Origin of the sequence: Saccharophagus degradans 2-40, assembly GCF_000013665.1 — a bacterium.
GTDB lineage: Bacteria > Pseudomonadota > Gammaproteobacteria > Pseudomonadales > Cellvibrionaceae > Saccharophagus > Saccharophagus degradans.
In genome coordinates, this window is the sequence record NC_007912.1 from 692,057 (window position 1) to 807,399 (window position 115,343).

Consider the following 115,343-nt stretch of genomic DNA (forward strand, 5'->3'; position numbering starts at 1 on the left):
CCTATACCGCTATGCTTTAACGCCTATTGGTAAGGCTTACCAATACATTCTGCCTAAAAAGGCGCGTAGCGGTGTGTCTAATGTATTTGGCAACCTGCGTGAGCCGCTAAATTTTATAAACAACCTTCTACAATTTCGCATTGCCGACTCGGGCAAAAACTTAGCGCGTTTTGGGGTTAACTCTACTGTGGGTTTATTGGGGCTATTCGACCTCGCCGATGCCTGGTTGGAAATAGACGATAAAGATGCGCGCTTCTCCGATACGCTTAGCCACTATGGTGTGGGGCATGGTGCCTATATTGTTATTCCTGTGCTGGGGCCTTCCAACTTACGCAGTAGCACCGACTATGCGTTCGATTATTTTGCCCACCCACTAAATAATATTAGCAATAAAAAAACAGGGCAGGCGTTGTTGATTTATGAAGGGTTCCATAATCAGGTGCCCACCTTAGTGAAATACCCCGATGTAATTGCAAACCAGAAAAGCGCAGCAAGTGGCAAGGTAGACTTAGACGCAGCCTATGAATTTGTGCGCAACTTACACCTGCAGCAAATTCAGCGCGATGCACAGCAGCTTCGCAACAGCAAGAAAGACGAGGGCGAGTAAAAAGGGAGCAAAGAGATGAAACGAGGGAAAATAAAATAGAGGCCAGTAAACCTGGCAAATATTTTACTTAATGATAATGCTTAAAATTACTACGGCTGGCAATCACTAAGGATATTTATGACTCAGGCTAAAGCGCGTTTAATTTCGCTTGTTTTTTTACTACTTACTGGGGTTGCACTCTGGCAGGCCCAGTATTTTAAAATTGATGCCTCGGCAGATACGCTGCTAACCAAGGGCAATAAACTTTACTTAATTACTCAACAAGCAAGCCAAACCTATAACCCAGAAGAATTTATACTTATTGCCTACAAGCCCGAATCTAGTGCTATATTTTCGGAACCTGTACTTACCTTTATAGACTCTCTCGCCGCAAAAATACAAAAAATTGAACGCGTTAAATCTGTACGTAGTGTAGTGAATGTACCTATTTTTGCAGGTATGTCGAGCTTTAGCGCAGATATAGACCCAAATGCCCTTTCTTGGCAGCAGCAGCGTTTCTCGGAAGAGAAAATGAAGTATGCGCTTACCCATCACCCCCTTTACGAAGATTTACTTTTTAACAAAGCGCAAACAGCGCTTTCTATGCAGGTTGTGTTCGAATCTAACAAAGAATTGGATAAGCTAAACGGTGAATTGGTAGCTATAGAAACGAAAATGCTCGAGCGCGAACTCACCGATGAGGAGCAAGAAAGAGCTGATGAGCTGCGTAGCCAAAAAGAAAAAATAGAAGAAAAGCTAAGTGTAAAACGTAAACAAGAAATAGACCAAATTAGAGAAATATTGAAAAACGCCTCTGCAGACGGTGAGTTTTTTCTAGGCGGTAATAACCTACTTGCCTACCAAATGATTAATATTATTAAAAACGACCTAGTAGTGTTTGGTGCAGCTATTTTACTTATTGTAAGTGTATTGTTACTTGTATTGTTTAGGCGGCTAAAATGGCTAGTGTTACCACTCGCCTGTTGTTTTGTTAGTGTGGTGTTTACCTTAGGCTTACTTGGCGGCTTGGGTATTAAAGTTACTGTTATTTCGGCTAACGTGGTTGCATTACAAATAATCCTAACTTTAGCTGTGGTTATACATATTATTGTGCAATACCAAGAAGAGGTGGCAAAGCTTAAAGGTTCTTCAGAATCGCTTGACCAGACGAAAATAGTTACCCGTACTATTAAAGAAAAGCTTAACCCGTGCTTCTATGCTGGCCTAACCACAGCTATCGGTTTTGGCTCACTTATTTTTAGCGGTATTCAACCTGTTATTACGTTTGGTTGGATGATGGTAATAGCGCTTGCCGTTACGCTACTTGTAAGCTTGGTATTGTTTCCAAGTTTGCTAATTGGTTTTTGTCGCGCAGACACCAAGCATGTAACGGTAAAGTGGTTAGATGTATTAATGCATGGTTTGGCCAGCGCGGTAGATAAGTTTCCTAGGGGCATTGTAATCACCAGCATTGTAGTGGCAGCAACAGGCGTTGGCGGTTGCTTTTTACTCACGGCAGAAAACAGTTTTTTAAACTACTTTAAAAGCTCTACCGATGTATCCCGCGAGTTAACCTTTATAGATAAAGAATTCGGCGGCAGCACCCCGTTTGATATTCTGCTTACCATCCCACAATCGCAGCGCGACCCGCAACTGGTTGTTACCGCAGAGGCGATTCAAACCTTAGAAGCGGTGCAAGCGAAAATGGCGGAAAAAGAAGCCATTGGCAGCATTACCTCTATTGCCGACTTTACTCGCATGGCATCGGTTGTAAATAAAAAGCCGCTTGTGGAATACGAGCTATCAGCTCTTTATTACGCACTGGATAAACAATTAAAAGACGATTTGTTTGGCGCTTACTTTGCAGAAAATAAAAACGAAATGCGTATTTCTATGCGGGTAATCGATTCCACACCGGGTTTGAATCGCGAGCAATTGGTAGAGCAAGTGCATGCCGATATGGCGGCAGCAGGTGTAGATAAGGCTAACTACAAATTAAGCAGCTTGTTTATTTTGTACCAAGATATTATCGCCCGCTTGATGAACTCGCAAATAATGACCTTAGCCATTGTTTATTTAGCCATGGCGGTGGTGTTGGTATTTATTTTTAAATCTATCAAAGTAGCGTTAATTGCATTGGTGCCCAATGTCATCACTACCGCCGCAATTATGGGGTTTTTAGGTTTTGTGGGCATACCGCTAGATTTAATGACTATGACAATAGCGGCCGTAGCAATGGGTATTTCTGTGGATGATACCATTCACTATGTGCATCGCTTCCAAGAAGAGGTCGCCAATAAGTCAGATAACCCCGTGCGTTCTTCACACCTTTCGGTGGGGTATGCATTGCTTTACACAACTTCAATTATTGTAATTGGTTTTGTCTCGTTGGTATTTTCAGATTTTGTGCCAAGTATTTTATTTGGCTTATTAACAAGCTTGGCTATGTTGCTAGCGCTTATAACAGATATATCCATACTGCCGGTATTATTAAAAACATATTGCTCTAAAGCGAAGCCTGCTAAAACACAGCCGGCGTAAAGGCTTTTAGATTACTATTCAAAGCATACGTTATTGTGTCTATATGCCCCGCCACTTATCACATTAATTGTGACGCAAGTTATTTAGCATACGTATTCAACGCCTGAATACGTATGCAATTTGTTGTTGGCATGCACCTGCTTGGTTAGCCTAGGGTTAACTGGTTGGTTTCTAACAACGCCTGCATAAGAGAATAAAAATAAATTCTGCAGTCTTGTGCTTACACCTATTTGTAAATTTGTTAGTCACTACCAATCGGTCACGCCATTAACGGTGTGTGTAATCACGCTATCGTTAGCTTACATATATCCAAAGGTTTATATAATGACTAATAAATTACTTTTGGCCGCTTCTTTTTCAGCAGTATTAGCGACCGCTGCAGCTACCCATGCAGCAACCGAACAAAATCAATCTAGCAGCGCCGTACTTCTTCAAGGTTTCCATTGGAACTCTCACGATTACGATTGGTACAGCGTAATGCAAGCCAACGTAAACAGCATAGATAACCTAGGGGCGACGCATGTGTGGTTTGCACCGGTAAGTGATGCCGCCTCAGATGAAGGCTACTTGCCGCGCGAGCTGTATGATGTAACAACAAACTACGGTACCGAGCAGCAACTGCGTACCCTTGTAGCTTCTTTAAACGCTAAAGGCATAGATTCCGTTGCGGATATTGTAATTAACCACCGCGTAGGCACCACAGATTGGGCCGATTTTACTAACCCCACTTGGGGCTCGTGGGCGGTTACCTGTAACGATGAGTGGCCGGGCGCAACCGGTGCATGTGATACCGGCGAAGGCTATGCGGCCGCGCGCGATATAGACCACACCAACGGCACAGTACAAGGCGATCTAATTAGTTGGATACGCGACTTTCTATTTAACGACATAGGCTTTAAGGGCCTGCGTTACGATTACTCCAAAGGTTACGACGCATATTACGCTGGCCTTTACGCTAACGCGGTAAGCCCAAGTTTTTGTGTTGGCGAAGTGTGGACAGATCTAAACATCAACGATGTTAACCCGCACCGCCAGCAGTTGGTGGATTTTGTAAGCGGCACCGGCGGCGCGTGTGGTGTATTTGACTTCACAACCAAAGGCATGTTGAACGAAGCGTTGCACAACAACGATTACGGCCGTTTAAGCATTAACGGCGTGCCATCGGGTGCAATTGGTTGGTGGCCACAAAAAATGGTTACCTTTGTGGATAACCACGATACTGGCCCAAGCGAAGGCTGTGGCATAGGTCAAAACCATTGGCCGGTACCGTGCGATAAAGTCATGCAAGGCTACGCCTATATTTTAACGCACCCTGGTATTCCTACGGTTTATTGGGCCCACGCTTACGATTGGGGTATGTACGATGCAATTAAAGCTTTGGTAGATATTCGTAAATCTGAAGGCTTAACGTCTACGTCTTCCGTTGATATTAAAGCGGCGCAAAATGGTTTATATGCTGCAGTTATAGATGGCAAAGTGGCCGTTAAAATTGGCCCCAACAGTTGGGCGCCTTCTGGTGCGAACTGGGAGCTGAAAGCTAGCGGTACAAATTATGCCGTGTGGGTAATTGGCGAGCAGCCACCAGCATCGCGCACGGTAATATTTGTATATGGCCAAACACAGGCTGGCCAAGATATGTTTATTCGCGGTGGTATAGATCACGGCTACGCAGCGGCAAACCTCGGTAAAAATTGCACCAGTAGCAACTACGAGTGCGCCATTCCAATTATCCACAATAATTTAAACAACGCGACAACCGCAGGCTGGAAAGCTAACGACAACTACCTAGATTGGTACGGTGTTGAAGCTAGCCAAAGCAGTGCCGCAGAGGGCAGTGCAGCAGATTGGACAACCAATGTATGGCCTTCTTCTTGGGGTGCCGAGCGCACGGTAGCGGTAGACGGCTACGGTGTAACGCCGTTAAACGTGTATGGGCAACACTATTGGATGCTAGATGTAGAAATGGACTGTTCGGCTACGGTTAACGGTTGGTTTGAGCTAAAAACTTACATAAGTAATGGCCCGGGCTGGGAAGCCGATGTAAATCAAAGTGGCACACCTTACGCATCGGGTAACCACTTTGCCCAGTGTGGCAAAATAAATGTATTCTCGCGCGGCTCTTCAAACGCCACGATTGTAGATTTTTAACCCCAAGTTAAATTTACTTATAAAACTCCGTAGTAAACGTTGTGCCCGCTAGGAAACTAGCGGGCTTTTTTATGGGTGATAAAAATAGAATGTTCTATTTTGCGAGCTTCTTTCTGCGAAGGCCTAATCCGAATACTGCTAACCTAAATAACATAAGAGTACTTGGTTCGGGTACCGAAGTAGATGGCCCGCCGGAATGGCAGGTGGAGTCGTTAGTATTTGTTAGGCATCTATCTGTAGATAAATCCCTATTATTTTATAGTTGGCTTTATTGTATTGATTCATTGGCGGTGTGTTTATTTTAGTGATGAGGGAGGGCGTATATTTTGATGATTGCGAAGGTGAAAAATTTTGTGAAGCGCGGTTAGAGAATGTCGCTAACCGCGAATAGGATCGTTTAGTGCAGGTAGTTAATTAGTGTGCTTCTTACCGCTATTTAGGTACTACATTTACAATAGTACGTTTATATCGGCTAAGCGCAGGTGTGCCTTTGTCGGTAAGTTTAAGAATGTAGTGTAAGGTTTCTTTTTGGGTTACTGTTGGGGCGGTTAAATAAATGGCGTGGGCGTTGTCTGCGCCGCCTACTGGGTGCGGCTCTTGAAGTGAGCCAGCCTCAGAGTAGTTAAACCAAAAATAGCTTAGGCTATCGCCATCTGGGTCGGAGGATTTACTTGCGTCCAGCGTGAAGCCCTCACCTGATTTTACCGTCAAAATATCTGTATGGTTAAGTACGGGTACCGGTGGGTGGTTCGCCTGGTTATAAGGTTTTATCGTCCAGTCCATTCTCGCTGCGAAATCATTTTGAAAATCTAATCGCCAACGCCATAGCGTTTCTTTAAAGCCTGTAAAGCTTTTTTCTCCTGCTTTAAATGTGCGACCGTATTCGCGGTAGGTGTGAGGGGTGTACGTGTCTATGGCGTTTGTCCAAATATCACGTGTTTCTGGGGCAATTTCTACAATAGAGCCACCTTCTTTAGTTAGGGCAAAATCAGGTTTATAAAGTTCGTAGCGGCCACCCCAGCCGCCCCAGTTAGGGTGCTCAGGGTTATTTAAGCCGTTTGGAATTAGAGATAAAAAGGCGGGTGTGTCACCTTCTACACCCCAAGCTACATCTGGATACATTGCGCCGAGTGGGCCGTGGTTTTGCTGAATATTATTCGCAAGCCATGTGTTGCTAATCTCTGAATTATCAATGCCTTCAATATAGGTGTTAATGCCTGTCCATGTTGCGCTACCGTAATCGTCACCTGGCGTTACAATGTAAAATAAATCGGGGAAATTATTGCGAATCCAAATGCCGCTGTCGTCCTGATCCGAAATGGTGTACACCCGCAGCTTTGATACAAGTGCGTGTGCTTCTGCTTCACTCTTGGTGGCTCGAATAGTGTGTAATGCTTGCGCAAGAGTATTGGCGCCGCCCCAAACGGATATCCAGAGCGGTCTTTCATCATCTTGTTCAAGTGTTTTAATAATCCAGTTCGAGCCCTCGGTGTCCTTTCCATTGCCAACACCTGTCATGCCGTATGTAGGCGCTCCGCGTTTAATTAATTTGTTGAGTGTTTTTGCGCTGGGGTAGCCTTTTTCGTGTTTGCTCAGGTTCGAATGAACTTTGGCGTAAGCGCCAATTACCTTTGCTATAGATTCTGGGTGTATCGCATTTTGTTGCCAGCACGAAGTGGTAGCGATTAAGCCTTGAATATCTATTTGATTGGCATACAAAAAAAGCCTAACCAATGATTGAGTGTCGTCTGGGTCTGCCTCTATATCTGTTAGTACAATTACCCTATGTTTCTGCTCGTTATAGGCCATACTAGTTTGAGAAACAAATAGTAAGGCTAGGCATACTAGCAGTAGGCGTAATTGTGTCATTGTCATTCTCCTAGGGCTTGCCACTGCGATGGTGGTGGCATACAAGTGTGTCTGTTGTTGTCGAATTTACCATATGGGTCGAATATAAGGAAGAGTAGAGGTTTCTGAAAGGGCAGGTTACAAGAAGTCGAATGGTGAATAGGTAAGAATAACTAAGTCCAGTGGTAGCTTTTGTAGCTAACCCTTATGTAGCTAATCCCTATGTGATTAATCCATAAGTAGTTGAGCAGGTTTGAGTGCAGGTAAAACGGCTGCAACCGAATAGGTATTGAAATCTTCTTCGTTATATTATTTCGAGCTAAATTCTATTGAGAAAACGTTTATGTACATATATAAGCGTAAATATATTTTCTGGCGAGCCAAGCAAAGATGAATGAATGGTTAAATGTTGCACCCGAGTTATTGGCGTTACTTATATTTGTATCCCGTGTTATTGATGTTTCTTTAGGTACGTTTCGCACGATTGTTATTTTTAGGGGCTACAAAGCGCTTGCTGCCTTTATTGGTTTTTTTGAAATAATGATTTGGCTAGTAGCCGCGGGGCAAGTATTTAAAAATTTAGATCAATGGTACCTAGCGCTGGCGTACGCTGGTGGTTTTTCAATGGGTAACTATGTGGGCATGTGGATAGAAAATAGGTTTGCCATTGGTAACGAGCTAGTGCGTTGTTTGTCGTTTAACCGTGATGTGTTAGCCGAAAAAATAAGAGAGCAAGGTTTTAAGGTTATATCTTTCGATGGCGATATGGGTACCGATAAGCTGGTAGAGTTGCTTTTTATTGTAGAAAAACGTCGTAATGTGCCCGCGCTTATTAAGCTTATAAAAGAGTTAGATGCGAGCGCGGTTTATTCTGTTTCAGATGTTAAAAGTGTTTACGAAGGCCCAGAGCCGTTACCGCGTAGGCTATTTTTCAGGTAGCCGGTTTAAGCGCAAACTCGCATTCATCTCAGCCTACTTTCGCCCCATTTAACCCATTTCACAACACCAGCCACTTGCAGTTGTTTCAATTGCGAGAGGGTGGTTTTGTTTGCTATGGTTTGGCAGCTAGTGTCTGCGTGTTTGCCTATATTCTGGAGCTTCCCATGTTTGTACCCCCGTGCTTTAAACGTTTTTGCGGGCTTTTAAAAGCATTCAAGGCCGTACGAGTATTGTGTGTAGTGGTGTTTGCCATATGTCTAGCCGCGCAGGCAGGCGCGCAGAGCACCGCCTTTGGTGACCATGTAAAGGTGCGTTGGTTAGCACCAGATTCCCTAATAGCTGGCCAGCAAGAGGTTATTGGCTTTTATTTTGAGGTTGACCTCGGCTGGCACGTTTACTGGCACAACCCCGGCGATTCGGGGGCTGCGCCTCGCTTTGATATTCAAGTGCAGGGGGCAACCCTTGGCGAAGTGATGTGGCCGTATCCTACTCGCTTGCCTATCGAACACCTTACCAATTTGGGCTATGAAAGTAATGTCGCCTATTTGTTGCCTATCACTGCCGATCTTCAAACCAGCGAAGTTGTATTAAACGTGAGTTTAGAGTGGCTGGTATGCAAAGTGGATTGTATACCGGGGTTTGGCGAAATGAGTTTACGTTTGCCAATAACGAACCAAAGCCTATGGCTAGCGCCAGATTTAGCTTTGCGCGATGGCTATTTAGCGCTCGTACCACAGCAAACTAACAGCCCATGGCAAGCCGTAAAGGCGCAGGCGGTTGGCGATACCCAGTTGCAGCTTACGTTACATGCAAACTCTACGCGGCTAGCGCAAGGTGACTTTAATTCAGTAAGCGTATTCCCCGTCGACGGCGAAGTGCTAACTGCCACAAAACCACAAATTAAAAGTAATGCCGCGGGGCTAGAGCTTACCTTTAATAGGGTGCCGGGTGCAGCGTTGCCCACCGCCACAGATTTTGTTGTGGTTGATGGCAATCGCGCGTGGCGTTTGAATGATATTGCATTAGTTAATCAAGCGGTATTGTTGCCAGCAAATAGCCAGTCGCAAACCCAGCCGCAATCATTTTGGTTGTTGCTGGGTGCGGCTTTTTTAGGTGGGGTAATTTTAAATTTAATGCCGTGTGTTTTCCCTGTACTGTCCATTAAATTATTTGGCTTGGTACAGCAAAGCTCTGCGCATCGAGCGAAAGAAGGCTTTGTGTATGCCGCGGGTGTACTGTGTACCTTTACTTTACTCGGGGCGGTGTTGTTGGGCTTGCGCGCAGGTGGGGCCGCACTGGGGTGGGGGTTTCAACTGCAATCGCCTGCGGTAATACTTGTTTTAATCACGTTATTTTGGCTAATGGCATTGTCGTTTAGTGGCGTCTTCGAGTTTGGCCATAGGTTGGTAACACTTGCCGGTTCGCATCGAGGCGGTGCGTTTATTACCGGTGTGTTAGCCGTATTTGTAGCAACCCCCTGTACAGGCCCGTTTATGGGTGCGGCCCTTGGTGCTGCAGTGGTATTGCCGCCGCTGTCAGCCATTACCTTGTTTGTGGGTTTAGGTGCTGGTTTGGCAGCGCCTTTTGTGGCGCTATGCTTATACTCGCCATTGCTGCACAAGTTGCCCAAGCCTGGCCCTTGGATGGAAACCTTACGTCAATTTTTGGCATTTCCGTTATACGCTACCGTTATTTGGCTTTTATGGGTATTAGGTCGATTAGTTGGCGACATTGGCTGGCTAGTTGGTGCTAGTCTTATGCTTAGCTTTGTTGTAGCTATTTGGCTCGCATCTACATTGCAGTGGGGCAAACTTGGCCGCAGCGTAATATGTTTAGGCGCTGTTGTTGCTTTTGTATTTTCACTTAGTCTATTGGCTATACCCTCAGGGAATAAAAACTCTGGTAGTGAAACATCACAATGGAATAAGTTTGATAGCCAAGCCATAGCGCAAGCGCGCGCACAGGGGCGGGCCGTTTTTATAGATTACACCGCGGCATGGTGCATAACTTGCCAAGTAAACAAAAAGCTAGTGCTCGATACGCAACCTATACAGGATAGTTTTAAGAAAAATAATGTGTACTTAGTTCGGGCCGACTGGACCCACAGAGACGATGCTATAACCCAGTCTTTGGCACAGCTGGGGCGCAACTCCGTGCCTGTATACGCATGGTATGGCAAGGGCGCAGATGAAGTTGTATTGCTGTCGCAAATATTAACAGCAGGCAGTATAGACGCGCTTTTCGAGCAGAAGTGAGGCGAAGTGTTTAGGTTGCTAGTTACCGACTAGTGTAATTAGGTAATTAGATGAATAGATATATAGATGTACAGTTGAGTAGAAATATAGAGGCAGTGTTATAGAAGTGAGTGACAGTTATGCTTTGTAAATTAAATGCATTTTTTAAAAATGCGAAATAAAGAGTTATTTAAATAAATTAAACAGGAGGTCGTATTATGTTGTATCAAGTTGCAAAAAATAGTTTCCGTTTGGCCGTGGTTTGCGCCGCTTTTTTCGCTTCAACCTTTGCGTTTGCCAATGCCGTACCAGGTGAAGCTGCACCAGATTTTACTGAAGTGGATGCAAGCGGAAAAACACAAGCGCTAAAAGACTACAAAGGTGAGTGGTTGGTGTTGGAGTGGTTTAACAAAGATTGCCCCTACGTTAAAAAACACTACGGCAGCGAAAACATGCAAAGCCTGCAACAAAAGTATGCCGCTAAGGGCGTTAAATGGCTAACCGTTATTTCTTCTGCGAAAGGTAAGCAAGGTTACTTAGAGCCTAAGCAAGCCTTAGAAGAAGCGCTATCTCACAACTTGAATGCGAGTGCGGCATTGGTGTTAGATGCCGATGGCAGCATGGGTAAAGCCTACGGTGCTAAAACTACCCCGCACATGTTTATTATTAACCCCGAGGGTAAAGTAGTATACGCAGGCGCAATTGATGATAACGACTCGGCAAACCCTGCGGTAATAAAAACCTCGAAAAACTATGTGGCAGCAGCGTTAGATGAGGTGTTGGCGGGTAAGCCTGTAACAGTAGCGTCGTCGCGAGCTTATGGTTGTAGCGTAAAATACTAAGTACTGGTTTTGCGCCTAGTGTTGAATGGCTGCCGAAATAAGGTGCTACAGGGGTGGGCGGTGCTCACCCCTGTAAAAAACGGTGTATCTTTACGTTTTAACTATTCATAGTGCTTGCTATAAAGTGATGCCGTACCGCTTACGCCTTCTTGAATATGCACTCTGTAATCGTATTTTTGTTTGCGAGTTTCATCCCCTGCGTAGGTGTAATCGGTGTTGGATACAATTGCCACCACTACGCCATTTTTGGGTGTTTTTTCTAGTGTTAAGCACGCTTCGCCACTTTCTATAGGCTGGCTGTATACCGCTGAACCGTCTTGTGCGCGATAGGCTAATTGCAAGCGCATATTGTTGCCGAATGGTTCAAAATCAACACGCACTTTGTTGCCGGTTACTTGTAATGGTATTTGATTGGCACCAGACCAGCCCGGCAATGTATTTTGTGCTGGTATCAAAGTATTACCTTCCTGGCTTGTTGCAGCATAAAACGTTAATTGATGGGGTTCAGGCTCCATCCATTTGCCAGCAGCGGTTTCTTCTGCACCAATGGTGCGTTGCCAATTGTTATTGATTGGTTGTTTAAATCCATTCGTCCAAGGGCCAAAATCAACCATTGCTTGCCGTGCGCGGTATTGCATAATTAAGTGGCGAGTTTGGTCGTCGCCCAAGCCCGCTGCTAGCGAGGCGAGAATATGGTTATATGGCCCGTTTTTCCATATCCACGCATTTGCACCGCTAGAAACATATTGCGCTAAAAAGTGAGAAAACACAGAGTTGTATTGATGGCCGCCTAAGTAATCTCGCCAAGTTGCTATTTGCTGACCATTTAATTCCCGGTGTACGCCTTCAGCATTCGGCCCACCGAAGGAGCCATCTTGTAGCCAACCACTGTAATTTTCGATTGGCATGTGCGGCGCTAAAAAGGGGGCACCATCTAAAAAGCCAACGCCATAATCCCCAACGCGAGATGCCTCCATATTCATTTGTAGCCAAGTGTTGCCGCCTTCGTTAAACCATGCAGCTTTGTTTCCCATCGAAGCCATAATAGTGTGGATAGCTTCGTGGGTTATACCACCGCGCTCGCTAGGTGTTATTACTGGGTAATACGAAAGCAGTACCATGGGGTAGCCGGCAATGCTACTTTGCCAGCCACCTCGCTCGGTATTGGCTGCGTTATCGGTACATAAACCAGAGCCGTACAAATACACATTGCTGTAGTAGCCTTCCTGAGGAAGCTTATCGGGTGGCCAGCCCATTTCGCCGCGAGCGTATGCCATATCTTCATTTAAATTGGCCAATACTCTATCTATATCTTCATCGGTAATTGCGGGGTTGCGATTATGCCCCCAAATAAACGCGTACCAGCCAGAAGTTTTAACACCTGCAACTTGGCTTGGGTCGCAACCTAAAAATACCTCAAATTCTTCGGGGTTTATATCTGCGTAGTCCTGTCTAAAGTCGTAATTTAAATTCGGCTCGTATTCGGGCCACACATACGCATCACACTGTTCTGGTCCGCCACTACTACTAGACGTTGAGCTGGATGATGAGCTTGAGCTGCTGCTAGATGAGCTGCCGCTTGGCTCTGTTCCCTCTACGCGCCACTCCAGTATGCCTGTAGATTGCAATGTGTTGCTTATAGAAACACGTAGGCGGTTTGTAACAATATTGTTTAAATTTAGCGTGTTAAATGTATTTTCTTGCCGCGGTACATCACCTACTTTTACCCATGTGCCATTGCTCCAATATTCAATGTAAGCAACATCGGGTACCAGTACGCCGCCATTATCATCAAACCAATATATTTGCGTTGAGGATAACGTATAGTTTTGTGGCCAATCGTACTGTACCCACTGTATCGAATTTGGATTGTTCCAGTTGCCGTAAGCTCCGTTGGACTTGTCGTTGGAATTGGCCGGGGTGTTACCATCATTCACTGCTGCCAATGTTTCCCATGCAGAAACATAGGAAGTGCTCGCATTGGCTATACCAGCGAGATTTACTGCGGCAGCGCCGGAACTCGAACTTGAACTTGAGGCTGAACTTGTACTACTAGAAGAGCTACTACTTGTATTTGAGTTGCACACATTACCGGTTAAAAGGGGGATTTCAACCACACCGCCAGTTGTGGTGCCTTGCAGGCCAAACTCGACAGATTGGCCCGAGGTAAGTGAGCCATTCCAGCCCATGTTTGTAGCGGTGTAATTGCCGCTAACATTCGCGTTCCAAGCATTTACAAGTGTATTATTTTCGTACGTCCAGCTAACTTGCCAGTCATTAATACTACTCGTTTGGGTATTAGTGATGCGAATGGCGGCAGTAAATCCGCTGCCCCAATTATTTGTGACTTGATAGCTGCACTCGGCTAGAGCCGTGCTACCCCAAGCTGAGGCTGCTGTGGCTAACATTGCTGCAGCTAAGCGACCTCTCGCTTTGTTAATTAACATAAAGGTAATCCTCGTAAACATGATTTAAAAATTATTATGTAACCAAAGGAAAATCCCTTTGACGCATTAGTTGAAACACGAAAAAGCAGCCTTAATAAACCGCAAAAAGACTATTAAGACTATTTGGCGGCGGTAATGATACGAGGGGGCGAAAGAGAAAAACGGAATAATTTGGCATATATAGTATATTATACAATAAGTCGCCTAAATCATTATTTGGGTAGGGTAAGCAGAATTGGTGCAGCGCCTGTTCTGGTTTAACTAATCAGTTGGCTAGGCTGTAAAACCCTTATGGAATACAGTTAAGAGCCCGCAGCACTCTAAAAAGCATTTGAAGACCAAATAGGGTGATTAACGGGGGAGGCTAATGCTTGATCTGGTGGGGATAAGAGAATTTGCAGCGGAGGTTTTGAGCACTAAATTATTAGTGCTCTATTTGATGGGTATTTCGCACGTTGCTAAAGGTGAGGTTTAACAATTCCCAATGTCCTTTGGTTTTTACGTACACTTCTGTCGCTGTAAATTCATTTGTCACATCGTTTCCGCGCACGTGCGCTTCCAGAGTAATGCGGCTCCACACAATGGCTGTGTCTGCGACTACTTCAATATCAGTATCGTGAACAATTGTATTCTTATATCAAATACTGCCGCTCTTAATAGTTTCTAATTCCTTCGCTTTTTTCCACGAACCGCTCATGTGTACAAATTTAGATTCTTGGTGGAATAATGAAGCGAGTGCTTCAACATTCTTGTTGGCCATCCACTGCCATTTTTTCTTAGAGGGGGCTATAAGCTTCGCTGCCTGCTTAGAATGCGACGCGCTTGTATTTTGCTTGGCAGCTAAATTGGGTGAGTTATTTATAGTGCTCTGTGCCATAGAGGAAGCACATAATACCAATGCGAATAATATTGCGATAACGTTTAGTAAATTTTTCACCATTTATACCTTTTAAAGGGAGGGATCTACACGCTAGTGCGGATCAATCGAGAATTAAATCGAATATTGCATCAGTAACAAAAGCCATAAAACTAGAATGCTTTCGGGCGTGATGTGCTTGGGATTCGTATTGCTGGGCTTGTTGGTCTGCATTGCGAATGGCATCTAGGTTGTCTGGTGTGCCCGGTAATTCCCCTAGGCGCGCAGACCGCTCGCGCGAGGCGTCAGCCAACCCCTCATATTTATCTACAGTAGCTGTGCTGGTACAGGCGCTAATGCCAGAGGCTAAGCACATCGCTAATATAATCTTCTTGATCAATTTAAACTCCATGAAAAAGTAAAACTTTGCGTATAAAAAGGCTGTGGGCGCCTAGTATTCCAGATGTTGTTGCTAAGTGTACTAATCAGCCGAATCACTAAGCTTTGATACCAAATATTACTTTGAGTTCATTGTTAATTGTCGTCTTAATTGCGCCTATTCGATACTTGTCTTTGTGGCGTGGGTATTTGGTGCAGAGGTGCTGTGAGGGGATTCCCATTGCTTACTTCGGCTATGTTTAGTATGCCTTTAGCTATCAGGTTATAGCTACCTGCTTAGACCGTTTTACGTTGAAGCACTGCTTTTTAAACCTTCGCAGCCTTAAATAACGCGCTTTAATTACTTGAATACGTATGCACAAACCTATGCACGGTAATGAAACTATTAAACAATAAGTCGGGGTATATGTGGCTTTTGGAATGTCTATTTAGGCAGTAGCTACAACACGTTGCATCTAACGAGCTGCATATTTTTACACGCACCACATAGAAACTTGTTTAACCAAGCCGAGCGTATTCGCCAAAGTAAATAAAAAATATATAAATTTAGTTGCTTTATAAAAATAAAAGTACGGCAATAATAATTGCATCACGCAAAAAATTAAGAGAGAACAGTATGTACAGGTATGTCTTGGGTGTTAAGCCCAGCTTTCTATTATTCTGGTTGCTAATGGCAGCACCTAGCTTTGCCGCAAAGCCAGATGGCAAGCAGAAAGCTATCGATCCTTTTTGGAATAACGCAATAGTCTATTTTTTGTTGACCGATCGCTTCGCTAATGGCGATACATCTAACGATAGAAATTTTGACAGGGCGCAAGATGGTGCGGTGCTTCGAAATTTTATGGGGGGTGATATTAAAGGTATTACGCAAAAAATTCGAAGTGGCTATTTTACTGCCTTAGGTGTAGAGGTGTTGTGGATGACGCCGGTTGTAGAACAGATACACGGTTATTGGGATGAGGATTGGGGGCGAAGCTATCCCTTTCATGGTTACTGGCCCAAAGACTGGACCAGCGTAGACCCCAACTTTGGCACCGAGACAGATTTAAAAGAGATGATAGCAACAGCCCATGCATACGGTATACGCGTACTAGCAGATGTTATTATTAATCATACTGGGCTAAAAACTAAAGTAGATGTGGCGTGGCCACAGGATTGGATACGAACAGAGCCTACGTGTGAATGGCATTCATATATTCATAACGTAACCTGTGCACTTGCGCCCAGCCTTACCGATGTACGCACTGAGTCTAACAAACCTGTAGCACTACCTGAATTTTTATTAGAAAAATGGCGTAATGAGGGGCGAGAAAAACAAGAGTTAGCCGAGTTAGATGCATTTTTTGAACGCACAAATTTACCACGTGCACCCCAAAATTATATTGTTAAGTGGCTAACTGATTGGGTGAGAGAATACGGTATAGACGGTTTTAGAGTGGACACCGCTAAGCACGTAGAGGCCGAAATTTGGCAGGTACTAAAAGTAGAAGCCAGTACAGCTTTTAATGAGTGGAAAGCGAAAAACCCCAATGCCCTGCCAGATGAAAAAGACTTTTTTATGATTGGTGAGGTGATGCACTTTGGTGTAAATGGGTTTAAAAATACGCCTGCCGGTACGCGCAATTATGATTACGGAGATAAACAAGTAGATTTCTTTAATTATGGCTTCGATAGCTTAATAAATATGGGGTTCGCCACCCATGCAAGCGATTCAATGGAAACTATATTCAGTACATACTCGAAAGAGCTGCATCAAGGGCCGCTACAAGGCGTGGGTATTCTCAATTACGTGGTATCGCACGATGACCCAGAGCCGCACGATAAAGAGCACACTAAACCCTACGAAACTGCCTTAAAACTTATGCTCGCCCCCGGTGCAGTGCAAATTTATTACGGCGATGAATTGGCGAGAAACCTTATTGTAGAAGGTGCCGTAGGGGATGCTACGTGGCGATCCTTTATGAACTGGCAAGATATAGCCACTGTCGAAACTCAGCTGTTGTTACAGCACTGGCAAAAGTTGGGCACTTTTCGCAAGCACCATATGGCAGTAGGTGCCGGCATCCATAAAATACGCAGTAATAAGCCCTATATATTTAGTCGCGTATTGCACGATGCTACACACGCAGATAAGGTGCTAGTAGGAATAGAGTTGAACAAGGGTGAAAAAGTGCTGCCAACTTATTCAATATTTAATAACGGCGATGTGGTAAAAGACTATTACTCAAATACTTTGGTTACCGTAGAGGGTGGTAAAGTCGTTTTGAATACGCCTTATGAAATTGTATTGTTAGGCGAATATCACGCTATAAATTAAGAGATCAAAAATTTATTAAATTAATATTTTGTCGGCAGGTTAGTTTGCATGGCGCTTTTCTAGTTGCATGGTGCTTGCAGTAGCGCTGTGTTAGCTGCGTAAATCGCTTGAGGTATACGCAGTCTGCCAATAATTTAGCTTCGCATAAACAGCACGCTATCCTCTAGATAAGTATGATCGGTCAAGTCAAGATAAAGCATTTCTAATTGCTCATACAAGTCAAGCCAGTAGTGGCTAGCCTTAGCCGGTGGTGAGAATGTTTTGGTTAGGGCTTTTATGGAATGGATGGCCGTGAGGTGATCTTCGTGGTCGTGTTGTGCATTTTTTATTTGCTCGTCATAATTTGTGCGTGGCGAGTTTATAAAATGTGGGAATACTGTGCGTTCTTCCTTTAGCATATGAATATCTAGGTCGCTATATATTTTCTTTAAGGCTTTAGTTATGCCTGTTGGGCAATCCGGTTCGCCAAAGTGGATGGCTTCTACTTTACGGGCTAGATCGATTAGCGTTGCTATTTGTTGGCGGTGGACATCATGATAGTTGCGGATTATATAGCGTACTAAATCTTTATTGGATATCGCTGACCAATCTCTTTCTGCCATAGCTCGTCTATACAAGAATTCGCACCGAGGTATGCAATCTTGTTTATTAACTTTTTGCAGCGCGCTTAATAGTTGAGTGTCGTCTTGCATTTCAATGCCCAGCGAAGTTAAGTATTGCTTTGCACTGGGCGCTATAGCTAGAAATTCTGATAGGGTACTATGTAGTATGTCCATTATAAGCCTCTGCCTATTGTGAACGGTTGGAGCTATGGGAGCGTTAATAATACTCGGTTAGCAATAAATATTATTGAGGTAAATCAATACCAAACGAAAGAAGTTGGGTGGGGGTTATAAAAGGGTAGACCGTTATTACTTTTTGGGCGAGCTCTTGTCGGCTGTCTTCTTAGAGACGCCAGTTAACCACTAGTGAGTTCAAATAATAACAGTGTGTATGATGATTTTCAGGGTGGCCGGTCTCTATAAGTACGGTAATAAACCAAAGGGCATACCACCATTTATTGCCATCTATCTTGTCTTTTTACGTCGTTGCTAAATGTAGATGAAAAAGCTTTCATCTTTGCTTTGAGTAGTTTTTTACGGCCATCTGTAGATCGAGTGTAAATAAGCTCTGAAAGGCTAACGTTTTTGCACCACGCTTTGTAAAAAATAGTAGCGGTTTCCTTTCTTGTGGTAAATATAACCGGCACTGCGTGGTAGTCATCTCTTCGCATTCCCATAAACGTCCCTTCACGTAAAACTATATATCTAGGGTTGTCTATGGGCGCTAGAATTTCTGCTAAGCAATCAGCAAATAACGACGATTCGTAAAATGTGCTGCCTGCTAATGAAAGGTAATAGCTTCCATCTTCGATAGTTGCTACTCGAACGTCTAACTCTCGAAAAGGTGTTTCGATAAAGCCCGCTCGGCTTAGGGCTTCGGTAAGGGCAATACCTATTTGCTTAAGTGCGCCATCGGTAGGTAAATAGCGAATAAGTATTTTAATCACGGCAATCGTTTTGGGTAGTTTATACAGTAACACGCCAGTTACTGCCGCCAATATAAAGTAGGGAAAAAGCCCGCGTGCCATGGGAGCAGCATAGACAGAATAAATACCTGCAATAACCATAAAGCCAATAAGCTGAGTGAACAAATATTTTAGCGAGTAGCGCAGCATATAACCGCGAATACGTGGCGACTTTTCTGTTTTAACAGAGGGTATAACACGTGCGTTAGCATTAAGGGTTAACGCTTTTTGCCAGCGTTTGGCGATACTGTGTATCTTGTTGTACCTGTTACGCATTTGGAAGTTGTTTAGCGCTATTGGCGTGCTGTTGGTGAGTTTAAAGTCTGATTCAATTGCAGTAGCGTGCATGCGTTCGAATCCACTTTCGATGGTTTGCTTTTTTTCAGATAGGCCTACAAACGTATCAAAACGTTTTTTAAGATTATGGTAGTCGCTCCAGCCGCCAAAACTGTCTGGGTCTATGGCTACTAGGTGCCATATAGAGCTAACTTTATCGCTATTTTGGCGGTCTATACGTATTGCTCGGCCACGCATTTGATTGGTTGGCATAAATGAACCAATCGAGCTGGCGAGTATTAACGAATTAACGACAGGGGCATCCCAGCCTTCTCCTAGTAGTGCACGTGTGCCAACTAACACTTTTATTTTTCCTTCGATTAACAATGCAGTAAACGCACCGGTTAAGCGGTTTAACGGGCCAGTTACTTTTTGGTACTGTTGCTTGTTGCCCATTGGCTCGGTTTTAAAGTTTCCGCTACCTAAATGATTCAGTAGTGCATCTAATTTACTGGTTGGCACTATGCAAAGCCTGCCGGTAAGTAACGCAATTTGGTCAGCAATGGGAGAGGAGGAAGTTAGTGTTTTAAAAATTGGCCAAGCGCCAAGATTAAGTGCGCCGGTGTCCATGCCCGATGTAAGCGCTTCGTCACGAATATAATCGGTTAAAATTACTTGCCGCAGTGCATCGCCACGCTTGCTGTATTCGAGCTTATGAATATCTAGGCAGGCATCTATTTTGGTTGCACTTAGTGATAAAGACCGTTCCATTCTGCGAGAATGCTCAAACGACAATTCTGTTTTATACAGTAGCTCCGCCGCGCGCAGTTGTTTTTTAAGCGCTTCAATGAATTTTTTGTTTGATTCATTGTGTTCAAATGTTTTAGAAAAAAGCACAGCTTCCACTAATGTTTGCCACCACTTTTTTCCCAACTCGGGTATGTCTTGCTGTGTGAGGTCGAGCAGTTGCATAAGTGGTTTGTTGGGCGGTAGTGCTTTTGCTTTTATAAAGCTTAGTAATGCAATTGCTATTTTCGGCTCTTTGATTACCCAGTCTTCTATATTGTTACTGTTTAGCCAAGGGTGGGCCAATACAACCTGTTCAAACTCAGCGCTTGCGAAGAGTGTTTTGCAGGTTGAGGATACGCGTTGGTCGTACTCTTTTATTTGTTTACTGAATTCTACTGTAGCATTACATGCCCATATGTAATCTTGATGAGGGCAGAGCGTACCTGCTTTTACTAATTCCGGTATCGAAATCTCTTCGTCGATTGGCCCGCACAATTGCTCGTAGCGGCTCCATTCATTGCGCTCAGAATCGTAGGGTGGTGTGGCGGTAAGCGATACAAGGGTAATATTGGGCAAGTGATTGCACACTTTTTCAAGTGCTCGCCACCACTCTGCGCGTAGGTGGTGCGCTTCGTCTAATATAAGTACTTGAATATTATACTGCTCGAGAATACTAATAAAATTATTGAGTTCTGCGTCTTTTAGTCCTTTATCTAGCTCCAACTCTTCTGCTTCATCTGCATCTTGGGTTGTATCCTGTTGATTCAGTTCTTGTGCAAATTGCGAATGTAACGCTTGGTAAGTGATAGATGTAAGCGTTTTGGGTGTTAATAATGTGTTGCTAACCCAATTTAGCTTATTAATGTCGTCCAGCTGGCAAAAGTCCGTTAGGCGATCTAACCATTGGTCGCGTATTACGCGGGTGGGTGATAGCACAATTGCGGGTTTACCGAGTAACCTAAATACTTCTAGCCCCAGGGTTGTTTTTCCTGCGCCAGGTGCAGCAACAATATGCAGGCGTTTGTCGTTTAGATGTTGGTGTACGGCATCGAGTACGCGCTTTTGGTAGGGGCGCCAGCTGTGGCGAAATTCCATTTCATTAAAGGGGGACATAAAAATTCTCGTTATTGCCTATTACGCTATATGTTTTTATTTAGGGCATTAAATTTATGTGCATTATTAACGCGTTTAGGCTGCGTAACAAGCTGCTACCTGCGCTGGGAACTAACCCATTATAGCTATGGTCAATACTGCTACATAGCCGCATAGTGCATGCTACGAGCTAAACAACTATTTGAATGGTGCGTGTGCAAATTGACAAGATTGGGAATAAGCCAGTATGAGCAATAGGAATAAACTTAACAGTAAAATCGGCCAACTATGGAAGCAAAATCGCGGTTTTGTATTGTTTTTAGGGTTGATGCTGGTATTTAGAAGTGCCTTCGCCGATTGGAACTCAGTGCCCACTGGGTCGATGAAGCCTACTATTGTTGAGGGTGACCGTATTCTTGTAAACAAAATGGCTTACGATCTGCGAGTACCATTCACTCATATATCTCTTTTACATTTAGCCGACCCAGAGCGCGGCGATATTATTATTTTCGATTCTGTAGCGTCCGATACTCGTTTAGTTAAGCGTGTAATTGGTTTGCCCGGTGACGTGGTAGCCCTAAGTGATAACGTATTGTTTATTAACGGCAAGCCGCTTAATTACAGTGATGGAGCGGTTGCAGGTGCCGTAAACGCTCATGCGCCAAAACAGGCCTATGAGTTAGATAAAACAGAAGATTTAGTAGGAATTAAACATAGCGTGCGAGTGAACAAGCAAGGTTCGCATTTGTCTACCTTTGATGCGGTAGTGGTGCCCGACGGGCATTACTTGGCTATGGGAGACAACAGAGATAACAGCGCAGATTCGCGCGTTATTGGCTTTGTACCCCGCTCAGAAATAGTCGGTCGCACGCGCAGTGTGGTTTTATCGTTTAACTACGAAAACTTTTACATTCCAAGAAAAGACCGTTTTTTACATACCTTGTAAGTACGACTGCTTTATAAATTTATTGATTGGTTAAATGGTTATAAATTTTTGTTGTAGCCCCTCCTCACGCTGTTTTTTGTTACTTGTTAGCTAGCATAGTAATAATCTTAGTTTGCTTTACAACAAACTTTGATTGCGTTTAACTGTGCCGCCTTGGAATAAGTCTATAGATTATATTCATAGCGTTGGCGCATGAATAATAATGCTTATTTAGCTGATAATTACTATACACGGTGAAGCATGACGGATAATAAGAAAAACTGGTTAACCACCACAACGGGCATCATTACAAGTGTAACCACCGCGATAGCCGCCATTACTGCTTTAGTAGCAACTGTGGCGAATTTACCTATTTGGTCAGCGGAAGACGCGAGTGAACAGGTGCAAGAGCACTTACAGGCTAGCGATATAACAAACGGGGTATGGGTATCGAATAATTACTACCAAAAAGAGGCTGCAGATTTCCAGTTCGACCTGTTTGGTAAAACGCTGGTGGGAACCTATAACAACGAAAAAGAAGACGCTAAAATTATTAATGGTGCGATTACCCATAATTTAGATAAGCATACAATGATAGTTAACGCTTACTGGGTAGAAAATAAATCAAATAGAGCCTGCGATACAACCAAAGATGGCAGTAAATATTGGGGGCAATTAAGATTAGAGTTTACCTCTGCTAGTGCATTTGTCGGCCGTTGGGGGTATTGTGACGATGCGCCAGATAGAAGCTTTACTGGTGCGAAATCATCTTAAGTGCTTGATAATAAATAAAAATACTTTTGTGGTGCCTGCTAATACAAGTTTGTTTTAGCTTGCATGCTGCACCGCAAAACAATAGGTGTAAGTGGTTTACCAATGGAACTAACAATTGAAGTTGACGATTTATCGCGGCCTGCGATTGCAGAATTACTATCCGATCACATGCGTGAAATGTGGGAGGTATCTAACCCAGAAAGCTGCCATACACTGGCGTTAGATAAGTTGCGCGCACCAGAAGTCACATTTTGGAGTGTATGGAGCGGCGATGAGTTGGTTGGTTGCGGTGCAATTAAAAGACTGAATGACACACACCTAGAGCTTAAATCTATGCGTACCAAGCCGCAGTACCAAGGTAAGGGAGTGGGTGCGCAGTTGTTGCGGCATATAATTGCCTATGCCGAGGATGAAGGTTATACACGTATTAGTTTAGAAACAGGCTCTTCATCGTGGTTTGATAGAGCGTGTAACCTGTATGAGAAATTTGGTTTCACCTATTGCGAGCCTTTCGGTGATTATACGTTAGACCCTAACAGTTTATTTATGACACGTACTCTACCCTAGAACTATGTTGGCAAGTGCACCCAATATTTTTATCTATTATTTAGACCGTCTCGCGTTTATTTTACAAAAAATAGACGTAATGGCTGGCGACGAGACATTGCAAGCGCGTTTAACCGACGACATGCTGCCGCTAATAAATCATGTGCGGGCCTGTGCCAATTTTAGCCTTCGCGGGTGCTGTCCGCTAATAGGGCAGCCGGCAGTTAGTTTCGAAAACGAAATAAATAGTTTTGATGGTTTGCAGCAACAAATAGAGCAAACTATTGCGTATCTCAACTCGCTAGTTATTACCGAAGCGAATTTGCCTAAAAGTGTGCAGGATAAAGCCGGCTTCGCAACGGTTACGCTCGGGCCTTACGAGTACCTTTTCCAATATATCTTCCCTAATTTTTATTTTCACCTGAATATGGTTTACGCCATTGCTCGCCAACAAGGTGTGCCGCTAAGTAAGCAAGACTACGATGCATACCATAAATACCCCACGGGGTTTTCTTTCGAACGCTAACTTTTGCTTCGCTTTTGTGGCGGCATAAGCCCGTTCTTGTCACATAAAATAAATAATCTAGTCATGGTTGCGTCATGAGTTTTACCTAGTATTCATCTTTTTTTAAGACGAATAGGAGAAGTCATGAAACGATTGAAGTTGACAGCGGCAATATTGTCTTCCCTTGCTTTGGCGGCCTGTGGTGGCGACGGTAAGGATGGTGCAAATGGAACCGATGGCGCTAACGGCGCAGCCGGAGACAATGGTGTAAACAGCCTAATAGCGCAGGTGGTACTAGAGGCCGGCCACGGCGAGTGTCCTTTAGGTGGCGTGGCTATTCACTCTGGTTTAGATGTTGATGCCAGCGGTATGTTGGATGAGTCCGAAATTACAGAAACCAACTATGTGTGTAATAACGACGCTTTCGAACTACAGCTATTGCATTTTGCTGATGTAGACGGCGGACGAGATATTATAAATAACGCGGTGCGATTTTCTGCGCTGGTTAAAAGCTTTAAAAACGATTACGCCAACACCTTGCTATTAAGCTCTGGTGATAACTGGATTCCAGGGCCGGAATACAATGTGGCAAGTGATAACGCGCTGCGACCTGTATTGGGCGTAACCGGTACTGGCCGTGCGCATGTTGCTTATTTGAATGCATTGGGCGTGCAGGCGTCGGTATTTGGTAATCACGAATTCGATTTAGGCACCGGCGAAGTGGCCGCATTACTTTCTGCCGAAGCAAGTGGCGATAACGCATGGGCTGGTGCTCGCTTTCCTTATCTTTCAGCGAATATTGATTTTTCTACCGATGCAAATTTGGCACCGCTTGTGGGTGCGAATGGCGCACCGGCCGCTGCACTAAAAAATAAAATTGCAGCGAGTACTGTAATTACCGTAGGCGGTCAGCGCGTTGGTGTGGTAGGGGCGACCACGTCTACATTACATAGTATTTCTTCACCGGGCGATGTCACTATAGCTCCAGCTGACAGCGCGGATATAAATGCGCTAGCGGCTTCTATTCAGGCCAGTGTGGATGAGTTAACTGCAACAGGTATTAACAAAGTGATTGTATTGGCGCACATGCAGCAAATTGCTATAGAGCGCGAATTGGCAACACTGCTAAGTGATGTAGATATTATTGTTGCCGGTGGTTCAAACACGTTATTGGCGGATACCAACGATAGATTGCGCGGTGGTGATACTGCTGTAGATACTTACCCCTTAGTTTTTGATAGTGCAGCTGACGAGCCTACACTAGTGGTGAATACCGATGGCGATTACACTTACCTTGGTCGCTTGGTGGTTAGCTTCGATAGTAACGGCGTAATTATTCCTAGCTTGATGGATGATGCTATAAATGGAGTATACGCAGCAGATGAAACAGGCCTAATTGAAAATGGTTTAGGTGTAAGTGACGCGATTGCAGAAGTAAAAGCCATTTCTGATACGTTAACGTCGGCGCTAGCTGCACGCGCAGGTAATGTATTTGGCTCTACCTCGGTGTACTTAAATGGTGAGCGCAGTGCGGTACGTAGCGAAGAAACCAACTTTGGCAGCCTTACTGCTCAGGCTAACTTGGAGTACGCACAATTAACCGATGCGAGCGTTGCTGTTTCAATTAAAAATGGCGGTGGTATTCGTGCATCTATTGGCTACTGCAGTGTGCCACCCGGTGCAACCGGCGATGATGCGGTAGTGTGTAATGCCCCTGCTGGTATCGAAGGCATAAATAACCCAGGTGAAGTGTCGCAATTAGATTTAGAAATTGCGTTACGTTTTAATAATTCACTGTCACTTGTTACCCTTACCGGTGAGCAATTAAAACAAGTATTAGAGCACGGTGTAGCGGCAAGTAGCGATGGCGCAACCCCTGGTCAATTCCCACAGGTTGCTGGTATCCGCTTTAGTTTTGACACTGCACAAACGGCTCAAACGGTAGATGATTCTGTGTCGCCACCTGCGGTGAGCACGGCGGGTTCGCGTATTCGCAACCTTGTAGTGTTAGATAGCAATGGTGCTCAGGCCGATGGCAGTGAAGTTGTAGTGGTAGAAAACGGTGTACTTAACCCTACAGCCGCTTCGCAAACTTTTAGAGTGGTTACGTTAGGCTTCTTGGCTGGCGGCGGAGATCGCTACCCATTCCCATCGGGTGCGGGTGCTAATATTGTGGATCTTGAAGCCGAAGGTGTGCAAACAGGCAATACAGTTTTTGCTGACGATGGCACCGAGCAAGATGCGCTAGCAGAATATATGTTCACTCATTACCCAGCCGACGATAGCGATGCAACGCCAAGCTTTAGTGTGGAGGATGTAAGTGCCGAGCAGGATGTGGTTATTCAAAACTTAAGTAAGGTTGCAGCAGATACTGTACTAAGTGCAGATTAATTTAGCCGTAAGGCAATAAAGGAATGGTAAGTGAGGGCGCATTTTGCGCCCTTTTTTTATTAACGTTATTCCGCGCAGGCAGGCAGCACTAGTTTAAATACGCTGCCCTTACCTAGCTCGCTTTCAACTTCAATGTCGCCCGCATGTTGCTTGGCTACCAGTGCCGCAAAATATAACCCAAGGCCTGCACCGTGTTCTTTGTTGCCGCTTTTACCACGGCTAAAGCGCTCGAAAATGGTTTTTAAATCTTTGTTGTTTATGCCAATGCCGTTATCTTGTACCGCAATTTCAAACTGGTTACCTGCTTGCGCCAAGTTCAGCTGAATAAAACTATTTTTAGGGCTGTATTTAATTGCGTTGGTAATAATATTGGTTAGGGCGCGTTCTAGTAGCGTGTGATCGCCCATTACCCAAGCATCTACGTCCGCTTTTTGCGTTTGAATACTCACGTTTTTAGCTCGGGCCAACGCCAGTGCGTTTTTGTGGGCGCCGTCAAAAATAGCGTGCAGGTCGCAAAAGTGGAATTGTGATTCCTTGAGTGTTTGCGCGCGGCTAAGCTGTAAAAAGTCTTCTGCGTAGCTTAGGTTTTGTCGTACTAAGGTTTCTATTGTGGTAAACGCTTGATGCTCGGCAAAATTAGCTTCGGCGCAATTGGTTTTGTGACGTTCAATAACCGCCAATACCGAAAGCATAGGGGCGCGTAAGTCGTGCGAGAGAAAATTAAGGGCTTCCATTTTGGCTTTTTCTGCTGCGCGCACTTCGGTAATGTTGGTGAAGGTAATGATGATGGTATCTTCAAAGTCCCCGTATATATTTTCTGTGCGCGCTTGGAAGAATAAATCTACATTGGTATTGGTGTTTGCCGCTTGGCCAGAAATGGATTTTCTATCGGCATAGAGCGAAGCAATAAGCGGGCGCCACTGATTGCTGTCTTTTAGGCTAAGTTGACCGATGGCATCCATTAAGTTGGTGTTGCTGTCTACGGTTCGGCCTGTCATAGCGCTAAAGGCGTCGTTTGCGAACAGCACTGTACCGTACATGTTGGCTATTATTACGCCGTCCTGTAGTTTGGCTAAACTTTGTTGCAGTAACCGCTGGCTAATTTCTTCGCTTTGCTTTACCGCGCTTAATTGCGCAACGGTTTGCGATATAACTTCAGTGCCGGAGCCTTTAGCGTATGGCGAGGTGTTGTTGCGAGTATAAAAACGATTGAATAGCGCCTGTGCGCGCTTTGCCATTTGCCAGTCGCTGGGTATTTTTTGCAGGTATTGCTTAGATAAATAAGCGCGAATAATGGCTGTGTCTGTGTGCAATAAAAATACATGCTCGTCGTTTTCTGCACTAGTTAAATTGGCTGGGGTGTTTTTTTCTTCCGTGCGCTTGCTCGATTCCCAGCGGCTAAGAATGCCTAAATCTTGTAAATAATTTAGGCCTCTTTCGGCTTGTTTTATTTCAAACTGAAGTTGATGGGGGTGTTCATTTAATTGGTGTAGCTCGCTCTTTAAAAATTTTACCGCTATTTCTAATCGCAACCAGCTCCATAGCGGGTAAAACATACACAGGGCAAATAAAGCTGGCGAAAGTGGTAGCCACACACTGAAGTAATTTTGTAAACCAATGCTTAGGCCTAGTAAGCCTAGTACAGAGGCTAAGCTTGCAAGCAGTAGCGCTTTAGGTGCAAGGCGGCCAAGAATAATAAGTAAAATAAATGTGGCCAATAAATTTATAGCAAGAGTAACACTTGGCCCTGCATGCTGAATAAGTTTGTCTTGCCTTAGGGCTTCGTATATCCACGCGTTAAGTTCTACACCCGCCATAGCGCCAACAGAGGTGGTAAGCACGTCGCCTAAGCCTGTTGCCGTGGCTCCAATAAAAACGAGTTTGTTGTTAAACGCATTTTTGGCGGTGTTTTGAGCAAGCACATCCGCATAAGAAAAATACGTTAGGTTGGGGGCGCTAGTGGTTACAGGAATGTAATTTAAGTAATCGCGCGCAATAGTGTTGGGTTCGGGGAGCATGTTTTGCTGATGGTTTTGCTCGCCTGGCAATGTTGCTAAGGGCTGTTCGTAATGCTGGTGAATGGTGACCGAAAAGTGCGGCCAAAAGGCGTTGCCCACCCCTTCTTTTAAAAACACGCTGCGGGTAACGCCGTCGCTATCTTGCGCTACGTGTACATGGCCTAAGCCCGCAGCCGCTTTTACAAACGATTTGGCCGGCAGCACTTCTAGCATTTGCCCCTGGGTGCCTAATTTTTCAATGTGCAGGGGCAGTATAACGTTACCGTGCTGTTGTATGGCGTTGGTAAAGGCTTGGTCGGCTTGTGGATTAGTTTTATCGTAATCTGCAAATAAAATATCAAAGGCAATGGTGTTGGCGTTTTCAGCGTGCAGGGTATTAATCAATGCCGCGTGGGTGTCGCGAGACCAAGGCCAGCGCCCGAGTTGGGCAATGCTTTTATCGTCTATTTCTATAATGACTATATCGTCGCCAATGGTAAGCGGGGCAAAGCGTTGCGCCCAATCGAATACGAATCGATCGAAGGCTACCGTCATTTGGTAATGCGAGACCAACCCGGTAAGAAGAGAAAGAACAGCACAAAACGCCAGTAGTTGTATGTGCTGTTTTATTTGTTGCAGTGTTGCTTTAAAGCCCAGCAATGAACGCGATTCCTATAAATAAAATGGCTTGCCAGTCTTTGTTTTTGGGCTGGTAAGGCAAAGCATTTGAATAGCTGCTGGCTTGGCCTGCCTCGCCAATCGCGCGCACGCGAATAAAGACTTTTTTGTTGGTGGTTAGCGCTATTGTGGGTGTGTTAGTTGTTGTTTCATTGGTTATGTGGCTGAACTCGGCATCGCTAGCAAATTGCACCTCGTAGCTTTGGGCGCCTTCGGGAGCGGCCCAAGTTAGGTTGTTGTTGCCCTTTGCCTTTTGCAAGCCGGTTTTAGCCAGCACGGGGGTGCCAACATTCGGCGCGGTGCAAAGTTTTTGCTGTGCGGCTAAGCCTTGAAACTGCTCGGCATCTACACCGCTTACATTTACGGTGTAGCAGCCTATGGCGAGGTTGTTTATTTCCATTGCTGTTGTGGCAACCGTTGCGTGCTGTTGTAGTGCATTGGTTTCGTCGTGGCTATTTATATGAACCTCATAGTTGCTGGCTTGCTCTAAAGCTTGCCATTCAAGCGTATAAGGTTGAATAACCGCAGCCGGAGGGGGCGTGATTACAGGGGCGGTTAGCAGCGCTTTGGGGGCCGCAAGCGCTTTATCTTTACTTGCACTAATACCAAAGCCTGCGGGTACTTCTTGCTGTGATTTGTCGTTACCAACGCCAACCAGGCCTTCAAATACTTCTATACGCGTGGGGGCTGCTTGGTCGTCGCTCGAACTTACTTGGAACTCGGTGCCGCGTACGGCTGCAACTGCATCGGGCGTGGTAATACTAAAGCGGGTTTGCGGCTGGCGCTTCTTAACCTTGGCTTTTACCGTGCCTTTTAGCAGGCGCATACGGCTATCTACAATGGCTTCGCCATCGTGGGTGGTAAAGGCATCTAGCGCTACCGATGAGTAGGGCATAACCATAAGGGTGCTGCCGTCGGCGAAGCGCAGGCTGGCATAGCCGTTTTCGGTATACACGGTGCTGCCAATGCTCAGTTTTTCGCCACTGCTAAGTGGTTTAGCTTTTGGCGTGTTGGCAGCGCTGTTTATGGCGGGTGTGTGAGGCGCGGTTGCTTGCGCGGCCAAGAATACATCGCCAGAAAGGTGTTCGATAGTCACCGGTGCTGGCGCTTGTTTCAACCAGCTGACGGGGATGCGGATAACGTAGCCTGGCGGCAGTTCGCGGGTACGTTTTACCTGGTTCAGGTCGGGCAGCTCCTGCCAGCAGTTGCTTTTGTTTGTGTATTTAAGGCACAGGTCCCAAAAGGTGTCGCCTGGGCGCACGGTATATAGCCAGTCAGCGCTGAGTGCTGTTTGGCTCCACGCGGCAATTGTTAAGCAGAACACCATAGCGAGTGAGTGTATTTTACTGGGCTTAGTCATGGTTAATCCTGTGCTGTGCGTGCAATTACGTTTCGTTGCTAATTTTTTCTAGACGGTAGCCGTGCTGGTAAATAGTGGTTATGCAATAGCCCATATCGGGGTTGATGCCTAGGCTGCGGCGTACGCGGCTAACGTGCATATCTACAGTACGGGTATTCAAGTCGGCGCTCACGCCCCATACGGCTTTAAGTAGATACTCGCGAGACAATACTTTACCTACATTACTTAACAGGTGCACGGTTACGTCGAAGTCTTTTTGGGTAACTTTCACCTGTTCGCCCTGTTTAGTAATTGTACGCGCTTGGGTATCTACCAAAATATCACCAAGGGTAAGGGTGGTGGATGCAGATGCCAACCCCAATCGGCGGCGGGCAACGTTTACCCTTGCTAGCAGCTCGGCTTTGCGCAGGGGCTTCACTAGGTAGTCGTCGGCGCCAGAATTAAGCGCTTCTACTATATCTTCTTCCGAGTCGCGCTGGGTGGTAAATATAACTGGAAAGTCGTGTTTATCGCGTGTGCGCAGGTGCTTAAGCGCCTCTAGGCCTGTTTGGTCTGGCAGTTCCCAGTCCATTATGGCCACATCAAACACATTGGCCCGGCAGCCTTCTAAAAACGATTTTACGTTTTCGTAATGGGTCACATTAAACAGTGGGTCTGCGCTAAGCCATTGCGTTACAAGCTCTGCCTGTTGTGGGTCATCCTCTAAAAGCACAATGTTCAATTGTTTCTTCCTTATTGGCTGGGCGTTTTGTGGCTAATTGTCTGGTGCTTAAGTTTACGCGTTTGCGGCTGGTGGAATCTATGGCAATTGTAAAATAGTGTAAAACAAGTATTTGCCTGCTCCGCTCAAGCTCACTGTTGTAGGGCGTTTGCCATTTTACAGCGTTTTACAAACGATTTTACACAATTTTGGTAAAGTGAATTTCATCGGAACTTACAGCCTTGTTGTGCGAGTTGAAGAGGTAAATATGGATATATCATCAATTAATTTAAGCGGTGCCGCTAAACGTGCGTTACTGCGTTTGCGTGTACAAATTCAAGTACACGAAAACATTACCGTAAGCGATGTGGCGTTTAGTGAGAATGTTGTATTTCTTATAAACGTTGCACTCGCTTCTAAAAATAATTTTGTTGTAGATGCCTTGCACGAGTTTGTTTATTTGCTTACAGCGGGGCAAATGGATTTTTTCGAGTCGCGCGGATTAATGTTGTCGAGTGAAGGCGGGGCGCTCTCGCTGCTGGCCAAAAAAGAACTTGAACACCTGTTAGAGCAACGCAAGTTAGCAGGTATACCCGCTTCAAAAAAAAAGATAGCGCCTAGAATTGTAAGTTTACCTTCAATTCTAGGCGGAGCCTCCGCTTTACGTGCAGAGCAGCATCTTTTTATCTAAGCCATTTTAACGTTTTATTTTTTCATTCTTTTATTTAGGAATCTTCGATATGAATATTGATATTCAAAAAGTTAGCGACCAAGCCACGGGTTACATTATGGTTTACGGTACTCAAATTCTAATGGCGCTGCTTATTTTTATAATAGGTAAGTGGGTTGTGGGTGTTGTGAGTCGTGCAGTAGGCAAAGCGTTGTCTAATCGTAAAGTAGACCCAACAATTGCTAAATTTATTACCAATATTATTTACTACTTGATGATGGCGTTTGTATTTATTGCCGCATTGGGTCAGTTAGGTGTTCAAACAGCTTCAATCGTAGCCATTATGGGTGCTGCAGGTTTGGCTGTGGGTTTGGCGCTGCAGGGTTCGCTTGCCAATTTTGCAGCTGGTGTACTGATGATAGCGTTTAGGCCCTGTCGTGTTGGGGACTTTGTAGAAGCCGGTGGCGCTTCGGGTGTGGTAAAAGAAATATCTATTTTTTCTACCATACTGCTAACGCCCGATAACAAAACTGTGATTATTTCTAACGCGAATGTAATGGGCGGCAACATCGTTAACTATTCAATGCAGGCGAAGCGCCGCGTAGATTTGGTTGTAGGGGTTAGCTATAGCTCGGATTTAGCCGTAGTAAAAGATCAGCTACATGAAATAGTCGCCAACGAAAGTGCTGTGCTTGTTGGTGAAGAGGTTACCGTTGCCGTATCTGAATTGGCGGCATCAAGCGTAAATTTTGTTGTGCGCTGCTGGGTGAATACCCCTGACTACTGGCCCACCTACTTTGCACTTACCGAAAAAGTAAAAATTACATTCGATAAAAAAGGTATTGAAATTCCGTTTAATCAAATGGATGTAAACATTAACTACACGCCAGAGGCAAATGCGTGAAGCCTTTATGTACGAATGTAAGGCTGGTGCTATAAATTTGAATTTAGCAACTAGCAACTAGCAACTAGAGATTAATAACTGAACATTATCTATACCATAAGGAAGAATGAGCATGACAAATAAACTTAAATTGGCCAGTTCAATAGCCGTATTAGTGTCGTCGTTAAGTGCAGGCGTTAGCTTCGCCGACGAAGGTGATAAAAGTATATTTGTAACTACAGGAAAGTACTTTTACGATAACGACTTATCTATTGACGATGCAACCCCACTCACTTTAGGTGCGGGTTACGACTTTTCTGATAAGTGGGGCGGAGAGCTTTCTTACACCTACTTAAACAGTGAAATAGAAAATAGCAATGTTGATGTAACAACTAAGCACTTGCTGTTAGATGGTTTGTATTACCTAGGCGACGCAAAAGGCGATTGGAAACCTTATTTGGTGTCGGGTATTGGCGGCCGCAATGTGGATGTAGACGGTTTCGGCGATAGCTCCAGCACATTTGTAAATGCGGGCGTGGGTATAAAAGGTTTACTTGCCGAAAACTTTCAAGTGCGTGGCGATGTGCGTGCCCTGCACGACTTAGATGATAGCTTTAACGATGTAGGTGTAAATGTTGGTTTGGCCTATGTGTTTGGCGGTAAAGCTAAAGCAAGTAAACCTACTGTAAAGCCGGCAGCTACAACACCAGCCAAGCCCATGGATAGTGACAACGACGGCGTAGCCAATACTTTGGATGCTTGCCCAGCAACGCCCGCTAATGTGAAAGTAGATGCAAAAGGCTGTGCCTTAGATAGCGATAACGATGGCGTAGCCGATTATCAAGATAGTTGTGCCAATACAGCGGCTACCCATAAAGTAGATGCCAAAGGCTGCTCACTTTCATTAACCGAAACAGTTGCCATTAATTTGAGCATTCAATTCGACAACAATAGTGCGGTTGTAAAAGAAAGCTATTACGCGGAAGTAAAACGCGTGGCAGATTTTATGAACCAATATGCGAACACTCAGGTGAGCGTAGAGGGTTATACCGACGATCGCGGTAGTGCGGCCTACAATAAACAACTTTCACAAAAGCGTGCAGATGCGGTGAAAGCGACACTAGTAAGCCAATTCAATATTGATGCAGCCCGTGTAACTGCGACAGGCTTCGGTGAAATAAACCCCATCGACACCAACGATACCGCCGCTGGCCGTGCCGCCAACCGCCGTGTGGTTGCTAATGTATCATCTGAGGTTGAGAAAGCAGTTACTAAGTAAATAGTCTTGAGACTGGTGGAGGGAAATCATCTTCGCCAGTCTCAATTTTAACTTAGCTTAACTTAATGTAACTCAACTTGAATTGGCTTAACTGACTCTAGATTAATTTTACCCCCCCCCCTGCCTTTAATTGACGCTTCCTTTTTCATCCCGAGTTTTATAAGTACAGTTTTTCTCTCCTAGCTTATACTGGGTAGTACCAAGCTATTCTTTCCAATTCTATACAACTCCCTTTAATAGTGCTTGTTGGTATTTAATAAGATACTAGTCATTATTTTGTACGTTTATAACGATATTCGCGACAAGCATTTTGATTTCATTATTTAAAGTTTGAATGTTCTAACTTTGGGTACTATACATTCTTATAGCTATTAAAAGGCATGAAATGTGGGCGCTCTGGTGTTGAAAAATATTTGGCGCCAAAGTAGTAACTTAGTCTCGCTAAGATTGAAACTGATTGTCGCGTTATAAGCTGCATACGTATGCAGTTGCTCTTCAGAATAGTTTTGCTTGAATACGTATGCAATGGCTGAATACGTATGCAAGCCCCTGTGCATTAAGTGGATACGAACTTACTATAGGTTGGCCTAAGAGAATACGGCGAAACTTGGTAATAATAGATGCCGCTTACAAGCTTTCATCCTTGAATACCAAATTTCGTTAATAACAAAATAATCGATAAATATTTGGGAGTAGCTACAATGAAAAAAACCTACCTGTCGCATTGTATTGCGGCACTAACCGCCACAGCGTCGTTGACTAGCGTTAACCTGTACGCACAAGAACAGGATGCAGCTTTAGAGGAAGTCGTTGTAACTGGCATTCGTTCTTCCATTTTGAATTCTGTAGCGGTAAAACGTGACGCAGACACAATTGTAGAAGTCGTGGATGCGGGCGATTTGTCTTCCCTGCCAGATGCTTCTATCGCAGATTCTCTTGGTCGCTTACCTGGTGTAACTACCGTGCGCGATTCGGGGCAATCTTCACAGCTAAACATCCGCGGTATGAATGGTGATTTCATTCAAACAACACTGAATGGCCGCGAGCAAGCTACTACTTCCTCAGAAACAGAAAGCTTACGTTGGATGGCATTTGATCAGTATCCAGCGGAGCTAATCACTCAAGCAGCGGTTTATAAGTCGCCTAAAGCATCACTTGTTGAAGGTGGTGTAGCGGCAACCGTTGAGTTAAAAACAGCCAATCCATTAGACGCGGCGCAAGATCACAATTTCAATGTTAAAGCCCGTCTCTCTTATAACGACGCTGCCGAAGATGTAGGCGCCGATGCAAACGGTAATCGTCTGTCAGCTTCTTATATGGGTAAGTTCTTAGATGAAACTTTGGGTGTTAGCTTAGGTTTCTCTCACTTAGATCAACCGAATAGTTTTACCAAAGCTCGTGCATCGGCTGATGATCAGCTTGGGTATGGAACGGATGATCCTGATCCTGAAAACGGCATATATAGGTTGCCTGCAGCCCTTCAATTCCAAGCTGGTTCAGGTAAAGATATCCGAGATAGTTATATGGCAGCCGTTGTTTGGGAGCCGAGCGATAACCTATCCTTAAGTGTGGATTATTTTGCGACTAAATTTGAATCAGAAGATATTCGTCACGGTGTGACAGTAGGGAGTCTTGGTGGAGGTGGTGCAACACTAACTCCTTTAAGTGTTAACTCTGCAGGTGAAATTGAAGACTTTGCTGTAGCGATTACCGACCCACATATTCAAAGAAAGGGTGGGACTTGGATAGAATCTAGAACAGAAGATCAAAGTTCTAACGCTGATTCAACTGCTATTGGCGTTAATCTTGAGTGGGTGATCAGAGAAGGGTCGACACTAAGCCTCGACTTCGCTGATAGTTCGGGCGAGAAAACGCGTAAAGATCGTTTGGCGACCATGCATGCGTACGAGCCATATACCACTGGAGATGCTCGGTGGAGTGAGCTTGCAAGTCAAGGCTTTACTTATGAGTCGAACGGCGATGATATTCCAACTCTAGAGTTGACTGGCGACATTGATTTGACCAGTCTTGATCAAATGAAATTGGGGCGCTATGAGGAGTACCCACACCTTTACACCGATGACGTTCAGTCATTTAAAGTGGATTTTGTGCAAGAGGTTGAACTTGGGTTTGTCAATTCGATTGAGACAGGTGTTCGATTGTCCGAGCGAGTTTTCGATTCTGAGCGCGGAGCATTCTTGTGGGGAAGCCGTGACGGTATTTTTAACATCGGAGATGGTGAAACAGAAAGTTGGTGCGACGATAATCTTTCCGACCCATTTGTAGAGTGTTCCCCAATAGCGTTGGATGGCTTTGCTTCTGTCGGTTCTGTAGAGGGCGCTCCGGACCATTTGGTTGTGAGTATCGACGGGCTGGCTGATGAAATCTTTGGCGCGGGAAACTACGAAGGGAAACAGATATGGGCTCGCGATTGGACATTTGTTGAGTCTGGGGCATTAGTTGAAGATACCAAAGCATTCTACATATTGGCGAACATAGAAACTCAGCTTGGAGATATACCTGTGACAGGTAACTTTGGTGTTCGTCATGTTAAAACTGATGTAAAAGCGCAAGGGTTAGTTTATGTCGGGAATGATGCTGGCGACACAATTGTAGATGATGTTGGTAATTCCAATTCAAATTTCGTTGAAGGTGAGTTCGGCCCAGAATTTTCGGATACGCTTCCCTCCCTTAACTTAAATTTTGAGCTAACGGATAGCGACTATGTACGTTTAGCTGCAGCCAAAGTATTGGGTCGCCCTCCTGTTGGTCAAATGAAAGGTGGTGCCGGTGGTTGGTTTGATACTACCACGGTTGATCAAGACGGAGTGCCCACAGAAGTGCCGCGCTACAACGTCTGGACGAAAGGTACGCCGTACTTGGATCCGTTCCGTGCCACTCAGCTAGATGTTTCTTATGAACACTACTTTGAAGATGACGGTGCTGTAACTGTAGCTGGTTTCTACAAGAAGATAGATACCTTGGTTCAACAGCGTAACTATGCTCCCGGTGAAATAGATTTTATAGACTATGGCATTACCATTCCTGATTCAGCACCAGAAGATACTGTTGAGGGTGCATTCAATACTTTTGAAAATTCTGAAGGTGGTTACATTCGAGGTATTGAATTGGCGGGAACAAAAACGTTTACTAGTTTGCCTGGAGTATTCGGTGGGTTAGGTTTGACCGCGAGCTACTCGTATACAGAGAGTGAAACAGAGGTTGGTGGAGGAGCGCTTTCTGGAGAAACAGTCAGTCTGCCAGGGCTTTCCGAAAATGTATGGAGTGCTACTGCATTCTGGGATATTGATAACTTCAGCACACACTTAAACGTCCGGTCTCGGGATGAGTATGTTGTGAATTTGGCCATACCAGGTAGCTCTACCCCTGTTTTGGCCAAGCCATATACAACGGTGGATATCCAAGCATCATACGCGTTTGATATGGGTTTAGAGGTTGTACTACAAGCTAACAACTTAACTGATGAGCCCAATAAACAAGACTATGGCTCTTCTAGTTTACTAGGCGAGTATAGCTCCTACGGCCGTCAGTTCTACGTGGGTGTAAACTACGCATTCTAAATGTGACATATTAAACTTGGATCTTAATTCAAGCTGTGCCACTCTATGACTAACCGTAGCGGGTTTACTCGCTGCGGTTTTTTGCAATTTAGGGGTGCGTAAAAACTAATAACGAGATAGAAGTATGAGCGAAACTAAAAAGCGTGTCGTTATTCTTGGCGGTGGTACCGCAGGTTGGATTGCCGCAAATCTAATGGCGAAACACTGGGAGCAAGAGGCATTCGAAATAACATTAGTCGAATCGCCAAATATTGGAATAATTGGAGTTGGTGAAGGTTCAACTCCTCCGCTTAAGGTGTTTCTCGATTTAATCGGTTGCAAAGAAGAAGAGTGGATGCCCGCTTGTAACGCAACCTATAAAGTTGGCATTCGTTTTAATGATTGGTCTATTAAGCCTGGGTATGAAAGTTACTTTCATCCATTTTATTCAAAGACGGATGATCATACTATTCCAGCTTTCTTTCATAACAGTTTTCTAATTCGTCAGGGCGTTGACTTAGATGGCTTGCCCGATCATTTCTTTTTGGGGGTCGAGCTTGCAAAGCAAAAAAAAGCCCCACTACCAGCGGAAAATTTCCCCTTTGAAACCAGCTATGGTTATCACTTTGATTCAAATTTACTCGGCCAATATTTAGCTAAAGTAGCTGCGTCGAGAGGAGTTAAGTACAAAAAGGCAACAGTATGCGAGGTTGTACTAAAAGAGAATGGTGATGTGAGTCATTTGTTGACTGATGAAGGGGAATCTATAGGTGGAGATTTATTCGTTGATTCAAGTGGCTTTAAAGGGCAAATAATACAGCAAGCGCTTAAAGTTCCGTTTATAAGTTGTGTGCAAAGTTTGTTTAACGATTCTGCGGTGGTTTTGCCAACCGATCAAGTTGATGAACCCAATTGTCAAACTACATCTACAGCCATGAAAAATGGTTGGCGTTGGGATATTCCGTTAACAAATCGTACCGGTAACGGATATGTGTATAGCTCCAGTTTTTGTGACGCAGACGCAGCCGAAACTGAGTTGCGCACTACCTTGAACTTGCTCGATTCAGATGTGGAGGCTCGGCACCTAAAATTTAAAGTTGGTCGAGTACAAGAGCATTGGGTGAGAAACTGCTTGGCAGTCGGGCTATCTCAGGGGTTTATCGAACCGCTAGAGGCTACCGCGCTTGATATGGTGCAAGAAACTGTTGTGCGATTTATAGAAGCCTATGATAAAGGCCAACATACAGAGCAGAGTCGAAAAGATTTTAATAGTCGTATTAGCCATCGTTTTGATGCAGTGCGCGACTATATTACGGCTCATTTTAGGATTGTGTCACGTACAGATACCGAGTATTGGAGAGCTTGTGGTTCGAATGATAAAATATCAGCTTCACTATACTCAATACTAAGCTCTTGGATGCAGGGAAAAAATATCACTCAGGAGTTGGAACAGCAGCAGCTCGATGCATATTTCCCAAATATTTCTTGGAATTGTCTGTTGGCAGGTAAGGGAATTTACCCTGATAAAAGCCAGTTGCGTAAAGGTAATGAACTGGCACATAAGTACAAGACGACGGATATAAATAAATTTATTAAAGCTTGCGCGTTGAATTATCCTACACAAGCAGACGTATTGAAGCGTTACACCAGATAGCTAAGACACAAGACGGCCTAAACTAAATGCTACAGTCTTAGCTTAGAATCTCAAAGGCCTATATTATTCTATGTAGGCCTCAGATAATTGATAAACCCCTCTATTATTTTTGCGAAGAGTTTAATTCTTCTGAATTCGTAAGTTCTTAGGGTGAAAACTCAAAAACGATGCCCCTGTAACTTGCTCAATTCGTCCTGACAACTTCTCCTGCGTTGTTATAACATCGCAATCCATAGCGAAGCATGAGTTGAACATTTTTTAACTTTCGCCCTAAGAATTTACTCGCAGGATATTCTGCGTTAGGTTTGTCATCAGTCTGAAAAGCCTAGGTACCCTAGGCTTTTTATGCGCAGTTTAAATACGCTGTTTAAATTATTGGAATATTACTGGCGAATATAAACCACGGCAGTTTGCGCAGGTATGGTTACTGTTGCTGTACCGCTTGCATTAGCACTAACGTTATTACTTGCTCCTAATGCGCCACTGTAATTTGCACTGGCGGTTAACCCGCTAACACTTTTACTTGTCGCTTGTGCACTGTAATTAAATAGAATAACTGCTTGTGCGTCGTCGCTGGTGCGCACCAAAACCAGTGCGTTATCGTTAGCTTGCCCCTGCACATTTAAATTACCGTTCGCTATTACTGGGTGCGCATTGCGAAGATCGTAGATGCTGCGGTAATAGGCTAATAGTGAATCGGTTTTACCTAATTGTGCTTCTACATTTTGGGTCATAACATTGGCAGACAACTCCCTAAAGGGTTGTGCCGTGCTAAAACCTGCATTTTGTGGGTCGTTGTTCCAGCTCATTGGGGTGCGAATACTCCAATCGCCGGATAAATTCGCAGCGCCTGCCAAGCCTATCTCCTCGCCATAGTAAGTAAATGGGTTGCGCGAAGCCAATAAATAGCTGGCAGCAGCCAGTTTATAGTGTGTTTTGTTACCGTTAAGTTGATCCCACACGCGAATGCCAGCAAAGGCATCGTGGTTGGCCAAAATAAGTGGCATAGCGTCTATATTGCTGGCATTAAGTTGCTCAACAAATTCTGCATCTAGCTTGCCCTGTTTTACGCTGCGTAAAATACCGTGCCCTGCAGAAAAATTAAATGCGCGGCCACAGGAGTTTTGCTGAGCAAAGGCTGCGTAGCCGGTGGGGGACTCGCACACTATGTAGCGCTTTTGATAGGCTTCTATGGTTGTTTTCATGGCGTTAATAACGGGGTGGTTATCGTCTTGGTCTTCCCAGGCATCTTTACCATTTTCGACTAATACACCAACGGCATCGAAGCGAAAACCATCCACGCCCATGTTTAACCAAAAGCGCAGGTTGTTTTGGTGAAAGCGAATTACATCTGGGTTGCGCAAATTAAAATCGGGCATTTGCGAAGAGAACGCTGCATAGTAATAGCCGTTGGCGTTGCTTTTCCACGGGTCGCTGCCCCATGTGTTCCAGCCTTCTAATTTATCGTCGCGAATAATATACCAATCGCGCTTGCTGTTAGTGGGTGAGCTTAGTGCATCTTGGAACAAGGGGTTGGCATTGCTCGAATGGTTCATCACATAATCCATTACTATGGCAATGTTACGCGCATGGGCTTCATCAAGCAGTTGTTGAAAATCTTGCATGGTGCCGTAGTCGCTTTCTATGGCGCGGTAATCCGATGTGGCATAGCCGTGATCGTTATCCGAGCTTTCCATGGCTGGCATTAACCAAATGCCGTTTATGCCAGACTCGGCTAAATAATCTAACCGCGAAATTAAGCCTTGAATATCACCTATGCCGTTGCCGTCTGAATCTTGATAGCCGCGAATATAAATTTCGGCAAAGTGGGCTGTGTCTACCCAGTCGGCAGCGAGGCCTGTATCGCTATCTTTTATTTCAATATCCGTTAAGTCTAACGCGGCTGACGCGTTGCCGATATTGGCCATTAGCGATTCGTAGGCTGCGCGCGCGTCGGCTTCGTTGTCGAATGGAATGGCTACGCCGTTTGTCACATCTGCAGGGGTATCCTGCACTAACCATACGTCGGTGCCGAATTGAGCTGGAATAATAGAAAAATCGTAGGCGGGGTTTTTAAAGTCGCCAAAGTGCATAATAAAATTAAACGTGCCGTTTGGGTCGGCAAGGGGCACTTCGTAAAGGCCGTAATCGTTTTCAGCGCGTGTTAGTGCAAAAGGAGATGTCCAATTTGTGGCTGTACTGCTTGCAATTGCATCGCCCCAAAGATGTAAGCCCCAGTTATCGTAGGCCTGATTGCTATTTAAGTAGTGAATACGAACGGTGGGGCTATTATTTTCAGTATCTGGTGTTTCTTTTGGGTCTTCTGTTCCTTCTGTGTCTGCGCCCGCCGTATCGTCTGGTTGCGCGGGTGTTTGATCTGCAGGTGGCGTTTGTTCGCTAATAGTATTTTGCTTGGGGCCGTTACCATTACACGCGCTAATGGCGAGGCTTAAGCTAAGGAATAAAACTAGTCGAGTAATGGTGGCATTTTGCGTTCGCATACTGGGTTCCCTCGGTGTATTTTTTATTGTAGGCATTCATTGTACTTGGCGCTATTTATATGGTTGGGCGTGTTAGTCTCCAGCCAATGTTGATAGCTTGTGCCGTAGCAGCTAAGCCCGAGTTTAATACGTTCTACGCATATTTACTGTTTACATACGTATGTAAGGCCTAGCCGAGGGCGCGACTACCTTGAATACGTATGCAGTATGCTAGTTGCGCTGTCTGCGGCTCCCTATAATCAAACTACTAACATCAGTAAATACTATAAACAAACAATAAACGGTTAATACTATGCAGCTTTATAAATACACGGCGCTCGCCGCGTGCTTTATCTTTAGTTCCTTTGGCGGATCGGCGTTGGCCAAAACGGTTTCTGTGGCTTCGCCAAACGGCCAAATTGTAGTAAACGTGGACGATGACGCGTCTAACCCTAGCTACACCGTAATATTCAATAACGAAGAAGTTATTAGCCGCTCGGCATTGGGCATGGCCTTTAAAAACGCCCACGCACTGGGTGAAGGTTTTACTATTGCTGCGAGTAATAAATCATCCAGCGATTCTACCTGGGAGCAGCCTTGGGGCGAGCGCCAATTGGTGCGCGACAACCACACCGAGTTGCAAGTAGATTTTAGTCATGCCAGTCATAACCCCAGCCGCTTCACCGTTCGCTTTCGGGTATTTGATGATGGCGTGGGCTTTAGGTACGAAGTGCCTAAACAAAAAGGTCTAAAAGGGCTAATTGAAATTACTAACGAATACACAGAATTTAATATTCAAAACAGCGGCAACGTAACTGCGTGGTGGATACCTGCTCGCGGCTGGAACCGCTATGAATATGTGTATAACACAAGCGCACTTAACGAAATAGATCGCGTGCATACGCCGTTTACATTCAAGCTGGCCTCGGGCACACACGTCAGTATTCATGAAGCGGCATTGGTGGACTACGCAGGCATGGCTTTAGATCAGCGCCGCGAGGGCATGCTAAAAGCAGATTTGGCGCCGTGGTCTGACGGCGTATTAGTAAAAAAAGAAGGTGCATTTAATAGCCCTTGGCGCACTATTCAAATTGCCAGCAACGCTGTGGGGTTACTTAATTCCGATTTAATTCTTAATTTAAACGAGCCCAACAAACTTGGCGATGTATCATGGGTAGAGCCGGCCAAATATGTTGGTATTTGGTGGGGAATGCATATCAATGAAAATACATGGGGCAACGGCCCTAAGCATGGCGCCACAACAGCAAACACCAAATACTATATGGACTTTGCCGCTAAATACGGCTTTGCCGGTGTATTGGTAGAAGGCTGGAACATCGGTTGGGATGGCGATTGGTACTCGAATGGCGACGTATTTAGTTTTACTAAACCTTACGATGATTTTGATATTGCCGAACTTGCTGCCTACGGCAAAGAAAAAGGTGTGCGTATTATTGGCCACCACGAAACATCTGGCAGTGTAACTAATTATAAAAACCAAATGGCCGATGCCTTTGACTTATACCAAAAGCACAATGTTGCACAGGTTAAAACAGGCTATGTTGCCGATGGTGGCCGTATTAAGCGCGTAGATGAAAACGGTATTGTGCGTTACGAATGGCACGATGGTCAGTTTATGTCGCGCGAATATTTACGCAGCGTAACCGAAGCAGCCAAACGAAAAATTAGTATTAATACGCACGAGCCCATTAAAGATACAGGCTTGCGTCGTACTTACCCTAACTGGATAGCGCGTGAAGGCGCTCGCGGGCAAGAATTTAACGCTTGGGGCTCGCCACCCAATCCGCCTGAGCACACCACTATTTTACCTTTTACCCGTATGCTTTCTGGGCCGATGGATTTTACCCCAGGTATTTTCGATTTAAGCTTTAACGGTTTGGAAGGCGAAAACCGCCCGCGCACGACATTGGCTAAACAGCTTGCTTTATACGTGGTGCTTTATAGTCCTATTCAAATGGCCGCCGACTTGCCGCGTAATTACGAAGCTAACCTGAAGCCGTTTCAATTTATTTTGGATGTAACCACCGATTGGCAAGAAAGTATTGCGCTAGCAGGTGAGGTAGGTGAATTTGTCACTATTGCTCGTAAAGCAAAAGATAGCGACGATTGGTTTTTAGGTACGTTAACCGATGAGAATAAACGTAACGTACATGTAGACCTTAGCTTTTTAGATGCAGGCAAAAAATACGAAGCACAAATTTACCGCGATGGTAACGACGCCAACTGGCAAACAAAACCGTACGATATAATTATTGAAAATAAAGTGGTTACAAGTAGTGATAGCTTAACGCTGCCTTTGGCAACCAGTGGTGGTGCGGCTATTCGGTTTAAGTTATTGGGTAATTAGGGCTCTGTACTATTGAGGCTAGCGATAATTCATATGTAAATATTCGTTTTAGCCCTATTAAAACCTCATTGGCGATAGCTGGTGGGGTTTTCTACTTTTTAGATGGTGTGTAGTTAAAATTACGGTGCTAGTTGATATTTAGTTTATCAACCAATTGTTAACACTGTTGCAGTGAATACGTATTCATTGCGTTGACCTTATGCTTTAGGTGTGGTTTTTGTTGGTGTATGGGGTATATTCAGGCTATTAAAAAAGCTCGCGATGGGCAGGGTAAGAGACTTTGTCTGGCGCCAATTATTCGGTAGTATCGCCATAAGTGACTATACTTTGGGTATCTGGCGCAGGAGTGCCGTCGTGAAGCATTGCTCCCGATTAGTGCGTTAACAATAATACTTATAACCTGTAATTAACTATGACTACAAAAGGTCGCAAACCTACATCCTTTGATATCGCCTACCGTGCAGGCGTATCGCAATCTACTGTATCGCGCGCATTGCGCGATAGCCCCTTGGTTAACTTAGAAACGCGCCAAAAGGTGCAGGCCATTGCCAAAGAGCTGAATTACAAGGTAGATAAAAACGCGCGCAATTTGCGCTCTCAGCAAACCAATACCATTGCCCTGTTATTGTGTGAAGATCACGGCACAGGCGATTCGCTAATCAACCCGTTTTTCTTATCTATGGTGGCCAGTATTGTGCGCGCTAGCGCTAACCGCGGGTATGACGTACTTATCTCGTTCCAGCAATATAGCGACGACTGGAGCGCCGAATACGAAGACGCCAATCGAGCCGATGGCATCATCTTTTTAGGCTACGGCGACTACACCACCTATGTGCAAAAGCTCAATCACCTCGATGAAGAAGGGGCGCACTACATTACCTGGGGGCCAGTACTGCCTGGGCAGCCTGGGGTGTCTATTGGTTGTGATAATTATAATGGCGCTCGCGAGGCCGTGAAACACCTGCTGGCTATAGGCCATAAGCGCATTGCGTTTATAGGTGATACATCGGATAGAAGCCCAGAATTTAAACGGCGGTTCGAAGGTTATGTACAGGCACTAAACGACGCCGGTATAGAGTTTGACCCAGAGCTGCAGCTAGATGCCGAAACCTCAGAAGACTCGGGCTACAAGGCGGGTTTAAAACTGCTGGCAGATAAAACCGATTTCGACGCAATTTTTGGTGCGAGTGACTTAATTGCTATTGGCGCCATGAAAGCGCTAGAAGAGGTGGGGCTGCTTATCCCCGCCGATAAAGCGGTGATGGGCTTTGATGATATCCCTGTTTCTGCCTACACCTACCCACCGTTATCTACTGTGCGGCAAAACACCGGTAAAGCAGGGGAGCTACTAGTGGAGAACCTGTTAGCACTTATCGCTGGCGAATCGGTGGAATCGTTCTTAATGCCCGCAGAGCTTACTATTCGCGGGTCTTGCGGTACTAAGTGAATTCAATCTGGAATTACGAGGGGCTAATCGCTAGTTGTGTTACTGGTGGTTGGCCTTTAGTGATTTTTCCTTCTGCAGGCGCGAAGCCTACTACCAATATTTACCAATGTTGCACGCCCTTTTGCTGGTTGATCGCCATAGGCAAGTCGTTAGATTGTATCCCGTCGGCACCTAGGTGTGCCTGCCTGTTCCATTCTGTGCGGGTGTTGGCGGTATAGGTGATTACCTGAATACCGTTTTTTTGCAGCTCGGCAAGCCAGAGCTGAGTGCCAACTGGGGTAAGCTGCTCTATTTGGTTGGTGGCTGGTTTATCTAGGGTGATAAAGCTTGCATCGGTAAGGTAAGCGGTAAAGCTAAACTGCTCTAAATTGGCATAGCTAGGCTGGCGAAAAAATAGGCCTATTTCCGCCCACTGCAAGCCAAAGCCGGCTTGTTTGGCTAATGCTGCATAGGGTAAGCCGGTGGCATCGGTAAGGTGTTGAGGGGCAAGCAATTGAGCGGCAGTAAGCGATAGGTTGCGCGCTATAGTGCGGTTAAGGGTTGCTACCTGAGCCAGTATAGTGGGGGAGTTGCTCTCAATAATAACCTGTGCGCTTGTACCGGTTTTGGCTATGGCTTCAAGTGCGGTGTGCACCAGCACTCTATCGCCAATGTCGTAGGGGTCGCACAGCGGGCTGGGGGCGTTAAGCTGAATATTTAGTAAGCCGCTAATATCTTCGCTACTGGTTGCATAGTGCTTGGCAACTCGCAACACCTGCTTCAATGTGGGTACATGGTGCAGGCGCTGCTTTAATTGGGTAAAGGTAAGTGAATTTACGCAGGTGTAATCGTGTAAAAAATCGCGGGCTAACAGCACCGCAACGCCATCTGCGGTTACGGCAACGTCGATATCTACACTAAGTAGGCACCCTTGCGAAAAGCTTTGCGTACCGCAGCGGTGGTGTTTTCTATAGGGCGAGCTGCGTCTTCACCTAGGTTTATACCGTAGCCTTTGTGGCCAATGGCAAAGGGGCGCGGGGCCTGTTGGATTAGGTCGGCAACGGTCCAGTTAAAGTCGGGCTTTTGCGCAAAGCTTAGCTGCCCCCAACATGCGAATGCGCACATAAGTGTGAGTAAGCTATTTTTTAACGTGCAGTTGCCCATTTGTTTAACTACTACCCTATTTGGTTTGCGCTTAATACTAATAGAAATCTTTTAGTTTGTCTTTTTATTGCCTATTTGGCACTGCAATTATTAATTATGCCTGCTTGTTTACGTTGGCTGTTGTGTTTGAATTTTTACTGGGTATGCTCTTGGCTTTGCCGCCAAATTTAACCCTAAAGGATTGAAACCAATGAAGAATATATTGCCAATTGCCTTGCTGCTAGCGCTTAGTGCCTGTGCTAACTTCCCTGCAAATAACACGCAAACGATGGTGCCGGCAGAACCTTTGGCCAATGGCTGTATAGGTTCTACCGAATTGCCCGCTAAATACAAAGGTAAATTTATGGCGGTTGAAGATGCAGCGCTGCTGGCTGAATCTCTGGGCGAGCCAAGTAAAGGTAAGTTGTGCCAAGGGCAAGTGTACGAGTTAAAGCAGGGCGAAAGCGTCGTTATTTACCGCGCGTGGAACAGCACCAACCCTGGTAGCGAAAAGGGCAAGTGGTGGGCTGCCTCAAAGCCAAAAGGTAAAACAGCGGGTTACCGAGAAGACTACGAAATATGCTACCAGTGGTCGCCACTCGATAAGCTAACAAGCTGCACATTAAAAGCGGGTACCAAGGTGGTAATAGGTAATGGCCAAAGTGCGGAGTGCTCGCAGTACCTTACTTACCTTGTGTCGGCGGCGCAGCAAATTTATATAGAAAATGCTGCCGCCAGTGTGGAAGACTGCAAAACCTATGATGCGGTGTTTAGTTGGAAGTAGGTTTAGGTGAATGGACTAATTAACATCTAGTGCACTGCATGCGGCCCTTGTGGGCCGCATGCAGTGTACTAGCCAATTTCTTTTAGCAGTTTTTTAACCAATGCATCCGCCGATTTTAGTGGGTCGTGGAAACTAAAGGCTAAATCTACGTTAAGGTTATTTTTCATCAGTACAAGCTGCAAAGCCATACTTACGTTACCACCTTTTACAACGTTGAGCGATCCTTCAAAATAAATACGCTTTATATCTAACACGCCACCTAAGCCATATTCCACTATAAAGCTACTGGCTTCGGCTAGCCCGCCCACGCTTTGCTTAATACCCTCTAAAATCAGCTTCGCACTTTGCAAACCACCTGTGGCCATACCCAAGGCAGAAAACAGCGCAGCTATACGCGGGTCTGCATCAATGGGGAAGTCTTTAATTGCAGCTTGTAAACTTATTAGGGATTGCTTGGCTACCTCCAACGCGGCGTTAGCGGTTTCTTTAGCGGTAAATAAGCCCAGAATGCGAGGATCGGAATCCACAGGCACCAGTTTAATAGTAGCTTGCAGCCCCTTTAATGTTTGCTTGGCAGCTTCTAAAGCTATATTGGCGGTTTCTTTAGCGGTAAATAGTGCTGCTATTCTTGGGTCGGCATCTACGGGGAAGGTATCTGCAGCTGCCTGAATACCGCGCACGCTTTGTTTGGCTATTTCGAGAGCGGCGTTAGCTGTTGCTTTAGCGGTTTCTAAGCTGCCTATCGCGGTATAGAGTGCGGTAATTTCTGCACCCTTTGCAGCAGAGTACGCGCTAAACTCAGCCCAGCGGTAGCTCTTTTGGTACCACTTAGACTTGTTGTACCAGCGTTTTTTATCGCTAATATTTTTCTTTAGGCTCGATATTTTTTTGTTATTGGTGTTTATTTTACGTTGTAAGCTGCTCACCTCGTTTTGCGCATTGGTGAGCGTCTTTTTAGCACTGTTTAGGTCGCGTGTTGTTTTAACGCGTTCGGCATTGATGGTTTTGCGCATTTTGTTAATGTCTGTTTGCAGCGCATTGACTTTACTTTGCGCGTTCGCTACGGCGCTTTCAGCATCTTTTATACGTTTGGTATCGCGCGCGCGCTCTTGCTCTATCGTTTTTCGGGTAGCGTTTATGAGGCTTTGAAGGCGGTTTACTTCTTTTTGCGCGCTGTTAACTGCATCTTCTGCATTTTTTACATTCCTCGCATCGCGAGCACGTTCTTTTTTTATTTTGGCCCGTTGCTCGTCAATTTCTTGGTTGAGTTTGTTTACTTCGCGCTGCGCTTTGTCAACTTCGTTTTGCGCCGAGCTTAGCGATTCGGTGGCATCGTTGGCGGCGTTTTGAATACCCTTAAGTGCCTGCTCGCGCAGGTAGGTGATGAGTTCGTTGTGCATTTCTACCATTAAATAGAAATCGCCACCTTCTTTTATATTGCCGCCGCTTGCTGCTATTTTTGCACTAAACAGATCAAAAATTTGGCCTTCTACTTCAAAGCGGAAACCACTATCGCTTACCGATACCAGCGCCAAAGCGTTTATGCCCAATAAATCGATAAGCCCTTCAATTTGAATATGTGGGTTGCCGCCTACACGCAGATCTATGTCGAGTAGCGGCCCAGGCGAGGTTTCTACGCCGGTAATTTTAAAAATATCTTCAATTACAATTGGGTCGCACGTGCCTTTAATTGCAAAACCCTGTTTGTAATCTAATAGGAACATACATTGCGCATCAAAATTAGCGACAGAAATTTTGCCTTCAAATTTAAATCCAGCTTCGTAAACAAGTTCTCCAATGGTTGTTAACTGCGGTACAGCATAAACGGCTACGTCTTCCATGCCTGCGCTTAGTACTGAGTTACGTATTGCGGCGGGTATCGCGTTGTAAACTTTGTCTTCGCAAAATGTTTGTACTACATCCTTTAAAAATATTTGGTTAAACGATGCCGCTATCATGCTTTTTGTGGGGGTGGCTGTATCAAATTTTATTGCGGCAGAGCCCGTGAATGAGCCAATTGCAATACTGCCCGCCAAGCCCACAATCGGTGCTGCAACAGCCGGCGGTGGCACTATGCCTACACCAACTTCAATGGCTACATTTTGCAGGGCAAGGCCTTTTATACCAAAAGGTTGATCCCAGTTGCCCAGCATGGTGGCAGCAAAGGCGGCGCTGCGTTCGGTGGGGCGAATAGACATAGTGCCTATAAAACGTAAATCACTTTGATCTATTTTGGCCAGTACCGAGCCGCTTATACCAAGCTGAAAGTTACTAGGCGCGGGACGCAAAAAGAATTCCATATCGCCAAGGGCAACATTGTCGTCAATTTTAAAACTGCCTTCCATTGCTGCGGCCAAGCGAACAGTATCGATACTGGTACCGATTGTAGTGCTAACGGTAAGTGATTTAACCGACATTAAATCATCTACACCTAGGCCTGTCATATCGAGTGTTGCAAAAAAGTTTAGGCCTTTTACTAATTTAAGGCTTTGCGGCACCGTTACTATGGTTATTGGGGGGAGGTCATCCTGCGCAGAACTAATGATTAAGCCGGTATCTCTGAAGGTTAAATCATCCATAACCGCGAGGGCATTATCTATACTCGAAAACTTCCATTGAGCGGGCGGTGCAAAGGCCACCATAAAGGCCCATTTTTTTTGTCGCGTTTGGGTTATAAGTAGTTCGGTATCCCCCAGTGGTGATTGGCTGGAAAGCGACATAGACTTTTTGTTTGGCGATACGGTAAGTTTAATGTTTTCCAGTGCTAAATTGCTTACGCTAGGTGGTAAATTAATCTCCATTAAACTATCTGGCCCGCACATGTCTTGTATTACGGGTGATAAATTTAGCTTGGGTATTTCTGTGCCTAAGTGTAATTCACCTGGGTAGCTATAATTTAAATCGAAAGATACTGGGCCAAGTGATGCGTTACCTACTACTGTGCCGCTTGTTTTGTAGGTGTTATTGGCAGCTTGTTTGCGCTGCGCAGTAAATTGAATGTCTTCTACTAAAAATCCTGTTGCGCCCAGTGGAATTTCCCAATCTTCCGTGGTGGAAGCGTTTAGAGAAAATTCTTTGGTTGCGGGTGTTACTGTCATTGATACAGTGTCGAATACCACATTGGGAATTTCTGCAGGGAAGCCTATCTCGGGTAGTAGCTCATCAATAATGCGCGATAAATTAACGTTAGTTGCGCTAACTGTGAGGGTAAGGGCATTGGTGAGCTCTACACTAACGGCAACGTTTGTACCGAATAACGATGCGCTTCCTAATAATTTACCATTGAAATTTCCATCTGTTTTCTCTGCCGATAAAGTCAGTGCGCTTATAGTGAGTTTGGTAACGTCTAAATCGAGATTCCATTGCGAGTTACTACCGGTTTGTGATTGAAAACTATAATTGCCCTTTGCCGGTTCGAGCGCAAGCTGAGTGTTTGCAAGTATGATATCTGGTAGCGTTACGGGCAGCGCGAGTTCGGTAAATAATTGCGAGATAAGTTTACCTAAGTGTAGCTCTGCAATATTCGCGCTAAACACCCAGTTGCTTTCACTATTTTCTTTTTGCGCTTCTAGAATGGCTTCGCTTTCGGCGAGTGTTAGTGTGGCATTTATACCGCCGCTAAAACCGTTGTTGCGGTCTATACGCAATGCAATATCGCGCGCGGTAAACCCGTCTGCTATTTGCCACGGGCCGTTCACATCTATGTTTAAACCAAAAATGTTAGACCGGTAGTTGTAATCTATACGCAGGTCGTCGAAAGTAAATGCATCTAGCCCATTGCTGCTACCAATTAAGTTGGAAATAAGTGAACCAATGGGTAGGGGCTGCTTAGCGCGTAAGAATAGCTGCCCCTCTGGGTAGGTGCCGCCACACGTTAGCGAATAAGGAGTATTACTCTCACTGGCAAACGTCGCGTCGCATAGTAATTGTGCGCTTACATTGCGCGATGCGGAAAACGGCTCGAGGATGGTGATATAAAAAGCTAAGCCTTCTAGGGTTAGGTTAATAGGCGCAGGTATGGCTGTCCATTGGTTTTCGTTTAATTGGGCGGCAAAACTTATTTTGGTCAAGGTTCTGCGCGATTTAGAAAACTCTAGTTCTAGCTCGATAGTATCTTCGTTTGCTAACGCAGGTCCATCGCTGGGCAGGCCTAGTGTTGCTTCGCCACCTAATAGCGATTCCACGGAGCCCTTATAGGTCCCTTTTGCCCAAATTAAATCGCTATGAATTGGGTAAACTAGGTCGGTATGAATAATAATGTTTTGGCCGAAAACAAAATCGCCCGATACACTTATGCTGGTATCCGACGGTGTAAAATAGGGGGTAGATAAAAGCGTGACAGCCGCGTTAGTAAATTGCAGTTGATTGTTGCCAAAGCTTGTATCGCTAGGTGGTAATTGAACGCTTACCTGTGGGTAGTTGGACTTATATTGAATTTTTGCGCAAGCAAAACGCAAGTTGCTCGTGCTCAAAAATGTTTGTATGTCGTTTAGCCACGGCAATTGTTCCAGTGCGCGGTTTGCATCAGTTTGATGTATCTCACCCCAAATAAATAATCCACTTGTGGTTATGTTGGTTTTGCTATCGCCCGTTGATAAGGCAATGTCATTTACATTAAACCCAAGGCTATCAAAAAATGCTGCGTAATCGGTTGTGTTGCTGTTTGCGCTTGTGGTTGGCGCCTTGGTTGCATGGAGGTTAGCCCAATTTTTAAAACCTTCAGAATCTAGTAATTGGCTGCGCACCATTTTGGGGTCTATATTCTCACCCCACACAAGTAACCATAACGACTTTTCAAAGCTAAGGTGACGCATACGAAATAGGCGATCTGCGCTGCTTTCTTCTTCTGTGCCCGGTAATTTCGGTAGGCAATCGCCTAAATTCCAGTTGCTGTTTGGTTGCGGGCTGGCGGCAATAATTATTTGTGATGCATCACTATTGGCAGAGGTAAATACTAGGTCGCATTTTACCCCCAATATGGTTAGCGATTTGGGGGCCGAAGTTGTTGTTGGCAGTGTAGATGTGTCGAAGTATTTACTTAATTCTTCTACGCAAGCTTGCGAAAGGTTGGCGGTTGCTAGTGTTAATTCGCTCATGGCGTGTTCCTTTTCTTGGCTCCATCAAGTCCGTAAGGTGTAAGATGGCGATGTAATTTGGTCGTGGGTGGCCGGGTTGTTTAACACTAGGTTTTAAGTAACTATTTTTGGCCAGTTGCCTTTGGCTGTGAGTGAATCCAACCGTTGAGCAATATCAAAACTAGATGTGGTGTTAGGTGCAATGCCAAGCTTCTTTTCTATGCCTGCGCACAGCAGAATTTCTTCTGCATTGAGCAACGTTGAAATTTTATCGTCGTTGCTACCAAAGGTCGTATCTTCATTGTTGTTTATCGCTTGAATGGCTCTTGCTCGCACCCGCGCCGCTTTAGCAAATAAAACACTCGCCTCTTGTTTAAGTAAACCGTTCACCTGATTTTTGTATTCGGCTAGCAATGGCTTCGGCGTGGGATATTTGCCTTCCGTGCCGTACGCGAGTATTTGCTCGTCAGACAGTACCCCTGCTTGCTGGGGGTAAAGGTCTCCAGTATTCAGTGCTTCTTGAATATAGGCTTTGAAACCATCCAAAATGCCAGTGGCGAAATTGTAAAGTAAGACGCTGGTCCAGTTGTGATTGTCGATAAGCACCTTGCCAAAATCGTGGGTAAGCACAGAATTGGTTGCAAGGCGAACAATATGCGGTGGCGGATAATCACCACTACTGGTTTCGTGAAGTACGTGTTTAACAGCGGATTGCGCTTCGGATTGAAAAGCAAGGTAGGCAAATTGCGCCACGTGAGTTGGGCTTTCGCTAAAATAGCGCGTTAAATAGTCATCGTGCCAAGATGTGTCGCCTACATCTCTAGCGACGAATTGAGTTAACGTGTCGCCATTAAAGCCTAGTAAAAAGTTCTGTGCGTTTGCTGATGTATGAATTAAACCATAATTTAAAAATAGTCTCGCTTTAGCACGCCCTAAACTTATCGCAAAGTTGTTGCGCCAACTTTCGCATTGGTCCGCAGGCTGAACTTCACGGTCAAATTTATTGCGTGCATAGGGAATGGCTTGGCAAGGAATATACGCAGCGCCGGGCTTCATGCAAGATAAGTTGCGTACTTGAAAACCATCGCGTACAAGTTTGCCATTTTTATCGGTCATGGTGGTGGGTGCGGTGATGGTTAGCACTTCTGTTTGTACGCCAAAGCTTGGGTCTATATTTGGCATGGCTTCTATTACTTCAGAGCGCAACATGGCCATGGAGCAATTCGCTTCAAGTCGATTTTTGCCAAACCCTCCCTCAGCTTGGCTGCCTACGTAATCTACCCCTGTTTTTACGGAATATAAGCGATACTTGGTATTGGCGAGTTCTTTGGGCTTGCAGCCAGTAGGCGAAGCGGCTTTGCCTGCATCGCTTACAATATTTACAAAACGATTAAACCCTTTGGCTTTCCATTCGGGTACATTGGGTGATGGTTTACCTGGTTTTTCTTCTAGCTTAAACCTTTGCCCTAAATCTACTTCGTTTGCCGCGATTTTGGGTAGAGCGGTTGCGTCTTGTGGTATTAACGCCAAGCAGCTGCGTGAAGCTGTACTCCAGCGGGGCAACAGGCGAAAGTTCTCTGTTACATCGTCGCTGAGTAAGTCTTGATCTATTGTTGCCCAGCTTAGCGAGTTTTGCGGGTTGGAATCCCAAGTGTTAAACGGAAACCTCACTACCTTTTCTGTAATAAACAATGCATGTACCCACGGGTGTTTGGTGCTAAAACCGGTGATTGTTTCTATTTTAATTGCGGGTGTATTTTTCGCCTCCCAAAGCAGAAAGGCTTTTTGTGAATCTGGTTTCGCATAGAGCGGGGCGTTGGCTAAGCATTCTAAGGCGCAAAAATCGCGTCCGGCTTGGCCATTTAGGCCAGTGGTACAGTCTGTGGCAATATTATCCCAAATGGAGATGGCATCTTGTTGGTTGTATGTAGGCATCCGAATATCCTTTTTTGCGCGCTACCTGCTTTACGGTGCCGAAAATATTTATGAGCGGTAAGCTAGGCAAATTATTGTATTGTTAAGCCGTGGTACTTGGCGTGCTTATTGTTATTGCCCTGTTGCACGGGCAATAGTTGCGTTTAGCTCTTTTAATTCTTCTTCAAGGCCCTGTAGTCTTGGGTCTTGGTGAATATCTTGTTGGTGGAAGCCATGCTCGAGAATTGTGAGCTTTATTTTTAGGTTTTCTAGCGCACCTGTTTGATTGTTTTTGCAATCGTACAGGCTTGCTATCTTCGCTTCTTTTTTGGCAATATCCTTTGCTCGCCAGTCAATTTCATCTTGTAGCTGAATGAGTTCTTGGCTTGCGTCTAGCTTGTCTAAACTTGCAAAGTTGTCTTTCCACTGTTTTATTTCTAGTTTGCGTTGTTTAACAAGAGTCTTCGTTTTATCTAGTTTTTTATTGGTTTTTTGTAATTCAAGTTCGGCTTGGTCAATGCTGTTTTTTAACTCGCTCTCGTCTAGGCCGCTTTCACGCTCTATATTTATTTCGGCGAGTAAAATTTCACGTTGTTGGTTTAACCTAGTTAGCTGATCCTGTAGTTCTACAATCTGATCTTGTTGGCTAGTCATAGTATTCATCTTTGGGTTGCTGTGGCTTTAACGTTTTGCGGGTGTGCTAGGTGAAAATACTGGGCGTAAATATAAGGGCATGCAAATAAAAGCAGAGTCATCCAAGCTTACTCTGCTTTTATTTGCATAAGCTAAAGTATTTGAAATTGAGCGTCTACCAACGAAAGTATGAAAATGCGTGGAAATATTAAGGAGCTGTTTACAGCAGCTAAGTGGTTATTTGTGCACAGGTTTTGCAGGTTATTGTTTTTATTGGTATTTAAATGCAGGCGCGCCCAATTTATGTAACGTTAGGGAGTGAAAATTATTAATAATAAATGTGTTATGTAAATCTTGTTGGGGAGGGGATTTCTGTCTAAATGTAAGTTTGGGTGCCAGATGGGGAGTAAAATCCGGTATAACAATAAACAGCGCCTCCTACTCGGTAAGTAAGGGGCGCTGTTTGTTTTAGTTTTGTTGTGCGGTGGATTCGGCGTACATACCCACTACTGCGCCAGTAAACCCGCCCGCTTTAGCTGTGGTAAGTAGGTTGGCATCGGCTTGGTTCAACAAGGTGGTGTAGCGTTTGCCGTTGGTGCTATACGCGAAATTTAATTCGGCTTTACCTATATTTACACGCAGGTAAATAGGGTGGCCGTGCTTAAGCTTAACAACCTGCTCGGCAACCGTATCTCCCCTTATCGATTCATTTTTACCCGCTTTTTTACGCACGCGCAAAACGGTTTGCCCTTTACTGTTTAACCCTAGGCCAAAGGCGTAAAAGTGTTCGTCGTTTTGTACGGCGAGTAACCCTGCTTCGTCGCCAACGGTGTGTGGGTTAAAGGTTAGTTGGGTGGCGAAGGAGGCCGTCATATGAGCGAGCCGTCGGCCAATAAACGACGGCTGGTTAACTGCCCCAATGGTATCGGCGCGCGCTTCTAAAATAAGTTCGCCATTACCTGTTTGCCACCATTTGGAACGCGGTGTGCGAACAAATAGCCAGTGGGGGGCAAGCGAAGCGTTGGTAAATTCCTCGCGCACAGTAAAGTTTCCAGTCATTGCGCGCGGGGCGGGTTTGCCTGCAGGTAATTTGGGTTTGGTTACTCGGTAGGGCACAGCCTCGCCTTTTTCGAGCACGTGTGGCCAGCCGTTTTGCCATGTTACTGGCAACATAAATGTTTCGCGTCCGGTGGCAAAATTGCCGGGGTCTTGTGGTGGCTTAGCTAAATCGTAAACGCGAGTACCCAGAAATACCGTCCACCAGTCGCCGTTGGTATCTTGAAATAAATCTGCATGACCCGTTGCCGTTACAGGGTGTTCTCTGTCGTCGGGTAAACCAACTTGAGTCAACACAGGGTTATTGGGGTTGGCTTCGTAGGGTCCAAATACATTGTCAGATCTATACACCAATTGGCCGTGGAAGTATCCCGTGCCGCCACCAGGGGCATAGAGGTAGTAGGTGCCATCAATTTTATATATATGCGGCCCTTCAATATATTCTGTGTGCCATGGCGCTTCGTCGCCACCGTCCACAAGCATTACATCGTCAGATACCGGCGCAAATGTTTTGGAGTCAACTTCCATTACCCACAGGGCTGTGTGGGCAGGGTATTTCTGCACAGGTGGATTACGATGATGCACGATATAGGTTTTGCCGTCCTCGTCGAAAAATAGCGAGGGGTCTATGCCAATTACCTCTGGTAGCCATATTGGGTCTGACCAGGGGCCCGCGGGATTGGTGGCGGTAACGATAAAATTTCCTCCGCAGGCTACGCAGGTATTTATTACGTAAAAGGTCCCGTCGCGGTATTCGATTGCCGGTGCATAAACGCCGTTGTAGCCTAAGTGAATACCATCAAATGAAAGTTGCTCTGGGCGGTGAATAGCGTTACCCAGTTGGGTCCAATTCACTAAGTCACGGCTGTGAAATACTGGAATGCCAGGGTAGAAGCCAAAGGTGGAGTTCACCAAATAATAATCTTCGCCTACTCGCACAATACTTGGGTCTGGGTGGTAGCCGGCGAGTATGGGGTTTTGGTATTGATTTGAGGCGAGTGGAGCCTTAAATATCTCGTCGTTACCTTGATATTCAAACCACGAAAAATGCGCTAGCGGTTTACTTGAGGTTTTGAGCGGCGCGTCCAGCGCGCAAGCCGCAAGTAGACCCGCGTAAACAGCAAGGAGTAAGCACTTAATTTTCATTTTAAGTTACCTTATTTGTTGTATTGTTTTAATTGGAATTATGTAAAGGTTATTTTTACCATTAGGTTGGCAGGCGTTGGTAAGACTATTGTGAAAATTACTAGTAGTTTTATAAATGTGGAAGGTAAGGGTAGCTGAGGAGTGTAACGGGAGCAAAAGCTAGAATTAATTGCCAATTAAAGAAGGGGGGGGGGAGGGGCATCCATGCGCCCCAGTTTATTGATAAACCCCTCTATTATTTTTGCGAAGAGCTTAATCCTTCTAAATCCGTAAATTCTTAGGGTAAAAGCTCAAAAAACGTATGAATATGTCCCTATAACTTGCTCAATTCGTCTCGGCAACTGCTCCTGCGTTGCTCTAACATCGCCATCCATGGCGAAGCATGAATTGAGCATTTTTGATCTTTCTCCCTAAGAATTTACTCGCTGAGTTACCTAGGTCAGGTTTGTCATCAGTTTAAGGCGCATCCATGCGCCCTTAATTTTATAACTTACTGATCGTTAACTTTGAGCGTAGCCAAGGCTGCAATAATTAAAAATACACCGCCTAATACAAGGGCGTAAATTGCTTGGCCATCAAATAAACCGCTTACGGCAATGCCTAATACACTGGCTGCGAGTATTTGCGGAATAACAATAAAGAAATTGAAAATACCAATATACAAACCCAATTTAGAGCTGGGCAAAGCGCCAGAAAGCATGGCGTACGGCAACGAGAGTATAGAGGCCCACGCAAAGCCAATACCTATCATTGATACCCATAGCCAAGATGGATCTTTAATTAGCATCATAGAGATATAGCCTGCAGCACCCAACATAAGGTTAATGCAATGGGTTGTTTTTTGGCCCCAACGGCGCGCCATAATGGGAATAAAAAACGCAGCTAGCGCAGCGAAGGCATTGTAGGCAGCAAACATTATGCCCACCCAATCGGCGCCCTTGTTGTACATTGCCGAGGTAGTGTCACTGGTGCCGTAGTGAAACGCTGTTACTGCAGGTGTGGTGTAAATCCACAGTGCAAATAATGCGAACCAACTAAAAAATTGCACTATGGCCAATTGCACCATGGTGCGCGGCATATTAAATAGGTCGTGGGTAATTTGATAAATAGCGTTATGGATACGACCTTTACTTTGCAGTATGTGCGCAATAAGTTGTAAGCCACCAAACATGGCTGCAAGGCCGGCTAGAATATACAGCTCTTCGCGCAGTTCAAAATAATGAATAGCAATGGTGCTTGCAATTGCAACAGCGGCAAATCCAATACCGCCAGCCACGTAATTTTTGTGGTCGTCGCTAGTATCAGCTTGGCTGTCGTTGTGTTGCTCGTACTGGTTAAAGGCTGCTATTTCTTCTGGAGTGTATTCTTTGGTACGGAATACGGTCCACATTACGGTGGTAACTAATACTGCACCACCGAAATAAAATGCGTAAACAACCGTAGAAGGTATTTCACCTTCTGGCGCGGTGTTTTCCATGCCCAGCCAGTTGGTTAGCATCCAAGGTAAAGCAGAGGCCACTACCGAGGCGACACCAATAAAAAAGCTTTGGGTGGCGAACCCTTGGGTGCGTTGTTTGGGTGGCAACATGTCGCCCACAAATGCGCGAAACGGTTCCATTGCGATGTTAAATGATGCGTCCATAATCCACAGCATGCCGGCTGCCATCCACAGCGCAGGGGAGTGAGGCATAATAAATAAACACGCGGTAGCGGCGACGGCACCAATGGTGAAGTAAGGGCGGCGGCGACCAAAGCGATTCCATGTGCGGTCGCTCATGTAGCCAATAATAGGTTGAACAAGTAAGCCCGTAATAGGGCCTGCTATCCATAAAATAGGAATAGCGTCTATCTCTGCGCCTAGGGTTTGAAATATACGGGAGACGTTTGCGGTTTGTAATGCAAAGCCAAATTGAATACCGATAAAGCCGAAACACATGTTCCAGATTTGCCAGAAGTTAAGTTCGGGCCGCGGCCTAGGCTGAAGAGTTTGGTTCATAATGCACTCTTATTGTTATGTTGGTATATACAATAGTGGGCAATAAAAACATTGCCCAATAAACAAAAAAACCTTGGCACAATTAAGCGCCAAGGATGGATGAAAGTAAAAGGTTGCTACTTATACGCATTATTTTTTATAGCGCTTAGCAACAGGTGTGTAGTGATCCCACACTTCTTTATCTGCTAGCGAGCGCAAAAGCTTTAAGTATTCCGCGTGGGTCCAAGCCAGTGGTGTAGCCGAGTTGGTACCTGTGCCTATAGGGTAATTGTATGCGCTGTTATCGCCCACGCCATCCCACACTTGCTCGGGTAACATTAAGCCTTCGTTGGCGAATGTTTCCATAGAGTTTACGTAGATATTGCGCAAGTTAGTGAGCTCTGCGTCGCTAACACCGTTGTCGGCTTTAGCTAAGGCCAACTCGTAGTGGCCGCGCTCGCCGGTAAAGAAAGGCCAAATGCGGCCGCGTTGGTCTGGGTGCATGGTGCCGCCGTGACCGTAACCTTCACCGGTAGAAGTGGTTTCGCCGTAGCCGTCGCCACCGTAACGGCGCCAGCCAACAGCTTGTTTACCGTTAACATTAACCGTGTATTTTACTTTTAAGAAATCGGGCAGGGCGGGGTCGTCAATTTCTACTAGTGATTCCGTTATGTGCTCATCCGTGGCTTCGGTTACACCGTAGCGCACCAGCTCTAAAAACCCTGGGTCGATAATGTCGCTTTCGTTCAATGCAATCTGGCCGTTGCGCTCAAGCAATTTACCTTGATCGTTCGGGTCTTCATTTAAGTTAACGCGTAAAAAGTATTTGCCGTTAGATGGAGCCTTGTTGAGGTTACCTTGCGTGGTATAAGTGCGCGGAATTAACTTGCTGCGATACTCATCGGCTTTGGCGAGGTATTTTGTTGTGCCTTCGCTATCGCCAGCAAATTTGGCAAACTCGGCTGCTGTTACTAAGCCCGCAATAACGGCTGCAGTAGTAGAGGGGGAGTGACCCTCTTGCTCTTCCCAGCGCTCTTGTTGAGTATAGGGTGGGGTAATTGTGCGTTTGTTCCAACCTAGAGATATTTCACCACCATCGGCTAGAAACTCCGCCGCCGGTTTTAACATTACTGTGTACCAGTGCTTGGCTTCGGCATCGCTAAGTATACCCGCCTGCCACAAGCGCCAGCCCAGCATAATAGGCATGGCTGTTTGGTCTAGTTGCACGGCGTACCATTCTAAGGTGCCGTCAACGTGGGTTTTTTGTAAGAACCAGCCAGGTGCACCCTCGTAGCCTTCAATATCTGGCCCGGCTTGTACTTTTTTCAAATATTCAAATGCCACTTTGGGGGTTTCGTTATCGCCCAACGCCAAAAATGCCATGGCTACTTGATAAAAGTCGCGCGGCCAAACCGCTTTGTACCCGGTGGAGGATTCAACCGCAGGGACTATGTCGCCCCATGGGTTAGAGAGCGAGGCAATAAGGGCGCCCGCGTGGGATTTGTCTTCCTGTGCTTTTAATACCATGGCGCTGGTGTAGGCGAGTTTACCGCCGTCGGTGGCTTGTGCGGCCATGGCGGGTAAGTTGGGTAGGCTTGCAAGGTAATCTTCCCAGCCCACGGCATCGCCTTCACCGTTGTAGTTGGTCAGCACCTTGGCAAAGCCGGCTTGTAGCGAGGCTTGAGCCGCTTTGTTGGCGTTAGCCGCCGAGTCGCCAAAGCCTAGGGCTATTTCCCATTCGGCGCTGCCCTTTGCCATTTCTGGTAGAGATGCTGCCAAGCTTACGTTGCCAGTGGTTTCGCCGGTGCTGCTGTATTGCCAATCTACTTTGCCGTCAGCTAAATCGGTGGGTAGGTCTGATGTGCCCACAAAGCCCGCGCTGCCAATAATGGGGCTGCCTTTTAGGGCAATTGCCATAGCCGAATTGCCATCGCTCGCATAGAGGGTGTTGTCTTCTACCCAACCTTTATCGTTAATGCCTGTGTTGGCGATATGCGGGTTAGCGACTAAGTGCGGTGTAATACCATCAATATTACTGGTGAATATCACCTTCATTACCACCGATTGGTTATCTGGGTTGGTGGCGATGTGTTTTTCGATTTGATAACGGCCCTGCTTGTCTTTGTTTACCAATTTATACGCTAAGGAAAGAGGGTTGCCTTTAGCGTCGGTATGCAGGTATTCAATATGGTGTTCTGTGTCGTCTCGTTCTGAATGTAAAAAATCGGGGCCTTGGATAAAAAATTGCATATCCTTAAGTTGTGCTTCATGGATAAGCCCGTACATGGTTTCGGTAAGTATGCCTTGAGTGACAGAGAACCATACTTTAGAGACATTACCGGTGGGGGCCGATGCTTGGTAGCGGCCTTCCACATATTGTTCGTAGCTGGTGCCAATGCCGGTTTTACCGGAGTAAGCCCAAGTGGGGGCTGCGCCTGGGGCGCCTGGCGCGGTAGTTTGCGCGCTGGTGTGATCAGTTTGGCTGGTTTTGTCGTTATTGCATCCCGCTAAGCCGGTTAAAGCTAGCACAGAGCATAGAGTCATTAAACGTTGTAAGCGCATTCGGCATTCTCACCTATATTTGAGTCGTTGTTTTTATGTCTTTCATTGTGCTGCACGGCTATTGGGGCGGCAATCAATTACATACGTATTCAAAAAGCAAAGCTGATGCATACGTATGTAGGCGCTTGCCCTGTTTAGCATCACTGACATACTCTGTTTTCAGCCTAGAGCATAGATAGTGACTAGCCAAATTACTGGCGCAAGAAGTAGCAAGTAAAATGCAATCACCGCCGCTCTCAACGATAAAAATACGGGTTAGTAGGTACAACAATGCGAAGTCAACCCTGGTGGCGTGGTGCCGTCATTTACCAAATTTATCCCCGCAGCTTCATGGATACCAATGCCGATGGTGTGGGTGATATTCCAGGAATTGTGCAAAAGCTCGATTACATAGCCAGTTTAGGTGTTGATGCGATATGGATATCGCCATTTTTTAAATCGCCTATGCACGACTTTGGCTACGACATTAGCGACTATCGCGACGTAGACCCATTATTTGGCACCTTGGATGACTTCGATCTACTTATCGATGAAGCGCATAAGCGCGGCATTAAAGTAATGATCGACCAAGTGCTAAGCCACACTTCTGCCGAGCATGAATGGTTTAAAGAGAGCCGCCAATCACGCGATAACCCCAAAGCCGATTGGTATGTTTGGGCCGACCCTAATGAAGATGGCACGCCCCCTAATAACTGGCTCGCTATTTTTGGCGGCAGCGCTTGGGAATGGGATTCGCGTCGCGGTCAGTACTACCTGCATAACTTTTTGAAAAGTCAGCCAGATTTAAACTTCCACTGCGAAGATGTACAAAACCAAATTTTGCAGGAAGTAGAGTTTTGGCTAAAACGCGGTGTAGATGGCCTGCGTTTGGATGCTATTAACTTTTGTTTCCACGATAAGCAGTTGCGCAACAACCCGCCTAAAAGTGCAAGTGAGCGCAAAGCGCGCGGGTTTAGTGAAGATAACCCCTACGCTTTTCAGTGGCATACCTACAACAACACCCAGCCAGAAAACCTCGCGTTTTTGCAGCGCCTGCGCAGCTTGATGGATAAGTACCCCAATACCGTTACCTTGGGCGAAATATCTTCAGACGATTCGCTGGCAACAATGGCTGAGTACACCGCCGATAACGACAAGTTACATATGGCTTACAGCTTTGAGCTACTAGCCGATGAGTTTTCTGCGGCTTATATTCGCGAAACCGTTGGCACACTTGAGTCGCGCTTAAACGATGGCTGGCCCTGTTGGTCTATTGGCAATCACGATGTACCACGTGTGGCTAGTCGCTGGGGCAAAGAAGATGCATGCGATGCGCTTTCTATTGTACTCAACGCCATGTTGCTCTCTTTGCGTGGCAGCGTATGTTGTTATCAGGGTGAAGAGCTGGGTTTGAAAGAAGCCGAGCTAACCTTCGAGCAATTACAAGACCCATACGGCATTACCTTCTGGCCCAAGTTTAAAGGTCGCGATGGCTGCCGCACACCTATGCCGTGGGATAGCCAGCAACATGCAGGCTTTAGTAACGGCGCGCCATGGCTGCCAGTTGCAGACGATCACAAAGCCAAAAACGTGACCGTTCAGCAGCAAGCGGATTTATCGGTACTACAGGCGTACAAACAATTTATTGCTTGGCGAAAAACGCAGCCAGAAATTTTGTACGGCGATATCGCGTTCCTTTCGTCGCATGAATCCACCTTGGCGTTTACGCGCAGCTACGAAGGCAGCACATTATTTGCCGCGTTTAATTTATCTAACACCGAACAAGTAGTAAACCTACCTGCAGGTGAGTGGACCGCACTGGAAGGCCACGGCCTTAGCGCCGCAGTGAGTGCCACTCAAATCACATTACCTCCTTTTGGCGGTTTTTTCGCCAAGCAGGCAAGCAACAGTTAGTCTCCTTAGTGCTTATCCCCCATGAAGAAATAAGTACTCTTTACTGCGGACATTGTCCGCAGTTTTTTTATCTGCCCTAATTCGCCCTAATTCATCACAGTCTCGTAATAGAGTGCCCCTCGCTTAGTGGTGTATATTGCCGTTAATAATTTGTTGCGCCGGTTGGCTAAGCAAGGTTTTTGGCAATTAAAGTAATAAGAGGGTGGCCTGTGAATAAATGGATGACAGTAAAAGCGACATTGTTAGCGCTGGTAGTAACCTGCGCGGGGTGCTTCGACAGCAATACCGACAACAAACAGCCTAGTAACTCGGCGGGCGAGCCTGCTAACGCATCGCTTTCATCCCAAAGCGCCGCAGCCAAACCCAAAACAGCAGCCGAGTTGGCCAAACTTAAGCAAGATTTTGCTAAAACCCCCTTCGATGTTATGCATATTGCCGAGCTTAGCTATCAGCAGGCGCCTGCCATTGCGGTTACCCTAAGTGCGCCAATAGACCCGCAAGCAAGCTGGCAAAACTATTTTGAACTGCTCGATAAGAATAGTTCGCCAATTAAAGGCGAATGGATATTGGGCGAGCACTTAAATGTTGTTTACTTTCCTTTTACGCAGCCAAGCACCCAATACATCGTGCGTGTTAATTCGGGCCTAAAAGGTTTATCTGGTCGTTTATTGGCTAGCGATGCGGAAAAACAGCTGCAAACTCAGGCGCGTCAACAATCCGTTAAATTTGTAAGCCGTGGCTCGCAACTTGCGCCGCAACTAAGCGAAGGGCTTACCGTTGAAGCGGTAAACGTTAAAGCGGTAGATGTAGATTTTTTACGTTTAAATGACGATGCAATAGGCGCGTTTTTAGCTGGCGGCTTAAGCAACTATGCCTACGATTTACAGCGTTTAAAGCACACAACCACCTTAGCCTACAGTGCGCGATTTGACTTAAATAGCAGCGAAAATAAAACAGAAAAAACCGTATTGCCACTTGCGGCTATAAAGCCGCTGCAAGAGCCAGGCGTATATATCACGGTAATGAAAGAAGCTGGTGACTACCCTTACAACTACAATACAACTTGGTTTGCTGTTGGTGATATAAGCGTGCAAGCGCGCCAATACCCCAATCAATTAGTGGCATTTGTGCACTCTGCAGTAAAAGTAAAACCCATTGCGCAAGCCACGGTAACCTTATACGACCAAGCGGGGCGAGAACTTGCCAAAGAGCGCGCCGATGCACAGGGCAAGGTAAGCTTTGCCACGGCAATGGATAAAGCCTCGTACCTTGTTGCGCAGCACAACAAGCATTTGTCTGTGCTTACCCTAAAAGGCGCGGCCATGGATTTATCTGAATTCTCGTTGGCTGCACGTCAGAACTTTCCGTTAGAGTTTTTTATGTATGGCCCGCGCGACATTTACCGCCCAGGTGAAGAGGTCATAATCAACGGGTTGCTGCGCGATAACGATGGCCGCTTACTCGAAGCCAGCAATATACAGGCGCGAATTTTGCGCCCAGATGGCCGAGTGTTTCAAAATTTTGTATGGCAGGGCGATACTCAAGCATTTTATGAGCACCGCTTTTTATTGCCGCAGCAAACGGTAACCGGTGATTGGCAGCTCGCCGCCAAATTGGGTAACGGCCGTGAATTTACTTTTACCTTTAAGGTAGAAGAATTTTTACCCGAGCGCATGAAGCTCGCGTTAAGTGCCACGGCAAACACGCATTTTATTCGCGACGAAAAGCTTACTATTAATGTACAGGGCGACTACCTATACGGTGCACCTGCGGCGGGAAATCGCGCCGAAGCCACGCTGGTACTGCGCCAAAAACGTAAACTATTTGATGAATGGCAAGGGTTTGTTTTCGGCGCAGAAGATTACAACAACTTTAATACCGATACTGCCTTAGATGATCTAACCCTTGATGATAACGGTAGTGCAAGTATTACCTTACCCGCTGAATGGCAAGGGGCGAGTCAGCCAATTGAAATTAGCACGCGGGTAAGTCTGTTTGAAAGCGGCGGCCGCCCAGTGAGCCGCACCATTAACCACACCTACTGGCCGCGTGAAACGCTGGTGGGGGTGAGGCCACTGTGGGATACCGAAATAGCCAGCCCGCGCACCGATGTGCAGTTAGAATTAATTAACGTAAATACCCAAGGCAAATTGCAAGCGGCAGAAAACGTAACCGTGGTTGCCATTCGCGAAAACGCCCGTTACTACTGGCAGTGGGATGACGGTTGGCAGTACCGCCAAAACGAAACGAATGTGCCGGTTTATTCGCGTGTTATTTCTTTAAGTGCCGAAGAGCGCACTCAAGTTACTATTCCGGTTGAATACGGCAACTACCGCTTGGAAGTGCGCGACCAACAGCAAACACTATTAAATAGCTACCGTTTTTTCGCAGGCTGGCATTGGGATAGCCCAGAGGTAGGTGCAACAGGGCGGCCCGATAAACTCGACCTTACCCTTAATGCGGATGCGATAGAAAATGGCCAGCAAGCCACGCTTACTTTTAATGCGCCCTACGACGGGTTAATGGTGTTTACCGTAGAGGCCAACGAATTAATGTGGTTAGAAAGCCGCGAAATAAACGCGGGCGATAATACGCTAACCCTGCCGGTTAATAACAATTGGGATAGGCACGATATTTATGCCACCGTCACCCTATTGCGCTCTGGTGATAGCCAGCGCAAATATTTACCTAAACGCGCCTTTGGTTTGGCCCATTTACCTTTAAATCGCGATAACCGAAAGTTAAGTGTAAGCATACACGCCCCCGAAAAAATATTACCCGCCAGCGAACTCACCACAAAAATTAAAGTGGATAACGCCGAAGGTAAACAAGTTTTTGTCACGCTGTCTGCTGTGGATACAGGGGTGCTTAGCCTAACCCAATTTACAACCCCCAACGCCCACAAATGGTTTTTTGCTGCGCGTGGTTACAATGTAGATATTCGCGATACTTGGGCAGCCTTTATAGAGCAGCTAAGCGCGCGCATGGCGACGCGACGCTTTGGTGGCGACGCGGATGAAATGGCACGCGGCGGCGAAGCGCCGCAAAGCGATGTGCAAATTGTGTCGCTTTACTCTGGCAAAGTGCAGTTAGATAGCAATGGCGAAGCCGATGTAAACCTGAGTTTGCCCTACTTTAATGGTGAGTTACGGTTAATGGCCATGGCGTGGGCCGAAGGTGATTTTGGCGAACAAGAAGCGAAAGTAACCGTGGCCGCACCGCTAATAGCAGAAATTAGCACGCCGCGTTTTTTGGCTAAGGGCGACAAAGCCAATGCCACGCTCGACTTGCAAAACTTAACAGAGCGGGAAATGCACTTAGATGTTGAGTTTTCTGCAAGTAATATTTTAGGTGCGGAAAAAATCACGCAAACAATGTTATTACAGCCGAAACAAAAACAAATAGTGCAGTTGCCTTTATTGGGTATGGCCTATTACGGCACCGGCAGCATAGTGCTTAAGGCTACCGAGCAATCGGCAGGCGGTGACGCCAGTGTTGCGCGCAGTTGGAACCTTAGTTTGCGCCCTGCGTTTCCAGCAGAAACTGTGCGCAACGAATCTGTGGTAAATGCTGGCGAAGCGCTGCAATTCCCTATGCAAGAAGCGGCGCGTTTCGACGGCGATACATTAAGCGTTATGCTCAGCATGTCGCCCACGCCACCATTCGATGTGCAGCAACAGTTGCATCAACTTATTCAATACCCCTATGGGTGTTTAGAGCAAACCACAAGTCGCGCTTGGCCGTTATTAAAAACGTCGTTCGCCGAACTTATGAAGTACGACTTAACCGACGATAAGCGCGTAGCTAAAAACCGCGACCAACTTATTGAAGGCGCCATTGCGCGTATTAGCGGTATGCAACGCAGCGATGGCAGTTTTGGTTTGTGGAGTAACCAAAGCCGCGAAGCCCACTGGTTAACGGTATACGCCACCGAATTTTTAATTGCGGCGAAAGACCAAGGCTTTAACGTAGATGATTCGGTATTAAACAGCGCCATTGCCAAGGTTAAAAAATATGTAACCCTGCATTCAATTCAGTGGAGTGAGCGAGAGCATTACAGTACGTGGCCCGAGCACTATCACTTTTCGTATCGCGCTTATGCCGCTTACGTAATGGCGCAGCGCCAGCAGGTTAGCTTAGGGGATGTGCGCAATTTATTTGATCGCTACCACGGTAGCGCCAAAACACCGTTACCCTTAGCGCAAATAGCTGCGGCGTTAGAAACATTAGGGGACAAAGCGCGCAGCGAAAAAGCGTGGGCTTTGGCATTTGCGCGCGATAAGCTTGCGCGCGGTTACGGTGGCGATTACGCATCACCGGTGCGCGATCAAGCGTGGATAACCGCACTGGCATTAGATAGCCGTTTAGTAAAAGAACCGCTGCAACTCGTTTTTACACTGCGCGATAGCGCGCGTTTGCGCCGTTGGATATCTACCCAAGAGCGATTTGCACTGTACACGTTAGGGCAAAAATTAAATCAGCGAGAAACCCATTGGCAAGCCAGTTTACACGTTAACGATGCGCCTATAGCCATAGATCAATCAACCCCTTGGCGCGGTTATTGGAAGCGCGAGGCCGTACCCAGTGCGCTTACACTTACCAATTCAGATAACAAACCACTGTTCACCAACCTTACTTTACAGGGCTACCCAGTAGAGCCAAATTACGATATTGCCGAAGGCATACAGGTGCGACGCTTTTTCTACAATGATCGCGGTGAGGTTATTTCGCTTAACAACGTTAAAACTGGCGATTTAATTTTGGTGCGTGTAGATATGCAAAGCACTGACGAGTACAGGCTGCCCGATGCCATGCTGGTGGAGTTGCTACCTGCTGGTTTAGAGTTAGAGAATCAAAACCTAAGTTCTGCGGTTGCCATGCAAGATATGCGTGTACAAAACAAAACGGTGGCCCAGTGGATGACAAACACACCTATTGTGCACCAAGAATTTAGAGACGATCGCTACGTAGCGGCTCTATCCCTAAGCCGTAAAACCGCAAGCGTATTTTACTTGGCGCGCGCAGTTACCCCTGGCGAATACTTGGTGCCACCCAGCTTAGTTGAAGATATGTATCGCCCAGAAATAAGAGCGGTAGGTGGCAAAGAAACAACGCTAGTTATTTCACCTAAGTAACTTCATTGCTGTGCGTATTTAAAATGGGTAACGGAGTTAAACAGATATTTGCGCGGCGGTGGCATGTGTTTTACGGCCTCCTTATTCGCGCATGCCGAATTAAACCTGTTCGGTTAAGCTTGGTGTGGTTAAGTATTTATTGTGTAGGCCAGCTTAGCTTAATCGTTTTGTGTACGCTGTTGCCTTTACCGGAACGCAACGATAAACACGATTTTGCCAAGGTAGTGGTAGATAGTCGCGGCGAACCGCTGCGAGTCTTTGCCGATTCAAACGGCGTGTGGCGTTATCAAGTAGCGCTTGATGATGTTTCGCCTTTATATATAGAGGCGCTGCTTACCTACGAAGACCGTTGGTTTTACTGGCACCGCGGCGTTAACCCTTTTGCATTGTTACGCGGTGCAGGCCAGTGGTTAATAAATGGCAGGCTTATTAGTGGTGGTTCTACACTTTCGATGCAAGTTGCGCGCATACTAGAGCCACACCCGCGCACATTCGTTGGCAAAGCGCGGCAAATGTTTCGCGCTATTCAATTAGAGCGCACTTATAGCAAACAGCAAATTCTTACCCTCTATTTAAACTATGCGCCATTTGGCGGGCCAGTAGAAGGTGTGCAGGCGGCAAGCTATATTTATTTTGGCAAGCCAGCAAAACAACTTACCCATGCCGAGGCGGCGCTGCTGGCGGTGCTGCCGCAGGCTCCTTCGCGCCTGCGGCCAGATCGCTATGCGCAGCGTGCCGAACAAGCGCGCAATAAAGTGTTGGCAAGAATGCAGCACTTTAATGTGTGGTCGCAGCAACAGGTAAACGAAGCCAAACAAGAACCTGTTATTGCCCGCCATATAAGCGCCCCAAAAACAGCACCGCTGTTAGCCCGCAGGTTAATTCAGCAGTATCCGCAGCAGCAGGTTATTCATTCAACGCTTGATAAAAATTTACAGCAAGCGCTAGAAACAATTGCGCAGGATTACGCGCTAACCTTACCGCAAAAAACATCTACCGCAATTTTGGTCTTAGATAATTACACTATGGCGGTGCGCGCTTATGTGGGCAGTGCTAATTTCGACGATTTAACACGCTATGGCCACGTGGATATGATTACCGCCAACCGCTCGCCTGGGTCCACGCTCAAACCATTTTTATACGGCATGGCAATAGACGAAGGATTAATTCACGAGCAATCGCTATTGCTAGATACGCCCACCGATTTTGCTGGTTATCGCCCAGAAAATTTTGCGCAGGATTTTTCCGGCCCAGTGTCTACGCGCCAAGCATTGCAGCGCAGTTTAAATGTGCCCGCCGTGCAAGTATTAGATGCCCTAGGGCCACAGGCCTTTTATGCGCGACTAGCCTCTGCCGGTTTAACATTAAAACTACCTGCAGAAGCCGCACCCAATCTATCGCTTATTCTCGGCGGCGCAGCGGCGAGTTTAGAAGATTTAACCGCAACCTTTGCCGCCATCGGTCGAGGTGGCGTAACCCGTGCGCCGGTGTATATACAAAACCAAACACCAGCACCAGAACGCACGCTGTTATCTGCCGCGAGTGCTTGGGTTGTGGGCGATATATTGCGCGGTGTTGCGTTAAATTCTGCCCACAGGCAAACCGTTATTGCCGCTAATACACCGCGCATAGCTTTTAAAACCGGCACCAGCTACGGCTACCGCGACTCTTGGGTATTAGCCGCGAGCGAACACTACACCATTGGCGTATGGGTAGGGCGCCCAGACGGCACACCCACTGCGCAAAATGTGGGTAGAGAAAACGCCGTGCCGCTTTTGCGCAAAACACTGGCATTATTTAGCGATGCCCAATTGGCACCACCGAAGCGCCCAGCGGGGTTAAGCCGCGAGTTAATATGCTGGCCATTGGGTGGATTAAAACAACTGCAGAGCGCGGCAGAGTGTTTGCGCGAAAAGTCTGCGTGGTTGTTGGATGGTGCAGCAGCGCCCACCTTGCGCGAACCGCTAATGGCGCAATGGTCGAGTTACAAACTAACGCTTGCGGTCAACGCCAAGGGGGAACAGGTGTTGCCACAATGCATGGCTAGCGCGCAGGCAGGGGCCACTCAAAACATAACCCTTGCGGTGTGGCCACGAGTACTCGAACCTTGGCTACCGCAAAAGTGGCGGCGCGCGCATTTATTACCTGCGCTGGCGGCAAACTGTAAACACGCCGTGCGCGATACCGGTCAGCAACTAGTGTTAGAAGGCATTAGTAATAACGCCGAGTACTACCCCGCGCCAGGCCAGTCGAACATTACTTTGCAGCCCAGCGTGCGTGGCGCTAGCGGTAAGGTGGAGTGGTTTGTTAACGGCGTATGGGTTGCGGCTACAGTAGGTAGCAGCCATTCGCTTGAGCTGGCTAAATTGGCAGTGGGTAAACACACGCTAAGTGTTATGGATGCCGCCGGGCGATTTGATGAAATTGTTTTTTATGTTGGGGGTTAATTTGGGGGGGGGCTGAAAACCCGTAAAGCAGAATCGATCCGGTCGATTCAATAATATACTGTGTCAAATTACACCTCCGCAGCTTTTTTTAGGCGTATACACACGTAAACAAAAAGTCTGTACGAGGTGTCGATGGTGAAAGCTGGGAGAGTTACGGCTGTCGCTTATCGCAACGCCCAAAGGATCTACACCATCGTATTCATTCACTAAAGTACATGCCTTAACCTGTTAAACGTATTTATATTTCCAAAGCGAATGGCGCTCATAAATCGTGACCATAAATCGTGACTGTCTGATTTTGTCCACAGCGAAGCGAACAGCGTTCTGTTTGATTGGATAGAAGCGTTGGTGGGGTGCGATTAGAGTAATAAATATAATAAATGAACCCTGCCGGCTTATAGTGTGAAGCATTCTATTTTTTTGATGCGCCTACAAGCCGGTTAATGTCAGTTATTCCAATCATTACAGGGTTTATTTTTTACTACACCAGACTTTGCATAATTTTCAAAAAGGCATACCCCACCTTACAAACCTTTCATGTAAAAACCACATAAAACGCTTGCTCCAGCTTTGCGTAAATGTTTATTTATTTAAAGATTGTTCTCTAAAGCACGCCGCACTAGGTCTGCACACTCGCTTATATTTTACTCTCGTAAATTACCGGCTGTTGGCATCACTATTGCTCGTACAGGGTAACTGCTTAATAAAGCAGCCAGTAAGAAAATAGCTATGAGTGAATGGGTGTGATTAATCCCCTCCCATCGCCAATAGCTTTTATTTTTCTTTTTATTTTTGATTTACTTTCAAAAGGAGCAAGACAATGAACAACGACCAATTAGAAGGTAACTGGAAGCAATTTAAAGGTAAACTTCAAGAGAAGTGGGGCAAGCTTACCGACGACGACTTAGATGTCACAAACGGTAATCGCGAGCAGCTTGAAGGTAAAATTCAAGAGCGCTACGGCAAATCTAAGGAAGAAGCAAAGAAGGAAGTGGACGCCTACATCGACAGTTTATAATGTGTAACCCACGGGCTTATGCAGCCATTAAAAATTAGGCGTCTACACAGGCCTGCCGTTTTCACCCAAGGCATTACCCTTTATTTGGTAAGCCTTGGGTGTTTCTCATAAATCGTGACCATAAATCGTGACTGTCTGATTTTGTCGCTTGAGCTGGCTAAATTGGAAATTACACCTCCGCAGCTTTTTTTAGGCGTATACACACGTAAACAAAAAGTCTGTACGAGGTGTCGATGGTGAAAGCTGGGAGAGTTACGGCTGTCGCTTATCGCAACGCCTAAAGGATCTACACCATCGTATTCATCCACTAAAGTACATGCCTTAACCTGTTAAACGTATTTATATTTCCAAAGCGAATGGCGCTCATAAATCGTGACTGTCTGATTTTGTCGCGGATTATGGGTATGGCTATGAATCGTTGGAGCAGGCCTTGTTAATCGCTGAAAAAAATACTGTTAATACTGTGCTCTGGAAGCAGAGTTTATCTGATGCTGGTGGTGCTGTGAGTCAACATACTGGTTTAGTCGGTTCTTATGTCTACGAGGAAGACGGCAGGTATTGCGTTGGAACCCATGTGAATACAACTGTTGCTGATTTTGGGAGTGCGCTTGATGAATTTGGAGCTGCTCACTCCAAGGCGCCTCCAACAGTTGTTGCGGCTGTTATCGTGTTGCGTGATCGAGGTTATACTCCTAAAGATCAAAAATATGAGTCCTTATTGAAGCAAAGTAAAACACCAAATGATGCTATAAACCCAAATGGTACAATTGTGGTTCGATATAGCGGGAGCGGAGCACCAAAATATAATGATCGAAAAGTGTATAAAAATAATTAGACGCTGGGTATGTTTTAATATAGCTGCTGTCTTATTTGTTGGATGCGACTTTAAGGAATATGATTCTTCTTTCGAGTCCCTTTTATCTGATAGTGTTAACTATCAAGGTGAATTTGTAGAGTTAATAGGGTGTTTATATAGGTTTGAAGAATTCGAAGGAGAGTTTGAGGTCGTACTCGATGATTGTGGTGCCGCACCCAGTTACCCATGGTTTTGGGTGGAATTTTCTAGCGAAGGGGATAGATTTAATTTTGATCCAGGGGATAGATATATTGTTAGTGGGCGCTTTAGATTTGCCCCAATTCAATATATGGATGAGGATGAGGCTAAATTGTATTTTTTAGAGATGGCGTCTTTTTCTAGAATCACGAAAGATTAGAGACACGAACAATTAGAGGAACAATTAGAGACAGGCATTAGTTAAGGAGTTCTGTACTATTGCCTGTTCCCACTTGTCGATTGTTTAAATTAAATCGTTATCGCGAATAAAATGTCCAATATTCTAAAAGAAAAACTCAAAGAAAAACTCAAGACACCCACGCATTAGCAGGTAGCTGCTCCCTCAACGCGTGCCTGTCCTGAGTTTTTGCTGATTAAGTAATGAATAAGTTTGGGATTTGATTCTATGGTAGAAAAACAAATTTACGATTTGGAATCGGAAGACCTTCGGAAGCATCCAGTATGGTATTTTCCAATGGATGATTCTGTTGAGGATGAGCTGTCAGTAAAACCTTGCGGTACAGATGAGATTTCAGCGGATTACCAGGTAATTATTAAGACTGTTTTTATTGACGGTGAGGGCAAAGAGTATTTGGGATATATATATTGGAGTGATCCCGATACTCTTGAAGACCTGAAGCCTGTTTTGTTTGTAAATGAAGAAGATTGCATTACTTTTTGGAATGGAATGATAAAGCCGTCATGGGATGACTATGATGCTGCTCTACAAGTGATGAAAGACCGTTTTCCTATAACATTCCGCTCAGATGCAATTGAAAATTTGCCATCTATATCTGGCGTATTAGATGGGCTTTATTTTATAAGTGATGACGACAGTATTCAGTATATATAAAAACAACAATTAGAGACAGGCATGAGTTAATAATAATCGAGACACCCACTCGAAGCCCGGCCAGTCCGGGCTTTTCTTTTTAGCCGCTGAGCTGCGCGAGCTGTTTGGCTTGGTGCTTTAAAATCATGCCATCGATCAGCGATTGTATGGTGCGTTGATCTTCGCTAGACATCTGGCTTACCGCTTCAAACACAAACAATTAGAGACAGGCATGAGTTAAGGGGGATATTAGCTACTGCCTGTTTTTTTATTGTTGTTATTTGATTTTTATCTTAGTTGGAAAGTGAAATGTCCAATATCCCTAAATACCGGCATTTTTAATCGCTTTCACAAATTTTAGGCGAGCGAAATTCTTGAATTGGGTATTTAGTTCTAACGCAGGGTTATACAAATAAACTTCTAGCTAAACTGATCCCCGGTGGCTTTTTATAACCAAGATTTTCGGCTGCTAACCGAATAGCATTCTCAGAACCTGCAAAAGTCGACACCCGTTTTTCAAATTGCGTAGTTAAAATTAACCACTCAGCAGGCGCTATACCTAGCCGTGTAAGAATAGGTGGTAGGTGCTGGCAAATGCTACCGCGTTTATCCGGCCGCACTGCACGCCCAGTCCAATCTACAAGTTCTAAATAATCGGCCAGTTTAAAGGGTAGGCCATCTGGCATGGGTTGGCGTGGGTTGCCCACAAAAGGGTAGAGGGTTTTGGGTTGGTTTTGGTTGGAGGCTATTTGGTCTACACGAAGCTTAATAGAAGTGTGTATGGAATTTTCTGACGTATCTGCCATGTTGGCTCGCACTGGGTTTAAGTCTACGTATGCCATGCACGCGGCAAGTGCTTTTTCATCTAACAGTGCTTGCGAGCTAAAGCGTGATTCCCAAAAGCTGCCGGTGCAGTGGTCTTCTGCGTTTGCCATGCGGGCAATGGGTTCGTTCAAGGCGCGCATAAACCAACTAATATCGAATAGCTGTTTGCGCCACAGCTCAATTTTAATTGCTACTGCGTCGAGTTCTACGTCTGTTAAGTTTTCAGTTTGCTCATACTTTTGGGTTAGTAAGGTGCCTTTGTATACGCGGTGCCATCTGGCGCATACTTCTTTAGCGGTAAGTGCTAGCGCTTTTGGTTGGTTGATATGAAGTACAAGGTGGATGTGATTGGACATGACTGCGTAGGCACAAACATCTATACAAAAAACTTCTGCTAATAAGTGGATTCTATCTTCCACCCACTGGCGGCGGTGTTCGTAATCTGTGTTTGTAAGGGCATCGTAGCCACATAAAAATGCACGGCGTACGCAGCGTGAAGTGCAGTGATAATAAGGTGTGGCGTCTAACGAAACCTGCATTTTTCTGGGTTTGGGCATATCTAACCTCCTGTTGGATATACAGTGTTTTATACAGTTGTACTGGTTTGGTGTCAATTGTTGGTGTGGGTTAGTGAGGCTTGTTATAACTCTTCATTCAAAAGCGCCCGATGGCGGCTTTGCCTTATCGGGCCTACGGGTTAACTTCAAAACTAGTTAGGTTAGTAATCAATTTCTTTATCTGACAGCTGGTGAAACGGTGTTTCATAAGTAAAAAGCATATGCGCGCAGGAGCGTATATTTCGAATAGCAATAAGAGGGTGTTATTTGTTAGATTTTTAAAACTTTTAGTTTACGCGCAGGGTGTCATAAATTAATCTTCACATATTCGGTATGACCAATGCTAATATTCCTGTCTGGCCTAATGTGTTTTTTTGTTAGATCAAAATAGGTTTTTTGTGTTACCAGAATAGGATGCTGGTATAGGTTGTGTCGAAGGGGTTTAGCACCGGAATACCCCAGTACACCACAATTAAAATAATGACCTACCTAACCAGGTGATAATGATGCGTAATAAAATCCTATTGGCGCTTGTATTGTGTGGAGCTTCTGCCTCTGCCTTTGCGGCTAGTAATCGTCCTAGTGGTTACACAACTATCTGTAAAACCGATCAAACTTGTTCTGTAAGCTCGTCTACCAACGTTGCGTTCGGCGCTGCTGGTAAGTTTGTTTACAAAGTAATTAACGGTACCTTTACTTGTAATACATCTACTTTTGGCAGCGATCCTAACCCTGCTAAATCTGTAAAAGAATGTTCTGTACCTACTAATGGTTCTTCTAGCACTAGCAGCACCAGTAGTTCTTCTAGCTCTAGTTCAAGTAGCTCATCGGGTTCAAGCAGCTCATGTGGCACTGGTGGCGGCGCAACTGTATGTTTAAGTGCAGGTGGCGGCAGTAACGATATCGATTTAACTTGGACAGTATCTGGTTCTATTTCTAGCGCTCAGGTTTACCGCGACACAGATTCTAACCCTAGTGGTCGCACACGTATTGCTCAATTAGGTGGCGATGCAAGAAGCTATAGCGATACGAATGTTAGTGCTGGTAAGCAGTACTACTACTGGATTAAGTTTGGCGCCAACGGCTCTAACTACAATTCGAATGCGGCTTCTGCTACCTATAGTGGTTCAAGTAGCTCATCGAGTTCTTCAAGCTCTTCTAGTTCCTCATCTGGCGGCTCGGCTGAATGTAAAGCTGGCGCTACTATTTCTGGTAAAACCGTAGATTGCGGTGGTAAAGAAATTGGCTTGTCGTGCTCGGGTGATAGTGAAACTCAACCACCAGTATTAACGCTTAAAAATGCCACCATTAAAAACTTGGTAATTTCTGCTAAAGGTGGGTCCGACGGTATTCACTGTACTGGCAACTGCACCATGGAAAATGTTGTTTGGAAAGATATCTGTGAAGATGCTGCTACCAACAAAACCGACGGTATTACCATGACCATTATTGGTGGTAGTGCGTATAACTCTACAAGCGGTTACGGCGGCAAGCCAGATAAGGTTTTCCAACATAACTCTAAAAACAGTACTACTGTAATTAAAGGCGGCTTTACATTAACAGGTGAGCACGGCAAATTGTGGCGTTCATGTGGTAACTGTACTAATAACGGCGGCCCACGTAATGTGACTATCGACAACGTTAAAGTAGACGCGAAAATAGGCAGTATTGTTGGCGTTAACCGCAACTATGGCGATAAGGCAACAATCAAAAACTTAAAGATTAAAGACTACAAATCTGGTAGCCCCAAAGTGTGTGAAGAATACAAGGGTGTACAAAAGGGTAGTGGCGAGTCTTCTAAGTATGGCGAATACTGGGATACTGCAAACTGCGATGTAAGTAAATCAGATGTGTCTGCTCTTTAATTAAATTTTAAGAGTCAGTAACTAAAAACCCCGCAATAGCGGGGTTTTTTATGGTTGCTTGTTAGGCGTTTAAATAAAATGGATGAGTGATTTTTAGGGGATGTTTACTGCGCCTGTTAATTTTCACCCATTACAACAATTCTTCTTCCCGCTGCAATAACATGTTTACTATCTGACGACGCTGCCATTACCCTTAAAGATTCGGCAGTATGCGATGCTTCGATTTGCCAACTTTTTCCGCCATCAATAGAGGTAATAATACTGCCGTTGCGCCCAGAAATATAAATAGTATTATTTGCTTCCAGTGGTGCGCGAAGATTTTCTTCAACACCTGATGGAACGTTGTGCCAGCTATCGCCATTGTCATCAGAGCGCAGTATTAAGCCTTTGTTGCCGGTTGCGAGTAAAGTATTATTTTTTAATGTTGCCAAGTTATATATGTAGCGCAATGTTTTACTATCTAAACGTTGCCAAGTTTTTGCGTCGTCCTCCGAGCGCCATAGCGCCCCCCCTTCGCCGCCAATAAACCAAGTATTGGTGTAAGGGCTAAAGGTTATTGCCTGTAAACTTTCACTGCCAAGTAATTCGGTTTTATGCCAAAGGCCACCGTCCTGCGAGCGTTGTACAACGCTATTTTGACCAACGGCTAAAATGGTACCGGTTTCTGGGTTTACTTCACCGTTGTATAAGTGCGAGCTAGTATCTGTATTGGCAATTTCCCACGTTTTTCCCGTGTCGAGCGAATAGCGTACACGCCCCGGGCTTGCAAGTGCGACGACTATTTCGCGCTTGGGATCGGTAATTAAAGTATGAAAATGTCCGTCGCTGGCTTCTTCAGCTTCGAGTACTTTTTCCCACGTGTCGCCGTTATCTTCTGAGCGAAAAATAACGCCCGGTGGGCCGCCAGCTAATAATGTTTTACTTTGGGGTAAGTATTTTAGCGAAAATAAGTAATCGCTATTACTCGTGCTAGCTAAAACTTGTTCCCAGCTTTTTCCGAAGCTATCAGACTTTTTTAGCCAGCCTTCTGCGCCCGAGGTTATAACCCTACCACTTGGCAGCCAATTAATGCTGTGCACAAACCCGCTTAAACTTTGTTGAGTATGGCGTACGCTGTTATCTTGCAGAGAAATAGTGGCTGTTTGTGAGCCAATTCCCAGCGCTGTTACTGTATTGTTATTTTCTAAGGGTATAAGTGTTTCAAAGTCGTCCGTTAACGCGGTAGGAATATTTTGCCAGTCTAACCCGTTTTGATCCGACACAAAAAGGGTTGCGCCACTACCCGCAAGTACAAATTTTTGTGCAGTGGGGTGCCACACAATGGTTGCAATGTAATTGTCGTTTAATTTTCTGCCAATCCAGGTATCGCCTAAGTTTTCGGATGTGAACACCCAGCCGTCACTGCTAGCTGCAACTAATGTTGAATTGTTGTGGGCCAAGGCAGAAATGTACTTGCCTCGAGAAATAGGTTTTTTAAGCCAACCGCTATTGGTTTGAAGTAGCAACTCACCATTACTGGTTGTAGCAAGCGTTATGTTCTTTGGCGAAAAAGACGTTATGCTTGTAACAGATAAATTATTGGCAATAGGTGCAGTATGCCAATGCAAGCCTTGGTCTGTGCTTAACCACACATTTTGTTCGGCAGCGATTAGCCAGGTTTTTGTTGCGTCGATAGATTGTACTTTCTGTAAGGCTTGAAGCGTTAGGCCGTCGATTTTTTGCCAGTTTATACCGTCATCCACGCTTTTAAGTGCAGTACCTTCGGCGCCAACCGCCAGCCAAGTTTTAGCAAAACGGCTATAGGTAAGGCGTGTAATTGGGCGGGTAGTGTCCGACGTTTGTTTAGCCCAATGTTTGCCTTCATCTGTCGAACGTAAAATTGTGCCGAAATCGCCAACGGCTATTAATGTGCCTGTGTGTGAGTTTTGTTGTAGGTCGAATATTGCGTGCTGAGTGTTAGATGTATTGGCGTTGTGCCAAAGTTGACCATCTCTCGAATATTTAATTATGCCGTCGGTACCCGCAGTTAGTAGTGTGGAGCCATCGTTGCTAGCTAGCGATGCATAAAGATTGGGGTTAACAACGTGAAAGGCTTTAGAGGGCAAAGGGCTGGCGTGTTGCGCGGGGGTTGCTTGTGGTGGTGATTTTTCACAGCCTAGGCACAAAGCCGCAATAAGTAGGGCGAGCTTTCTTTTTGGGTGCCGAGTTTTCATGGTGGGTCCTTGTTGCGCTAAAAATAAAGCGCGAATAAGTGTTAACGGGTGTGGCTTTATTCTTCGTGCACGGCGCGTAAGCTGTCCATTATTTGCAGAAATTGCTGCTCTTCGTAAACGCGCAATTCGCTAAACTGTATTTGGGTAAGGACAGTTTGCGCTTCTTCTAGGTAACTATTTTTGTATGTTTCTAGTGCGCTTTCAAAAATTTTCATTGCTGCGGCCTTATCACCTTCACATGCAAGCCTGTCTGCGCGCTCGGCAGCTATTGAGTATTCTTTTTTGTACTTTAATTTGGCGAAAAGTAGGGTGCGCGACTGCTCGGCCGTTAGCATATCTTCTGAGGCTAGGATGTTATCCATATGGCGAACCTGATACTGCTCAAAGCCGGAATCTTTTACTAAGTCGTAACGCTCAAATTCTTCCCGCCCCAGTAGGGTTTGAATTTTTCTATCGATATCGTCTAATAACATTTGTTGCCTAGCAACAGCCGCATCTGCATCTAAATCGTCGCTAAAGTAAGTTGTGGTGGTCGCGTTAAGTACGCGCTCGCGATCGATTAGTAGTTGCTTTAGTTTGTCTGCATCGGCCCCGCTAATTGATAGCTCTGGAAACAAAACATCGTATTTTTGATTCACTACTTGTTTTAAGTTATTCGTTTGCATAGAGGCCAGGGCTTGCTCGGTTGAATTTGTTCCCGCTGTAAGATTGGTATTCGTGTTTTGGGTGGGGGACACGGGCGAATTTGGGTTGCGTTGCGCGTAGGCGAGCATTTTTTCAAGGTTAGCTATTTCGTTGTTACTGCTTATTTTGTGCTCACGCAACGCTTCTTCTGCCTGTGCTAAAGCGTGTTCGGTTTGTTTAATTCGCAATTCAAGTTGGCCTATATGGCTGCGATTAACAACAATAATAGCGATGGCTGCAAGCAAGCCAATTAAGAATAGGTAAGTAAGAATTTTCATGCTTAATCTCTCGTTATAACTCTGCTTTAAAAACTGGGGTAAAGGGCATTTTGATAGATGTTTTTAATATATAAACTTGCAGAGCTTTGTTTTAGGGAACTCTGATTAACCCAATTGCTTTTTGCAAGAGCCAAAGCGTTCAGCTACAAGGCGTTCTTCGCAGCAAATGGTCTTAGTCCTTAGCAAGAAGAACAGCGAAGCGATTGGGGGTATTCAGGGGTTCCTTTATTTAATTATTAGTATTGGCTTGAGCCAATTATTGTAATTGTTAGGCTCTAATATACCGAATACTTGAGCGGCTTCCAATAATTAGATTTGAAGATTTTAAGGTGTTTTGGGGAGGTATTAATACAGGACCATAGGGCTAGAAAAGCAACACTTTTTGCCAGATAAAAGTGCAGTTTTTACGTGAATATAATTGTGCGTTTGTAGGGTACCTAATCGAGCCATACGGCTCGATTAGGTAAAGGTAGGGTTTAAAATAGAAATAACAGTTAGTTGGCTTACAGCGCGCTTATTGCTGAATTAAGGCAATGTTTTCTATCTGTACTTCGTGCCAACCTTTTAAGTCGTTTTTAGCGTAGGCAGAACTATCAAAGTAAAATTGCAGCCCCTGTATTGGCTCAGTTTTGCCTTGCCTTGCCATGCTTTGTTATTGCTAGCTTCTAAGGTAGAGGGCAAAAACATGGGGTAAGCTTGGCCAAAAATAGTTATGCCGCTGCGTAAGTCACTTAGCGGCAGCATCATATATTGCCATTTGGTGCCAATGGTGAGTGTGTGAGTGTAGGCTAGCCCGTGCTCATCTAGCACGCCTATATTCAGTTGTTCTGCTTGGTTTGTAGCGCGTATTTTAATTAGTAGTGTGTTGTAGCCTTTTGTATCGCGGTAATGCAACGCATTGTTTTTGGTAAGGGTTACTTTACTAAGCGCATTTATTTTGTTGGGTTCTAAATCGTATAGGCCCAAACTAAGTGCACTGCCTTTGCCAAACTGACCGTTGGTGTAGTTTTGTTGGGTGCGGCCATCTTTGGGGTAGATTAAATTATTTTCGTCTAGTTTTGCATCAAATAAATCTATGGGTACCCCTGTCGGTTGTAAATCCATTTTCCAGTAACCGTCTTCCGCTACAAAGTTCCAGTCTTTTGGGTGCCCTTCAACGCCGCCGGGGAATGTTGTGGTGCCCGCGGCCTGTGTAACGGCTATGGCGTATTCCAGTGGCCCAGGCTCTTGCCACATAGCATCGTTAGGCGGCTTGGTGCTGTAGTTGCCTTTGCCATCTGGTTGCATTGCTATGCTGTGGAAATCTCGCCAGCTTTTATAGCGAATAACCAACTCTACCTTTTCTACGCTACTACTGGTGCCAATTTTCGCGCTAAATATGTAGTTATCGTTATCGTTATCGTTAACGCTAATTGCTCTTTGTGGTTGGTGGTAGGAAGGAGTTAGCGTGCCTGTCCGTGATGAGGAGTTCGCCCATGCGTTCAAAATGATCGATATCCATTAATATTGCTTGTTTGTGATCGGCGCCTACTTGGGCAATAGAGCGGTAGGTAAATGCGAAAGGTACACTATAGTTCACGCCAAATAGAGCAACTTCTTCGCCGTTTTCCCATGTAAGAACGCCATCGCTCACTTTTGCCTGTATGGCAAACGCTGGTGCGGTTAGGGCCAATAGAGTGGCGAGTTGTAGTCATTTATTTAATGTTGCGCGCATAGTAAAGCCTGCTTATTAGTTAGTGACGTTTGGTAAGCATAGAGGTTAAAAACATCCACTGCTGTTAGCTGTAGGTTTTTATGGTCGCATGAAATTAGCGCTAGGTAAGCGTTTACCTTCCGGCTTATTAGCTCTTTTTGTCGAATTTAGCGCGGCAGTTAGTTGGGCCGCTTATAAGTGTGATGCTATTTTATTCGGTGGAGAGTGCGCACTTTTGCCTTCGAGTTTGGCTATTGGTAAGGCAGGGTGGTATTATTTGGTCAGTCCATCCATGCTGATCTTAACGAGGAGTAACGAATGAAAATTGCGTTAATGAACGAATTTAGCCAAGCAGGGAAGAACCCTGCTGTATTAAATGAACTGCAGGCTGTTGCGGCGGAGCAAGGCCACGAGGTATTCAACGTGGGTATGGATGGTGATAACGATCACCACCTTACGTACATTCACCTAGGGGTTATGGCCAGCTTGCTGCTAAATAGTAAGGCGGTCGACTTTGTTGTGTCGGGTTGCGGTACGGGTCAAGGCGCGCTTATGTCGTTAAATGCCTACCCTGGTGTGTTCTGCGGTTACTGCATAGACCCAGCCGACGCTTACTTGTTTGCTCAAATTAATAACGGTAATGCTCTGGCATTGCCATTTGCGAAGGGTTTTGGCTGGGGCGCTGAGCTGAATGTTCGCTATATATTCGAAAAAGCGTTTACCGGTGTGAAAGGTCAAGGTTACCCGCCAGAGCGCAAAGAATCGCAGGTGCGCAATGCTGGTATTCTTTCGCAGGTTAAAGTGGCCACGGGTAAAGATTACTTGGAAGGCTTAAAAGCGCTCGATCAAGAGTTGGTTAAAACCGCTGTGACCGGCCCGCGTTTCCAAGCGTGCTTCTTTGAATACGCTCAAGATCAAGCGTTAGTTGATTATGTACGCTCAGTGCTAGACGCTTAAACCACAGCAATTTTGTCGCGCTCTGCTCTAGGGCGCGCATACTTTTACCTCTTTTCCTTTCCCGCCCATCGCTTACCTTTCAGAACAGTCAATAACTTGTGCGTTGGCGTGCTAAACTAGCGCGTTACATTAGCTAAAAAATCATACGCCCATGAACGACGATCAATTGCTCCGCTATAGCCGCCATATAATGCTCCCGCAGGTTGATATTGCAGGCCAGGAACGTATTTGCCACGGCAGGGTATTGGTGGTTGGGGTTGGTGGGCTGGGTTCCCCTGCGGCGCTGTATTTGGCCGCCAGTGGCGTGGGCACCTTGGTGCTGGTGGATGACGATACTGTTGAGATAAGTAATCTGCAGCGTCAAATAGCACACACAGAACATCGTATAGGTGAAAATAAGGCTGAATCGGCCGCTAAAGCGATTGCCGATTTAAACACCAGTACGCAAGTAGAGGTGTATACATCGCGCTTAAGTGAGCACGCCTTGGGTGAGCAAATTCAGCGCGCCGACGTGGTGTTAGATTGCACCGATAACTTCACCACTCGCAAGCAAATCAATGCCTTGTGCGTACAAATGCAAATGCCGTTGGTGTCTGGCGCGGCTATCCGTTTAGAAGGGCAGATAACTGTATTTGATAAGCGCGACGCCGAAAGCCCCTGTTATCAATGCCTGTATCAACTTACCGATGACGAAAACCTCAGCTGCTCGCAAAGTGGTGTGCTATCCCCCTTGGTTGGGGTAGTTGGTGCCATGCAGGCGTTAGAGGCGTTGAAGGTGTTGGGTAAGTTCGGTACGCCGCTAGTAGGCCGCCTAGGTTTATACGATGCCGTATTTGGCGAATGGCGCTATATGAAATTAAAGCGCGATACTCAGTGTGAAGTGTGCGCAACTATTTAAGTGAACGAATTCAATGCGCAATAGCGCTTTTTCTAATTTATTTGTGTGAAGTAATTTTATGGCTTTAGAGACGTTAATTCTTAACCCGCAGGCGGAGCGCCGCATTCGCAAGGGGCACCTTTGGGTTTATTCCAACGAAGTAGATGGCAAGAAAAACCCGCTAACAGGCTATGAGCTTGGCCAGCAAGTGCAGGTTGTTAGCGCTAAGGGGCAGGTGTTGGGCGCGGCTACATTGAACCCGCAGTCACTTATTTGCGGCCGTATTTACAGTCGTAATGGCGATCAAGAATTATCAAAAAGCTTTTTAGCCAAACGTATTGAGCAGGCGCTAACCTTGCGCGAAGCGTATTTCGATAAGCCTTATTATCGTTTGGTTTACGGTGATTCTGACTTTTTACCTGGTGTGATTGCAGATAGATACGGCGACTACCTTGTGGTGCAAATAGCCACCGCAGGAATGGAGGCGGTTAAAGATGAGTTGCTACGTGCCTTCGATAAGGTGCTGGCCCCTAAGGGCATTGTGCTTGCTAATGACCACAGTGCACGCAGCTTAGAGGGGTTACCCGAATATGTAGAAACCGTTGGCGAGGTGCCAGAATATTTGCGTGTAGAAGAAAACGGCACCCAGTTTGATATCCCTTCATCTGGCGGGCAAAAAACCGGCTGGTTTTACGATCACAGAGTGAATCGCGCCGAGCTGCAAAAATGGGTAAAGGGCAAAACTGTATTGGATGTGTTCTCTTATGCTGGCGGTTGGGGGGTTGAAGCCGCCAATGCTGGGGCCGAATCTGTTACCTGTGTAGATGCTTCAGAGCAGGCGTTAGATTTAGTTGAGCGCGCAGCGGAATTGAATGGCTGCGACGACAAGGTAATGGCAATACAAGGTAAAGCTATTCACGTTTTAAAGTTGCTTATAGAAGAGCAGCAAAAATACGATGTGGTAGTATTAGACCCGCCTGCGTTTATTAAACGCAAGAAAGATCAAAAATCGGGTGAAGCGGCATACCGCCATATTAACGAATTAGCCATGCGCTTATTAAAACGCGGTGGTTTGTTGGTATCTGGCTCTTGCTCTATGCATTTGGCCAACAGTACGCTTACCGATATAGTGCGCGCAGCAGCAGTGCATTTAGATAGAGATGTGCAATTGGTATATAGTGGTGTGCAGGCGCCCGATCACCCTCAGCACCCAGCCATTCCAGAAACCCATTACTTAAAAGCGCAATTTTTCCGCGTTTTACATCGGTGATCAATCGCTAATTAAAAGTTGCTAATCGCTAGGGGGCTGGCGATTAGCCGTTTATGTTTTAGCGTTAGAGCTTTATATTTGAGTTACTTTGTAGCCTTTCTTTTTAAGTAGTTCTATTAAACCATCTGGCCCCACTAAATGCAGTGCGCCTACCATAACGGCTTCTGTGGGTTTATCTGCTAGCATGGCTTCTATTTCTGGCATCCATTTATTGTTGCGGTTAACAATCATCTCTGCGTAGGTGTCTGGAAACTTCTCTCGCATTTCTTTTAGCGATATTTTATCTAGTTGTTTTGAGTTACCGCTACGCCAAGCTTTTTTCAGGTCGCCCACAGATTTTTCAAGCGTGTTTAGCTCTGTAATTGTGGACATTATCATTTCGTCTTCTTGGCCTTTGCCCAAGTTGGCTATAAAGCTTAATTGTTCATCAATGGTTTCTAAGTGGCCTATGGTTTTGCCGTCGCCTTGCGCTCTGCTAAAAAAGAATTGATCCACACCGTACTCGGGCATCATGCCCAGTTTTTGATATTCCGCCATGGTGAGCATAAGGGCTGCGCCCGCAGGCGAAAATGGCGCAAAGTTGGTGATGAGCATTTGTTTTTTTGCCATAAAGGCTTCTAATGCCATATAAGTTTCAGGCTTAATTAAGGTTTGTAGGGTGCTACCACTTGGCGCTGAAATGGCTTTGAAAAATTTCATTTGAAATTCGGGAGATTGGGCGGCCTGTAGATCTGCTTCAAAATAAATAGTGCTGGCAGCGTTGTAGGCTTGTTGAAATTCGCCGGGTAATGGGTGGTCGGCGGCGTTTAGTAAATGGAATGTGCCTAGCAGATAAGTGCTGTTTTCGCCTTTGCTTACTTTGAATACCGATGTTTCTGCAATAGCAGTAGGTACTGTTAATACGGCAGTTAAAAGTAAGGTTGCCGCAATTAAACGGTTGATAAATGATTGCATGTACTTCATCTCCTTTGAGGGTTTAACTCTATAGTAGCGCTTTTTGTTTAAGCCGGTGGCAAGCTAGATTAAGAGGTTGCTAGTAGCGATTGATAGTAACAGTTGATAGTAATAGTAAGGGGTTACATTGTAATTTAAACGGCCAATAAAAAACCCAGCGTGTGCTGGGTTTTGCAAAAAAGCTATGTGCTGTTGCCTTTGCTATTAAAACTTAATAGTCGCTTCTAGCGAAACAGTCTGCGGGCGACGTACAAAGCTGTAATAGGTGTTGGTGCCAAAGCTGGTGTCAGATAGTGGCGCGTTGGCGCTGTAACTTACAATCTTTTCATCCAGCAGGTTTTTAGCCAGTAGTGCTACGCTCCAGTTGTCTGCTTCTACGCCGGCACGTGCTGTCACTACGTTATAGGCGTCGATTTCACCCCTTGGGTCTAGGTTTACATGCACTTGGTGGCTAGAAATATGCTGCCAGTCAATTGCGCCAACAAAGTTTAGCTTGCTGTTGATAGAGAAGAACGCATCGAGCGAGGTGTTGAACGTTAGCTCGGGTGTGTAAACGCCGCGCTTACCTGTGTAGTCGCAGGTATCTTTATCGCCGTCACCATCTAAATCGATACCGTCTTTTTCTTGGCTGGCAAAACAGTTGCCGTTTTTAAAGTCTTTGTATTCAAAGTCTAAGAACGATGCACCGTAGCTTAAGGTTAAGCCTTCTACTAGCAACCAGCGGCCGTCGACCTCTATACCTTGTACTAAGGTGTCTTTAACGTTACCTACGTTAAAGCCCACACCGCCATCAAACTGGCTGCTTTGCAGGTCGTCGTATTCGGTGCGGTATAGGGCGAGGTTGAGTTCACCCTGGCCGTCGGCGATGGTTGACTTTAGGCCCCACTCAAACGCTTTGGCAGACTCTTCTTCGAATTCGAAAAACAGGCTTGAGTTAGGCTCTTCAAGTGGAGTGGTTGAAGCGAAGGAGCCAACGCTGTTGGAGCGTGGGTCAAAGCCGCCCGCTTTGCTGCCCTGAGTGAAAGACACGTAGGTCATCATGTCTGCGTTAATGTCGTATTGCAGGTTAATTAACGGTGAGAAGGTGGTGTCTTTGCGTTTGCCATCTACATTGTGGCCAGTGTTGTATAGCGGGACAAAATCGCCATCACCGTTTAAGCCATAGGTAAGTTGGTCTGTTTCCAGCAAGAATACACTGGAATAAATATAAGCGATTAATGGGTCCGCTTGAATTTCGTTGGTTTCCAAGTCGCGGACATTAATTTCTTTGTGTGCTTCTTTGGTTTCTGTAGAGATACGTCCACCAATAGTTAGGTGCCAGTTGTCGCTTAAATTAATTGTGGCGCGGCCAAATAGGGCGCTGGCGGTAGATGTTTGAGAGAAGTCGCGATCAATTGCTGTATTGCCTATTGTGTTTAATATTGGGCGTAAGTTAACTAGCAGGTTATCTGGCGCCATAGATAGGTAATCGCCAAAGGTTTGATCGTAGCTTTGATAAAAGGCACCGGCTAACCACTCCACTTTCTCACCTAGTGGTGAGGCAATGCGAATTTCTTGGCTGAACTGGTCGTAGGTTTCTTCTAAGTCTAAATCTAGAATTTTAGCGGCAACAAAATCGCAATCGCACTTTTCTGCGTAGTCGTAGCTTAACAAGCCAGTAACAGCCGTTATGGTGTAATCGTTCCAGTCGTAATCGGCAATAAGAGTAAAGTTGTTTACTTCGTTATTACTAAACTCACCGGGGTTGGCATCGCGGCGGTAGTCGAGGTTTGCATCGAAGCCCTGTTGATTGGCGTTCTGTAGCGAATCGCTATAGGTTGGAGCTCCGGTTGTAAGCGGCACGTCCAGGGTCATTTCAATTGCGCGACCTTTCACATCGAAACTATCGTGCTGCGCTTTCATAAATAGATTTAAATTGTCAGTGGCACTCCACTCTAAACTTACACGCACAGAGGCTTCATCGGAAGATGGCTGCTCTTCACCTGTGAAGTTGTTTGTCATATAGCCATCGTCTTCGTATGTGCGCACGGCGATACGTCCGCGCACCTCATCGGTGATGGGGCCAGAAATAACGCCGTTTATTTCCTGTTGGTTGAATTCAAACCCGTGGGAAATACTCAAACGACCTTCTAGTTCTTCGGTTGGCCGCGCAGTGGTGAGGTTTAAAGCACCGGCAATACTGTTTTTACCGAATAGGGTGCTCTGTGGGCCACGCAATAGCTCGGCGCGTTGCATATCCATCATTGGGCTGCGGAATAATTGGGCTGCGGAATAATTGGGCACGGCCGTAATAAATGCCGTCTACATACATACCTACAGATTGCTCGAAACCTTGGCTGTTATCTGAGCCTACACCGCGTACGCGTACCTGGGTGCTAATACCCGTTTCGGTAAAGTGGATGTTCGGCAGCATGACTGTTAGGTCTTCGATGTTTTCTATGCCTGAATCGTTTAGCTTGTCGCCGCTTACCGCGGTAACAGACAAAGGTACATCTTGTATGGATTCAATGCGTTTTTGCGCGGTTACCAATACTTCTTCAAGGCGTTTCGTGCCGCCTTCACTTGGGGCTTGGGCAAAACTGGTGGTTGCGTAAGTGCCCGCAGCTAGGGTTATTGCCATAGCTAAAGGTTTAAGGGGTAAGCGTTGGGTGTTGCTCATTCCGAAGTCTCCCAAATTATTTTTGTGTGGCAGCCATTACTATAGGCCAAGGTCTTGGTTCCTAGGTGGATAATAGCGCCGATTGTCATTAAATTAAAACAACTGTTTGAATATTGTGAGCGTAAAAGTGGATATTTGTGATACTCCCGAGCCTTTTACCGCTCGGGGGTTGAGCTTACTGCCGTGTTTATACTTTAAAATATTCTTTATACCAGCCAACAAACTGCTTAATGCCTTGTTGAACGGTGATTTCTGGCTTGAAGCCCACATCATCCATTAACGATTGTACGTCGGCGCTGGTGCCTGGAACATCACCGGCTTGCATCGGCATCATGTTTTTGATGGCTTTTATGCCTAGCTCGTTTTCAATGGCTTCAACAAAATCCATTAATTTAACGGGGTTGTTGTTGCCAATGTTATACACCTTAAATGGCGCATAACTAGTTGCTGGGTCTGGCTTGTCGCCGGTCCACAGCGGGTTGGGCTCAGCAATTTTATTGGTAACCCGCACAACGCCTTCAATAATGTCATCAATGTAGGTGAAGTCACGGTACATTTCGCCATTATTGAAAATATTAATTGGCTTACCTTCCAAAATGCCTTTGGTAAACAAAAATAGCGCCATATCTGGGCGACCCCAAGGGCCGTAAACGGTAAAGAAGCGCAGGCCTGTGGTAGGTAACTTATAAAGGCTGCTGTACGAGTGCGCCATAAGTTCGTTGGCTTTTTTACTTGCTGCGTAAAGCGCAACTGGGTGGTCCACGTTGTGGTGCTCAGAGAATGGCTGCAACGTATTGGCGCCATATACAGAGCTTGAAGATGCATAGCTTAGGTGTGGTACGTTGGTGTGGCGACAGCCTTCCAGTATATTCAAAAAGCCCACTATGTTGGAATCGACATAGGCGTGTGGGTTTTCGATAGAGTAACGCACACCGGCTTGCGCCGCTAAGTTCACTACGCGATCAAACTGGTGGTTGCTAAACAAGGTTTCCATGCCGCCGCGATCGGCCAAGTCGAGCTTTTGGAACTCAAACGCTTCGTGCTTATTTAAGCGCTCGAGGCGCGCGAGTTTAATGTTGGGGTCGTAGTAATCGTTAATGTTGTCGATACCTACAACGGTGTCGCCACGGGCCAGGAGGCGTTCGCTTAAGTGGTAGCCAATAAAGCCGGCTGCGCCGGTAACCAATACTTTCATGTTTTACATTCTCCAGAGTGTGGTGCCGGCTTGGGCAAACGCTTCGCGGTTTAGCATTCCTTTAACGTCAAATACAGAGCCTTCCGGTGCTAGGCGAGCAATAATTTGCTCGGTGCTCCACTGCTTGTAATGCTTGTGCGCCACGGTAAAAATAAGTGCATCTACGTTTTTAATTGCGTCGTCGCCTACAAGCTGTACACCGTATTCGTGCTGTGCTTCGGCGGGGTCAGCCATGGGGTCGTGCACTAACGGCTCTATGCCCCAGGTTTGGCATTCTTTAATTACGTCAATAACGCGAGAGTTGCGCAGGTCTGGGCAATCTTCTTTAAAGGTTAGGCCCATAACAGCAACCTTGGCGCCTTTTATAGGCTTGTCTGCTTGCGCTAGCTGGCGAATTACCTGCTGCACCACATAGGCACCCATGGAATCGTTAATGCGACGACCAGCCAAAATAACTTCGGGGTTGTAGCCCATGCGCTCGGCTTTGTGCGTGAGGTAGTAAGGGTCTACACCAATACAGTGGCCGCCAACCAAGCCTGGGCGGAAAGGTAAGAAGTTCCACTTGGTGCCAGCGGCTTCGAGCACGTCGATGGTATCGATATCCATGCGGTTAAAGATAACTGATAGCTCGTTCATAAGGGCGATATTGAGGTCGCGCTGAGTGTTTTCGATAACCTTCGCGGCTTCGGCAACTTTGATGCTTGTTGCTTTGTGTACGCCTGCGGTTACAACACTGCCGTATACCGCGGCAACAATCTCTAATACTTCAGGTGTTTGGCCAGAAACCACTTTGGTGATTTTGGTGAAGGTGTGCTCTTTGTCGCCTGGGTTGATACGCTCTGGCGAGTAGCCCACAAAAAAGTCGACGCCGCACTTAAGGCCAGATTCGGCTTCTAATACGGGTACGCAATCTTCTTCGGTGGCCCCAGGGTATACCGTGGATTCATATACAACAATATCGCCTTTTTTCAATTGCGGCCCCAAAGTTTTGGAAGCGCCTATGAGAGGGCGAAGGTCGGGTTGTTTGGAATCGTTGATGGGGGTAGGTACCGCTACAATGTGAAAATCGGCTTTTTGCAGGTCGGCAGGGGTGCACGTAAACAGTATGTCTGTTTGGGCGAGTTCTTCGCTGGTGACCTCTAAGGTGCGGTCAGTTCCCTTTTGTAGCTCTTCTACGCGGCCTTGGTTTATATCAAAGCCAATGGTCTGTTGGGATTTACCAAAAGCCACGGCAACAGGTAGGCCTACGTAGCCCAATCCAATGACGGAAATTTTTCTATTATGCATGTAAACCCAACCCTTATCCTAAGTGGGAGACGATCAAAAAAGGAAGCATGGTAAGCCCGGCAGCTGACAGTTTAATTAACGCATTAAATTCATTTTAAAGCGCGAGTTTTTGCTGCTGACTAAGGCGTGAGATCATACCAGCTTGAAGGCTATAATTCACGAAGGCAAAATACACTAAATGCTTGATTTACGCCTTTTAGAGCAATGCAAGGCGAATAACTGTACAATGCGCGGCTAAGCTCCTTAATTGCCTTAACCAATAAGCCTATATATGCATAAAAACAACTTGTCCTTCGAAGAACTCAACCTGTCGCCGCTGGTAATGCGTGCATTGTCAGATTTAAAGTTCACCGAGTGTTCCGCCATTCAGGCGAAGTCTTTGCCTTTTACATTGCGCGGCCACGATGTGTTAGGTAAGGCCCAAACGGGGACGGGTAAAACCGCAGCTTTTTTAATAGCGCTTATCGAAGATCTTCTGGGTACCCCCATCGAAGAAGAGCGCTACGCGGGTGAAGCGCGCTCACTAGTGATTGCACCAACACGCGAGTTGGCCATGCAAATTGCTAAAGATGCCGAGAATTTAGTTAAACATACAGATTTAAAAGTACATATATTGGTAGGTGGAGTGGATTACGCTAAGCAGCTGCAAAAGCTGCAGGCTGAGCACATTGATATTCTGGTTGCTACACCGGGTCGGTTATTGGACTTTTGTGAAAAGCGGGCTGTGTATTTAGATCAAGTGGAAGTGCTTGTAATCGACGAAGCCGACCGCATGCTGGATATGGGCTTTATTCCACAGGTTAAGCGCATAGTGCGTATGACCCCGCCTTCAACTCACCGTCAAACACTGCTGTTTTCTGCCACCTTCTCTGAAGATGTGCTGCGTTTAAGCGAGCAGTGGATGCACGAGCCGGTAACCGTTTCTATTGAAGATGAAAATGTGGCGGCAGATCGAGTGAAACAAGTGGTGTACTTGGTTTCTAGCGAAGAGAAATTTACCGTGCTTGGCAACTTAATGCGCGAGCCGGATGTAGAAAACATAATGATTTTTGCCAATCGCCGCGATCAGTGCCGCGATTTACACCACAAGCTACAGCGCCGTGGTTTTCGGGTTGGTTTGTTGTCGGGCGAAATCGCGCAAAACAAGCGTATTCGCACCTTAGAGGACTTCCGTACCGGTAAGCTGACAGCATTGGTGGCCACCGATGTGGCGGGGCGCGGTATTCATATTGATGGTATATCACACGTTGTAAACTACACCTTGCCCGAAGAGCCTGAAGATTACGTACACCGCATTGGCCGTACAGGTCGTGCAGGTAAAGAGGGTGTATCGGTAAGCTTGGCCTGCGAAGACGATGCATTGCGTTTAGAGCCTATCCAAGAGTTGCTTGGTCGCAAAATACCCTGTGAGCAGCCACCCGAAGAGCTACTTAAGCCGTTGGCACGCTAACCCCCCCCATATCAAACCGTTCAATTAGCGTCGCTATTGAACGGTTTTAGTGTGAAACGCCCCATTCTCTCCCTTTGCATTCTCGTTATTGGCTCCCACGGGCCTAAATCCTTGTCTACACTCAATAAATAGCCCTAATTTGAGTCGCTACGCCCAGCGTGCGCAGGATGGCCCAATGCATAGAATTTTAGTTGTAGAAGATAGCCCGATTGTAAGAAAAATTATCAATCACGTTATGGCGGGCTTCCCGCAGTTTAAGCCGGTTTACACTACCACCTTAGCCGAGACCAAGGCACTACTAGAAAGTGAAGCTGAATCAATTTTCGCCGCTTTAGTGGATTTAAGTTTACCCGATGCGCCAGATGGCGAAGTGGTGGATTACGTTTTAAATAATCACATTCCAACTATTGTGCTCACCGGCAGCTTCGATACGGAGCGGCGAGAACAGTTGTTGGCGAAAGGGATTGTCGATTACGTTACCAAGGAGGGGCGCTACTCTTACCAGTATGCACTGGGGGTGTTGGCTCGCCTCGTTAAAAATCAAAAAATAAAAGTGATGGTGGTGGATGACTCCGCCACAGCGCGTAATTTTGTAGTGGGTTTGCTGCGCTTACATTTATTTGAAGTGTATGACGCAGACGATGGTGCTGAAGCTATACGTGTATTTATAGATAACCCCGATATTAAAATGATTATTACCGATTTTAATATGCCGCGCATGGATGGCTTTGAGTTAGTGCAGCATATGCGCCGTAAATACGATAAGTCGGATCTCATTATGATTGGCTTGTCGTCGGAAACCGACGGCACGCTCTCTGCAAAATTCATCAAAAATGGCGCTAATGATTTTTTGCGCAAACCGTTTAATCACGAAGAATTTTTCTGCCGCGTTTCTCACAATATGGATTTTATGGAAATGTTTGAGGCCCTCAAAGATTCAGCCAATAGGGATGATCACACCGGCGCTTATAAACTGTCGCATTTTAATGTGCAAGGTGATGACATGTTTGAGCGCGCGCTTGCCAGTGGCACGCCTCTAGCCTGTGCGGTTATCGATTTAGATGATCTGTCTGAAATTATCAATGAATACGGCCCTGAAGCTGGCGATGTAGTGATGGAGCAAGTATCTAGCTTTTTAGTATCGTCTTTCGAGCGTTTTTTACTTGCTCGCGCTGGTACAGAGTTGTTTTACGCGTTAATGCCGGGGCTAGACAATGCGAAAGCTACCGCCTTTGTCGAACGGGTGCGTCAAATAGTCGGTGGGAAATTTATTGACCTTGGTGGTGCTGAGGTGAGTCTTAGTTTTAGCGCCGGTGTGTCGAATGTAATGGGGAATAATCTTTCCGAATTAGTTGAACATGCCCATCAGTCGCTTCTGCGCGCGCGCGATGCGGGTGGTGATTTGGTTATTGGTGACGACTAAACATTACATTTAATACATAGTCTCTACTGTTATTCGAATATTTTCGTAAAAAAGCCTTTTTTCTCTTCAAACAACTGCTCGTGTGCGGCAGCCACTAATTTGGGGGGCGCTAAATGAAATGGAAGCCCGCGTTTTATTATAATTCTATCGTTTTGCATGGCATCTGAACCTGTTAGATGCAAATCGAATATTTTGAATTTAGCAAAGCGTTTTTTGTCGCGATTTATAAGCGGGATGATGGCGGCCTGTATACGCTTCTCATAGGACTGTGAAACCACAACACCAATAATACCGTTGTTAATTTCCACCAGCGAACCGGTAGGGTAAATACCAATGGCCTGTACGAATGTTTCTACCAAGTGTGGGTCAAACAGTGTGCCTTTGCATTTGTTAAGGCGGGCAATAGCATTGCCCGGTGAAATGGATTGCTTGGCTTCGTAGGGGTGCACCATTAGATCGAAGGTATCTACAAGCCCAGCTACCCGTGCTAGAAATGGAATTTTACCCCCAGTTAGCGCGTTGGGGTAGCCGCTGCCGTTGTGTCGTTCGCAATAGGCTTGAATAGTAGAAATAATATCTTCACAAGAAAAGTGGCTCTGTTTTAAATAGTAAAGCGTTTCTGTTAAATGCTCTTGGTATTCGGGGGTGTGGTTATACACGTTGTGATTGCTGAGTATCTCCTGTTTTATCAGGCTTTTTCCAATGCCTGTCATCATTAGAGTCATGGTGAGGTGGACGAGTGAAAAGCGATTAAGCCCCATTTGCCGGCCCACTATGCCACCCCAAACAGCTAAGCGCATAATGTGCAAATAAATAGGTCTGCGCGTGAGCTTTATTTGGCAAAGCCAGGCCAGTGCATCGGGGTTGCGAATTAAGCTTTCTACTAAATCGGCGGCGCTTTCGGCTATAGGCTCAATATCAAATCGGCGGCGACGGTTTATCTTGTCGATCAAATAAGCCAGTTGCTCTTCTAGTAAGTACATAAGTGGCGCACTTAACTTTAATTCAGCATTTAATGTGGTTGTTACACTGTAGTGTTCAACACAATGGCGCTGACGCCAACTCTTGGGGTCGATAAAAAAAGGAGTAGTATTTGGTACGGCTCGCAGCGGTTGAGGCGGGTTTTGTGTTATTGCTTGAGTGTGCTTGGGTATCAGCGCGCTGCGACTGCGTTTTTCGTCAATAAACACATATTGGCAATATTTTGCGAGGTGGTCGATATCTGCTTGGTCTTTTATGTAAAGGCCTTGCAATGGGTAGTCGGTTTCGTGCCACGACCTATCTAGTCGGCAAACGTACATGCCTATTTGAAGCTGATTTACCACAATTTTTTGTTCGAATAATTCCATCGACCGCGCCAGTAGTGGTGGTATCACCGGTAAATGACTGTCGCGAAAGAGTGGTGTCTCGCATTCCAGCAACCCCGCTATCGTAGATATGGTTTACATACCCTTAGACCGGAAGCTTTGCGTGGCCGCGCTTTCGCGACGGTTAGCCATTTAGAGTGTGACATATGTCACAAAAAATTAACATGAGTTGCCAAGCCTGTAAAACAAATAATGGCTTATAGAGCAAACAGGAATAGAGCGAGACTGCTAAGCAGTTTTGATTATATTGAAGGATATTTAAGACGACAAAAGAGCGTTGGAAGTGTTAGCGCAATTGCTGGCTAGTAGTAGGTGCAGAAGTGTTCGCCTCAGATTTAAATGGGTACTTGTCTTTCGGCATAAATACAGCAGCAGTAACCAGTGCGGCTAGCGTGCATAGTAATAGAGTTCGGCGACTTTTGAGTTGCATGCAACGTATCCTTGTGTGACGGCCTGCGAGGGGTGGCGAGTATAATCGTTTTGTGACACTTTAGGTATGCTTTTTATATAGAATTATTGCTCGTGAAAAGGCGTAGGTGCTAGCGCTGCAAATATTAATACCTAATTAAGCCGTGACGCGTTCACTTTGCATCCACACGTTATAGAACGCAATTTTTTATAAATAATTAATCTGACCCATCATCGCCCACTGCTTAGGCCGCAAATGTGCAATCCATAGCATTTTATGGCGCTTAAGTTTTTTTCTTATAGATGAATATTTTGCTTAAACCAAAGTTCCTATGTTTTGCCTATAAAACAACAGCCAGTTACTTTTTTGCGTAAAAAATGCACGGAAGTAGGGCGTGAAGAAATTCTAGCAAGTAACGTATTGTGACTACACTTTTATCAACGAATTAATTGTATGAGTGTTGGAGGTTGTATGCGTTTTATTTTTTTAGCAGTGTTTTTATGTGTGGCGAGTAATGGCTATGCATTAACTATGGGGCAGGCAATAGATAAAGCCGGGCAGCAGCGTATGTTGTCTCAACGCATTGCGCAGTCGTTTATTCTAACAGGCATTCAACCAGATAACGCGCGTTACAAAGCGCAATTAGATAAAGCCATTAAGCAGTTTCAAGAAAATTTAGATACTCTGCAAGCCAATAACGATGCGATAAGCATTCGAGGTGAGTTACTTACTGTTCGCAATTTATGGAAGCCGTTTAAAGCTGTAGCAACCGGCCCAGTTACTAAACAAAATGCAGCGGAGCTTTTGGAAAAAAGTGATGCGTTATTAACTGCCGCCCATGCCTATGTGCAAAAATTAGAGACGTTATCTAATCATAAAGGCGCCGAGCTGGTGAATGTTTCTGGGCGTCAGAGAATGTTGTCGCAGCGCATAGCAAAACATTACTTGGCGTATTATTGGGGGTTGGAATCCGAAGCAAGTTTAGAAAAACTCTACGCCGACCTAGCTGAGTACGAGCTGATGTTAACTTTTTTGAAGGATAGTCAGTTCAATACCGAAACGATCAAAAAGAAAATACTCAAAACCGAGGGGCACTTAAAATACGCCTCCAAAGGGTTTGATGGTGATATGTCGCTAAAGGGTGACCGTTTGATTTTTGTGATAACCGGTACTACAGATACAATGTTGCACAATATGAATGAAATTACGCATCTATATGCAAGCGAGCTGGAGAATACCGAGCAAGTTGCTGCGTTCTAAATCGCGATAGGGCAGTTGTAGTTGCCCTATTATTTACTTGTCGATTGCGCTTGTGTTGGCTTGCTTTCTAATTGGTTCAAGAAAAGCGTACATATACTCTGTAAAAAAGCCGTGCATTAAAAAACGTTGGCCTAGGTTCCACGGGCCAACTAAATAATGCGGGTATTTGTTGTAAGCCATTTCTGTAAGCGTTGGGTTGCCCACTAGTTGGCCTATACGAATAGCCATAGATTGGTCTAGGTTGAACCCGTTTATAGCGTCTCTGTACTCGTCGCGCTTGAGTAAAAAACAAAACAAGCACATAAACAATGCGTGGGCACTTTCGAAATCGAGCACTTGTGTTGCTTTGCGTTCTACTTGAAACGAATTCTCTGTAATAGAAACCCAGTTATTCCACTTTAAATTTTCTTGTGCGTAAGCTTGGTTGAATGGCGCGTGCTGCCAAGGCCCCATCTCGGCAAATACGCGAAACAGCTCTTGGTCGTGATTGACAAAGCTGGCTATTTGCATATCGTCAATGGTTTGTGGGTAGAGTTTTAGCGGGGCGATATGCTGTGGCTGCGTATTAGGCGCTATGTCGCCAGAGTGGGTGGGTCGATGGTTGGCGATTAAAAAGTTAAGTATGTTTGATTCGGTGGTGTAATGGCGAAGAATAAGCATATTGGCTTCGTAGCTTACAAGGTTTTTACAAAACCAGCAGATAAGCGTTTGCAATAAGCCGTGGGCACTAAATTGGGGGAGAGGCAGGCGTTTAATAAACCAAATAAGGTGCAGTAAAACCGCAAATACAAATTGTAATAGGGGGCGTAGCGTCCAGCGAAATGGGTTGGCTAAGTCTTTAAGCCACAGGTCTACGGCCGCCTGTTCAATTGGTAGCGAGTTATCCTGTGCGATGGCTTTTATATAAGCACTAGTTTTCACTGTCGATTTCCTCTAGTTGCATGGCATACAGGCGGCCAACCACCGTTGCTGTTTTAACAATGGAAGTTTGCGCCGCTGTACTCGTGCAGGTTAAGTCCAATAGGTGATACAGCTCTTGCATGTGCGTCTCGTCGTTTTCACTGTGGTAGCGCATAAACTGGGTGGCGTATTTTGCTGGAATTAATGCATCAATTCTCTCGGCCCATTCACTTGCCATTTTTTGCCCTAAGCCTTCAATAATCCACATGGCGCCAAGCATATCAATAGGGTTGGGCTGGCTGGCTCTATACATTAAATAGGCGTGTAATGCTTCGCTACCCGCATTGCGTGGAGCTTGTTCGATAGTGGTTAAGTTGCCACCTGCGTTTACAAAATCTTTTTCTAGTAATAGGTAGTCTTTGTGCTCATCCTGCGCGTGGCCAATGGCTATCGAGCGCACTTGTGCGTGGTTACGATCAAAACTCGATGCGCTGCGGGCTATCCAGCGGGACCCTTCTATTACCTGTTGGCGTAAATTTAATAGCAGCGCTAGATAATCGTCGTTACTAAATTTACCTGCATTTAGGCGGGTAATAATGGGTACGCGCTGAATGCGTCGTTCAAAATCAAACCAGCAGCGCATTAGCGCCTGCAAGCAGTTTTGAGCGTGTGGGTTTAGTGTGTTTTCCATTTGGTTACTCTTATTAATTCTTGTATTAGTTCTTGCATTAATTCTTGTATTAATGATTGTTCATTTATATTTTATTCATCTACAACCGTTAACTGCATAAATACATTATTAAAACGCCCGCTTTCTGGCACCATGCATATTATGGTGTCGCCGGGTGTATATTGTTGAGTGCGCGAAAATTCATCGAGCATAATAAATAGCGATGCACAGCCGGTATTACCTCGGGTGGCGAGGTTGGAATACCATTTATGCTCGGCTATACCCACGCCCGCTTTATTGAGCATGTCGAAAATTTTCGATCGAAAATAATCGGAGGAGTAGTGGCACAATACATGGTTAATGTTTTGGGGGGTAATAAATTGCTCGTGTATTAAGCGTAAAAAACCATCTACCCCCAGTTTTACTACTTGTTCTAGTAGTCTTACGTCTTGGCGGATAAGCAGCGCACCTTCGCGTTCGGCTTCGCTATAGGTGGGGTAATCTTGCCAGCTTTTATCGCCGTTATTGTGCTTGGGGTAGCCTACACTCATACATACAGGAAAGGCATCGGCATGGGAGAAGCCCCGTATCCAATCTATGCGAAAGCAGCGTTTTCTTGGGCGGTTTTCTAATAGTAGTGCGCCCGCGCCGTCGGAAAGCATCCAGCGCAAAAACTCGGCGTTAAAGTCTAGCTCTTCACTGTTATTTACCGCTTCGTAACGGCTGGCTTTAAATAGTCGCGAAGCGAGTTCACTGGCAACCACTAAACCGTTTTGTTTGTCTTCTGCTTTAATGCTGGTGTAAGCCGCTTTTAAAGCCATCATACTGCTAGAGCAAATGCCGTGGCTGGTGTGCAGTTCTATATCGGCAAGTTGCAAGTCTGCCTGCACCATACTGCCAAAGCCTGGCAGCACGATATCACCTTGGCTGGTGGCACAACTTAGTAATTGCACGGCGGGTTTTGATAGATAGCTATTGTCTAAACAATTCTGAGCAGCCTTTGCTGCCATTTGGCTATTGCTAATGGTGGTGTTGTGTTGTGCGTCTATTGCGTAGTGTCGGGTTTGAATGCCATTAGATTGTAAAATGCGTTTTCGCAATCGTGAGGGTTTGCCGTGTACCTTGCCAAGTATTTCTTCCATGGCTTGGTTAGTTACGGGTGGGCCGGGTAAGAAATGGCCGCTACTTGTTATAAATACTTCCATAGTGGTTGTCTTTTTATTATTTGCTTTAAAGCTTTGGTGATTTAAGGGCTATGCGTAAGCAGCGAATATTTTCTTCTACATAAGGGGCTACCCCAACGATAGCCATAAATACCATATAAATAGGCAGGTAGTTTTCACCGCCGTGGGGTTGGTCAATAAAGATAAATGACATTTGGCCAGAAAAATCGAGCGTAAAAAGTTTTTGCACTACCGGCCAGTTAATAATCCCGATCATTAATATCATATAGGTGGGCAGGGTGGCTAGGTAGCTATGAGCCTGCATTTCCCACAGCCCTATTCGTCGTCGATGCTCGGCATATTTAATATCTAAGTGCGCAACAATCTCGTGCAGTGCCCACGCGACGATACAAATTAACAGGATGAGAACATTCACTTCGAACAATAAGCACAGGTACATAGGGATGGCTATTTGAATACCCATAACAGAATGCATAAGCGATTCGGTTAGGCCTGTGGTGGTTTCTATTTTGGTAGCGCGATGACAGCACCAGTCGACAAAGCCTGCAATCACCCATAAAGGGAGCATGATATAAAGCAGGCTATTTATAAGCAGTTGATCAATGGTGAACATAGGCTATCTCTGTGTGGTAACTATGCTTGGTAAGCGCAAGCTGATGTAGTGGCAATGGGCTACTAGAGGGAAAGATAGGCAGGTAGTTGGTGTGGGGTTCCATTCGCTTTATCCATCCGTATGTGAATATAGGCTTTAGAGGTGGGGTATTACAATTGGTTCACAATAATATTTCAACTATACGCGCGCGAAGTTAGTGGTTGTGAGGGTTGTTTATGACGCAAGGGCGACGTATCATGCGCCCGCTTCATAGGTGCGCTTGTGTAGACAAGTGTTAAACGGGAAGTAGGTGTCATTGTGGCCACTAGCCATAATATTCAGTCCTACGCTGCCCCCGCAACGGTGATTGGTTAAAGCTATTGCATGCCACTGCGATTTTTCGTGGGAAGGTAAATAGCCCGCGCGTATAGCGCTCGCCATAAGCCCGGATACCGGCCTAAGAAGGTTATTCGAGGTGTTGCGGTGGGCGACATCGATCGGTTGCATCGCGCTTTTGGTTTATTGCCAACAGCCGCGTGGTTTACATCATTATACGCAGTGCGTATAACGTGCAGTCTGATTTCCTACCAGTAACACCATATTGATCTACCAACTTATGTATAGGGTGAACAATATGGTTCTGCGTCTTAACTTTGCTGTTGTCGCGAGTCTATCTTTTATTAGCACGCTTTGCTGTGCCCCTGCTTTTGCAGAATCTAATGCTAAAGAACAATCTTTAGAAGAAATTATTGTAGTAGCTAACCGTTCAGAAGTACCTATTCGCCAAGTCGGGTCTACGGTTTCTGTGCTCACCGAAGAAGATTTGGCCATTCGCCAAAACAGCCTGCTTGCCGATACCCTGCGCAGCGTACCTGGTGTGCAAGTTTCTCAAAGCGGTGGTTTAGGTAAAACAACCAGCGTGCGTTTGCGCGGTGAAGAGGCTCATCGCACGTTACTATTAATAGATGGCATAAACGTAGCGGATGCGAGCAGCGTGCAAATCGCCCCGCATTTTGAAGACTTACTAAGCAGCCAAATTGGCCGGGTAGAAATTTTGCGTGGCCCGCAAGGTATGATGTATGGCGCAGATGCAGGTGGTGTAGTAAGCCTGTCGAGCAAAGCCTCAACTAAACCTTTTGAGGCAGACCTCGCGCTAGAAGGCGGTAGTTACAAAACCCATACTCAAGCGGGCAATATTCGCGGTACCACAGGTGCTTTAGGTTATTCTTTAAGTGCTAGCAACCTGTCTAACGAAGGTTTTAACGTGCGTGAAGTTGATACCGAAAACGAAAAAGATGGCTACCAAAATACCACGCTACACGGTCGGTTTGGTGTTCAGCTAACCGATAGTACTGGCGTAGAGTTGGTGTTGCGCGACGTTGACGCAGAAGCCGAGTTCGACGGATGCGGCTGGCCAACTTCGATGGATTGCTTAGCTGAGTCGCAATCGCGCGCTTATCGAGTGGCTGTTCATTCTACTGAAGAAAAATATCAGCAGGTTGTAAGCCTATCTAAAAATACCATTGAGCGCGCAAATATAGGTCTTTCCGATGGCAGTGTTAGCCTAGATAGCCGCGGCGAAGTTTCGCAGCTACAGTATTTAGGCCGTTATCATTTTAACAATGTTTTGAAATTTGTGTTTGGCGCAGATAGAAAAGAAGAGGCTTTCTACAACCTATTAAGCGAAGTAGAGCAAGATCGCGGTAATAATGGTGTGTTTGTTGATGCGCAGGTTTCTCTAACTGATTCGTTCTTTTACACCATTGGTGCGCGCCACGACGATAACGAAGATTTTGGCCGGCACACAAGCTTACGCTTAACGGGTGCTTATTTATTGCCAGTAAGCCACGGCGAGTTAAAATTAAAGGGTAGCTACGGCACGGGTTTTCGCGCTCCATCGCTGTATGAAATTAACTACAATAACGGTAGTTATGTTGCAGAAGACGCGCCAAAAAGCTTTGTAGAAGAACAAAGTAAAGGTTTTGATTTTGGTTTGGAGTGGCAGCTAGCGGGCGAAAGTTACATTGAAGCCGTATTGTTTAGCACCACAATCGAAGATGAAATATATTTCGATTTGGCAAACTTCTGTTGTTACTTACAAGACGAAGGTGAAACAGATTCAAAAGGGTTTGAACTTTCTGGTGCCTGGGAGCAGAGCGAGCACTTATTGTTAGGGGCTAATTACACCTACAATAGAACATCGCTGTCTGATAGCACCACACTAAGTGGCGCCAAGGGTGGTGACCCGCGCGCGCGCAGACCCAAACACATTGTTAACCTGTCGGCACAAACTTTCTGGTTAGAAAAGCGTTTGCAGTTAGCCTTGTTTATGCGTTCTATCTCCAATAGTGTCGATTACCCCTTTGGTGCCGATTCCGCGAAAGCGCTCGACGATTACCAAGTGTTGGATTTTAGTGCGCGCTGGACATTCGATTCGACTGCGCAAGCCTATATTCGCGCAAGTAATGTATTAGACGAAAATTATCAAGAAGTGGATGGCTACAACACGGCTGGCGCTTCGGCATATATTGGTATGCGTTTATCGTTCTAATTTAGCGTTCTCATTTAGCGCGCTACAGCGATGTATAGCGTTGATGGTTAAGCGCATATATGCAAATGCCGCCCCCGCTTCTGCGGTGTGCGGCATTTTTGTTTATACTAGCCAGCATTAACGCATTGAATATTGAATAAGCTTACTAGGTGTTTTATGACAGACAACAATAGCAGTGCCTCTGAAAATACAAATTCTAATGAAAGCGCAAGTGAGAAAGAGCAGCGTGAACATAAAGAAGCAATGCAAACCACGCAAAAAGTTGTGCGCGACAAAATAAAAGCCGCCAAAGAAAAACGCGGGGTGGTTATTTATCTTTGGGGTAATGGCAAGGGTAAAAGTAGCTCGGGCTTCGGCACTCTGTTGCGCGCTGTGGGGCATGGTCAACGCGCGGCTATTATTCAGTTTATTAAAGGCACTTGGAAAACAGGTGAAGAGGCATTCTTTCGCGATCACCCAAGTGTTGAACATCATATTATGGGTACCGGCTTCACCTGGGATAGCCAAGATAAACAAAAAGATATTGCCGCCGCACAAGAAGTATGGCTAAAAGCAGAGCAGTGCTTGGCAAGCGAAGACATTAACTTAGTGTTGATGGATGAAATAACGTATATGTTTGATTACGGTTATTTATCACTTGAAACGTGCATCGCTGCTATTAAAAATCGTCCGCTTAAGCAAAACGTTATTCTTACCGGTCGCAGCCCTATAGCCGAGCTTATAGAGCTTGCAGATACAGTAAGCGAAATAAGAGAAGTGAAACACGCGTTCCACGCCGGTGTTAAAGCGCAAAAAGGTATCGAATTTTGAGTTATTCCATTCCCGCGTTAAGCGATGCAATTTTACCAAAGCTGCAACACAAAGTTGATACTAAAACTAAGCCCCTAGGTGCCCTTGGTTTGCTAGAGAATCTAGCCGTTCAAATAGGTTATATACAGCAAACACTTACCCCCGCAATTAATAAACCGCACATGCTTGTGTTTGCGGGTGATCACGGTGTTGCAAATAGTGGTGTAAGCGCCTACCCGCAAGTTGTAACGCAACAAATGGTGCTAAATTTTTTGGCTGGGGGGGCAGCTATCAATGTGTTTTGCGCACAGCATGGTATTGCCTTAAAAATAATAGATGCGGGCGTAAATGCCGAGTTGGCCGAGCACCCTCTATTAGTAAACGCCAAAGTTGCGCACGGCACTAATAATTATTTAGAGCAGGCTGCTATGAGTGTGGCCCAATGCGAGCAAGCGTTGGCAAGCGGTAAAGTTCAGGTTGCTTCGGTTGCAGCGCAGGGGTGCAATACAATTGCCTTTGGTGAAATGGGTATTGGTAATACATCCGCCGCAGCGCTATTAATGCATGTGCTTACCGGTGTGCCGCTAGACGAGTGTGTAGGTAAAGGCACGGGCTTGGATGATGAGGGTGTTAAAAATAAATTAGCGCTGTTACAAAAGGCAGCCAATTTGCACAGCTTGAGCGCGCAAAACCCAATGGAGGCTTTGCGGTGTGTGGGCGGTTTAGAAATAGCGATGATGGTGGGTGCCTTTTTAGAGGCCGCGCGCCTGCAAATGGTTATTGTTGTGGATGGCTTTATTGCATCTGCAGCAGCGCTTGTTGCCGTGCATCTTTGCCCGCTGGTGTTGGAGTATTGTATTTTTAGCCACTGTTCCGATGAGCACGGCCACAAGCATATGATTAACGCCTTAGGGGTTACACCTTTATTGCAGTTGGGGTTGCGTTTGGGCGAGGGCTCGGGGGCAGCAGTCGCAATGCCGTTGTTGCAATCTGCGGTGTTATTTTTAAATAAAATGGCATCGTTCGAAGCTGCTGGTGTGTCGCAAGCAGAAGGTAATTAAACGTTGAGCGAGCATGGCGATAAACAAAGTAGCGCTCAAGTTGATAGCCAAGTTAACAAGCAAGCTTATAAGCAAAATCTATCTGGTTCTAATCTAATGGGTTGGCGTAAGCAGTTGCATGTGTTTTTTAATGCCGTTGTTTTTTTCACTCGTCTTCCTGCGCCGTCATATATTCAATTTAATGAATCTTTTCTGCAAGATGCTGCGCGTTATTTCCCTTTAGTGGGTGCCATAGTTGCAGCACTTGTGTGGTGTTCGCTTAGTTTAGCGCTTTTTATATTGCCCGTACCTATTGCGGTTATATTGGCAATGATAGTGAGTGTATTAATTACCGGTGCATTCCACGAAGATGGTTTAGCAGATTGCGCCGATGCATTTGGTGGTGGCTACGGTAAAGAGCAAATTCTTACCATTATGCATGATTCGCGTTTAGGTACTTACGGAGTGATAGCGTTGTGCGCAAGCCTAGGCCTAAAGTTTTGCTTATTGTTTTACTTGGTGAGTTACAGCGTTACATTTTATATACAGTTTAATTTTCAACTTTTGGTTATATTGCTTCTGGCCAACAGCGTAAGTCGCTGGTTGGCCGTTGTGCTAATGTATTGTACGCCCTATGTTGCGTTTACTGGCTCGTCAAAAAGTAAACCTATTGCATCTCGTGTAGCGCGCTTATCGGTTGTAGTAGCATCTGTTACTGCGCTAGGTTTTTTATCGCTTGCAGCCAATAATTTTGGTTGGTTGGTATTTGCCGCTTTACCGCCACTGTTAGCTATAGTATATATACTAGCGCGACGTTATTTTATTCGACACATTGGCGGAGTGAATGGCGATTGCTTAGGTGCGGTGCAGCAGGTAAGCGAATTGTCTATTTTGCTTACTCTATGTGCGTTCGCTCATTCTGGTTGTATATAAATTATATATCGCTATTACTCTTCTGAAGATCCTGCATGTTTGTTGGTGTGGAATCTTAATTCAAGGCTTCAAAATTAATGTTGTATTTTATTCGTCATACTCAAATTAAATTGACGGAAGGAACTTGTTACGGAAGACTCGACATACCCCTCGCGGGCTCTTACTTCGAAGAGCGTGCTCTGGTTAAAGCTAGGTTGGCTCGCCTGTTAGGTGATACGCCAGCCGAGCAAATAGAATTTCATACTAGCCCACTTGGCCGCTGTGAAGCATTGGCGCAGTACCTAGCTGTAGGCGAGGCTATTTCTGCGGACGATCGCCTGCTGGAAATGAATTTTGGCGATTGGGAAGGCAAGTCTTGGGCAGAAATACCCGTAGCCGAGGTGGATGCCTGGGCAAAAGATACTGCCCATTATGTAGTGCCTAATGGCGAAAGCTATCGCGATGTGGAATCGCGCTGTGCTAATTTTTTATTGGAATTGGCCAGCGATAAAACCCATGTGATTGTCACCCATGCCGGTGTGATCAAAGCGTGTATTAAGCTAATTAAAAAACAATCGCTTAAACAAGTTTTAAAAATGCATATAGGCTTCGGCGAAATTATTTCGCTTTAGCCGTGGCCTATAACCAAGCTGCAATATAAAGCGAATAAAAAAAGGGGCCGAGGCCCCTTTTAAAATGCTGTATTCCAACATACTTGTTAGCTGTTAGCTGTTAGCTGTACTAGCTTCACTCTAATTACAAACCGCACCCGTTACTGCTGGTGCCGCGGGTACAGAGCCGTTACCGGTAAACCCAAATTCAACAGTTTGGCCTGGTTGAATGGTTGCGTTCCAACCTAGGTTGCTTGCGCTGTAAGGGTTGCTGCCCGAGAAGTTTGCATTCCACAACTGGCTAATTGTAGTGCCATTGTTGTAGCTCCAGCTTACATTCCAGCCGTTAATATTTTGGTCGCTAGTGTTAGTTATGCGAATAGCGCCTTGGAAGCCACTATCCCAAGCATTTACAACAACGTGCTCACAGCTAGCGCCAGTTCCTGGTTCGGGCTCTGGTTCTGGCTCGGGTTCGGGTTCTGGTTCTGGTTGAGAGCTTACATTAATGCTAACGGTCGCGGCATTGGATGTTGCTCCGTCATCATCGGTTACTGTGAATTGGAAGCTATCCGAACCCGAGAAATTGCCATTAGGTGTGTATAAACGCTGCGCGCCAGACCCGCTTAAACTTCCGTTACTAGGTGCTGCTGCAATTGCGTAACTGCTAATAACACCATCTACATCGCTGCCGCTTAAGGTAATAGAGACACTGCTACCGCTACTTACATTTACAGATTGAGCGTTAGCTGTTGGCGCTTGGTTGCTAGGGGGTGGGTTGCTACCGCCAAAGGTAACATCCATACAGCCGTGGAATCGCTCGTAGGTAAAGTAGTTGCGCCCCCATTCACCGTAAATCACGTGGCGGCCAGAGCGCGCAGGTACGTTACATTGAGTGTGAAATAGGTTGGCACTTTTGGTGGTGGATACGCCAGGGTTTGCGTTTGGGTTTGCATCGCTGTAGTCGAGTTGGCAAAAAGGTGTTGCCTCGAAATCGCTCCAGCTGAGCGGTACACCTACCTGGTATACAAAGTCAGGCTTGGTAATGTAGTAAACAAACTCTTCGGTGTCGTCCCAGTGAGGGCCCCAAGAAATATTCCAATCTATTTCTAACGGGCCAGAACTAATTTGAGTGGTTGGCCAATCAATTGCGGCATCCCACGGGGTTGCACCGCCATTCCAGGTTTCGCTATCAAAGCCACACACATTATTAGACGTGCCGCCTTGGCGACCTATGTCGTGGGTTAGCACGCTCATAAATTGGTAGCCGCCATTAAAGTCATTTTGGAAAGCTTGCTGGCAGGCGGGTGATGTTGCTTGGTCAGGTTTTTCTATCATCCCACACAGCGCGTTACGCGAAGGCGGGTCTACCATTAAGCCGTGAGATAGTGCGTTACCAGAAAGCCCTGCGATGGCCAAGGCTATAGTGGAGTATGTAATTTTCTTTGCGAACATGATTAGGTTCCTTTTAGTTGATTTTATCGGTTGCAAAATACAGCAAAGACATTCCGTTTATTTCTACTTCTTCCGTTTTGTATTATTAAAATTATGGTGAGTAGTGAAGTTATAAACAGCGTACAACACTAAGAACAGCACGAGGTTGGTAAGCAATTGCTAGGACGAATAGTGATTGAGCGCATCTATAGTTAGAAGCTATGTGAGTTCGTTGTTTTGCGGTTAAATAGGCCGTAACGCTAGATACTATTAGCGTTAAACGCAGCCTGTGTACGCGCATACTCGTCGGTAGTTATTTATTCTTAATGATTAAAATTTGTGAATCAACATTATTCGTAAAAAGTGTGTCATTTTGTCGCGAAAAATATTTCCTGCGCCACTTTGTTGAAATATTTACCGTTTGTTATTTGGGTTATTAATTAAACAGTGCGCTCAATATTTCTAAACGTAATAGGCAGTTTTTTTGTTGCCATAATTCATCATATTGTTGCCATCGGTTCGCCCTTATTTGTTGATAGTTTTTATCTATTTAACGGTGATTAAAATAGGTGAAAATAAGCATGCAAAAACAAATCGCGTTTAAGTTATTGGCAATATTCATTGTGGGGCTAATGGTTTTAATCCCCGTTGGTATGGTGGAATACAAAGTTTATGAAAGGCAAAGTTTTATGGACGACGCGCGCGCTAGTGTTGCGCAAAGCTGGACAGGTAAGCAGAGCATTCTAACTCCCATTATTATTCTGCCTTATGTGATAAAGCCATTGGCCCCTAGCGCTTTTGTAACGGCTACAGGCGCCCCTGTAGAAAATACTAAAGAACAGGTGCTCTATGCCATAGTGCAGCCGGATGAGCTGGTAACTAATGCTGTTGTAAACAACAAAACAATTTATAAGGGTATCTATGAGGTACCGGTATACGATAGTCAGATAAAAATAACAGGGGTGTTTTCTAAACGCAGCGTAAGCGAGAGGCTTTCACAGATACAGCAAATAGCACACTTTCATAGGTTTGGTAAGCCATATTTAACCACGCATATTTCAGATGTGCGCGGTATAGATGCCGTGCCAACAATTAGCATAAACGGCGAGAATGTTTTCGTCGGCCCCGGCAGTCGTATTTCTGGTTTAGAGGAGGGCGTGCACACGCAGTTATCGTTAGAAAAACTGCAAAGCAGTGATGCTCAGTTCGATTTTTCTGTTGCGCTAAGGGGGATGGGTAGCTTGGCTTTTATACCGGTTGCCGATTCGGCGATAACTAATGTTCAGTCTAATTGGCCTCATCCGGAATTTGTGGGCGTGTCACTACCCAAGGAGAGGCAAGTTACGGCTAAAGGATTTACCGCTGCGTGGGCGAGTTCTCGATATTCTAGTAGTGGTGTTGAAGTTGTTGAGCGATGCATTGCTACTACGCGCTGCAGCGATTTAACGGCCCATTCTTCTGGGGTGAATTTTATTCAACCGGTAGATATTTATTTGCAATCTCAGCGCTCGATTAAATACGCGTTATTATTTATTGGCTTAATATTTACTAGCTTTTTTATTTTCGAAACAATGACGCCATATAAAATCCACCCTATTCAATATGCATTTGTTGGCTTGGCTATTTCGGTATTTTATTTGTTGCTTATTTCGTTAGCAGAGCATATTGCGTTTGCTTGGGCGTATTTCATTGGAGTGCTAAGTTGCACGGGATTGTTGTTATTTTATGTGCGCTATTTATTTCGCAGCGTAAAGTACGCGGTTGTGTTTTGCGCAATGTTAGCTGGCTTGTTTGGTTTGTTGTATATGATTGTGCAAGCAGAAGATTTTGCTTTACTGATGGGGGCTGTACTTGTATTCGCTGTGCTGGCAATACTAATGGCTGTTACGCGCAATATTGACTGGTATGGTGTTGCAGGGCAGGAGCAGCTGAAGAAAGCTTAGGGAGAATTTAAAAATAAAAAAGCTTGGGTTTTTAGGCCCAAGCTTTCCAAGTACTACTTAAAAACGATTAAACGTTATAGGTAGTAGAGGCGGTATCGCCGCCACGGCCAGTCCAGTTGGTGTGGAAGAACTCGCCGCGTTCACGGTCGGTGCGCTCGTAAGTGTGCGCGCCGAAGTAATCGCGCTGCGCTTGTAGCAAGTTTGCTGGCAAGCGTGCAGAGCGGTAGCCGTCGAAGTAGCTAAGTGCAGAGGTTAACGCAGGTGCTGGTACACCGTTTGTTACTGCCGCTGCTACCACACGTCGCCAACCGGCTTGAGCTGCTTCTAACTTCTCTTTGAAATAAGGGGCAACCATTAGGTTGGTAAGCTCTGGGTTTGCATCGTAAGCTGCTTTAATGTCGCCCAAGAATGCAGAGCGAATAATACAGCCGCCGCGCCACATTAAAGCAATGCCGCCGTAGTTTAAGTCCCAGTTGTATTCTTTTGCTGCTTCGCGCATTAATACATAGCCTTGCGCGTAAGAAACAATTTTTGCGCCGAGTAATGCTTGACGTAAATCTTCGATAAGTTGTTTTTTATCGCCATCAAAGCTTACTGCTGGGCCATTCAATACTTGTGAGGCTTCAACGCGCTCTGCTTTTTGTGCAGATAGGCAGCGAGCAAATACGGCTTCACCAATAAGCGTTAAAGGTACACCCAATTCTAACGCAGATACGCCAGTCCACTTACCGGTACCTTTTTGGCCTGCGGTATCTAGAATTTTATCTACTAAAGGCGCGCCGTCTTCGTCTTTATAGGCGAGGATGTCGCGGGTAATTTCTACTAAGTAGCTGTCTAATTCGGTATTGTTCCACTCGGCGAATACTTGGTGCATTTCGTCTGCAGATAAACCAAGTAACTCTTTCATTACTTGGTACGCTTCACAGATAAGCTGCATGTCGCCGTATTCGATACCGTTGTGTACCATTTTTACGAAGTGACCAGCGCCGTCTTGACCAACGTAATCACAGCAGGGTGAGCCGTCATCGACTTTAGCTGAAATGGCTTGGAAGATAGGCTTAACAGCTTGCCACGCGTGTTGGCTGCCACCAGGCATAATAGAGGGGCCTTTAAGTGCGCCTTCTTCGCCACCAGATACGCCGCTGCCTACAAAGTGAATACCTTTAGGCTCTAACGCTTTCGCGCGACGAATGGTGTCTGGGAAGTGGGTGTTGCCGCCATCAATAATGATGTCGCCGTCTTCTAAGTGTGGAACTAATTGCTCAATCATGTCGTCGACTGGCTGGCCAGCCTTAACCATAAGCATTACTTTACGTGGCTTCTCTAGGCTTGCAACCAAGTCTTTAACATCGCTAGCACCGCGAATGTTTTTACCTGCAGCGCGGCCAGACAAGAATTTCTCCACTTTCTCCGCCGAGCGGTTATATGCGGTTACGGTAAAGCCTTTGCTTTCCATGTTGAGTACGAGGTTTTCCCCCATTACGGCTAGGCCAACTAGGCCTATGTCTGATAATGCTTTCATGTCGTCTTCTGTATTTTAGGTGGTGTATGTATTCGTGCTCTGGCTATTCTGGGTAGTGTTTTATTCAGAGCCGACCAAATATGTCCTTGTAAATCCATGTATAGCTACTTGGTTGCAAGTTGCTTAGCGAACGCAGTGCGTAAACAAGCAAGGGCGGCCATTGTTGTAGTTGGGTGGTCAAGCCCAGCTTATGGCTCTTATCTGTAATTTAGTTATAAGTGTATAAGACACATATTGGGCGATATAGCGGCCCAAAATTGGTGCGTAAACATACCATTTTTCAATGTTATTTGGAATAACTGGTCTGGCCGATGTGTGGCGAATTTGGCTAATTTATGTGTGTTTTTATCGCCGATCGCCGCCGATAAGGCGATTCGCTGCTAGGCTAATCTTGGAAGAGGGGCACAACCTGTAGGCGGATGTTATAGGGTTAAGCGCTTTAAACATGTGAAAGCAGGGTAAAAAAGCCCGGAATTGTGCCGTGTATAGTCCACCGCTAGTTGCCATTTGTATGGCAATTCTTAAGCGGTTTTAGCCTGTTGTGTGGGAAAAATATGAACAAAGTTAAAGTTTTAGCGCTGTGTGCCAGTGTGGCTGTAATGATAGGTTGCAGTGATGCCGACACTAAATTAGCTAACTCGGCCAAGGCCGAGGTGGGCTTTACCAAAGTGAATCAGCTGGGTTATTTGCCCGCGGCCAAAAAGCTGGCGGTGGTACCCGCCGTTGCAGCTGCAAAATTCGACATAATCGATGTAACTAGCGGTAAAGTAGCGTTTACGGGGAGTTTAAGCGACGTAAAAAGCTGGAGCGCGATGGGGGACGAATCTTTCAAGTTGGCAGACTTTAGCGCCCTGCAAGCCGAAGGGAGTTACCGCTTAGTTGTTCAGGGTGTGAGTGATTCTTACACCTTCGATATTAGCCCAAGTGTATATAGCCAAGCGCACGATGGAGCCCTTAAAGCCTATTACTATAATCGAGCGAGCACAGAGTTAACAGAACAGTACGCCGGGGTGTATGCGCGACCTGCGGGGCACCCAGATACCGACGTACGCATATTCGATAACGCCGCCTCAGCCGCGCGCCCAGCAGATACAAGCTTTGCTGCACCAAAGGGTTGGTACGATGCTGGCGATTACGGCAAGTACATTGTTAACAGTGGTATTTCCACTTACACCCTAATGGCTGCGTACGAGCATTTCCCGTCGTTTTACAAGCAACGCGATATAGATATTCCCGAATCTGGCGATGCCGTACCGGATATTCTCGACGAGGTAATGTGGAACCTTGAATGGATGCAGGTCATGCAAGACCCGAACGACGGCGGTGTGTACCACAAGCTTACCACCCTGAATTTTTCTGGCGCAGTCATGCCGCACGAAGCGACTGCGCAGCGCTATTTTATTAAAAAATCTACCGCTGCAACGCTAGATTTTGCCGCGGTTATGGCCACTGCAAGCCGAGTATACGCACCGTTCGAAGGTGCTTTTCCTGGTAAATCAGCTGCTTATCGACAGGCGGCCATTGCTGCGTGGGAGTGGGCACAAGCAAACCCTAGTGAGACATATTCGCAGACACCGCTGAGCAAAGTTCAAACCGGCGCCTATGGTGATAAAAAGTTAAACGATGAATTTGCGTGGGCGGCCGCAGAGTTGTTTATATTGACCGGCGAGCAAAAATACTGGCAGGCGTTTAACAAGCAAAAAGTGCAGGCGGGTGAGTCTAGCTGGGCGAATGTTGCGGGGTTGGGGTTTATTTCCTTGGCCAATAATGCGCGCAGCCTGTTAAACGAAGCTCAATACAAAACCGTTACCGATTCAATTGTTCGCGCTGCAGATAGCTTGCTTGTTACTTACAAAGAGAATGCCTACCAAGTACCCATTGGCAACAAAGATTTTTTCTGGGGTGGCAATTCCGGCACGTTAAATCGCGCTTGGGTTTTGCTTGAGGCCAATAAAATTAAACCGCAGCAAGAATACATCGATGCTGCACTTGCCGCGGTGGATTATATTTATGGTCGCAACCCTACCAACTACTCTTTTGTCACTGGGTTTGGCGATAACCCTGCGGTGGGTATCCATCATCGTCCATCCTATGCCGATGGCATTAAAGCCCCTGTGCCTGGTTGGCTTGCGGGCGGTGCGCACAATGGCAAGCAAGATGGTTGTGAGTACCCTTCCGATGCACCGGCAAAATCCTATCTAGACGACTGGTGCAGTTACTCCACCAACGAAATTGCTATTAATTGGAATGCGCCGTTAGTTTACATACTGGCTGCGGTAAATAATTTGTAGCGTGCCTTTTGCGTAGCCTGCGCAGTGTTTTGCTGCGCGGGTTTAGCGTTTACTGGCTGTTGTTAAAAAGTCGTTTATATAGTCCAGCTTGCTGTCGTCTCGGCGGTAAACTAAGTACAGTGTTTTGTGTACGCCGCTCTGCCCTAAGCGCACGCCGCTTATGGGGTGGTGATGCTGGTACTTCTCTACGAGCCAATTAGGTAATGTGCACACACCGCGGTTAGATGAAACCAATTGCAGCATCACCTCGATAGTTTCAACGGCGTGCTGGCGCTTGGGCTCGATGGCGGCAGGTATTAAAAAGTGAGTGAAAACATCTAAGCGCGCGCGCTCAACGGGAAAGGTAATAAGTGTTTGCTGTTGTAAGTCGCCGGCGTTAATGGACGTTAATTTAGCCTGTGGCGTGTTGGCGGCTACTACTAGTAACAGCTCGTAGTCCAGCACTGGGCAATGGGCGAGTTCTGGCGCATCCATTGGGTCGCTGGTAATAAGTATGTCTATTTTGTGTTCGCGCAATGCCGCTAGGCCGTCGAACCTAAATTGTTGAATTACATCTAGGTCTACATCTGGCCAGCGCGTTAAAAATGGCGCAACCACGGTCATTAGCCATTCGTAGCAGGGGTGGCATTCCATGCCTAAGCGCAGCTGTCCCTTTCTGCCTTCGCCAAATGCGCGCAGCATCGTGTCTACTTGCTCTAGCTGCGGTAGTAAATTGTTGGCCGCGCGCAATAAGTATTCCCCCGCCTGAGTAAGGCGCAGCTTGCGACCTTGCTTTTGCCAAAGTGTTACCCCCAACCTATCTTCAAGCTTTTTTATGGAGTGGGAGAGTGCCGACTGGGTGAGATTTAGGGTGTCTGCTGCTGCTGCAAGGCTTCCCTCGCTATCTAGTGCGCGCATTACCAATAGGTGTTGGCGTTCAATCATGATTAAAATTCATTGTTTGTGTAATTAATATCAATTTTATTCACTATAAGTTAAAAGTACAGTGGCCGCCATCAACTTATTGGAGGCAATGATGACTACCGTACACAACCTTGGATTCCCCCGCATTGGTGCAAAGCGCGAGCTTAAGTTTGCCTGTGAAGCCTATTGGCGCGGCGAGATAGACCAAACGCAACTCGATAAAACTGCGCACACCTTGCGTGCAAACCATTGGCAAACACAGCTAGACGCCGGTGTAGAGTGGCTGCCTGTTGGCGATTTTTCTTATTACGACCATGTTCTAGACACCAGCTTTTTGGTGGGCAATATTCCTGTGCGGGCGCAAGCGGATGGGCAATCTAAGCTAGATACTTACTTTAAAGTGGCTCGAGGCACCGCCAAAGAAGCGGCGGGTGCCAGTTGTTGTGGCGGCAGTCACGCAGCCGAAATGACCAAGTGGTTTGATACTAACTACCACTATTTGGTGCCAGAGCTAAACGCAAATACGCACTTCAAGCTAAATGCCAGTAAATTACTCACTGAGCTTGAGCAGGCGCGCGCGCTTACTAGCAAAGTGAAGCCGGTTATTTTAGGGCCGCTAAGTTATTTATGGCTGGCAAAAATAACAGACGGCAGCACGCACAAGCTGGGCTTTTTAGATGATTTAATTACAGTGTATCGCGAGTTGTTGGGAACGCTGGCCAAAGAGGCTGTAGAGTGGGTTCAGTTTGACGAGCCTATTTTAGCGCTAGATTTGCCCGAACAGTGGCAGCACGCCTTTGAGCGTGTATATCACCAATTGCAGTTGCCCAACCTCTCTGTATTGCTGGCCACTTATTTTGGCCCGCTTGATACAAATTTGCGGTTGGCTGCGCGTTTACCCACAGCTGCTTTGCATTTAGATATCACCCGCGGCGGCGATGATTTACCGCGCGTGTTAGATATTTTATCGCCGCATAAAATTTTATCTGTAGGTGTCATAGATGGCCGCAATATTTGGAAAGCAGATTTAAATAAAC

Annotated in this window: 79 protein-coding genes, 1 pseudogene and 2 riboswitches (2 of these 82 running past the window's edge); of the genes and pseudogenes, 42 read left to right on the forward strand and 38 right to left on the reverse strand. The window is 45.7% G+C overall.

Annotation, left to right across the window (positions count from 1 at the left end; translation table 11 throughout):
• The 3 genes from SDE_RS03035 to SDE_RS03045 form a co-directional block, all read left to right on the forward strand.
• Nucleotides 1–607: the 3' portion of an MlaA family lipoprotein gene (locus SDE_RS03035; RefSeq protein ID WP_011467046.1), read on the forward strand. 272 nt of this gene lie to the left of the window's left edge; the window shows 607 of its 879 coding nt (coding positions 273–879); its start codon lies off the left edge, out of view; its stop codon occupies nt 605–607.
• A gap of 117 nt (nt 608–724) precedes the next feature.
• Nucleotides 725–3,127, forward strand: coding sequence for an MMPL family transporter (locus SDE_RS03040; RefSeq protein WP_011467047.1), 2,403 nt, complete (start codon nt 725–727; stop codon nt 3,125–3,127).
• 324 nt (nt 3,128–3,451) lie between these two features.
• Complete coding sequence (locus SDE_RS03045; protein WP_011467048.1) at nt 3,452–5,275, forward strand: glucan 1,4-alpha-maltotetraohydrolase domain-containing protein; 1,824 nt, start codon at nt 3,452–3,454, stop codon at nt 5,273–5,275.
• Nucleotides 5,276–5,369: 94 nt separating this feature from the next.
• On the opposite strand, the pseudogene SDE_RS23205 reads toward SDE_RS03045, so the two are convergent.
• Nucleotides 5,370–5,447 (reverse strand): annotated as a pseudogene (locus SDE_RS23205) (PEP-CTERM sorting domain-containing protein); the annotation flags it as partial.
• Nucleotides 5,448–5,707: 260 nt separating this feature from the next.
• On the reverse strand, nt 5,708–7,144 hold the full coding sequence (locus tag SDE_RS03050) for a nucleoside hydrolase-like domain-containing protein (RefSeq protein WP_011467050.1): 1,437 nt from the start codon (nt 7,142–7,144) through the stop codon (nt 5,708–5,710).
• A gap of 369 nt (nt 7,145–7,513) precedes the next feature.
• Here SDE_RS03050 and SDE_RS03055 point away from each other — a divergent pair, with 369 nt between their 5' ends.
• The 3 genes from SDE_RS03055 to SDE_RS03065 all read left to right on the forward strand — a co-directional run bounded on the left by SDE_RS03055 (nt 7,514) and on the right by SDE_RS03065 (nt 11,138).
• Nucleotides 7,514–8,062, forward strand: a complete 549-nt coding sequence (locus SDE_RS03055; protein ID WP_011467051.1) for a DUF2179 domain-containing protein — start codon at nt 7,514–7,516, stop codon at nt 8,060–8,062.
• Between the two features lie 164 nt (nt 8,063–8,226).
• The gene (locus SDE_RS03060) at nt 8,227–10,317 is read left to right on the forward strand and encodes a protein-disulfide reductase DsbD family protein (protein WP_011467052.1); all 2,091 of its coding nucleotides are present in this window, start codon (nt 8,227–8,229) and stop codon (nt 10,315–10,317) included.
• 197 nt (nt 10,318–10,514) lie between these two features.
• Nucleotides 10,515–11,138, forward strand: coding sequence for a thioredoxin family protein (locus SDE_RS03065; protein ID WP_011467053.1), 624 nt, complete (start codon nt 10,515–10,517; stop codon nt 11,136–11,138).
• A gap of 101 nt (nt 11,139–11,239) precedes the next feature.
• Here the strand turns inward: SDE_RS03065 and SDE_RS03070 are convergent, their stop codons facing one another.
• From SDE_RS03070 to SDE_RS03080, 4 genes are all read right to left on the reverse strand, one after another.
• On the reverse strand, nt 11,240–13,585 hold the full coding sequence (locus SDE_RS03070; RefSeq protein ID WP_011467054.1) for a cellulose-binding domain-containing protein: 2,346 nt from the start codon (nt 13,583–13,585) through the stop codon (nt 11,240–11,242).
• A gap of 424 nt (nt 13,586–14,009) precedes the next feature.
• Nucleotides 14,010–14,210, reverse strand: a complete 201-nt coding sequence (locus tag SDE_RS23210; protein WP_338056762.1) for a DUF4440 domain-containing protein — start codon at nt 14,208–14,210, stop codon at nt 14,010–14,012.
• Between the two features lie 12 nt (nt 14,211–14,222).
• A complete protein-coding gene (locus SDE_RS23005; RefSeq protein WP_226986466.1) occupies nt 14,223–14,462 on the reverse strand; it encodes a nuclear transport factor 2 family protein in 240 nt (79 codons plus the stop codon).
• A gap of 103 nt (nt 14,463–14,565) precedes the next feature.
• Entirely contained in the window at nt 14,566–14,841 is a 276-nt protein-coding gene (locus tag SDE_RS03080) for a hypothetical protein (protein WP_143710836.1), read from the reverse strand.
• A gap of 615 nt (nt 14,842–15,456) precedes the next feature.
• Between SDE_RS03080 and SDE_RS03085 the strand changes: the two genes are divergently transcribed.
• Nucleotides 15,457–17,157 (forward strand): alpha-amylase family glycosyl hydrolase, encoded by a 1,701-nt coding sequence (locus SDE_RS03085; RefSeq protein ID WP_011467058.1) that lies wholly within the window; start codon nt 15,457–15,459, stop codon nt 17,155–17,157.
• A gap of 134 nt (nt 17,158–17,291) precedes the next feature.
• Here SDE_RS03085 and SDE_RS03090 read toward each other — a convergent pair whose 3' ends face one another.
• Together SDE_RS03090 and SDE_RS03095 are read right to left on the reverse strand one after the other, a co-directional pair.
• Nucleotides 17,292–17,933 (reverse strand): hemerythrin domain-containing protein, encoded by a 642-nt coding sequence (locus SDE_RS03090; RefSeq protein WP_011467059.1) that lies wholly within the window; start codon nt 17,931–17,933, stop codon nt 17,292–17,294.
• Between the two features lie 281 nt (nt 17,934–18,214).
• Entirely contained in the window at nt 18,215–20,902 is a 2,688-nt protein-coding gene (locus tag SDE_RS03095; protein ID WP_011467060.1) for a DEAD/DEAH box helicase family protein, read from the reverse strand.
• Nucleotides 20,903–21,128: 226 nt separating this feature from the next.
• Between SDE_RS03095 and lepB the strand changes: the two genes are divergently transcribed.
• The 5 genes from lepB to SDE_RS03120 all read left to right on the forward strand — a co-directional run bounded on the left by lepB (nt 21,129) and on the right by SDE_RS03120 (nt 26,022).
• Nucleotides 21,129–21,827, forward strand: coding sequence for a signal peptidase I (gene lepB / locus SDE_RS03100; protein ID WP_011467061.1), 699 nt, complete (start codon nt 21,129–21,131; stop codon nt 21,825–21,827).
• 240 nt (nt 21,828–22,067) lie between these two features.
• Nucleotides 22,068–22,580: a hypothetical protein gene (locus tag SDE_RS03105; RefSeq protein WP_011467062.1), complete on the forward strand. Its 513-nt coding sequence runs from the start codon at nt 22,068–22,070 to the stop codon at nt 22,578–22,580.
• A gap of 102 nt (nt 22,581–22,682) precedes the next feature.
• Nucleotides 22,683–23,147: a GNAT family N-acetyltransferase gene (locus tag SDE_RS03110; protein ID WP_041325163.1), complete on the forward strand. Its 465-nt coding sequence runs from the start codon at nt 22,683–22,685 to the stop codon at nt 23,145–23,147.
• 4 nt (nt 23,148–23,151) lie between these two features.
• The gene (locus SDE_RS03115) at nt 23,152–23,652 is read left to right on the forward strand and encodes a DUF1993 domain-containing protein (protein WP_011467064.1); all 501 of its coding nucleotides are present in this window, start codon (nt 23,152–23,154) and stop codon (nt 23,650–23,652) included.
• A gap of 123 nt (nt 23,653–23,775) precedes the next feature.
• The gene (locus SDE_RS03120) at nt 23,776–26,022 is read left to right on the forward strand and encodes a bifunctional metallophosphatase/5'-nucleotidase (protein ID WP_011467065.1); all 2,247 of its coding nucleotides are present in this window, start codon (nt 23,776–23,778) and stop codon (nt 26,020–26,022) included.
• A 65-nt stretch (nt 26,023–26,087) separates the two neighbouring features.
• Here SDE_RS03120 and SDE_RS03125 read toward each other — a convergent pair whose 3' ends face one another.
• From SDE_RS03125 to SDE_RS03135, 3 genes are read right to left on the reverse strand one after another with little or no spacing between them, the layout of a single operon-like run.
• Nucleotides 26,088–28,679: a CHASE2 domain-containing protein gene (locus SDE_RS03125; RefSeq protein WP_041324122.1), complete on the reverse strand. Its 2,592-nt coding sequence runs from the start codon at nt 28,677–28,679 to the stop codon at nt 26,088–26,090.
• Complete coding sequence (locus SDE_RS03130) at nt 28,666–30,057, reverse strand: FecR domain-containing protein (RefSeq protein ID WP_011467067.1); 1,392 nt, start codon at nt 30,055–30,057, stop codon at nt 28,666–28,668. The genes SDE_RS03125 and SDE_RS03130 overlap by 14 nt, the downstream gene beginning before the upstream one ends.
• A 25-nt stretch (nt 30,058–30,082) precedes the next feature.
• Entirely contained in the window at nt 30,083–30,769 is a 687-nt protein-coding gene (locus tag SDE_RS03135) for a response regulator transcription factor (protein ID WP_226986488.1), read from the reverse strand.
• Between the two features lie 256 nt (nt 30,770–31,025).
• On the opposite strand from SDE_RS03135, the gene SDE_RS03140 reads away from it, so the two are divergent.
• The 5 genes from SDE_RS03140 to SDE_RS03160 all read left to right on the forward strand — a co-directional run bounded on the left by SDE_RS03140 (nt 31,026) and on the right by SDE_RS03160 (nt 38,803).
• Nucleotides 31,026–31,448, forward strand: a complete 423-nt coding sequence (locus tag SDE_RS03140; protein ID WP_011467069.1) for a hypothetical protein — start codon at nt 31,026–31,028, stop codon at nt 31,446–31,448.
• Nucleotides 31,449–31,497: 49 nt separating this feature from the next.
• Nucleotides 31,498–32,331 (forward strand): mechanosensitive ion channel family protein, encoded by an 834-nt coding sequence (locus SDE_RS03145; protein WP_011467070.1) that lies wholly within the window; start codon nt 31,498–31,500, stop codon nt 32,329–32,331.
• A gap of 112 nt (nt 32,332–32,443) precedes the next feature.
• Entirely contained in the window at nt 32,444–33,589 is a 1,146-nt protein-coding gene (locus SDE_RS03150; RefSeq protein ID WP_011467071.1) for an OmpA family protein, read from the forward strand.
• A gap of 701 nt (nt 33,590–34,290) precedes the next feature.
• Entirely contained in the window at nt 34,291–37,170 is a 2,880-nt protein-coding gene (locus SDE_RS03155) for a TonB-dependent receptor (RefSeq protein WP_011467072.1), read from the forward strand.
• A 124-nt stretch (nt 37,171–37,294) separates the two neighbouring features.
• A complete protein-coding gene (locus SDE_RS03160; protein WP_011467073.1) occupies nt 37,295–38,803 on the forward strand; it encodes a tryptophan halogenase family protein in 1,509 nt (502 codons plus the stop codon).
• Between the two features lie 383 nt (nt 38,804–39,186).
• On the opposite strand, the gene SDE_RS03165 is transcribed toward SDE_RS03160, so the two are convergent.
• Nucleotides 39,187–41,304 carry an alpha-amylase family glycosyl hydrolase gene (locus SDE_RS03165; protein WP_011467074.1) on the reverse strand — a complete coding sequence of 706 codons (2,118 nt, stop codon included), beginning with the start codon at nt 41,302–41,304 and terminating at the stop codon, nt 39,187–39,189.
• A gap of 292 nt (nt 41,305–41,596) precedes the next feature.
• On the opposite strand from SDE_RS03165, the gene SDE_RS03170 reads away from it, so the two are divergent.
• Both SDE_RS03170 and SDE_RS03175 read left to right on the forward strand, forming a co-directional pair.
• Nucleotides 41,597–43,651 carry a glycoside hydrolase family 97 protein gene (locus tag SDE_RS03170; RefSeq protein ID WP_011467075.1) on the forward strand — a complete coding sequence of 685 codons (2,055 nt, stop codon included), beginning with the start codon at nt 41,597–41,599 and terminating at the stop codon, nt 43,649–43,651.
• Nucleotides 43,652–44,063: 412 nt separating this feature from the next.
• Nucleotides 44,064–45,098 (forward strand): LacI family DNA-binding transcriptional regulator, encoded by a 1,035-nt coding sequence (locus tag SDE_RS03175; RefSeq protein ID WP_011467076.1) that lies wholly within the window; start codon nt 44,064–44,066, stop codon nt 45,096–45,098.
• 100 nt (nt 45,099–45,198) lie between these two features.
• Here the strand turns inward: SDE_RS03175 and SDE_RS03180 are convergent, their stop codons facing one another.
• Together SDE_RS03180 and SDE_RS03185 are read right to left on the reverse strand one after the other, a co-directional pair.
• The gene (locus SDE_RS03180; RefSeq protein WP_011467077.1) at nt 45,199–45,954 is read right to left on the reverse strand and encodes a glycerophosphodiester phosphodiesterase; all 756 of its coding nucleotides are present in this window, start codon (nt 45,952–45,954) and stop codon (nt 45,199–45,201) included.
• A gap of 35 nt (nt 45,955–45,989) precedes the next feature.
• Nucleotides 45,990–46,241, reverse strand: coding sequence for a hypothetical protein (locus tag SDE_RS03185; protein WP_011467078.1), 252 nt, complete (start codon nt 46,239–46,241; stop codon nt 45,990–45,992).
• Between the two features lie 190 nt (nt 46,242–46,431).
• Between SDE_RS03185 and SDE_RS03190 the strand changes: the two genes are divergently transcribed.
• Nucleotides 46,432–47,004, forward strand: coding sequence for a hypothetical protein (locus SDE_RS03190; RefSeq protein WP_011467079.1), 573 nt, complete (start codon nt 46,432–46,434; stop codon nt 47,002–47,004).
• A 68-nt stretch (nt 47,005–47,072) separates the two neighbouring features.
• On the opposite strand, the gene SDE_RS03195 is transcribed toward SDE_RS03190, so the two are convergent.
• The 6 genes from SDE_RS03195 to SDE_RS03220 all read right to left on the reverse strand — a co-directional run bounded on the left by SDE_RS03195 (nt 47,073) and on the right by SDE_RS03220 (nt 61,365).
• Entirely contained in the window at nt 47,073–52,100 is a 5,028-nt protein-coding gene (locus SDE_RS03195) for a chromosome segregation ATPase (RefSeq protein WP_011467080.1), read from the reverse strand.
• A 93-nt stretch (nt 52,101–52,193) separates the two neighbouring features.
• Nucleotides 52,194–54,014: a hypothetical protein gene (locus SDE_RS03200; protein WP_011467081.1), complete on the reverse strand. Its 1,821-nt coding sequence runs from the start codon at nt 54,012–54,014 to the stop codon at nt 52,194–52,196.
• Between the two features lie 111 nt (nt 54,015–54,125).
• Complete coding sequence (locus tag SDE_RS03205; RefSeq protein ID WP_041324127.1) at nt 54,126–54,647, reverse strand: hypothetical protein; 522 nt, start codon at nt 54,645–54,647, stop codon at nt 54,126–54,128.
• Between the two features lie 447 nt (nt 54,648–55,094).
• Nucleotides 55,095–56,828, reverse strand: a complete 1,734-nt coding sequence (locus SDE_RS03210; RefSeq protein WP_011467083.1) for a glycoside hydrolase family 43 protein — start codon at nt 56,826–56,828, stop codon at nt 55,095–55,097.
• A 490-nt stretch (nt 56,829–57,318) separates the two neighbouring features.
• Complete coding sequence (locus SDE_RS03215; RefSeq protein ID WP_011467084.1) at nt 57,319–58,824, reverse strand: MFS transporter; 1,506 nt, start codon at nt 58,822–58,824, stop codon at nt 57,319–57,321.
• A gap of 129 nt (nt 58,825–58,953) precedes the next feature.
• Nucleotides 58,954–61,365 (reverse strand): glucan 1,4-alpha-glucosidase, encoded by a 2,412-nt coding sequence (locus tag SDE_RS03220; RefSeq protein ID WP_011467085.1) that lies wholly within the window; start codon nt 61,363–61,365, stop codon nt 58,954–58,956.
• 270 nt (nt 61,366–61,635) lie between these two features.
• On the opposite strand from SDE_RS03220, the gene SDE_RS03225 reads away from it, so the two are divergent.
• From SDE_RS03225 to SDE_RS03255, 7 genes are all read left to right on the forward strand, one after another.
• Nucleotides 61,636–63,258, forward strand: coding sequence for an alpha-glucosidase family protein (locus SDE_RS03225; protein ID WP_011467086.1), 1,623 nt, complete (start codon nt 61,636–61,638; stop codon nt 63,256–63,258).
• A gap of 209 nt (nt 63,259–63,467) precedes the next feature.
• The gene (locus SDE_RS03230; protein WP_143710838.1) at nt 63,468–68,393 is read left to right on the forward strand and encodes an alpha-2-macroglobulin family protein; all 4,926 of its coding nucleotides are present in this window, start codon (nt 63,468–63,470) and stop codon (nt 68,391–68,393) included.
• A 65-nt stretch (nt 68,394–68,458) separates the two neighbouring features.
• Nucleotides 68,459–70,840 (forward strand): penicillin-binding protein 1C, encoded by a 2,382-nt coding sequence (pbpC, locus tag SDE_RS03235; RefSeq protein WP_041325171.1) that lies wholly within the window; start codon nt 68,459–68,461, stop codon nt 70,838–70,840.
• 820 nt (nt 70,841–71,660) lie between these two features.
• Complete coding sequence (locus SDE_RS03240) at nt 71,661–71,858, forward strand: CsbD family protein (protein WP_011467089.1); 198 nt, start codon at nt 71,661–71,663, stop codon at nt 71,856–71,858.
• A 430-nt stretch (nt 71,859–72,288) separates the two neighbouring features.
• Nucleotides 72,289–72,693 carry a hypothetical protein gene (locus SDE_RS03245; RefSeq protein ID WP_041324131.1) on the forward strand — a complete coding sequence of 135 codons (405 nt, stop codon included), beginning with the start codon at nt 72,289–72,291 and terminating at the stop codon, nt 72,691–72,693.
• Nucleotides 72,665–73,072: a hypothetical protein gene (locus SDE_RS03250; RefSeq protein WP_041324133.1), complete on the forward strand. Its 408-nt coding sequence runs from the start codon at nt 72,665–72,667 to the stop codon at nt 73,070–73,072. The genes SDE_RS03245 and SDE_RS03250 overlap by 29 nt, the downstream gene beginning before the upstream one ends.
• 246 nt (nt 73,073–73,318) lie before the next feature.
• On the forward strand, nt 73,319–73,765 hold the full coding sequence (locus tag SDE_RS03255) for a hypothetical protein (RefSeq protein ID WP_011467091.1): 447 nt from the start codon (nt 73,319–73,321) through the stop codon (nt 73,763–73,765).
• Nucleotides 73,766–74,148: 383 nt separating this feature from the next.
• Here the strand turns inward: SDE_RS03255 and SDE_RS03260 are convergent, their stop codons facing one another.
• Nucleotides 74,149–75,126 (reverse strand): transposase, encoded by a 978-nt coding sequence (locus SDE_RS03260; protein WP_011467092.1) that lies wholly within the window; start codon nt 75,124–75,126, stop codon nt 74,149–74,151.
• Between the two features lie 506 nt (nt 75,127–75,632).
• On the opposite strand from SDE_RS03260, the gene SDE_RS03265 reads away from it, so the two are divergent.
• Nucleotides 75,633–76,991: a pectate lyase gene (locus tag SDE_RS03265; RefSeq protein ID WP_011467093.1), complete on the forward strand. Its 1,359-nt coding sequence runs from the start codon at nt 75,633–75,635 to the stop codon at nt 76,989–76,991.
• 116 nt (nt 76,992–77,107) lie between these two features.
• Here SDE_RS03265 and SDE_RS03270 read toward each other — a convergent pair whose 3' ends face one another.
• From SDE_RS03270 to SDE_RS03280, 3 genes are all read right to left on the reverse strand, one after another.
• Nucleotides 77,108–79,204 (reverse strand): WD40/YVTN/BNR-like repeat-containing protein, encoded by a 2,097-nt coding sequence (locus SDE_RS03270; protein ID WP_011467094.1) that lies wholly within the window; start codon nt 79,202–79,204, stop codon nt 77,108–77,110.
• 56 nt (nt 79,205–79,260) lie between these two features.
• Nucleotides 79,261–80,166 carry a hypothetical protein gene (locus SDE_RS03275; protein WP_011467095.1) on the reverse strand — a complete coding sequence of 302 codons (906 nt, stop codon included), beginning with the start codon at nt 80,164–80,166 and terminating at the stop codon, nt 79,261–79,263.
• Between the two features lie 564 nt (nt 80,167–80,730).
• Nucleotides 80,731–81,651: a hypothetical protein gene (locus SDE_RS03280; RefSeq protein ID WP_011467096.1), complete on the reverse strand. Its 921-nt coding sequence runs from the start codon at nt 81,649–81,651 to the stop codon at nt 80,731–80,733.
• A gap of 526 nt (nt 81,652–82,177) precedes the next feature.
• On the opposite strand from SDE_RS03280, the gene SDE_RS03285 reads away from it, so the two are divergent.
• From SDE_RS03285 to SDE_RS03295, 3 genes are all read left to right on the forward strand, one after another.
• Nucleotides 82,178–82,816, forward strand: a complete 639-nt coding sequence (locus SDE_RS03285; RefSeq protein ID WP_011467097.1) for an RpiB/LacA/LacB family sugar-phosphate isomerase — start codon at nt 82,178–82,180, stop codon at nt 82,814–82,816.
• Nucleotides 82,817–82,967: 151 nt separating this feature from the next.
• Nucleotides 82,968–83,714, forward strand: coding sequence for a HesA/MoeB/ThiF family protein (locus tag SDE_RS03290; protein WP_011467098.1), 747 nt, complete (start codon nt 82,968–82,970; stop codon nt 83,712–83,714).
• Nucleotides 83,715–83,772: 58 nt separating this feature from the next.
• A complete protein-coding gene (locus SDE_RS03295) occupies nt 83,773–84,963 on the forward strand; it encodes a class I SAM-dependent rRNA methyltransferase (RefSeq protein WP_011467099.1) in 1,191 nt (396 codons plus the stop codon).
• Between the two features lie 72 nt (nt 84,964–85,035).
• On the opposite strand, the gene SDE_RS03300 is transcribed toward SDE_RS03295, so the two are convergent.
• The 5 genes from SDE_RS03300 to SDE_RS03315 form a co-directional block, all read right to left on the reverse strand.
• Nucleotides 85,036–85,917 carry a TraB/GumN family protein gene (locus SDE_RS03300; protein ID WP_011467100.1) on the reverse strand — a complete coding sequence of 294 codons (882 nt, stop codon included), beginning with the start codon at nt 85,915–85,917 and terminating at the stop codon, nt 85,036–85,038.
• 204 nt (nt 85,918–86,121) lie between these two features.
• Nucleotides 86,122–88,200, reverse strand: a complete 2,079-nt coding sequence (locus tag SDE_RS03305; protein ID WP_158303849.1) for a TonB-dependent receptor — start codon at nt 88,198–88,200, stop codon at nt 86,122–86,124.
• The gene (locus tag SDE_RS22185) at nt 88,103–88,576 is read right to left on the reverse strand and encodes a TonB-dependent receptor plug domain-containing protein (RefSeq protein WP_085978717.1); all 474 of its coding nucleotides are present in this window, start codon (nt 88,574–88,576) and stop codon (nt 88,103–88,105) included. Before SDE_RS22185 ends, SDE_RS03305 begins: the two co-directional genes overlap by 98 nt.
• Before the next feature lie 187 nt (nt 88,577–88,763).
• Nucleotides 88,764–89,771: an NAD-dependent epimerase gene (locus tag SDE_RS03310; RefSeq protein ID WP_011467101.1), complete on the reverse strand. Its 1,008-nt coding sequence runs from the start codon at nt 89,769–89,771 to the stop codon at nt 88,764–88,766.
• Between the two features lie 3 nt (nt 89,772–89,774).
• A complete protein-coding gene (locus SDE_RS03315; RefSeq protein WP_011467102.1) occupies nt 89,775–91,058 on the reverse strand; it encodes a nucleotide sugar dehydrogenase in 1,284 nt (427 codons plus the stop codon).
• 271 nt (nt 91,059–91,329) lie between these two features.
• Between SDE_RS03315 and rhlB the strand changes: the two genes are divergently transcribed.
• Together rhlB and SDE_RS03325 are read left to right on the forward strand one after the other, a co-directional pair.
• Entirely contained in the window at nt 91,330–92,508 is a 1,179-nt protein-coding gene (rhlB, locus tag SDE_RS03320; protein WP_011467103.1) for an ATP-dependent RNA helicase RhlB, read from the forward strand.
• Between the two features lie 175 nt (nt 92,509–92,683).
• Nucleotides 92,684–93,931: a response regulator gene (locus SDE_RS03325; protein ID WP_011467104.1), complete on the forward strand. Its 1,248-nt coding sequence runs from the start codon at nt 92,684–92,686 to the stop codon at nt 93,929–93,931.
• A gap of 29 nt (nt 93,932–93,960) precedes the next feature.
• Here the strand turns inward: SDE_RS03325 and SDE_RS03330 are convergent, their stop codons facing one another.
• Together SDE_RS03330 and SDE_RS22830 are read right to left on the reverse strand one after the other, a co-directional pair.
• The gene (locus tag SDE_RS03330) at nt 93,961–95,280 is read right to left on the reverse strand and encodes an HD-GYP domain-containing protein (RefSeq protein ID WP_011467105.1); all 1,320 of its coding nucleotides are present in this window, start codon (nt 95,278–95,280) and stop codon (nt 93,961–93,963) included.
• Between the two features lie 64 nt (nt 95,281–95,344).
• Nucleotides 95,345–95,438, reverse strand: a riboswitch (cyclic di-GMP riboswitch).
• 146 nt (nt 95,439–95,584) lie between these two features.
• A complete protein-coding gene (locus SDE_RS22830) occupies nt 95,585–95,728 on the reverse strand; it encodes a hypothetical protein (protein WP_158303850.1) in 144 nt (47 codons plus the stop codon).
• A 450-nt stretch (nt 95,729–96,178) separates the two neighbouring features.
• Here SDE_RS22830 and SDE_RS03335 point away from each other — a divergent pair, with 450 nt between their 5' ends.
• Nucleotides 96,179–96,967, forward strand: coding sequence for a type IV pili methyl-accepting chemotaxis transducer N-terminal domain-containing protein (locus SDE_RS03335; protein ID WP_041324140.1), 789 nt, complete (start codon nt 96,179–96,181; stop codon nt 96,965–96,967).
• A 33-nt stretch (nt 96,968–97,000) separates the two neighbouring features.
• Here the strand turns inward: SDE_RS03335 and SDE_RS03340 are convergent, their stop codons facing one another.
• The 4 genes from SDE_RS03340 to SDE_RS03355 all read right to left on the reverse strand — a co-directional run bounded on the left by SDE_RS03340 (nt 97,001) and on the right by SDE_RS03355 (nt 100,334).
• Nucleotides 97,001–97,888: a DUF6999 family protein gene (locus SDE_RS03340; RefSeq protein ID WP_011467107.1), complete on the reverse strand. Its 888-nt coding sequence runs from the start codon at nt 97,886–97,888 to the stop codon at nt 97,001–97,003.
• Nucleotides 97,878–98,558: an iron-containing redox enzyme family protein gene (locus tag SDE_RS03345; RefSeq protein ID WP_011467108.1), complete on the reverse strand. Its 681-nt coding sequence runs from the start codon at nt 98,556–98,558 to the stop codon at nt 97,878–97,880. Before SDE_RS03345 ends, SDE_RS03340 begins: the two co-directional genes overlap by 11 nt.
• 71 nt (nt 98,559–98,629) lie before the next feature.
• Nucleotides 98,630–99,742 carry a beta-ketoacyl-ACP synthase III gene (locus SDE_RS03350; RefSeq protein WP_011467109.1) on the reverse strand — a complete coding sequence of 371 codons (1,113 nt, stop codon included), beginning with the start codon at nt 99,740–99,742 and terminating at the stop codon, nt 98,630–98,632.
• Nucleotides 99,743–99,767: 25 nt separating this feature from the next.
• On the reverse strand, nt 99,768–100,334 hold the full coding sequence (locus SDE_RS03355; protein WP_011467110.1) for a hypothetical protein: 567 nt from the start codon (nt 100,332–100,334) through the stop codon (nt 99,768–99,770).
• Nucleotides 100,335–100,568: 234 nt separating this feature from the next.
• Nucleotides 100,569–100,789: riboswitch (cobalamin riboswitch) on the forward strand.
• 158 nt (nt 100,790–100,947) lie between these two features.
• On the opposite strand from SDE_RS03355, the gene SDE_RS03365 reads away from it, so the two are divergent.
• The 5 genes from SDE_RS03365 (at nt 100,948) to cobC (ending at nt 106,237) form a co-directional block, all read left to right on the forward strand.
• Nucleotides 100,948–102,864, forward strand: coding sequence for a TonB-dependent receptor plug domain-containing protein (locus SDE_RS03365; protein ID WP_011467111.1), 1,917 nt, complete (start codon nt 100,948–100,950; stop codon nt 102,862–102,864).
• A gap of 156 nt (nt 102,865–103,020) precedes the next feature.
• A complete protein-coding gene (gene cobO, locus SDE_RS03370; protein WP_011467112.1) occupies nt 103,021–103,674 on the forward strand; it encodes a cob(I)yrinic acid a,c-diamide adenosyltransferase in 654 nt (217 codons plus the stop codon).
• Complete coding sequence (cobT, locus tag SDE_RS03375) at nt 103,671–104,714, forward strand: nicotinate-nucleotide--dimethylbenzimidazole phosphoribosyltransferase (RefSeq protein WP_011467113.1); 1,044 nt, start codon at nt 103,671–103,673, stop codon at nt 104,712–104,714. Before cobO ends, cobT begins: the two co-directional genes overlap by 4 nt.
• Before the next feature lie 3 nt (nt 104,715–104,717).
• Nucleotides 104,718–105,626: an adenosylcobinamide-GDP ribazoletransferase gene (locus SDE_RS03380; RefSeq protein ID WP_011467114.1), complete on the forward strand. Its 909-nt coding sequence runs from the start codon at nt 104,718–104,720 to the stop codon at nt 105,624–105,626.
• Between the two features lie 77 nt (nt 105,627–105,703).
• Entirely contained in the window at nt 105,704–106,237 is a 534-nt protein-coding gene (gene cobC, locus SDE_RS03385; protein ID WP_011467115.1) for an alpha-ribazole phosphatase, read from the forward strand.
• A 120-nt stretch (nt 106,238–106,357) separates the two neighbouring features.
• Here the strand turns inward: cobC and SDE_RS03390 are convergent, their stop codons facing one another.
• On the reverse strand, nt 106,358–107,668 hold the full coding sequence (locus SDE_RS03390) for a lytic polysaccharide monooxygenase (RefSeq protein WP_011467116.1): 1,311 nt from the start codon (nt 107,666–107,668) through the stop codon (nt 106,358–106,360).
• A gap of 560 nt (nt 107,669–108,228) precedes the next feature.
• Between SDE_RS03390 and creD the strand changes: the two genes are divergently transcribed.
• Nucleotides 108,229–109,590: a cell envelope integrity protein CreD gene (gene creD, locus SDE_RS03395; RefSeq protein ID WP_011467117.1), complete on the forward strand. Its 1,362-nt coding sequence runs from the start codon at nt 108,229–108,231 to the stop codon at nt 109,588–109,590.
• A 67-nt stretch (nt 109,591–109,657) separates the two neighbouring features.
• Here creD and gnd read toward each other — a convergent pair whose 3' ends face one another.
• Nucleotides 109,658–111,112, reverse strand: a complete 1,455-nt coding sequence (gene gnd / locus SDE_RS03400; protein WP_011467118.1) for a decarboxylating NADP(+)-dependent phosphogluconate dehydrogenase — start codon at nt 111,110–111,112, stop codon at nt 109,658–109,660.
• Between the two features lie 554 nt (nt 111,113–111,666).
• Here gnd and SDE_RS03405 point away from each other — a divergent pair.
• A complete protein-coding gene (locus SDE_RS03405) occupies nt 111,667–113,403 on the forward strand; it encodes a glycoside hydrolase family 9 protein (protein ID WP_011467119.1) in 1,737 nt (578 codons plus the stop codon).
• A gap of 42 nt (nt 113,404–113,445) precedes the next feature.
• On the opposite strand, the gene SDE_RS03410 is transcribed toward SDE_RS03405, so the two are convergent.
• A complete protein-coding gene (locus tag SDE_RS03410) occupies nt 113,446–114,327 on the reverse strand; it encodes a LysR family transcriptional regulator (protein WP_011467120.1) in 882 nt (293 codons plus the stop codon).
• A gap of 91 nt (nt 114,328–114,418) precedes the next feature.
• Here SDE_RS03410 and metE point away from each other — a divergent pair, with 91 nt between their 5' ends.
• Nucleotides 114,419–115,343, forward strand: partial view of a 5-methyltetrahydropteroyltriglutamate--homocysteine S-methyltransferase gene (metE, locus tag SDE_RS03415; RefSeq protein ID WP_011467121.1) — the beginning only. Its footprint extends 1,373 nt past the window's final position; the window shows 925 of its 2,298 coding nt (coding positions 1–925); it begins with the start codon at nt 114,419–114,421; the stop codon falls past the right edge of the window.

What these genes read in the sequence shown, in the direction of transcription:
- SDE_RS03040 (WP_011467047.1), top strand. Translation starts at nt 725, where the DNA reads ATGACTCAGGCTAAAGCGCGTTTAATTTCGCTTGTTTTTTTACTACTT.
- SDE_RS03045 (WP_011467048.1), top strand. Translation starts at nt 3,452, where the DNA reads ATGACTAATAAATTACTTTTGGCCGCTTCTTTTTCAGCAGTATTAGCG.
- SDE_RS03050 (WP_011467050.1), bottom strand. Translation starts at nt 7,144, where the DNA reads ATGACACAATTACGCCTACTGCTAGTATGCCTAGCCTTACTATTTGTT.
- SDE_RS03055 (WP_011467051.1), top strand. Translation starts at nt 7,514, where the DNA reads ATGAATGAATGGTTAAATGTTGCACCCGAGTTATTGGCGTTACTTATA.
- SDE_RS03060 (WP_011467052.1), top strand. Translation starts at nt 8,227, where the DNA reads ATGTTTGTACCCCCGTGCTTTAAACGTTTTTGCGGGCTTTTAAAAGCA.
- SDE_RS03065 (WP_011467053.1), top strand. Translation starts at nt 10,515, where the DNA reads ATGTTGTATCAAGTTGCAAAAAATAGTTTCCGTTTGGCCGTGGTTTGC.
- SDE_RS03070 (WP_011467054.1), bottom strand. Translation starts at nt 13,585, where the DNA reads ATGTTAATTAACAAAGCGAGAGGTCGCTTAGCTGCAGCAATGTTAGCC.
- SDE_RS23005 (WP_226986466.1), bottom strand. Translation starts at nt 14,462, where the DNA reads ATGGCACAGAGCACTATAAATAACTCACCCAATTTAGCTGCCAAGCAA.
- SDE_RS03085 (WP_011467058.1), top strand. Translation starts at nt 15,457, where the DNA reads ATGTACAGGTATGTCTTGGGTGTTAAGCCCAGCTTTCTATTATTCTGG.
- SDE_RS03090 (WP_011467059.1), bottom strand. Translation starts at nt 17,933, where the DNA reads ATGGACATACTACATAGTACCCTATCAGAATTTCTAGCTATAGCGCCC.
- SDE_RS03095 (WP_011467060.1), bottom strand. Translation starts at nt 20,902, where the DNA reads ATGTCCCCCTTTAATGAAATGGAATTTCGCCACAGCTGGCGCCCCTAC.
- lepB (WP_011467061.1), top strand. Translation starts at nt 21,129, where the DNA reads ATGAGCAATAGGAATAAACTTAACAGTAAAATCGGCCAACTATGGAAG.
- SDE_RS03105 (WP_011467062.1), top strand. Translation starts at nt 22,068, where the DNA reads ATGACGGATAATAAGAAAAACTGGTTAACCACCACAACGGGCATCATT.
- SDE_RS03110 (WP_041325163.1), top strand. Translation starts at nt 22,683, where the DNA reads ATGGAACTAACAATTGAAGTTGACGATTTATCGCGGCCTGCGATTGCA.
- SDE_RS03115 (WP_011467064.1), top strand. Translation starts at nt 23,152, where the DNA reads ATGTTGGCAAGTGCACCCAATATTTTTATCTATTATTTAGACCGTCTC.
- SDE_RS03120 (WP_011467065.1), top strand. Translation starts at nt 23,776, where the DNA reads ATGAAACGATTGAAGTTGACAGCGGCAATATTGTCTTCCCTTGCTTTG.
- SDE_RS03130 (WP_011467067.1), bottom strand. Translation starts at nt 30,057, where the DNA reads ATGACTAAGCCCAGTAAAATACACTCACTCGCTATGGTGTTCTGCTTA.
- SDE_RS03140 (WP_011467069.1), top strand. Translation starts at nt 31,026, where the DNA reads ATGGATATATCATCAATTAATTTAAGCGGTGCCGCTAAACGTGCGTTA.
- SDE_RS03145 (WP_011467070.1), top strand. Translation starts at nt 31,498, where the DNA reads ATGAATATTGATATTCAAAAAGTTAGCGACCAAGCCACGGGTTACATT.
- SDE_RS03150 (WP_011467071.1), top strand. Translation starts at nt 32,444, where the DNA reads ATGACAAATAAACTTAAATTGGCCAGTTCAATAGCCGTATTAGTGTCG.
- SDE_RS03155 (WP_011467072.1), top strand. Translation starts at nt 34,291, where the DNA reads ATGAAAAAAACCTACCTGTCGCATTGTATTGCGGCACTAACCGCCACA.
- SDE_RS03160 (WP_011467073.1), top strand. Translation starts at nt 37,295, where the DNA reads ATGAGCGAAACTAAAAAGCGTGTCGTTATTCTTGGCGGTGGTACCGCA.
- SDE_RS03165 (WP_011467074.1), bottom strand. Translation starts at nt 41,304, where the DNA reads ATGCGAACGCAAAATGCCACCATTACTCGACTAGTTTTATTCCTTAGC.
- SDE_RS03170 (WP_011467075.1), top strand. Translation starts at nt 41,597, where the DNA reads ATGCAGCTTTATAAATACACGGCGCTCGCCGCGTGCTTTATCTTTAGT.
- SDE_RS03175 (WP_011467076.1), top strand. Translation starts at nt 44,064, where the DNA reads ATGACTACAAAAGGTCGCAAACCTACATCCTTTGATATCGCCTACCGT.
- SDE_RS03185 (WP_011467078.1), bottom strand. Translation starts at nt 46,241, where the DNA reads ATGGGCAACTGCACGTTAAAAAATAGCTTACTCACACTTATGTGCGCA.
- SDE_RS03190 (WP_011467079.1), top strand. Translation starts at nt 46,432, where the DNA reads ATGAAGAATATATTGCCAATTGCCTTGCTGCTAGCGCTTAGTGCCTGT.
- SDE_RS03195 (WP_011467080.1), bottom strand. Translation starts at nt 52,100, where the DNA reads ATGAGCGAATTAACACTAGCAACCGCCAACCTTTCGCAAGCTTGCGTA.
- SDE_RS03200 (WP_011467081.1), bottom strand. Translation starts at nt 54,014, where the DNA reads ATGCCTACATACAACCAACAAGATGCCATCTCCATTTGGGATAATATT.
- SDE_RS03205 (WP_041324127.1), bottom strand. Translation starts at nt 54,647, where the DNA reads ATGACTAGCCAACAAGATCAGATTGTAGAACTACAGGATCAGCTAACT.
- SDE_RS03210 (WP_011467083.1), bottom strand. Translation starts at nt 56,828, where the DNA reads ATGAAAATTAAGTGCTTACTCCTTGCTGTTTACGCGGGTCTACTTGCG.
- SDE_RS03215 (WP_011467084.1), bottom strand. Translation starts at nt 58,824, where the DNA reads ATGAACCAAACTCTTCAGCCTAGGCCGCGGCCCGAACTTAACTTCTGG.
- SDE_RS03220 (WP_011467085.1), bottom strand. Translation starts at nt 61,365, where the DNA reads ATGCGCTTACAACGTTTAATGACTCTATGCTCTGTGCTAGCTTTAACC.
- SDE_RS03225 (WP_011467086.1), top strand. Translation starts at nt 61,636, where the DNA reads ATGCGAAGTCAACCCTGGTGGCGTGGTGCCGTCATTTACCAAATTTAT.
- SDE_RS03240 (WP_011467089.1), top strand. Translation starts at nt 71,661, where the DNA reads ATGAACAACGACCAATTAGAAGGTAACTGGAAGCAATTTAAAGGTAAA.
- SDE_RS03250 (WP_041324133.1), top strand. Translation starts at nt 72,665, where the DNA reads ATGATCGAAAAGTGTATAAAAATAATTAGACGCTGGGTATGTTTTAAT.
- SDE_RS03255 (WP_011467091.1), top strand. Translation starts at nt 73,319, where the DNA reads ATGGTAGAAAAACAAATTTACGATTTGGAATCGGAAGACCTTCGGAAG.
- SDE_RS03260 (WP_011467092.1), bottom strand. Translation starts at nt 75,126, where the DNA reads ATGCCCAAACCCAGAAAAATGCAGGTTTCGTTAGACGCCACACCTTAT.
- SDE_RS03265 (WP_011467093.1), top strand. Translation starts at nt 75,633, where the DNA reads ATGCGTAATAAAATCCTATTGGCGCTTGTATTGTGTGGAGCTTCTGCC.
- SDE_RS03270 (WP_011467094.1), bottom strand. Translation starts at nt 79,204, where the DNA reads ATGAAAACTCGGCACCCAAAAAGAAAGCTCGCCCTACTTATTGCGGCT.
- SDE_RS03275 (WP_011467095.1), bottom strand. Translation starts at nt 80,166, where the DNA reads ATGAAAATTCTTACTTACCTATTCTTAATTGGCTTGCTTGCAGCCATC.
- SDE_RS03285 (WP_011467097.1), top strand. Translation starts at nt 82,178, where the DNA reads ATGAAAATTGCGTTAATGAACGAATTTAGCCAAGCAGGGAAGAACCCT.
- SDE_RS03290 (WP_011467098.1), top strand. Translation starts at nt 82,968, where the DNA reads ATGAACGACGATCAATTGCTCCGCTATAGCCGCCATATAATGCTCCCG.
- SDE_RS03295 (WP_011467099.1), top strand. Translation starts at nt 83,773, where the DNA reads ATGGCTTTAGAGACGTTAATTCTTAACCCGCAGGCGGAGCGCCGCATT.
- SDE_RS03300 (WP_011467100.1), bottom strand. Translation starts at nt 85,917, where the DNA reads ATGCAATCATTTATCAACCGTTTAATTGCGGCAACCTTACTTTTAACT.
- SDE_RS22185 (WP_085978717.1), bottom strand. Translation starts at nt 88,576, where the DNA reads ATGAGCAACACCCAACGCTTACCCCTTAAACCTTTAGCTATGGCAATA.
- SDE_RS03310 (WP_011467101.1), bottom strand. Translation starts at nt 89,771, where the DNA reads ATGAAAGTATTGGTTACCGGCGCAGCCGGCTTTATTGGCTACCACTTA.
- SDE_RS03315 (WP_011467102.1), bottom strand. Translation starts at nt 91,058, where the DNA reads ATGCATAATAGAAAAATTTCCGTCATTGGATTGGGCTACGTAGGCCTA.
- rhlB (WP_011467103.1), top strand. Translation starts at nt 91,330, where the DNA reads ATGCATAAAAACAACTTGTCCTTCGAAGAACTCAACCTGTCGCCGCTG.
- SDE_RS03325 (WP_011467104.1), top strand. Translation starts at nt 92,684, where the DNA reads ATGCATAGAATTTTAGTTGTAGAAGATAGCCCGATTGTAAGAAAAATT.
- SDE_RS03330 (WP_011467105.1), bottom strand. Translation starts at nt 95,280, where the DNA reads ATGGAATTATTCGAACAAAAAATTGTGGTAAATCAGCTTCAAATAGGC.
- SDE_RS22830 (WP_158303850.1), bottom strand. Translation starts at nt 95,728, where the DNA reads ATGCAACTCAAAAGTCGCCGAACTCTATTACTATGCACGCTAGCCGCA.
- SDE_RS03335 (WP_041324140.1), top strand. Translation starts at nt 96,179, where the DNA reads ATGCGTTTTATTTTTTTAGCAGTGTTTTTATGTGTGGCGAGTAATGGC.
- SDE_RS03345 (WP_011467108.1), bottom strand. Translation starts at nt 98,558, where the DNA reads ATGGAAAACACACTAAACCCACACGCTCAAAACTGCTTGCAGGCGCTA.
- SDE_RS03350 (WP_011467109.1), bottom strand. Translation starts at nt 99,742, where the DNA reads ATGGAAGTATTTATAACAAGTAGCGGCCATTTCTTACCCGGCCCACCC.
- SDE_RS03355 (WP_011467110.1), bottom strand. Translation starts at nt 100,334, where the DNA reads ATGTTCACCATTGATCAACTGCTTATAAATAGCCTGCTTTATATCATG.
- SDE_RS03365 (WP_011467111.1), top strand. Translation starts at nt 100,948, where the DNA reads ATGGTTCTGCGTCTTAACTTTGCTGTTGTCGCGAGTCTATCTTTTATT.
- cobO (WP_011467112.1), top strand. Translation starts at nt 103,021, where the DNA reads ATGACAGACAACAATAGCAGTGCCTCTGAAAATACAAATTCTAATGAA.
- cobC (WP_011467115.1), top strand. Translation starts at nt 105,704, where the DNA reads ATGTTGTATTTTATTCGTCATACTCAAATTAAATTGACGGAAGGAACT.
- SDE_RS03390 (WP_011467116.1), bottom strand. Translation starts at nt 107,668, where the DNA reads ATGTTCGCAAAGAAAATTACATACTCCACTATAGCCTTGGCCATCGCA.
- creD (WP_011467117.1), top strand. Translation starts at nt 108,229, where the DNA reads ATGCAAAAACAAATCGCGTTTAAGTTATTGGCAATATTCATTGTGGGG.
- gnd (WP_011467118.1), bottom strand. Translation starts at nt 111,112, where the DNA reads ATGAAAGCATTATCAGACATAGGCCTAGTTGGCCTAGCCGTAATGGGG.
- SDE_RS03405 (WP_011467119.1), top strand. Translation starts at nt 111,667, where the DNA reads ATGAACAAAGTTAAAGTTTTAGCGCTGTGTGCCAGTGTGGCTGTAATG.
- SDE_RS03410 (WP_011467120.1), bottom strand. Translation starts at nt 114,327, where the DNA reads ATGATTGAACGCCAACACCTATTGGTAATGCGCGCACTAGATAGCGAG.